This is a genomic window from Deinococcus sp. LM3 (genome assembly GCF_002017875.1).
GTDB lineage: Bacteria > Deinococcota > Deinococci > Deinococcales > Deinococcaceae > Deinococcus.
This window is the reverse complement of record NZ_MUFV01000001.1, coordinates 1,375,001-1,488,525: the sequence shown is the minus strand read 5'-3', so window position 1 is coordinate 1,488,525 and position 113,525 is coordinate 1,375,001. Positions and strand designations below refer to the sequence as shown.

General features: G+C 68.3%; 103 protein-coding genes, 1 tRNA gene and 1 riboswitch (1 of these 105 cut by a window edge). Of the genes, 53 read left to right on the top strand and 51 right to left on the bottom strand.

The annotated features are described in order from the left end of the window. The 21 genes from BXU09_RS06990 to BXU09_RS06890 form a co-directional block, all read right to left on the bottom strand. Positions 1-460: the 5' portion of an EAL domain-containing protein gene (locus BXU09_RS06990; protein ID WP_078301443.1), read on the bottom strand. The gene continues 1,721 nt to the left of window position 1, outside the view; the window shows 460 of its 2,181 coding nt (coding positions 1-460); the start codon lies at positions 458-460; the stop codon falls past the left edge of the window. Between the two features lie 74 nt (positions 461-534). Next, positions 535-972 (bottom strand): DoxX family membrane protein, encoded by a 438-nt coding sequence (locus BXU09_RS06985; RefSeq protein WP_055362450.1) that lies wholly within the window; start codon positions 970-972, stop codon positions 535-537. A gap of 228 nt (positions 973-1,200) precedes the next feature. After that, entirely contained in the window at positions 1,201-2,238 is a 1,038-nt protein-coding gene (locus BXU09_RS06980; RefSeq protein ID WP_078301440.1) for a DNA topoisomerase IB, read from the bottom strand. Further along, the gene (gene ung / locus BXU09_RS06975) at positions 2,235-4,520 is read right to left on the bottom strand and encodes a uracil-DNA glycosylase (protein WP_078301437.1); all 2,286 of its coding nucleotides are present in this window, start codon (positions 4,518-4,520) and stop codon (positions 2,235-2,237) included. The genes BXU09_RS06980 and ung overlap by 4 nt, the downstream gene beginning before the upstream one ends. A 174-nt stretch (positions 4,521-4,694) precedes the next feature. Next, complete coding sequence (locus BXU09_RS06970; protein WP_144012011.1) at positions 4,695-8,267, bottom strand: DUF11 domain-containing protein; 3,573 nt, start codon at positions 8,265-8,267, stop codon at positions 4,695-4,697. Between the two features lie 13 nt (positions 8,268-8,280). After that, complete coding sequence (locus BXU09_RS06965; protein WP_078301430.1) at positions 8,281-13,149, bottom strand: autotransporter outer membrane beta-barrel domain-containing protein; 4,869 nt, start codon at positions 13,147-13,149, stop codon at positions 8,281-8,283. Further along, positions 13,150-16,014 (bottom strand): DUF11 domain-containing protein, encoded by a 2,865-nt coding sequence (locus BXU09_RS06960; RefSeq protein ID WP_240501067.1) that lies wholly within the window; start codon positions 16,012-16,014, stop codon positions 13,150-13,152. A gap of 149 nt (positions 16,015-16,163) precedes the next feature. Then, positions 16,164-18,161, bottom strand: a complete 1,998-nt coding sequence (locus BXU09_RS06955) for a DUF11 domain-containing protein (RefSeq protein WP_078301427.1) — start codon at positions 18,159-18,161, stop codon at positions 16,164-16,166. 40 nt (positions 18,162-18,201) lie between these two features. Next, complete coding sequence (locus BXU09_RS06950) at positions 18,202-18,639, bottom strand: hypothetical protein (RefSeq protein ID WP_078301423.1); 438 nt, start codon at positions 18,637-18,639, stop codon at positions 18,202-18,204. A 105-nt stretch (positions 18,640-18,744) separates the two neighbouring features. Continuing rightward, positions 18,745-18,829: riboswitch (cyclic di-GMP riboswitch) on the bottom strand. Between the two features lie 153 nt (positions 18,830-18,982). After that, entirely contained in the window at positions 18,983-20,167 is a 1,185-nt protein-coding gene (carA, locus tag BXU09_RS06945; protein ID WP_055363930.1) for a glutamine-hydrolyzing carbamoyl-phosphate synthase small subunit, read from the bottom strand. Between the two features lie 90 nt (positions 20,168-20,257). After that, entirely contained in the window at positions 20,258-21,928 is a 1,671-nt protein-coding gene (locus BXU09_RS06940) for a hypothetical protein (RefSeq protein WP_240501066.1), read from the bottom strand. An 86-nt stretch (positions 21,929-22,014) separates the two neighbouring features. Then, entirely contained in the window at positions 22,015-22,542 is a 528-nt protein-coding gene (locus BXU09_RS06935) for an N-acetyltransferase (protein ID WP_078301418.1), read from the bottom strand. A gap of 85 nt (positions 22,543-22,627) precedes the next feature. After that, entirely contained in the window at positions 22,628-23,080 is a 453-nt protein-coding gene (locus BXU09_RS06930) for a GNAT family N-acetyltransferase (protein WP_078301417.1), read from the bottom strand. A gap of 114 nt (positions 23,081-23,194) precedes the next feature. Continuing rightward, complete coding sequence (locus BXU09_RS06925) at positions 23,195-23,704, bottom strand: GNAT family N-acetyltransferase (protein WP_078301414.1); 510 nt, start codon at positions 23,702-23,704, stop codon at positions 23,195-23,197. Between the two features lie 44 nt (positions 23,705-23,748). Further along, the gene (argH, locus tag BXU09_RS06920; protein WP_078301410.1) at positions 23,749-25,149 is read right to left on the bottom strand and encodes an argininosuccinate lyase; all 1,401 of its coding nucleotides are present in this window, start codon (positions 25,147-25,149) and stop codon (positions 23,749-23,751) included. A 24-nt stretch (positions 25,150-25,173) separates the two neighbouring features. Further along, positions 25,174-25,578, bottom strand: coding sequence for a hypothetical protein (locus BXU09_RS06915; RefSeq protein WP_078301407.1), 405 nt, complete (start codon positions 25,576-25,578; stop codon positions 25,174-25,176). After that, positions 25,575-26,120, bottom strand: a complete 546-nt coding sequence (locus BXU09_RS06910) for a GNAT family N-acetyltransferase (RefSeq protein ID WP_240501064.1) — start codon at positions 26,118-26,120, stop codon at positions 25,575-25,577. Before BXU09_RS06910 ends, BXU09_RS06915 begins: the two co-directional genes overlap by 4 nt. Positions 26,121-26,125: 5 nt before the next feature. Continuing rightward, positions 26,126-27,352 (bottom strand): argininosuccinate synthase, encoded by a 1,227-nt coding sequence (locus BXU09_RS06905; protein WP_078301403.1) that lies wholly within the window; start codon positions 27,350-27,352, stop codon positions 26,126-26,128. Positions 27,353-27,648: 296 nt separating this feature from the next. Then, positions 27,649-28,137, bottom strand: a complete 489-nt coding sequence (locus BXU09_RS06900) for a hypothetical protein (protein WP_240501324.1) — start codon at positions 28,135-28,137, stop codon at positions 27,649-27,651. Between the two features lie 162 nt (positions 28,138-28,299). Further along, positions 28,300-28,779, bottom strand: a complete 480-nt coding sequence (locus BXU09_RS06895; RefSeq protein WP_078301402.1) for a hypothetical protein — start codon at positions 28,777-28,779, stop codon at positions 28,300-28,302. Between the two features lie 104 nt (positions 28,780-28,883). Next, positions 28,884-30,011 carry an aminotransferase class I/II-fold pyridoxal phosphate-dependent enzyme gene (locus BXU09_RS06890; protein ID WP_078304820.1) on the bottom strand — a complete coding sequence of 376 codons (1,128 nt, stop codon included), beginning with the start codon at positions 30,009-30,011 and terminating at the stop codon, positions 28,884-28,886. A gap of 100 nt (positions 30,012-30,111) precedes the next feature. Between BXU09_RS06890 and BXU09_RS06885 the strand changes: the two genes are divergently transcribed. The 6 genes from BXU09_RS06885 to BXU09_RS06860 all read left to right on the top strand — a co-directional run bounded on the left by BXU09_RS06885 (position 30,112) and on the right by BXU09_RS06860 (position 37,903). Next, positions 30,112-30,741 carry a LysE family transporter gene (locus BXU09_RS06885; RefSeq protein WP_078301400.1) on the top strand — a complete coding sequence of 210 codons (630 nt, stop codon included), beginning with the start codon at positions 30,112-30,114 and terminating at the stop codon, positions 30,739-30,741. Positions 30,742-30,821: 80 nt separating this feature from the next. Beyond that, positions 30,822-33,896 (top strand): carbamoyl-phosphate synthase large subunit, encoded by a 3,075-nt coding sequence (gene carB / locus BXU09_RS06880; RefSeq protein ID WP_078301399.1) that lies wholly within the window; start codon positions 30,822-30,824, stop codon positions 33,894-33,896. Between the two features lie 299 nt (positions 33,897-34,195). Beyond that, positions 34,196-35,605, top strand: coding sequence for an IS66 family transposase (locus tag BXU09_RS06875; RefSeq protein ID WP_240501062.1), 1,410 nt, complete (start codon positions 34,196-34,198; stop codon positions 35,603-35,605). Positions 35,606-35,721: 116 nt separating this feature from the next. Further along, entirely contained in the window at positions 35,722-37,017 is a 1,296-nt protein-coding gene (locus BXU09_RS06870; RefSeq protein ID WP_078301397.1) for an ATP-binding protein, read from the top strand. Beyond that, complete coding sequence (locus tag BXU09_RS06865) at positions 37,010-37,630, top strand: RloB family protein (protein ID WP_078301395.1); 621 nt, start codon at positions 37,010-37,012, stop codon at positions 37,628-37,630. Before BXU09_RS06870 ends, BXU09_RS06865 begins: the two co-directional genes overlap by 8 nt. Positions 37,631-37,827: 197 nt before the next feature. Continuing rightward, positions 37,828-37,903: transfer RNA gene (locus BXU09_RS06860), tRNA-Ala, on the top strand. 63 nt (positions 37,904-37,966) lie between these two features. Here the strand turns inward: BXU09_RS06860 and BXU09_RS06855 are convergent. Both BXU09_RS06855 and BXU09_RS06850 read right to left on the bottom strand, forming a co-directional pair. After that, entirely contained in the window at positions 37,967-38,290 is a 324-nt protein-coding gene (locus BXU09_RS06855) for a hypothetical protein (protein ID WP_144012010.1), read from the bottom strand. A gap of 265 nt (positions 38,291-38,555) precedes the next feature. Beyond that, complete coding sequence (locus tag BXU09_RS06850; RefSeq protein ID WP_078301392.1) at positions 38,556-40,391, bottom strand: acyl-CoA dehydrogenase C-terminal domain-containing protein; 1,836 nt, start codon at positions 40,389-40,391, stop codon at positions 38,556-38,558. Between the two features lie 253 nt (positions 40,392-40,644). On the opposite strand from BXU09_RS06850, the gene BXU09_RS06845 reads away from it, so the two are divergent. The 3 genes from BXU09_RS06845 (at position 40,645) to BXU09_RS06835 (ending at position 42,805) form a co-directional block, all read left to right on the top strand. Further along, complete coding sequence (locus BXU09_RS06845; protein ID WP_055363632.1) at positions 40,645-41,340, top strand: Crp/Fnr family transcriptional regulator; 696 nt, start codon at positions 40,645-40,647, stop codon at positions 41,338-41,340. 553 nt (positions 41,341-41,893) lie between these two features. Beyond that, the gene (locus tag BXU09_RS06840; RefSeq protein WP_078301390.1) at positions 41,894-42,421 is read left to right on the top strand and encodes a GNAT family N-acetyltransferase; all 528 of its coding nucleotides are present in this window, start codon (positions 41,894-41,896) and stop codon (positions 42,419-42,421) included. 24 nt (positions 42,422-42,445) lie between these two features. Further along, entirely contained in the window at positions 42,446-42,805 is a 360-nt protein-coding gene (locus BXU09_RS06835; protein ID WP_078301389.1) for a tRNA-binding protein, read from the top strand. Between the two features lie 57 nt (positions 42,806-42,862). Here the strand turns inward: BXU09_RS06835 and BXU09_RS06830 are convergent, their stop codons facing one another. The 4 genes from BXU09_RS06830 to BXU09_RS06815 are packed head-to-tail and all read right to left on the bottom strand — an operon-like array spanning position 42,863 to position 45,075. Further along, on the bottom strand, positions 42,863-43,216 hold the full coding sequence (locus BXU09_RS06830) for a DUF2089 family protein (RefSeq protein WP_078301387.1): 354 nt from the start codon (positions 43,214-43,216) through the stop codon (positions 42,863-42,865). Positions 43,217-43,259: 43 nt separating this feature from the next. After that, complete coding sequence (locus BXU09_RS06825; protein ID WP_078301386.1) at positions 43,260-43,955, bottom strand: hypothetical protein; 696 nt, start codon at positions 43,953-43,955, stop codon at positions 43,260-43,262. After that, a complete protein-coding gene (locus BXU09_RS06820; RefSeq protein ID WP_078301384.1) occupies positions 43,952-44,170 on the bottom strand; it encodes a hypothetical protein in 219 nt (72 codons plus the stop codon). The genes BXU09_RS06825 and BXU09_RS06820 overlap by 4 nt, the downstream gene beginning before the upstream one ends. After that, positions 44,167-45,075, bottom strand: a complete 909-nt coding sequence (locus BXU09_RS06815) for a hypothetical protein (RefSeq protein ID WP_078301383.1) — start codon at positions 45,073-45,075, stop codon at positions 44,167-44,169. Before BXU09_RS06815 ends, BXU09_RS06820 begins: the two co-directional genes overlap by 4 nt. A gap of 247 nt (positions 45,076-45,322) precedes the next feature. Here BXU09_RS06815 and BXU09_RS06810 point away from each other — a divergent pair, with 247 nt between their 5' ends. The 3 genes from BXU09_RS06810 to BXU09_RS06800 all read left to right on the top strand — a co-directional run bounded on the left by BXU09_RS06810 (position 45,323) and on the right by BXU09_RS06800 (position 47,812). Continuing rightward, a complete protein-coding gene (locus BXU09_RS06810; RefSeq protein ID WP_078301381.1) occupies positions 45,323-46,714 on the top strand; it encodes an RNB domain-containing ribonuclease in 1,392 nt (463 codons plus the stop codon). Positions 46,715-46,881: 167 nt separating this feature from the next. Continuing rightward, positions 46,882-47,175, top strand: coding sequence for a hypothetical protein (locus tag BXU09_RS06805; protein ID WP_078301380.1), 294 nt, complete (start codon positions 46,882-46,884; stop codon positions 47,173-47,175). A 274-nt stretch (positions 47,176-47,449) separates the two neighbouring features. Beyond that, complete coding sequence (locus BXU09_RS06800; RefSeq protein ID WP_144012009.1) at positions 47,450-47,812, top strand: hypothetical protein; 363 nt, start codon at positions 47,450-47,452, stop codon at positions 47,810-47,812. Here BXU09_RS06800 and BXU09_RS06795 read toward each other — a convergent pair. Further along, positions 47,796-48,719 (bottom strand): DMT family transporter, encoded by a 924-nt coding sequence (locus BXU09_RS06795; RefSeq protein WP_078301377.1) that lies wholly within the window; start codon positions 48,717-48,719, stop codon positions 47,796-47,798. The two genes, BXU09_RS06800 and BXU09_RS06795, sit on opposite strands and share 17 nt — an antisense overlap. A 118-nt stretch (positions 48,720-48,837) precedes the next feature. Between BXU09_RS06795 and priA the strand changes: the two genes are divergently transcribed. Next, on the top strand, positions 48,838-51,363 hold the full coding sequence (priA, locus tag BXU09_RS06790) for a primosomal protein N' (RefSeq protein ID WP_078301375.1): 2,526 nt from the start codon (positions 48,838-48,840) through the stop codon (positions 51,361-51,363). Between the two features lie 7 nt (positions 51,364-51,370). On the opposite strand, the gene BXU09_RS06785 is transcribed toward priA, so the two are convergent. After that, complete coding sequence (locus BXU09_RS06785) at positions 51,371-53,137, bottom strand: ABC transporter ATP-binding protein (protein ID WP_078301374.1); 1,767 nt, start codon at positions 53,135-53,137, stop codon at positions 51,371-51,373. Positions 53,138-53,204: 67 nt separating this feature from the next. Here BXU09_RS06785 and BXU09_RS06780 point away from each other — a divergent pair, with 67 nt between their 5' ends. The 9 genes from BXU09_RS06780 to BXU09_RS06745 all read left to right on the top strand — a co-directional run bounded on the left by BXU09_RS06780 (position 53,205) and on the right by BXU09_RS06745 (position 61,979). Then, positions 53,205-56,309, top strand: coding sequence for a type ISP restriction/modification enzyme (locus BXU09_RS06780; RefSeq protein WP_078301372.1), 3,105 nt, complete (start codon positions 53,205-53,207; stop codon positions 56,307-56,309). Between the two features lie 59 nt (positions 56,310-56,368). Beyond that, positions 56,369-57,340: a GTP-binding protein gene (locus BXU09_RS06775; protein ID WP_078301369.1), complete on the top strand. Its 972-nt coding sequence runs from the start codon at positions 56,369-56,371 to the stop codon at positions 57,338-57,340. A 95-nt stretch (positions 57,341-57,435) separates the two neighbouring features. Next, positions 57,436-58,029, top strand: coding sequence for a DUF2231 domain-containing protein (locus BXU09_RS06770; protein ID WP_078301367.1), 594 nt, complete (start codon positions 57,436-57,438; stop codon positions 58,027-58,029). Between the two features lie 35 nt (positions 58,030-58,064). Then, positions 58,065-58,529: a PaaI family thioesterase gene (locus BXU09_RS06765; RefSeq protein ID WP_078301365.1), complete on the top strand. Its 465-nt coding sequence runs from the start codon at positions 58,065-58,067 to the stop codon at positions 58,527-58,529. A 219-nt stretch (positions 58,530-58,748) separates the two neighbouring features. Then, the gene (locus tag BXU09_RS06760; RefSeq protein WP_240501060.1) at positions 58,749-59,597 is read left to right on the top strand and encodes a M23 family metallopeptidase; all 849 of its coding nucleotides are present in this window, start codon (positions 58,749-58,751) and stop codon (positions 59,595-59,597) included. Further along, positions 59,597-59,851: a hypothetical protein gene (locus BXU09_RS06755; RefSeq protein ID WP_078301362.1), complete on the top strand. Its 255-nt coding sequence runs from the start codon at positions 59,597-59,599 to the stop codon at positions 59,849-59,851. Before BXU09_RS06760 ends, BXU09_RS06755 begins: the two co-directional genes overlap by 1 nt. A 107-nt stretch (positions 59,852-59,958) precedes the next feature. After that, positions 59,959-60,231 (top strand): hypothetical protein, encoded by a 273-nt coding sequence (locus tag BXU09_RS20170; protein WP_144012008.1) that lies wholly within the window; start codon positions 59,959-59,961, stop codon positions 60,229-60,231. 243 nt (positions 60,232-60,474) lie between these two features. After that, positions 60,475-60,804 carry a PadR family transcriptional regulator gene (locus tag BXU09_RS06750; RefSeq protein WP_078301361.1) on the top strand — a complete coding sequence of 110 codons (330 nt, stop codon included), beginning with the start codon at positions 60,475-60,477 and terminating at the stop codon, positions 60,802-60,804. Then, positions 60,801-61,979: a permease prefix domain 1-containing protein gene (locus tag BXU09_RS06745; protein ID WP_078301359.1), complete on the top strand. Its 1,179-nt coding sequence runs from the start codon at positions 60,801-60,803 to the stop codon at positions 61,977-61,979. The genes BXU09_RS06750 and BXU09_RS06745 overlap by 4 nt, the downstream gene beginning before the upstream one ends. Before the next feature lie 68 nt (positions 61,980-62,047). Here the strand turns inward: BXU09_RS06745 and surE are convergent, their stop codons facing one another. Next, positions 62,048-62,827, bottom strand: a complete 780-nt coding sequence (gene surE, locus BXU09_RS06740) for a 5'/3'-nucleotidase SurE (protein ID WP_078301358.1) — start codon at positions 62,825-62,827, stop codon at positions 62,048-62,050. 59 nt (positions 62,828-62,886) lie between these two features. On the opposite strand from surE, the gene BXU09_RS06735 reads away from it, so the two are divergent. Continuing rightward, on the top strand, positions 62,887-63,360 hold the full coding sequence (locus BXU09_RS06735) for a hypothetical protein (RefSeq protein WP_078301357.1): 474 nt from the start codon (positions 62,887-62,889) through the stop codon (positions 63,358-63,360). A gap of 123 nt (positions 63,361-63,483) precedes the next feature. Here BXU09_RS06735 and BXU09_RS06730 read toward each other — a convergent pair whose 3' ends face one another. Continuing rightward, entirely contained in the window at positions 63,484-64,656 is a 1,173-nt protein-coding gene (locus BXU09_RS06730) for a tetratricopeptide repeat protein (RefSeq protein ID WP_078301355.1), read from the bottom strand. 262 nt (positions 64,657-64,918) lie between these two features. Here BXU09_RS06730 and def point away from each other — a divergent pair, with 262 nt between their 5' ends. Genes def through BXU09_RS06715 form a run of 3 tightly spaced genes read left to right on the top strand, consistent with a single transcriptional unit; the run spans position 64,919 to position 67,120 of the window. Next, on the top strand, positions 64,919-65,542 hold the full coding sequence (gene def, locus BXU09_RS06725; protein WP_240501322.1) for a peptide deformylase: 624 nt from the start codon (positions 64,919-64,921) through the stop codon (positions 65,540-65,542). Next, on the top strand, positions 65,539-66,489 hold the full coding sequence (fmt, locus tag BXU09_RS06720) for a methionyl-tRNA formyltransferase (protein ID WP_078301352.1): 951 nt from the start codon (positions 65,539-65,541) through the stop codon (positions 66,487-66,489). The genes def and fmt overlap by 4 nt, the downstream gene beginning before the upstream one ends. A 16-nt stretch (positions 66,490-66,505) precedes the next feature. After that, positions 66,506-67,120 (top strand): hypothetical protein, encoded by a 615-nt coding sequence (locus BXU09_RS06715; protein ID WP_078301351.1) that lies wholly within the window; start codon positions 66,506-66,508, stop codon positions 67,118-67,120. 13 nt (positions 67,121-67,133) lie between these two features. Here the strand turns inward: BXU09_RS06715 and BXU09_RS06710 are convergent, their stop codons facing one another. The 4 genes from BXU09_RS06710 to fumC form a co-directional block, all read right to left on the bottom strand. Beyond that, positions 67,134-67,925 carry an SMI1/KNR4 family protein gene (locus BXU09_RS06710; RefSeq protein WP_078301350.1) on the bottom strand — a complete coding sequence of 264 codons (792 nt, stop codon included), beginning with the start codon at positions 67,923-67,925 and terminating at the stop codon, positions 67,134-67,136. Between the two features lie 42 nt (positions 67,926-67,967). Beyond that, positions 67,968-68,627, bottom strand: a complete 660-nt coding sequence (gene nth / locus BXU09_RS06705) for an endonuclease III (protein ID WP_078304818.1) — start codon at positions 68,625-68,627, stop codon at positions 67,968-67,970. Between the two features lie 70 nt (positions 68,628-68,697). Next, the gene (locus tag BXU09_RS06700; protein WP_078301348.1) at positions 68,698-68,880 is read right to left on the bottom strand and encodes a hypothetical protein; all 183 of its coding nucleotides are present in this window, start codon (positions 68,878-68,880) and stop codon (positions 68,698-68,700) included. 298 nt (positions 68,881-69,178) lie between these two features. Beyond that, positions 69,179-70,573, bottom strand: coding sequence for a class II fumarate hydratase (gene fumC / locus BXU09_RS06695; protein ID WP_078301347.1), 1,395 nt, complete (start codon positions 70,571-70,573; stop codon positions 69,179-69,181). Positions 70,574-70,734: 161 nt separating this feature from the next. On the opposite strand from fumC, the gene BXU09_RS06690 reads away from it, so the two are divergent. Genes BXU09_RS06690 through BXU09_RS06670 form a run of 5 tightly spaced genes read left to right on the top strand, consistent with a single transcriptional unit; the run spans position 70,735 to position 73,390 of the window. Next, the gene (locus tag BXU09_RS06690) at positions 70,735-71,190 is read left to right on the top strand and encodes a hypothetical protein (protein ID WP_078301345.1); all 456 of its coding nucleotides are present in this window, start codon (positions 70,735-70,737) and stop codon (positions 71,188-71,190) included. Positions 71,191-71,249: 59 nt separating this feature from the next. Then, a complete protein-coding gene (locus tag BXU09_RS06685; protein ID WP_078301344.1) occupies positions 71,250-72,044 on the top strand; it encodes a thymidylate synthase in 795 nt (264 codons plus the stop codon). Then, on the top strand, positions 72,041-72,463 hold the full coding sequence (locus tag BXU09_RS06680) for an HIT domain-containing protein (protein ID WP_078301342.1): 423 nt from the start codon (positions 72,041-72,043) through the stop codon (positions 72,461-72,463). Before BXU09_RS06685 ends, BXU09_RS06680 begins: the two co-directional genes overlap by 4 nt. Continuing rightward, complete coding sequence (locus BXU09_RS06675) at positions 72,460-72,894, top strand: deaminase (RefSeq protein WP_078301341.1); 435 nt, start codon at positions 72,460-72,462, stop codon at positions 72,892-72,894. Before BXU09_RS06680 ends, BXU09_RS06675 begins: the two co-directional genes overlap by 4 nt. After that, positions 72,878-73,390, top strand: coding sequence for a dihydrofolate reductase (locus tag BXU09_RS06670; protein ID WP_078301339.1), 513 nt, complete (start codon positions 72,878-72,880; stop codon positions 73,388-73,390). The genes BXU09_RS06675 and BXU09_RS06670 overlap by 17 nt, the downstream gene beginning before the upstream one ends. A gap of 10 nt (positions 73,391-73,400) precedes the next feature. On the opposite strand, the gene BXU09_RS06665 is transcribed toward BXU09_RS06670, so the two are convergent. Beyond that, positions 73,401-74,516, bottom strand: coding sequence for a GGDEF domain-containing protein (locus BXU09_RS06665; protein ID WP_078301338.1), 1,116 nt, complete (start codon positions 74,514-74,516; stop codon positions 73,401-73,403). Positions 74,517-74,655: 139 nt separating this feature from the next. On the opposite strand from BXU09_RS06665, the gene BXU09_RS06660 reads away from it, so the two are divergent. The 3 genes from BXU09_RS06660 (at position 74,656) to BXU09_RS06650 (ending at position 77,970) form a co-directional block, all read left to right on the top strand. Then, positions 74,656-75,429: an AIM24 family protein gene (locus BXU09_RS06660; RefSeq protein WP_230270432.1), complete on the top strand. Its 774-nt coding sequence runs from the start codon at positions 74,656-74,658 to the stop codon at positions 75,427-75,429. Between the two features lie 65 nt (positions 75,430-75,494). Further along, complete coding sequence (locus BXU09_RS06655; protein WP_078301336.1) at positions 75,495-76,496, top strand: YpdA family putative bacillithiol disulfide reductase; 1,002 nt, start codon at positions 75,495-75,497, stop codon at positions 76,494-76,496. 49 nt (positions 76,497-76,545) lie between these two features. Then, positions 76,546-77,970 (top strand): VanW family protein, encoded by a 1,425-nt coding sequence (locus BXU09_RS06650; protein ID WP_078301335.1) that lies wholly within the window; start codon positions 76,546-76,548, stop codon positions 77,968-77,970. A 60-nt stretch (positions 77,971-78,030) separates the two neighbouring features. On the opposite strand, the gene BXU09_RS06645 is transcribed toward BXU09_RS06650, so the two are convergent. From BXU09_RS06645 to mnmG, 5 genes are all read right to left on the bottom strand, one after another. After that, positions 78,031-78,879 (bottom strand): ParB/RepB/Spo0J family partition protein, encoded by an 849-nt coding sequence (locus tag BXU09_RS06645; protein WP_078301333.1) that lies wholly within the window; start codon positions 78,877-78,879, stop codon positions 78,031-78,033. Then, the gene (locus tag BXU09_RS06640; protein ID WP_055364015.1) at positions 78,863-79,612 is read right to left on the bottom strand and encodes a ParA family protein; all 750 of its coding nucleotides are present in this window, start codon (positions 79,610-79,612) and stop codon (positions 78,863-78,865) included. The genes BXU09_RS06645 and BXU09_RS06640 overlap by 17 nt, the downstream gene beginning before the upstream one ends. Positions 79,613-79,676: 64 nt before the next feature. Further along, the gene (rsmG, locus tag BXU09_RS06635) at positions 79,677-80,411 is read right to left on the bottom strand and encodes a 16S rRNA (guanine(527)-N(7))-methyltransferase RsmG (protein WP_078301332.1); all 735 of its coding nucleotides are present in this window, start codon (positions 80,409-80,411) and stop codon (positions 79,677-79,679) included. Between the two features lie 133 nt (positions 80,412-80,544). Continuing rightward, a complete protein-coding gene (locus BXU09_RS06630) occupies positions 80,545-80,910 on the bottom strand; it encodes a hypothetical protein (RefSeq protein WP_078301330.1) in 366 nt (121 codons plus the stop codon). 154 nt (positions 80,911-81,064) lie between these two features. Beyond that, on the bottom strand, positions 81,065-82,870 hold the full coding sequence (gene mnmG, locus BXU09_RS06625; RefSeq protein ID WP_078301328.1) for a tRNA uridine-5-carboxymethylaminomethyl(34) synthesis enzyme MnmG: 1,806 nt from the start codon (positions 82,868-82,870) through the stop codon (positions 81,065-81,067). Between the two features lie 122 nt (positions 82,871-82,992). Between mnmG and BXU09_RS06620 the strand changes: the two genes are divergently transcribed. The 9 genes from BXU09_RS06620 (at position 82,993) to dprA (ending at position 92,915) form a co-directional block, all read left to right on the top strand. After that, entirely contained in the window at positions 82,993-84,594 is a 1,602-nt protein-coding gene (locus BXU09_RS06620) for an aminotransferase class V-fold PLP-dependent enzyme (RefSeq protein WP_078301327.1), read from the top strand. A gap of 281 nt (positions 84,595-84,875) precedes the next feature. Further along, positions 84,876-86,000 carry a thiamine pyrophosphate-dependent dehydrogenase E1 component subunit alpha gene (locus tag BXU09_RS06615; protein ID WP_078301325.1) on the top strand — a complete coding sequence of 375 codons (1,125 nt, stop codon included), beginning with the start codon at positions 84,876-84,878 and terminating at the stop codon, positions 85,998-86,000. After that, a complete protein-coding gene (locus BXU09_RS06610) occupies positions 85,997-87,025 on the top strand; it encodes an alpha-ketoacid dehydrogenase subunit beta (protein WP_055364017.1) in 1,029 nt (342 codons plus the stop codon). Before BXU09_RS06615 ends, BXU09_RS06610 begins: the two co-directional genes overlap by 4 nt. 30 nt (positions 87,026-87,055) lie before the next feature. Continuing rightward, complete coding sequence (locus tag BXU09_RS06605; RefSeq protein ID WP_078301324.1) at positions 87,056-87,289, top strand: hypothetical protein; 234 nt, start codon at positions 87,056-87,058, stop codon at positions 87,287-87,289. Positions 87,290-87,305: 16 nt separating this feature from the next. Further along, positions 87,306-88,826 carry a dihydrolipoamide acetyltransferase family protein gene (locus BXU09_RS06600; protein ID WP_078301322.1) on the top strand — a complete coding sequence of 507 codons (1,521 nt, stop codon included), beginning with the start codon at positions 87,306-87,308 and terminating at the stop codon, positions 88,824-88,826. Positions 88,827-89,077: 251 nt separating this feature from the next. After that, positions 89,078-89,476, top strand: a complete 399-nt coding sequence (locus BXU09_RS06595; protein WP_078301321.1) for a hypothetical protein — start codon at positions 89,078-89,080, stop codon at positions 89,474-89,476. A gap of 150 nt (positions 89,477-89,626) precedes the next feature. Next, the gene (locus BXU09_RS06590; RefSeq protein ID WP_078301320.1) at positions 89,627-90,286 is read left to right on the top strand and encodes a response regulator transcription factor; all 660 of its coding nucleotides are present in this window, start codon (positions 89,627-89,629) and stop codon (positions 90,284-90,286) included. Further along, complete coding sequence (locus tag BXU09_RS06585; RefSeq protein WP_078301319.1) at positions 90,286-91,725, top strand: HAMP domain-containing sensor histidine kinase; 1,440 nt, start codon at positions 90,286-90,288, stop codon at positions 91,723-91,725. The genes BXU09_RS06590 and BXU09_RS06585 overlap by 1 nt, the downstream gene beginning before the upstream one ends. Positions 91,726-91,811: 86 nt before the next feature. Next, the gene (gene dprA / locus BXU09_RS06580) at positions 91,812-92,915 is read left to right on the top strand and encodes a DNA-processing protein DprA (RefSeq protein ID WP_240501057.1); all 1,104 of its coding nucleotides are present in this window, start codon (positions 91,812-91,814) and stop codon (positions 92,913-92,915) included. A gap of 162 nt (positions 92,916-93,077) precedes the next feature. Here dprA and BXU09_RS06575 read toward each other — a convergent pair whose 3' ends face one another. After that, positions 93,078-93,365 (bottom strand): hypothetical protein, encoded by a 288-nt coding sequence (locus tag BXU09_RS06575; RefSeq protein WP_078301318.1) that lies wholly within the window; start codon positions 93,363-93,365, stop codon positions 93,078-93,080. Between the two features lie 18 nt (positions 93,366-93,383). Between BXU09_RS06575 and BXU09_RS06570 the strand changes: the two genes are divergently transcribed. From BXU09_RS06570 to pyk, 5 genes are all read left to right on the top strand, one after another. Further along, positions 93,384-94,358: an NAD-dependent epimerase/dehydratase family protein gene (locus BXU09_RS06570; protein WP_078301317.1), complete on the top strand. Its 975-nt coding sequence runs from the start codon at positions 93,384-93,386 to the stop codon at positions 94,356-94,358. A gap of 113 nt (positions 94,359-94,471) precedes the next feature. Beyond that, positions 94,472-95,848, top strand: coding sequence for a chromosomal replication initiator protein DnaA (dnaA, locus tag BXU09_RS06565; RefSeq protein ID WP_078304815.1), 1,377 nt, complete (start codon positions 94,472-94,474; stop codon positions 95,846-95,848). A 360-nt stretch (positions 95,849-96,208) separates the two neighbouring features. Beyond that, positions 96,209-97,291 carry a DNA polymerase III subunit beta gene (dnaN, locus tag BXU09_RS06560; protein WP_055362085.1) on the top strand — a complete coding sequence of 361 codons (1,083 nt, stop codon included), beginning with the start codon at positions 96,209-96,211 and terminating at the stop codon, positions 97,289-97,291. Positions 97,292-97,514: 223 nt separating this feature from the next. Then, positions 97,515-98,783, top strand: coding sequence for a phosphopyruvate hydratase (gene eno / locus BXU09_RS06555; protein WP_078301312.1), 1,269 nt, complete (start codon positions 97,515-97,517; stop codon positions 98,781-98,783). Positions 98,784-98,850: 67 nt separating this feature from the next. Continuing rightward, positions 98,851-100,278, top strand: a complete 1,428-nt coding sequence (gene pyk / locus BXU09_RS06550) for a pyruvate kinase (protein WP_055362087.1) — start codon at positions 98,851-98,853, stop codon at positions 100,276-100,278. A gap of 480 nt (positions 100,279-100,758) precedes the next feature. Here pyk and tyrS read toward each other — a convergent pair whose 3' ends face one another. Next, positions 100,759-102,003: a tyrosine--tRNA ligase gene (gene tyrS / locus BXU09_RS06545; RefSeq protein ID WP_078301310.1), complete on the bottom strand. Its 1,245-nt coding sequence runs from the start codon at positions 102,001-102,003 to the stop codon at positions 100,759-100,761. A 179-nt stretch (positions 102,004-102,182) separates the two neighbouring features. On the opposite strand from tyrS, the gene BXU09_RS06540 reads away from it, so the two are divergent. Genes BXU09_RS06540 through BXU09_RS06530 form a run of 3 tightly spaced genes read left to right on the top strand, consistent with a single transcriptional unit; the run spans position 102,183 to position 104,058 of the window. Further along, positions 102,183-102,743, top strand: a complete 561-nt coding sequence (locus BXU09_RS06540; RefSeq protein ID WP_240501053.1) for an MOSC domain-containing protein — start codon at positions 102,183-102,185, stop codon at positions 102,741-102,743. A gap of 53 nt (positions 102,744-102,796) precedes the next feature. After that, entirely contained in the window at positions 102,797-103,351 is a 555-nt protein-coding gene (locus BXU09_RS06535; protein ID WP_078304814.1) for a YqhA family protein, read from the top strand. Further along, the gene (locus BXU09_RS06530; protein WP_205684165.1) at positions 103,348-104,058 is read left to right on the top strand and encodes a tRNA (adenine(22)-N(1))-methyltransferase TrmK; all 711 of its coding nucleotides are present in this window, start codon (positions 103,348-103,350) and stop codon (positions 104,056-104,058) included. The genes BXU09_RS06535 and BXU09_RS06530 overlap by 4 nt, the downstream gene beginning before the upstream one ends. Before the next feature lie 382 nt (positions 104,059-104,440). On the opposite strand, the gene rny is transcribed toward BXU09_RS06530, so the two are convergent. From rny to rpsF, 6 genes are all read right to left on the bottom strand, one after another. Then, positions 104,441-106,159, bottom strand: coding sequence for a ribonuclease Y (gene rny / locus BXU09_RS06525; protein WP_055362089.1), 1,719 nt, complete (start codon positions 106,157-106,159; stop codon positions 104,441-104,443). Between the two features lie 272 nt (positions 106,160-106,431). Continuing rightward, a complete protein-coding gene (locus tag BXU09_RS06520) occupies positions 106,432-107,169 on the bottom strand; it encodes a dienelactone hydrolase family protein (protein WP_078301305.1) in 738 nt (245 codons plus the stop codon). 130 nt (positions 107,170-107,299) lie between these two features. After that, positions 107,300-107,740 carry a 50S ribosomal protein L9 gene (gene rplI / locus BXU09_RS06515; RefSeq protein WP_055362091.1) on the bottom strand — a complete coding sequence of 147 codons (441 nt, stop codon included), beginning with the start codon at positions 107,738-107,740 and terminating at the stop codon, positions 107,300-107,302. Between the two features lie 11 nt (positions 107,741-107,751). After that, complete coding sequence (gene rpsR, locus BXU09_RS06510; RefSeq protein ID WP_055362092.1) at positions 107,752-108,027, bottom strand: 30S ribosomal protein S18; 276 nt, start codon at positions 108,025-108,027, stop codon at positions 107,752-107,754. 59 nt (positions 108,028-108,086) lie between these two features. Next, the gene (locus tag BXU09_RS06505) at positions 108,087-108,977 is read right to left on the bottom strand and encodes a single-stranded DNA-binding protein (protein ID WP_055362093.1); all 891 of its coding nucleotides are present in this window, start codon (positions 108,975-108,977) and stop codon (positions 108,087-108,089) included. A gap of 149 nt (positions 108,978-109,126) precedes the next feature. Further along, positions 109,127-109,435, bottom strand: a complete 309-nt coding sequence (gene rpsF, locus BXU09_RS06500; RefSeq protein WP_055362094.1) for a 30S ribosomal protein S6 — start codon at positions 109,433-109,435, stop codon at positions 109,127-109,129. A gap of 157 nt (positions 109,436-109,592) precedes the next feature. On the opposite strand from rpsF, the gene BXU09_RS06495 reads away from it, so the two are divergent. Continuing rightward, positions 109,593-110,084 carry a hypothetical protein gene (locus tag BXU09_RS06495; RefSeq protein WP_078301303.1) on the top strand — a complete coding sequence of 164 codons (492 nt, stop codon included), beginning with the start codon at positions 109,593-109,595 and terminating at the stop codon, positions 110,082-110,084. Then, entirely contained in the window at positions 110,081-111,052 is a 972-nt protein-coding gene (locus tag BXU09_RS06490) for a GNAT family N-acetyltransferase (protein WP_078301302.1), read from the top strand. Before BXU09_RS06495 ends, BXU09_RS06490 begins: the two co-directional genes overlap by 4 nt. 69 nt (positions 111,053-111,121) lie before the next feature. On the opposite strand, the gene BXU09_RS06485 is transcribed toward BXU09_RS06490, so the two are convergent. After that, complete coding sequence (locus tag BXU09_RS06485; protein WP_078301301.1) at positions 111,122-112,090, bottom strand: serine/threonine-protein kinase; 969 nt, start codon at positions 112,088-112,090, stop codon at positions 111,122-111,124. A 218-nt stretch (positions 112,091-112,308) separates the two neighbouring features. Then, positions 112,309-113,404 (bottom strand): peptide chain release factor 2 gene (prfB, locus tag BXU09_RS06480; protein WP_099748834.1). Its coding sequence is split into 2 segments (ribosomal slippage): positions 112,309-113,358 and positions 113,360-113,404, totalling 1,095 coding nucleotides; the frame shifts between segments, so codons are not numbered across the junction. Positions 113,405-113,525: the final 121 nt, after the last annotated feature.

Here is a 113,525-nt window from a genome sequence, read left to right as displayed (position 1 = left end):
CGAACAGTGTCCGGAACCGCGCCTCGCTCTCCTGCCGGGCCGCCTGCGCCTCACGTTCAGCCGTCACGTCCACGCCCGTCGCGATGACCAGCCGCACCCCACCCCGCCGGTCCAGCACGGCCGTGTTCGACCACAGAATCACACGCCGCCGCCCATCCACCGTCCGCCAGGTATGCTCCCGCCGGTTCGGGAACGGCCCACCCAGGAACGCTCCCGCCACCACGTCCCGCTCGTGCTCGTCAAGCACCAACGGCCACACCTCACGGCCCAGCACCTGCGCGGCCTCCAACCCACTGAGCTGCTCGCACGCCCGGTTGAACTGCAGCACGCACCCCCGCCCGTCCAGCACCATCACCAACGTGTCGGTCACGTCCAGGATCGTCTCGGCCAGCCCCGGCCCGCCAAAAGCCGGCGCCCAGGGAGCGCGCGGCATTTTCAGGAAACGGGAGTTGATGGCCATGCCCTACCGTACCCTTCCCAACCTCACAGAAGCCGCACGGCCCACCAGTTAAATCCCCCCGGACGCCCTCCGGTTCAGCGCCGCGACCTGGGCCGCGACTTCGGCCACGCCCCGGTACTCCACAGGGCCAGCGCGATCAGCACCGGCTGGAAGAACAGCCGCGTCAGGCGCTTCCCGTCCGTGTCCAGCCCGAAGGCACTCTGCTGCGTCAGGTACTGCGACACGTTCCCCGGAAAGATCGCCAGGAAGAACGCCGCCAGCACCCACCCCACCGTCCGCCGCTGCCGGGGCAGGGCCAGCAACGCCGCCCCGAACCCCACCTCCACCACCCCGGACGCCAGCACCACGAAATCCTTATCCAGCGGCAACCACGTCGGCACCTGCGCCTGAAAATCCCGACGCAGGAACGTCAGGTGCCCCACACCCGCGAACACCATGAACGACCCCAGCAGCACGCGCCCCAGCGTGCGCGGCCACGAAGTCCCGGAATCAGCCACCACAGAAGCAGTCATGCCCCCCACCCTAAACGTCGCGCCCCACGCCCGCATGTGCCGCCCATGCGCGGGCCTTGACCAAACGGCGCCCGGCAGCGTCCTGTTCGCCATCTTCAGCTTCCGTCCGGCAGAAGGCGCGACCTCAGCGGACCGTTCGGTGGGCGCATCCGTCTCCAGGCTGTCGCTTCAAAGCACTCCGGTTCTCTCCCTTTCTCCTGGGGAGAGGGCCGGGGTGAGGGGTCTCCCCTACGCCGCTTTCCTCTTCCGTGTCTTCAGCGTCTTCTCGCTTTCCAGTAGGCGTTTCAGGGCGGCTTCGCTGCGGGTCAGGCCGTCCAGGTCGGCTTCTGTCCTGCCGGCGCGGGGTTCGTAGTCGTCGAGGATCTTGCCTTCCAGATAGCGGTCGAAGATGACGGGACAGATGTAGCTGCTGCGGGTGACGGCGGGGGTGTTGCCCAGGTCGGCGGCGACGTATTTGACGCAGTCGACGAGGGTCTGCCGGGCCTGTTTCTCGGTGTCGGCGACGCCGGCTTCGGCGAGGTATTCGGCGGCGAGGAGGGTGCCCCCCCAGGTGCGGAAGTCCTTGGCGGTGAACGGCCCGATGACTTCCTTGAGGTAGGCGTTGAGTTCGCTGCTGCGCACGCGTCGGCGGTTGCCGTCGGCGTCCACGGTCTGGAACAGCCAGGGGCCGGGCAGGTCGAGCAGGCGTCCGATATTCGTGGCGAGGGTACGGTCGGTGGTGGCCTTGTGCTGGGTGATGCCGTGCTTGCCCTTGAAGTGGAAGGTGACGGTGTTCCCCTCGACTTTCACATGTCGCTGGCGGAGGGTGCTGAGGCCGTAGGTTTTGTGTTGCTGGGCGTAGATGTCGTTGCCGACGCGGAAGCGGGCAACGTGCAGCAGGCGGGTCATGAGGGCGGCGACCTTGCGGGGCGGGAGACCCTGGGCGCGCAGGTCGGCTCCGGTGGTGGTTTTGAGGGTGCCGAGTGCCCCGGCGAAGCGGGTGAGGCGCTGCCATTTTTTCAGTGCGCCGGCCTGCACGAAGTCGGGGTGGTAGCGGTACTGGAGTCGTCCGGCGGCGTCGCGTCCGAAGGCCTGGAGTTCCGCGTCCGGGTCGGGGCTCACGTAGACGTCCACGTAGGCGGGCGGCACGGCCAGTCTGGCGATGCGTTCGATGCCGGTCCTGTCCCTGTACGGGGTGCCGTCAGGCCAGAAGTATTTGAATTTCTTGGGGTCGCTGCCCTCGCGGCGCAGGTACTCCCCGGCGAGCAGTTCGGTGCGGGAGGTCATCCTTCGGCCCTGGCGGGCAGTTGCCAGTCGATGGGGGTGCGTCCGGCCTCCTGTAGCGCGGCGTTCGTGCGGCTGAAGGGCCGGGTGCCCAGGAAGTTGGCGACGCTCAGGGGGCTGGGGTGCGCGGATTCCAGGATGACGTGCTGCGGCGCGGTGATCAGTTTCTTCTTCTTGCGGGCGTACGCGCCCCACAGGATGAACACCACCCGCTCCGGCTGGTCGTTCACGGCGCGGATCACGGCGTCCGTGAAGTGCTCCCAGCCCTGCCCGGCGTGCGTGTTGGGTTGCCCCTCGCGGACGGTCAGAACGGCGTTCAGCAGCAGCACGCCCTGCGCGGCCCAGCTGGTCAGCGAGCCGTGGCGGGGCGGCGTGAAGCCGGGCAGGTCCGTCTGGAGTTCCTTGTAGATGTTGCGCAGGCTGGGCGGGACCGGCACGCCGGGGCGGACGCTGAAGCTCAGGCCGTGCGCCTGTCCGGGGCGGTGGTAGGGGTCCTGGCCCAGGATCAGGACCTTCACGTCTTCCAGCGGCGTGAGGCGCAGGGCGTTGAACACGTCGGCGGCCGGCGGGTAGATGGTCTGCTCGCGGCGTTCCCGCACGAGGTAATCCTTGAGTTCGTGGAAGTACGGCGCGGCGAATTCGCCTTCCAGGGCGCGCTGCCAGGAGTCGGGGAGGCCGGCGGGCAAGATGGCTTTCGGCGCGTCGGAGGGGGTCGGGGCGTGGCCGAAGAGGTCGGGCTGGTCGCTCATGATGTTCCTTTTTACGGCACGGGCGCGGGGCGTGGGTGGGGAGTTCTCCGGGAGTCCCTTGGCTTTTCGTTCGGCCCGCAGCTCGGCCTTCTTGCGGCTGCCGTGGGTCACGTAGATGCGGCGGGCCTCGGCTTCGAACTCGGGGGTGGCGCGGGCGGCGGCGATGCGGGCGCGGGCGGCGCGTCCGGCCTCGTGCTCGTTCACGATGGGCGGCGGGTAGCTCAGGCGTCCGGCGCCGCTCCACTCCCAGGGCGCGTGGATGAAGTCGGTGGGCACGTCCGCGAGTTCCGGCAGCCAGCGGCGCAGGAACACCCCGTCCGGGTCCTGCTCGCGGGCCTGCCGGGTCGGGGAGTAGATGCGCACGCGGTTGATGCCGACCGTGCTGCTCTGCATCTGCATCTGCGACCAGTGGATGCCGGGTTCGTTGTCCAGCCACTCGCGCGCCAGGAACAGCCCGGGCCGGCGCCAGTGCAGCCACAGGTGCTGCGTGGCGAAACTGACCAGCAGGGCCCGCATGCGGAAGTTCAGCCAGCCGGTGTCGCGCAGCATCCGCATACAGGCGTCGATCAGGGGGTAGCCGGTCTGTCCGTACTGCCAGCGGTCGTAGAAGTCCTGGTTCCACTCGTGTGCACGCAGGCCTTCCAGGGCGCGGTTCAGGGTGCGGAATTCCATGTCCGGCTGGCTTTCCAGTCGCTGCATGAAATGGCAGTGCCAGTGCAGCCGCGACTCGTACGAGCGCAGCGACCGCACCCAGCGCGGGTCGGCATCCGGGTCGCCCCGCACCTGCGCGAGGCGCACGCGGGTGGCCTGCACCACCTCGCGCAGTGACACGGTCCCGAAGGCCAGCGGGGCGCTCAGGCGCGAGCAGCTGCTCTCAGCACTCAGGGGGCTGCTCATCTCGCGCATGTAGTTCACGCCGCGCGCCGTCAGGAACGAGTGCAGGGTGGCGTGCGCCCCCGCCTCACCGCCGCGCGGGATGACCTTCGTGCTGGCAGGCACGCCCAGTTCCGCGTGGGTGCGCAGGCCGCCGGGGTCGGCGTTCACGCCCGTCAGGCTGTCGGGGGTGGGAACCGGCGGCGCACTCAGGCGTTCCTCCCAGGTGGCGGCCCAGCCGTCGCGGTTCACCATGCGGCGGATCACGCCGTTCTGCGGCACCTCGGTCAGGGGCAGACCACGTGCCCGCGCCCAGGCCCGCACGCGACGGTCCCGCTGGTAGCTCACGCCGTTCCCGGTTTCCTCGTGCGCCCACACGGCCCGCACGTCATGGGCGGCGCGCAGCTCTTCGAGCACCGCCGCGGCCTCCCCGATCCGCACGACCAGCGGGGTGCCCAGGGCGCGCAGGCTGGCGTCCAGTTCGCGCAGGCTGTCGTTCAGGTACGTCAGGTGGTGCCCGGCGAACTCCTCATGGGTCAGCTGTTCGGGTTCGTAGATGAACACTGGCAGGACCGGGCCGCGCCGGGCCGCCTCACGCAGCGGCGCGTGATCCCGCACGCGCAGGTCCTTCTTGAACCACACCAGTTGTGTTCCGCCGGGCATTCCCTGACTGTCTCCCAGTGCGGCGGGCGGGACGGTAGGCGCGCGCCCCAACTTCAGGGGATATGAACGCCCTGCGGCGCTCAGGGGACGGGAACGCTTCGCGGCGCTCAGAGGAACGGGAACGCGGGCCACCCGTGAGGAGGTGGCCCGCGCGTCAGGGAAGGTCGGTGGGGGTCAGCGGATGGTGGCCCGGAAGCAGATGGTGACGCTCTGTGTGGGGGCCAGGACGAAGCTGCCGCCCTGCACGAGCACCTTGCCGTCTTTCAGCTGGCCGGCGTCGGCGTCGGCATCGGCGGTGTAGAACACCTCGCCGCTCGCGGGCGTCAGGCGGATGTCCTTGCCCGCGCCGAAGCCGGCGACGGTGAAGGTGGTGTTGTTGGGCACCACGTCGCTGAAGCTGATGTTCGTGGCGTTCAGGCCGCCCACGTTGGTGGTGGTGATGCAGTACTCCAGCACGTCGCCGGGGTTGCCTTCACCGGTCGTCCCGACGGCGCCGTTCCGCGTGAAGTTACGCACGGTCTTGGCGACCGTCAGTTTCGCGGGCTGGTAGACGGGCGTGACGACCTCGTTGCTGGGCACGCCGGTGCTGGGGCCGCCGGCGAAGTCCACGCGGGCCACGTTCCGCACCTGCGCGGGATCGAGGGTGAAGGGGCTGACCACGGTCACGCGGAAGGTCACGACGGCCTCGTTGTCCAGCGTGGTGGTGGAGTCGATCTTCAGGACCTGCGTGGTGCAGGCGGCGCCGTCGGCGCTGCAGATCCCGACCGGCTGCGCGAAGGGGTAGGCCGCACCGCCCAGGCTGGTGGTGTTCTGGCCGGTGACGGTGGTGGTAAAGCCGTTCACGCGGGCGCTGTCCGGCACGTACGCGGTGCCGGCGGGCAGGGCGTCCTGGAAGGTCACGCCGCCGGCGGGCAGGGTGCCGCTGTTCCGGACGATCACCTGGTATTCCAGGGTGTCGCCGGGCTGCACCTTGTCACCGGTGGTGCCTGCGACCTTCTTCACGCTCTTGACGGCGCTCAGGGACGGCGCGATGACCGGGAAGGTGCAGCTGGCCAGGTCGGTGGAGCCCAGGGTGTTGCTGCCCACCGGGGTGTAACTGACGTCCGCGAGGTTGATCTTCACGAGGCGGCCCTGGTTGTCGCGGGCGTAGATCCCGCTGGGGCTGGCGGCGATGCCGTTGAACTGCGAGCCGGTCGACGGGTTGCTCAGGCGCCCCAGGTACTCGGCGCGCAGGGTGTCGGGCACGACCAGCCACAGGTCGATGGCGGCCGATCCGGTCGCGCTGCTGATCATGTACAGTTTGCCGCTGCTGTCGGCGAAGAAGTCGCCGTTGATGTTGAAGCTGGGGGCGCCGGCGGTCGTGGCGCTCAGCTGGCCGAGGGCCGTGACGGTGTACGGGCTGGCCGTCTCGAAGCGCCACAGGTTCCGCCCGGAGTCCATGGCGTACCCGACGCCGGTGCTGGTGACGGTCATGCGGACGAGTCGGTCGGTGACGCCACTGAAGATTCCGCCGGAACTCCAGGTACCCAGGACCGTGTCGAAGATCCGCAGGCGGTTGTTCTGGTCGGCCACGAAGAAGCGGCGGGCGTTGGTGGACACGGCCAGCGTGGCCGAGTTGGTGCTGTCGGGCAGCGTGGCGATGAGGGCGCCCACGGTGTTCGTCTGCTCGTCCAGTTCGCGGATGGTGACGCCGTTCACGTCGCTGGCGCCACTGCCGCTGGCGATGGTCAGCGCGTAGATGCGCGAGCAGGTGGGGGGCGTGACCGGCACCGTGACGCTGGTGCTGTACACGGCGCACTGACCGCCGGTGGTCGCGCAGTTCGCCGGGTCGGGGATGGGGTCGGGGTCGCCGCCGCCGCCGACGCTGGCGCGGTTGGTGATGGTGGGGGTGGCGCTGGCGGCGCTGCCCACGGTGACGCTGAAGGTCAGGTCGGAGCTGCTGCCGGCGCCCAGGTTGGGCGTACCGGTGCAGGTGACGGTCTGGCCACTGGTCGTGCAGCTCCAGTTGCCGGACGTGAAGCTGGCGGGCGCGGTGATGCCGCTGGGCAGCAGATCGCGGACGGTGACCGCGCCGCTGGTCGCGCCGGGACCTTCGTTCCGGACGCTGAGGGTGTAGGTAGCGCCGCTCTGCCCGACCGTCCAGGGGCCGTTGCCGGTCTTGGTGATGGTCAGGCTGGGTTTGGCAGGCACCGGGCAGCTGAGTTTCAGGTCGTCGAGTTTCAGGACGTTCGCGGCGGCGCTCGTGCCGTCTTTGAGGGTCAGGATCTGCAGCGTGACCTGCGGGCCGGGGCTGGTGAAGGTCGGGACGGTCTGCTGGGTGTAGCTGGTCGTGGCGACCGCGCCGTCGAACTGGCGCAGGACGGCGCCGCCCGCGTCACGGAACACGTACCTCAGCTGGGTGGCGGTGCTCGAGTGGCTGCGGACCCAGTTCGAGTAGCTGACCTCGGCGCCGGCCGGCACGTTGATCCGCTGTTCGTACAGCAGGCCCGGTGTGGTCAGGGCGCCGCCGTTCTTGCCTTCGAAGTTCCGGATGTTCATGAACAGCGCGAAGCCGCCGTTGCCGGTACGGTCGATGTCCTTCCAGAGGGTGTAGGTGCCGTCCGTGGCTTGCACGACGCCCGCGTCGCTGCGGTAGTCGTGGTTGCGGACCTCGCCGCTGGCGCCGCCGACGTTGAAGCTCTGAACGAAGGGAGTCGCGGCGCTGCACACGCCGGTGACGGGCGCGGGGGGCGGGGTGGTGACGGTCGTGGTGTACACGGCGCACTGGCCGCCGGTGGTCGTGCAGCCGGCCGGGTCGGGGATGGGGTCGGGGTCGCCGCCGCCACCGACACTGGCGCGGTTGGTGACGCTGGCGGGCGCGCCGCTCTGCACCTGCACGGGCAGCGTGAACGAGCTGCTGCCGACCCCCAGGTTGGGCGTGCCGGTGCAGGTGACGGTCTGACCGCTGGTCGTGCAGCTCCAGCTGCCGGACGTGAAGCTGGCGGGCGCGGTGATGCCGCTGGGCAGCAGGTCCCTGACCGTGACCGCGCCGCTGGTCGCGCTGGTGCCGACGTTCTTGACGCTCAGGGTGTAGGTGGCGCCGCTCTGCCCGGCCGTCCAGGGGCCGTTGCCGGTCTTGGTGATGGTCAGGCTGGGTTTGGCGGGCACCGGGCAGCTGAGTTTCAGGTCGTCGAGTTTCAGGACGTTCGCGTCGCCGCTGACCCCCCTGTTCAGGCTGTAGATACGCAGGGTGACCTGGGTGACGTTCGAGCGGACGGTCGGCAGGGTCTCCTGGGTGTAGCCGGTGGTCAGGGTGTTGCCGTCACGGGTGGCCAGCGTCGCGCCGCTGGCGGTCTCGGTGAGGGTGTAGCGCAGGCGCGAGGGCGACGTCTGGTGCGTGCGGGCGTAATGCCGGTAGGACAGGTCCGAGCCGGCTGGCACGTTGACGGTCTGCTCGTACAGCAGGATCGGGGCGGCGCTGGCGGTGGTGACGTTCAGGTACAGCGCGTGCCCGCCGTTGCCGGTGTGGTCGATGCTGTTCCAGAAGGTGTACTTGCCGGCGGTGGCCGTGACCGTGTTCACCGAGGTGGTGTACGCGTGGTTCCTGATGACGGTGCGGGTGGTGTTCGTGTCGAAGGTCTCGGTCCACGGGGTCGTGGCCGTGCAGGTGCCGGCGGTGGTTCCGGTCGCGCCGGCCACGCTCCCGGCGACGATCAGGGCGGCGGCGGCGGCGGTGGCGCGTTTCAGCAGTGTCAGCAGGGCAGGCATGCGGTATCCCATATCAGTCCCCTCCCCCGGTCGCGGGCTCTTCGGGTAAGGGAGGCGAGGTCGGTGCGCTCAGGTTCGGGCCGTTCGGCTGGCCGTCGTCGAGCATCAGGTCCAGACGTAGGTACAGGCCCTGGCGCGTGTAGATGTTCGTGCCGATGCCCTGGAAGCCGACCGGGTTGTAGCCCAGCGTGACCCAGGTGCCGGGCAGCGCGCGGTAGCTGCCTTCCAGGCCCAGGCTCAGCAGGCTGGAGCCGGTGGCCGGCTGGATCAGCCCGCGCGCGGCGAGGCCCAGACCGAACTGCTCGGTCAGGTAGTACGTGCCGCTGACCGACCCCTGGTACGTGGCGCTGCCCGGCTGGTCGAGCAGGCTGCGGCCGGCGATTCCGGCGCGCACGGCGTAACGCGGGACGTGGTATTCCACGTTCGCCTCTCCGATCAGTTCCGGGGTGTTGCCGGCCAGCGCGCCGTCGCGGTAGCGCAGGTACGCCAGACCCTGCCACTGCCCGGCGCGCAGCGCGGCCGACGCGGCGTAGTTGCTGCCGCTGCTGGCGCCGAACACCTGGGTGCCGTCGGCGCTGAGGGTCAGCTGTTCGTTCAGGCGGTAGCTGGCGCCGCCCTTGAGGGCCACGCTGAAGTTCCCGCCGGCAGTGGTCCCGCCGGTGGAGGTGGCGTCGGCGGCGAGCGTGCCGCTGAGGCGGTCGGTCTTGTAGCGCAGGGCCACGCCGGCGTTCCAGCCGCTGGTGTTCTCGGCGTTGCCGTCGAGGTCCAGCACGTAACTGCCGTTGACGCCGAGGCTGGTGGTGTCGTTCAGGGGCAGGGCGGTGTCCGCGCCGAAGCGGGCGCGGTTGCCCCAGCCGTCCGCGCCGGGCAGGTCGTAGTGGACGTTCAGGTTGGTCATGCCCAGGCGGGACTGCAGGCCCAGGCTGGCGCGGTGGCCCTCGGCCCAGTTGATGTCGTCGCGGGCGGTCAGGGTGACGTTCTCGGCGACGGGAACGCTGGCCTTGAGGGTGGTGGTGCTGTCCTGCGTGCCGCTCAGGGCCTGGGCGTGCTCGGCGCTGACGCTCAGGCCGCCCTGGGTGTAGGCGGCGCTGAGCAGACCGGCCACGCCCTGCTCGTCTCCGAACCCGGCGCGGATGCCCGCCCCGAGCGTGAACGGCGAGAAGCTGTACAGACCCTTCAGGTCGGCGCGCCCACCGCTGGTGCCGGCCGCGCCGTCCGTGCCGGGCGTGCTGCTGTAGGCAGCGGCCGCCGCGACGGACAGGCGGTCCGTGAGTTTGTAGCTGGCGTCGGCCGTGACGCCCAGACCGGCCGCCGAGGCGTTCAGGCCGCGGTAGTCCTCGCCCTGGTAGTGCAGGCTGGCGTTCACGCCCAGGCGCTCGCCGGTCAGGCTGGCGCCGGCATCCACGAGGACGCCCCCACCGGCGTACGCGGTGAGCAGGTCCGCGCGGCTCTGGTCGGCGCGGTAGCGGGCGCGGACGCCCACGCTGGTCACGCCGTCGAGCTGCACGGCGGCCGCCGAGGCGCTCAGGGCGTCGCTGACACGGTAGGTGCCCTGCACGCCCCAGGCCAGGGTGCGGGCGCCCAGCGGATCGTTCAGGCGGTAGCTGAGGCGCACCTGCTGGTCGCGGCCCTCGCTGTCCACCAGATCCACCGGCCGCTGGAAGTACAGCACGCCGGCGCTGGCGTCCAGGGTGTAATCGGTCAGGCGGGCCAGCGTGCGGACACTCTGCTCGCCGGTGCGCGGGTCGGTGGTCACGAGTTCCACCGTCTCGCTGTCGGGTTGCAGGCCGCTGTCGGGCAGGGTCAGGACGCGGGTGCCGGGGGCGTCCAGGGTGCGGCGCACCAGGTCGCCGGGCAGCGCCGCCACGAAGCCCGACACCTGCGGGTTGCTGCGCGTGAAGCCGCTCAGGGCGGTGGGCGTGATGCCCAGGTTGAACACGTCGACGGGCAGTGGCGCCTGACGGTACTGCACGTTGAAGGCCGGGTGCTCGTAACGCACAGCGACCGGGTCGATGCCCTGCAGCGGGAAGCTCTCGCTGCTGCTGTCGCCCATGTTCGGGTAACGGTCGAGCGGGCTGCTGGTCGGGAGGCCCTGCGTGCGGTCCTGCGTGACGCTGGTCACGCCGGCGGCGCTGCGGTCGGCGTTCACGGCGCCGCTGGCCGCGACGTACAGCTTGCCGTCCCCGACCGGCGTTTCCAGGTAGGCCTGGCCACGCGCCTCGCCGGCGGCGGTGCCGCCGCTCTGGAGGATCGCGCCGAGGCTGACCATGCCGATGCCGACGCGGGTCTTGCTGGGGAGCGCCTCGAAGGAGCGGGTCACGACCTTATCGCCGAGCAGCAGGCGCACGTCGAAGCGGGTGGGGGCCGACAGCGGCTCGAGTTCCAGCACGCCCTCGCCGTCCACCAGTTTCACCTGGTAGCTGCCCACGCGCGGGCGGGCGTCGCCCTGGGTGGGTTCCAGACTGGTCTGCACCGTCACGTTGCTGCTGGCGGTGGTCAGGCCGGCCGCGTCGGTCAGGCGCACGGCGATGCGGATGGGCGTCACGCCGTCGGCGATCAGCTGCTGGGCCTTCAGGTCCGCGCGGACCGGGGTGCCGGCCAGGAACACGCGCACCGTCTGGTCGCCGAAGGTGACGGTGTTCTCGCCGGTACGCAGCGGCAGGCCGTAGAACTCCTGGCGCTGGGTGCCGGTGGCGGCGTCCACGCTCTTGCGGCCCAGGGTGGCGGGGTCCACGGGCACGCCGTTCACGCTGGGCAGCGCGGCGCTGTCGGCCGGGCTTTCCACCGCGACGGTGATGCGGTCGCGTTCGCGGTACACCGTGCCGTCCAGCGGGAGCTTCAGCGCGCCGGCGTTCTCGGGGGCGGCGGCGGGGGCCGTGACGCCGCTCAGGTTGTTCAGGTCGTCGAGGTTGCCGTCGCCGACGAGGACGTTCAGGACGCCGCCGGCGTACCGGCCGACCAGGGTGGGGCTGCTGAGGGCCGGGAGGTTGCCCTCGTGCGTGACCCGGTAGGTCAGGACGCCGCGCGCCGCGCCGGGCGTGGTCCAGTAGTAGCGGCCGCTGGGTCCGGCCTGCGGGTCGGCGATGGGCCGGCCGCTCAGCTGGCTGCTGCCGGGCACGTAGGTGGCCCCGGCGGGCGGCTGGTGCGCCACGATGACCTGGTTGGCGTTCTTGGTGCTGGGCACGTCGAAGGGAATGCGGACGTTGCTTTCGCGCGTGACCGACACGACCGGGGTCGGGGCGGGCGGCGGCGGGGTCTGCACCGTCTGCACGCCAGTCACGACCTGCTGGCTGGCGCAGTTGCTGCTCAGGGTGGCGTTCAGCTGGCCCTGCGCGCCGCCGTCACCCCTGACGCGGGCGCGGTAGCTGAGGGTCTTTTCCTCGCCGGGTTGCAGTTCGCCGCTGAAGCTGGTGGGGTCCAGCGCTTCCAGGGTCTCGCCGGGCGCGTCGGTCAGGGTGTACGGGGCGGGCACGCCGCTGGTGTTCTTCAGGGTCAGGGTGACCGTGACGGTCTCGCCGGCCAGCGTGTCGGGCAGCGGCGCGCGGCGCAGTTCGATCTGCGTGGCGGTCGGCAGGACCTGCACCTTCAGGTCCTGCGTCTGGTTCCAGGGGGCCAGGGTGGCGGTGAAGGTGCCGCTCCCGGCCGCCTCGGCCTTCGCCTCGAAGGTCAGCACGCCGGGGTTGGCGGCGTCCACGCGGGCCGTGACGGTCGTCTCACCGGCGGCCGTGAAGCCCTCGGGCAGCTTCACGCGCAGGTTGGCGGGCAGGGTCTGCCGTTCGAACTCGGTGGTGGCGCGCGCGGTGAAGGTGACCACGTCGCCCACGCACACTTCGGGCCTGTCGGCCACGAAGTTCAGGTTCACGCTGGGTTTGACCTGCACGTCCACGCGGGCGGTCTGCTGCTTGACGACCGTGACGGCCGGGGCGTTCAGCGTGACCTCGGCGCCCTTGATCGGCTCGGCCGTCACCGGGTACTCCTTGACGGGCACCGTGAAGGGTCCGGCCGCGCCGCGCACGTCGTAGGTCTGCTCGCCGACCGTGACGTTCGCCTGGGTGGGCAGCGTCTCGTCGGGCAGGACCAGTTCGGCGCGGATTTCCAGGCGGCCGGTGGTGTCGGCCGTGACGATCTTGATGGGGCCGGTCGTGAGTTCGAACCCGACCGAGTTGGAGTACTGGTACGTGTCTTTCGGCTGACGCAGGTACAGGGTGTAGTTTCCGGCGGCTTCCGGCACCTTGATGTCGTCCCACTGCAGCTGACCGCTGACCTTGACCGGGTAGGCGTTGCCCTGCGCGTCGCGCAGTTCGGCTTCCAGTTCGCCCGGCCCGTCGCCGTCGTACATGCGGATGCCCATGGGGCCGCCGGGGTTGGCGACGTTCAGGGCGGGCACCCAGTCGTTGCTGCGGATGGTGACGTTCAGGTGGTCGGCCTCGACGGCCGCGCTGATGGAGTTCAGGCGGAACGCGAAGGTGTTCTTGCCGTTGCCGTCGGTGCGGACTTTCAGGGTGTAGGTGCCGGCGGGCAGGTCGTCGTTCAGGAAGGTCTGCCAGTCCTGGGCGCCCACGCCGAAGTTCTGTTCACGCACGACCTGACCGTCGGCGTTCACCAGGGTGAACGTCGAGCTGACCGGGGCCTTGGGGCGTTCGGTGGAGTAGTTCTCGTCTCCGTAGTAATCGTCGCTGCGGTAGTCCTGCGGGTCGAACTGAGCGCCGTACACGTCGAGCTGCACGCGGGAGCTGAGCCCCACGATCAGTCTCAGGTCCTGGTCTCCGACCGTCCACATCAGCTTGTTGCCGACGGAGGTCAGGGGGAGGGACGTGGCGATTTCCTGCGCTGCTGCCGAGCCGAGGAGTGCCGCCGTCAGGGTGGTGATGGCGCGTTTCACTCAGTACCTCCAGCTGGCCGTCGGGTCGGTGACGGCGCCTTTAGGGTCGCCTGCCCAGCGGAAGCGGTAGGTCACCGCGCGTTCTCCGCTGGCAAGCGTGTCGTAAGTCAGGACGTTCTGGCCGTCAATCAGGGTGGCGCCCTGCGGCAGCGGATCGGTCAGGGTCACGCCACTGAGGTCCGCGCCCGCGCTGAGAATCAGCTGCACGCGGTACTCGCCGGGTTCGTCGGTCATGAACAGCGACTTGCGGATCAGCAGGCTGCGTTCGGGCTGGCCGGGCAGGGTGCTGGTCACGCGCAGGCTGGTGTCGCGGATCACGGCGATGTCACCGGCCTGGGGGGCCAGCGGGAAGTCCACGCTGGTCAGGTTGCGCACGAACACGAGGCGGCTGCCGGGGCGGCCGGCGTCCTGCGGGACGCTGATGTTCTGCGCGGCGACCGAGTTGGGGTCCAGGCGCAGCGCGGCCGTGCCTTCGGTCAGGTTGCGGAAGTGGTAGCGGCCCTCGGCGTCGGTCAGGGCGGTGCGGCCGCCGGCCAGGATCACGCGGGCGTTCTGGCAGGGAATGTCGGTGCCGCGGTCGTACACGCCGTTGCGGTTCACGTCCAGGAACACGTACCCGACCAGATCGGCGGTGTTGCGGCCGAAGATCAGCGGGTCGATGGCGTTCAGGGCGCTGCTGGGCGGCGTCTGGGTCTGGCCGTCGTTGCTGATGGCGGTGGCGACGGCGCTGTTGCGGATCTGCGTGCCGGCGTCGGGCGTGACGATGGCGTCGAAGGTGATCACGGCGACCGCGCCCGGAGCCAGGCCGGGAATCCGCCACACGTACTCGCGGCCCGTGACGGTCGGGAGGATCTCGGCGCCGTTCAGGCGGCTGCTGCCGCTGACGTAGTTCAGGCCGGTCGGCAGGTTGTCCGTGACCCTGATTTCCTGCAGGGCGGCGGTGGCGCTGCGGTTGGTGACGGTGAAGGTGTAGGTGATGGTCTGGCCGTAGGCGACGGTGGCGGGACTGCTGCTCTTGACGAGCGTCAGGTTGGCGGCGTCGAACACGCCGTTCACGACCTCGTTCGAGGGGGTGGGTTCCGGCACCTCGCTGCTGCTGACGGTGAAGGTGTTCACCATGCGCGCGCCGTCGGGGGTGGTGGCCGGGATGCGGCCCCGGAGGGTCAGGCTGATGCTGTCGCCGGGGTTCAGGCGCGCGAAGCGCCACACGACCTCGTCGCCTTCGAGCAGGCCGCCCTGGTCGGCCGAGACGAATTCCAGGCTGTCGGTGCGCGTGACCTGTCCGGCGGCGTTCAGGATCTGCAGGCGGCGCAGGTTGTCGCGCACGACCACGTTCGTCAGCGGGAAGTTCTGCAGGTTCTGGAAGCGCAGGGTGTAGGTGATGACCTGTCCCGGCGCGACGAGGCCCTCGCCGGCGTCGCCGGTCTTGACCGGGGCCAGCAGGTTGGGCGAGACGCTCAGGATGCAGTCGACCGTCAGGTTGTCGGCCGCGCCCCGGCTGCTGCGGGCGGTCAGTTCGGCGCGCAGGTCCTCGGCGGCGCTGCTGTTGCCGCTGCGGGTGGTGACGTAGCAGGCGTTGAAGTCACGGGTGCCCTGCGGCGCGAGGTCCGGCACGAGGAACGGTTCGGTGATGGGCGTGCCGTCACGCTCGGTGAAGCGGATGGTGCCCTCGCCGATGGCGATCCGACCCGTGATGGTGATGGTGTCCGGGCGGTCCCCGAGGTTCTTGACGGTGTGGGGGAAGCAGACTTCCTGGCCGATCAGGGCGTTCTGACGCACCTGTTTGTCGTCGGCGCTGAGTTCACCGCCGGGCAGCGCTTCGGGGTTGCTGATCGGCCCGAGGGCGATGCTGGGCGTGTAGCGCACGGTCACGTCGGCCGGGGCGTCCACGCTCACGTCGCTGCTGCGCAGCTGCGCGACGTTGCGGCGGGTGCCGAGGTCGGTGTCGGGCGCGGTCAGGCGGAAGGTCAGGGTCAGGGTCTCGCCGGGCGCGAGGCTGTCGGCGCGGGCACGGACGGCGCGGACCGGGGCGGTCTCGCTGGCGGACCAGCTGCTGCCGTCGGCGCTGTACTCGATCACGCCGCCCCCCGTCAGGGCGGCGCTGGCGCTGCGGAACACGAAGTCGCGCATGTCGGGGGTGTTCAGGAAGTCCGTGACGGTCACGGGCCGCGAGGCGCCCTGGCCGGTGTTGCGGGCCGTGAGGGTCACCAGGGTGTCCTGGCCGGGGCGGATCACGGCGGGCGTGAAGGTCTTGCCGAGCGTCAGGGCCGGCGGTTCGCCCACGCGCACGCGAGCGACGTTGTCGTCGTCGGTCTCGCCGGGGCGGCCACTGGTGTTCGTGGCGCAGTCGGCGATCAGGTTCAGGTACGCACTGCCGCGGTTGGCGGCGGCGGTCGTGACACGCACCAGGACCGGGCGCGTCTCGTCGGCGGCCAGCCTGAGGGCCGTGATGGCCGGCTCGTTCGCGTCGATCTGACCGTTGCCGTTCAGGTCCTCGTGAATGGTGAGGGTGCCGGGCGTGAACTGCGAGTCGGCGTCGCTGACGCGCAGGTTCAGGGTGTTGCCGGCGTTGCCGCTGTTGCCCACCACGTAGCGCAGGACCGCACTCTCGCCGGGCAGCAGGTCGAAGCTCTGTCCCGGCGCGGCGACCGTGCCGTTGGGCAGGACGCTGGCGGCGCATACGGCCGTGACGGTCGTCTCGACAGGCGGGGTGGGAATGGATGTGGGCGGGCCGCCTTCCGGCGTGAATTCCAGAACGGCGGAGTTCTGGATCACGGTGCCGGCTGGCGTGCCCGCCGCGTACGCCGGTCCGACCAGGGTCAGAATCAGCGCTGTCAGCGTGTGGAGCACAGAGGGTTTTCGCACGTTGCCTCCCGAAGGGTGTCCTGATAAATGAAAACAGCTTCTCTTGTTGTGAGGGAAGGGGGTGAGGGAGTCGGGGAAAAAGTGGAACTCCCCCGTGGGGGGAGGCGCGCCCCGCCGCCGCACTGCGGGGCCGGGCGCGCCTGCGGGCCTTACTTCACCGTGACGGTGAAGGTGCCGGTGATGGTCTGGCCGGGAGCCAGGATGTCGCCGGTGTCGATGGTGCCGTTGCCGTTGGTGTCCACGCCGGCGTACACGGTCACGCCGTCCGCCTGGGGAGCGGCGATGGGCGCGGCGCTCCAGGTGGTGCCGTTGGTCGAGTACAGGATGGGGCCGGTGGCGCTGCTGACGGCCGTGAAGCTCACGTAGGTGGTGTTGGCGGGCAGGGTGTCCTTGATGAAGGCCTTGGTCACGTTGGCGTTGCTGGTGTTCTTACCGATGATGGTGTAGGTCAGCTTCTCGCCGGGTTTGGCTTCGGCCTTGTCAACGGTCTTCACGGGCGCAGCGACTGGGATCGAGGTGACAATGATGGTGTCGTTCTTGTCGGTGACCGTTACACCAGTCGTGGGGGACTTGGCGGTCTGGTTCAGGGTGATGGTCTGCGCGGCGGCGGAGCAGGGCACGTCGACCACGGCGATCAGTTTCAGTTCGGCGCCGGGGGCCAGCGCGCCGGTGTCGGCCGTGCCGTTGCCGTTGGTGTCGGCCAGGGCGACTTCACCGGCGTCCAGGGCCTTGTTGCCGTTGGCGTCCACGAAGTACTGCACGGGAACGTTCTGGGTGGTGCCGCCGACCAGCTTGATGGGGGCCACGCCGCTCACATCGAAGGTGTCGGGCGCGCTGCCCAGGTTGGCGATCTCCATGGCGATGGTCGAGCGCAGCGTACCGGCGGTGGTGGTGCAAGTCGCGGGGTCCAGCGGCTTGGTGGGGCTGCCGGGGGTGCCTGCTTCGGGGGTACCGGGGAGGGTGGGGTCACCGCCGGGGGTGGGGGTGGGGTTCCCGAAGGACAGGCCGGGCAGGTTCACGATGTCCTTGGTGGTGTCCTTCTTGGTGGTGTCGTTGCTGCTGGTGGTGGTGACCGTCACGGTCGGCTGGGTGCCGGGGGTCGTGGGGGCGCTGCCGGCCGGGAAGGTGACGCGCACGAGCACGTCGGCGGTCTGGCCGGGGATCAGGCTGCCCACGTCGGGCACGCCGTCGCCGTCGGTGTCGGTCAGGGGGGAGCCGTCGGGCTTGAGCAGTTCGACGGTGGTGCCGGCCGGGAAGCCGGCCTGGCCGGCGGTGATCTCGAACACGTCGGGGCGGTTGCCAGGGTTCAGGACGGTGTTCGTGAAGGTGACGACGGTGGTGGTGGTCGTGGCCTGCGCGGTCTGGGTGTCAGCGGCGCTGGGGGTGATGGTCACCGGGGTGGTGTCGTTGCTCTGGTAGGGGGCGGTGAGGGGGTTGCCGTTGCCGTCCGGGTCGTTCTTCGGGCCGATGACGGTGGCGTCCTTGCGGTCCACGGTGGTGACGTTGGAGTTGTTGGCGTCGCGGGGCACGGCCGGGTCGTTGTTGAAGGCCGGGTTGTCCTGGCGGTCGCCCGTGGGGTCAGCACCGAACTTGTCGGCGCTGGTGGCGGCGGCCGGGATGGTGTACACCTGGAAGAACTTGACTTCCTTGTCCTGGTTCACGCCGGAGATGCTGGTGATGGGCGTGGCGGCGGCGATCTCGGCGGGGCTCAGGGTGCCGTCGTTGTTGGTGTCGGCGCTGACCGGGTAGAAGCGGATGTTCTCGGGGGTCTTGACGGTGCCCGTGGGGTCCGGGGTGTTCGTCAGGGCGTAGGTCTCGTTGGGGACGTTGCCGGTGTTGGTCAGCGTGTACGGGAAGACCACGGTGTCGCCGGGTTTGGCGGTGGCGGTCTGGCCGGGCTTGGTGTAGTCCGGGGTCAGGCGGTCGGGGCTGCCGTCGTTGATGACGATGGTGAAGCTGGGGACCGGCAGGACGGTCGTGGTGACCGGGTTCGAGGGGATGGGCGGGTTGGGGGTGGTGCTGCCTTCGGGGGTGAAGACGATCTCGGCGGTGTTGGTGATGACGGTACCGGCGGCGGTACCGGCGGCGGAGGCGGAGCCGGCGGCGAGCGCGGCGAGCAGTGCGGCAAACTTCCAGGAATTCTTCATGTGTTCTCCTTATGAGCGCATGGATCGGTGTGGGGGGGGATTATTTGACTTTGACGCGGAAACTGAGCTTCAGCGATTCGTCCGGGTTCATGCTGGTGACGGTCCAGCGCACGTTGGTGTAGGCGCTCAGGGGCGCGGCGACCTGCCGGGTCACCGTCCGGCCGTTTTCGGTGACGGTCACGGTGCGGGTGGGGGACACGCTGTAGGCCTTGCCGCCGTCGATGCTGTACTGCACCTTCCAGCGGTCGGTGTTCGGGGTGGTCAACTCGAGGAACTCGGTGCCCTTGGGAACCGGCACGTTCACGAGCAGCTGTCCGGTGCGGCGGCCCGAGGTGTTCACGAGCGTCACCTGTTCGCGCAGCAGGTCACCGGGCAGGACGGTCTTGGGGTTCTCGACGATGGTTTCGGCGGTCTTCCCGTTCGTGACCGTCCGTTTGACGAGGTCCTGGTTCAGCGTGAACTTGACGTTCTGCTGCACCGTGCTGGTCTGGGCGGCGGCCGTGGCCAGCAGGAGGAGGGGGAGAAGGATGCGTTTCAGGGTGACCTCCGGGACAAAAAAAGACCGACAGCAGGGGGACTATGTCCTCCGTTCTGTCGGTCGCGCCACTCGCTCCACACCTGGCAAGGCGCCCGTTTGCGCCAGGTGGTTCATAGCTCCGGAACAGCTGATTGATCAGGGGGGCCACCCTACGGCGGGGGGCCGAACTGACGAGCGGTGGGGGTGAGGGTGGAACTCTGACAGTCTTCCGACTGACCCAAGCGTCACTATGAAATTTCTCACCTTCCGCTCCTGCCCATCATCAAGTCATTAATCTCTGTTGTCAAACCCCCAGACGGCCAGAATTCGCTTTGGCAATGGGGGTACCGCTGCCCCCATCGAAGGCGTCGATCTCCTCGATGAAGCGGTCGAACAGGTAGCGGCTGTCGTGCGGGCCGGGGCTGGCCTCCGGGTGGTACTGCACCGAAAACACCGGGTAGCGCGAGTGCGCCATGCCTTCCAGCGTACCGTCGTTCAGGTTCACGTGGGTGGCCACGAAGGCCCCGTTCGGGATCGAATCGATGTCCACCGCGTACCCGTGGTTCTGGGACGTGATCTCCACATTTCCCGTTAACAGATTCTTCACGGGCTGGTTACCGCCGCGGTGACCGAACTTCATCTTGAAGGTCCGGCCGCCCGCTGCCAGCCCCAGGATCTGGTGGCCCAGGCAGATGCCGAAGGTGGGCAGCAGCCCCATCAGTTCCCAGGCGGTCTTGTGCGCGTACTCCAGCGGCGCGGGATCGCCGGGGCCGTTACTCAGGAACAGGCCGTGCGGTTGCAGCGCCATGATCTGCGCCGGGGTGGTGTGGGCGGGCACCACGATGGGCTCGATGCCCACCTCGGCCAGCCGCTCGATGATGGTGTGCTTGATCCCGAAGTCCATCAGGACCACGCGCTTGCCGTGCCGCAGCGTCGGGAAGGCGTAGGGCAGCGCGGTCGTGACCTCGCGGGTCATGTCGTGCCCGTCGATGTCCTGATGCCCCAGGGCGCGGCTGACGTACACCTGCTCCTCGGCAGGCGTGAACTCGCCGTACGGATCTTCCGGGTGCGTGAAAGACCGGTGCGCGATCACGCCCTTGACCACGCCGCCCGTGCGCAGGCGGCGCACCAGCGCGCGCGTGTCGATGCCCTGGATGCTCACGACGCCGTACTGCTGCATGAACGATTCCAGCGACTGCTGCGCGCGGTAGTTCGAGTACTCGGCACTGAATTCACGCGAGATGAAGCCCCGCACGTACGGCTTGTTGCTTTCCATGTCGTAGATCGCCACGCCGTAATTCCCGACGTGCGGGTACGTGATGGTCACGATCTGCCCGTTGTACGAGGGATCGGTCATGATCTCCTGGTACCCGGTCATGGAGGTGTTGAACACGACCTCGCCGACGGTCTCGCCGCGGTGCCCGAAGGCGTACCCGCGGTACACCGTGCCGTCTTCCAGGGCCAGAATGGCCCGCTCTTTCCTGATCATGTTCGTTCCTCCCCATTCGCGCCTCTCCGGACGCGTTTCATGGCCCGGCGCACGCAGAGTTCCCGCTCCTCTCCCCCGACAGGCGGGGAATTACCAGCGGTACTTCACGTTCGCCTTGCCGATGATGACATTCCCCTCGACGCTGCGCTGTGAGGTCATGCCGTCATAGCGGTTGATCAGCCCGGCCATGGCGTCCATCACCGGGCCGAGCGTCTCTTCCATGTCCATCTCTTCGAATTCGGCCGGCAGACTGCCCATCAGGTCGTCGCCGCCCAGGTCAGCCAGGTCAGGCTGGTAGCCCCAGCCGCCACTGCCGGTCAGGGTCAGGCCCGCCGCCTGGAACGCCGGGTCCTGCGCGAGCGGCGCGTCCTTGCCTGCCAGCGCGGCCTGGAGGGCCTCCTCGCTGAAGGCGGTGATCAGGTAGTCGCCCTCGAAGGCGTACACCATCTTCAGGCCGGCCAGCAGCTCGTCGATCTGTTCGAAGGACCCGGCGGCCATCATGGCGGCCACGCCGTCCTCGTCCATGCCGGCCATGTCGCCCTTCATCAGGTCGCCCAGCGTGCCTTTCAGGGTGCCGCGCAGGCCGGCCAGGGCCTCGTTCACGCTCTGGGCGTACTCGGGCAGGTGCGCCTCGGCGGCCGCGCGGTCCCGCACGCTCTGGTACGTGACGGCGGTCGCCAGGGCCGCCAGCGGGTCCGACTGGTCCAGGCTGGCGAGCAGACCGCCGGACAGCGTGACCTGCGCGCACTCGCTGCCCAGGTACTGCCCGGAGCGTTCCAGGTGACTGGCCAGTTGACTGTCGGTCAGGAACCCGAACGGCTCGAACAGGTCCAGGCGGGTCAGCCAGCGGGCCGCGTAGGCGTTCGATTCGGGCGCGCAGGCGGTCGCCTGCACGCCTTCCACGTCGGCCGGAATGATGTCCTGCACGCCAAAGTCGGTGGTGTGGGTCAGCAGGCGCGCCAGCGGGCGGTCCTTCCCGGCCGTGTTCACGACCTGCGCGGATACCGTGCTCAGGCCGGCGTCGGTGGTGGTCAGGCCGCCCGCCACCTGCCCCAGGGTATCCAGGGCGTCCACGACCGGCGACAGCAGGCGCGGCAGCATGAACTGCGAGAACTGCCCGCGGATCACCTTGGCGGTGGCCGAGAAGTTCAGGTACGCGCCCAGCTGCACCGGCCCGGCCGCGCGGGTCGCCTGCGCGTACGGCGCGGAGGTCGCCAGGGTCGGCGCGGCCTTCCCGCTCAGGCGGCCCAGGTACGACATCAGCAGCGCCTTGTCGCTCGACAGGTACACCAGTCCGTTCGCCTGCCCGGCGAACAGATCCCCGCTGCGCACGAAGGGGTACGCACCGACCCGCGCGCCCTTCTTCTTCGGGATGAACGACGAGAACATTTCGGCGGACAGGTCCCCCGTGCGCGCCACGGCCAGCAGCGCCGGCGTGAAGGTGCCGCCCTTGCCCTGCACCGTGAACACGCCCGCCACGCCCTCGCGTCCCACCGAGTCGGCGAGGACGCCGCTGAACCCGCGCAGCATCGCCCCCGAGGCTTCCATTTCCTCACCGCCCGCTTCGGCCGCGCCGTCCAGCACACTGCCGATCACGCCGGTCAGGCGGTCGAAGGCCGGGGCGGCGCCCTTCGTCTCGAGGGTCAGGAGCGCCCCGGCCGGCAGGTGCGCCGTCAGCGGTCCCTGGGCAGAGGCTCCCTGCGCGGAGGCCGTGGCAGCGAGGGCGAAGGTGAGGGCAGCGGCAGCGTGCATGGGTTTCATGAACTTCATCGTAGAGGCCACAGGCCCGGAGCGCGTCAGCACTTCAGCGGATGACCCGCCGCACAGTCCGGACGCCCGGCGCCCGCTCACCGCAACTCCCGGTACATGGCGATCTCGTTGCAGTTCTCGAAGAACGCGCAGCGCTGGCACTCGCTCCAGACTTTCGGGTGCAGGTTCGTCTTGTCGATGCGCCTGAAGCCGCACTTCTCGAAGAACCCCTGCTGGTACGTCCAGGCGAACAGGGCCGGCAGGTCGATCTCGCGGGCCTCGCGTTCGCACGCGGCCACGAGGTCACGGCCCAGCCCGCGCCCCTGCATGTTCGGGTGAATCGCCAGTCCGCGCACCTCCGCGAGGTCCGGGGCGAGCATGTGCAGGCCGCACACGCCCGCCAGACCGGCGGGCCGCCCCTCGTGCGCGTCGGCCAGCACCAGATGGAAATCCCGGATGGTCTCGGCCAGCAGGGCGCGCGAGCGGACCAGCATCAGTCCGCGCGCCGCCCAGTACCCGATCAGCTCGTGAATGGCGTCGATGTCCGACAGTCGCGCCTTGCGGGTCACCAGGGGCGCGTCCGGGTGAATGTCCGGCACGGCGATGGACTCCAGGGCCAGTGTCACGCGCGGCCCCCCAGGGGCGGTCGTGGGGAGTGGGAAGTGGAAAGTGGGAACAGACCTGCACCCCACACCCCACAGCTGACAGCCCTTATCCCAGGGTGCGCATCCAGGTGGTGCCGCCGGGACGGTCCCCACGCGCGCGGTACGCCTGCACCTGCGGGGCGTCCGGCACGTCGCCCATCACGACGGCCAGCGGCACCTGCTGGAAGCCGAAGGTGCCCCAGTCGCCGCCCTTGCTGAACATGTAGATGGCGCGGTCCCCGCGTCCCTGCGCGTACTCCACGGCACTCATGACCAGCCGGCGGCCCAGGCCACCGCCGCGCGCTTCGGGCAGCACGGCCGCGCCGCGCAGCAGCGAGGCTCCCTCGCCGTGCTCCAGGCCGATCGCTCCGACCGGCTGCCCACCCCGTTCCATCACCCAGTAGGTCGTGCCGTCCGCCAGCGTGGCGTCGGTATCCAGGCCCGACTCGTGAAAGACGCGGGTGACGGTGTCCCGGTCGGCGGGGCTGGCCATGCGGATCTGAACGCTGGAATCGGTCATGCGGTGCTCCTTCGGTGAAAGTAAGCTCGGCGGTCACGGTGACCGCAGGTCGACACAGGTTTTGCGTGGCGACAGCATAGCGCATGCCCGCGTGGAAGCACTGCCAGTTCCCGTTCACCCCCGCGCCGCCTCGCCCGCCGCGCCCGGCTGCCCGGCCAGCGGCTGCACGTCCAGACGCCACGCCTGCTCGCCGCCGATCCAGCCGTTGCACAGGCCACTGACCACCTGCGGCGCGTCCGGCAAAGCCGCGGAGATCTCGTCGGCCGTGACCGGCACGAACCCGAAACGCCGCCAGTAATCCCCGGCCTCCTCGCTGAACAGGTACACGCTCCGGTCGCCGCGCAGCGTCGCGTGCGTCAGGGCCGAGCGGACCAACGCCCGGCCCAGGCCCTGCGCGCGCGCCTCCGGCAGCACCGCCGTCGAACGGATCAGACTGACGCCCTCGCCGTGCTCCAGGCCGATGCAGCCGCCGGGAACGCCGTCCAGGTCCGCGATCCAGTACGTGCCGGCCTGCGGCGTGACGCTGGTCGTGTGCAGCCCGCAGCGGGTCAGCAGGTCGAGAATGACCGGCAGGTCCGCCGGGGCGGCCTGACGGAGTTTGACGTGCATGTCGGACAGGGTCATGGGGAACTCCTTGAGGGGAAGGGCAGACGGAAGGGACGCGTGCGTCATGGGCGGTCCAGCCCCTGACGGGCATTCTGAATGGCTTCCCGCACGCGGTCCGGCGCGGTCCCGCCGAAACTGGCGCGGCCACGGACGCTCTCCTCGACCGTCAGGGACTGAGCGACCTCCGCGTTCAGCAGGGGATGCGCGGCGCGCAGTTCCTCATCGGTGAGGTCCCACAGCTGCCGCCCGCTGCGGCTGGCCACGCCGACCAGTCCGCCCACGACCTCGTGCGCCTCGCGGAACGGAACGCCCTGGCGGGCCAGGAAGTCCGCCACGTCGGTCGCGGTGGAGTAGCCGCGCGCGGCGGCCGCCCCCGTCACGTCGGCGTGCCAGACGGTCTTGGGCATCATCTCGGCGTACAGGCGCAGCACGATGCTGAGGGTGTCGTAGGAGTCGAACACGCCCTCCTTGTCCTCCTGAAGGTCCTTGTTGTATGCCAGCGGCGTGCCCTTCACGACCGTCAGCAGGCCCATCAGGTTCCCGAACACGCGGCCCGCCTTGCCGCGCGCCAGTTCGGACACGTCCGGGTTCTTCTTCTGCGGCATGATCGACGATCCCGTGGTGTGACTGTCCGGCAGGGTGATGAAGCCGAACTCGAACGTCGAGTACAGGATCAGTTCCTCACTGAGGCGCGACAGGTGCGCCGACAGGATCGCGCAGGCACTCAGGAACTCCAGCGCGAAGTCCCGGCTGCCCACCCCATCCAGACTGTTCGCGGTCGGGCGTGCGAAGCCCAGCGCCGCCGCCGTCGCGTGCCGGTCGATCGGCCAGGGCGTGCCCGCCAGCGCCGACGAACCCAGCGGCGACTCGTCCATCCGCTCGGCCGCGTCCCGGAAGCGGCCCTCGTCGCGTTCCAGCATCGCCACGTACGCCATGAACCAGTGACTCAGCAGGATCGGCTGCGCCACCTGCAGGTGCGTGTACCCCGGCAGGATCACCCCGGCCTCCAGGTGCTTCTCGGCTTCCGCGAGCATCACCACGCGCAGGGCGCGGGTCTTATCGGCCAGATCCAGCGCGGCTTCCTTCGTGAACAGACGGAAATCCACCGCCACCTGATCGTTCCGCGAGCGGGCCGTGTGCAACTTCCCGGCCACCGGCCCGATCCGGTCACGCAGGGCCGCCTCGACATTCATGTGAACGTCCTCGCGGTCCAGGCGCCACTCGAAATTCCCCGCGCGGATGTCCGCCAGCACGGCGTTCAGTCCATCGGTGATCTGAGTGACCTCGTCGGCGGTCAGAATCCCGACCTGCCCGAGCATCGCCACGTGCGCCAGAGAGCCACGAATGTCCTGCTCGGCAAGGCGCTGATCGAAGCCCACCGACGCGTTGAACAGCTCGACCAGCCCGTCCGTCGCCTCCGCGAACCGCCCACCCCAGAGTTTCTTGTCCTGCATATTCGTCATTTCATGTCCTTATTGAATGGCATGTCAGTTCCCCGTCGACTGGAGAATCTTCACCAGCGGGGCCAGGCCGAACCCGAGCAGCACACTGATCACGACCGCGCCCCCGGCGATCAGTCCCACCACGCTGCCGTCCGTCTTCCTGCAGGCGTCCAGGGCCGCCTCTGGGCCTAGCTGACGCACGTCCGGCACCGCCACGACGGTGTTCAGGCACTGCGGAAAGCTCACGTACGCGTCTGCGGGCGTCGTGTCGGTCAGCTCGGAAACGGGCACCACCTTCACGAACAGCTGGTACCCGCCGGTCTGCGTCTTCGGGCGGTACGCGCCGTTCGGGCCCTGCACGGTCGGCGCACAGGAGGCCAGACCGGCGGTCAGGGCCAGGGCGCACATCAGCGTGACGCGGGAGGTCGGGCGGCTGTGGGATCGGGTCATGGGGCGTCCTTGTCAGAGAGAGGCGGAGTCGGGCGGTCAGGGGTGGATTCCTCTGCCCTGACCGCTTTCACCAGCACCACCGGGGCGGGGCTGTCCGGGTGGGCGTGCGCGTAGGGTTCGTCGGAGACGGTGTATCCGAGCCGGTCGTAGAAGGGCAGCACGTCCAGGTTGAACTGGGACACGGCCAGCAGGACGCGCCCGTAGCCGCCCATGCGGGCGACGTGCTCGACTTCGCGCACCAGGGCGCGGCCCAGGCCAGTGCGGCGGGCGGTGGGCCGCGTGGCGAGTTTGTTCAGGGTCAGGGTCTGCTCGCCGCCCGTGGTGGAAAAATCAGGGCGGTAGCCGACGCAGCCCAGCACCTCTCCGCTCGCGACCGCCAGGAACCCGCCCGCGCCGGGGGCCAGCAGGGACCGTTCCAGGTCGGCAGGCGTGATGCGGTTCCAGCTGCTGCGGGGGTCCATCCCGGCGGCCATCATGACCGCGTGAAAGTCCGCGAGGTCGTCGGGGTTCACGGGGCGCAGCGTGGTGGGGGGCTGGGTCACAGCGTTCAGACCTGGGCGGGTTCCTGGGCTTCGGCTTTGGCTTTCACGCGGGCCTGGACGCGCATGCGCAGGGCGTTGAGTTTGATGAACGCGCCGGCGTCGTGCTGGTTGTAATCGCCGCCCGCCTCGAAGCTCACGAGGTCCTTGTCGTACAGGCTCTGGGGGGCCTTGCGACCCACGGTGACGCAGTTGCCCTTGAAGAGTTTCAGGCGGGCGGTGCCGGTGACGCTGCTGGCGACGTGGTCGAAGTACACCTGAAGCGCCTCGCGTTCCGGGGCGAACCAGAAGCCGTTGTAGACCAGTTCGGCGTACTTGGGGGCGAGCTGGTCGCGCTGGTGCAGCACCTCGCGGTCCAGGGTGAGGCTCTCGACGGCGCGGCGGGCGTGGTACAGGACGGTGCCGCCGGGCGTCTCGTACACGCCGCGTGATTTCATGCCGACGAAGCGGTTTTCCACTAGGTCGAGGCGGCCCACGCCGTGCTTCCCGCCCAGCTCATTGGCCTTGGCCAGCAGGGCGGCGGGCGACAGTTTCTCGCCGTTGATGGCGACCGGGTCACCGTTCAGGAACTCGATTTCCACGTACTCGGGTTCGTTGGGGGCGTCGGCGGGGTCCACGGTCAGTTTGAACATGTGGGCGGGCGGTTCGGCCCAGGGGTCTTCGAGGATGCCGCCCTCGTAGCTGATGTGCAGGAGGTTGGCGTCGGTGCTCCAGGGGTCTTTCTTGGTGGTGGGCACCGGGATGCCGTGCTCGTGGGCGAAGGCTTCGAGGTCGGCGCGGCCCTGGAAGGTCCAGTCGCGCCAGGGGGCGACCGTGACGATGTCGGGTTTCAGGGCGTAGGCGGTCATCTCGAAACGCACCTGGTCGTTGCCCTTGCCGGTCGCGCCGTGTGACACGGCCACCGCACCTTCCTTCCCGGCGATCTCGACCATCTTCTTGGCGATCAGGGGCCGGGCGATGCTGGTGCCCAGCAGGTAGTACCCCTCGTACAGCGCCGAGGAGCGGAACATGGGGAACACGTAGTCGCGCACGAATTCCTCGCGCAGGTCCAGCGCGTAGGCGGCCACGGCCCCGGTGTTCAGGGCCTTGACGCGGGCTTCCTCGACCTCGTCGCCCTGGCCGAGGTCGGCGGTGAAGCAGACCACGTCGTAGTTCTTCTCGGTCTGGAGCCACTTGAGGATGATGCTGGTGTCCAGGCCGCCGCTGTACGCGAGTACGATCTTGTCTTTTGCCATGGTCTGATTCTCCCCTGTTCGTGTGAAGCGTTGGTCTGGAACGTTCGGTCTGGAGCGGGCAGCGCAGACCCTCCGGGCATGAACGCGCCGCCTGTATTCCCGGAAGGGAAGCAGGCGGTCGGTCAGCGTCGGAGGGTCAGGGTCTGCATATGCATGTATGGTTATGCGATAAAACCGCATAGCTATGCAGAGAGGGTAGCAGGCGGCCGCCCGGAGGGTCAAGCCGGGTGTCCAGCCAACCCACACTGGGATGCAAAAAAGGGCCGCACGCAGCGGCCCCCGGATGCACGCGCCGATCAGCGCAGGCGATAGTTGACGCCCAGTCGCGCGCCCACCCCGAAAGTCCAGTCGCTGCCGCCGCCGGTCACGAAGATCACGCGCGGCCCGACACCGAGTTCCCCGAACAGGCTGACCTGATCGGTCACGTTGACGTTCGCGCCGCCCAGCACGCTGGGGAACACGCCCACAGCACCGGCAGAGTCCCCGCCACTGGTCGCGAACAGACCCAGCAGGCCCAGGCTGCCGCCGTAGTAGGGCTGCACCGATTCGGTCTCGGGGGCCGTGTGGCGCAGGTAGGACACGTCGCCACTGACGGTCACGAAGCCGCCCCCGTTGAAAGCGGCGGCCAGGGGCAGGCCCAGGCCGTAGCGCACAGCGTCGGTATCGTTGGTATCCCGCTGGTATTGCACGCCCAGCAGGTACGCGCCGACCTTCTCGGCGGCGCTGGCGGTGGACAGGGTGGCGAGGGTCAGGACGGACAGCAGGATCTTCTTCACGCCCCCCATCCTGACCTTCTCATGAGAGATCGGCTGCCTCATCTGCCTGCTTTCACAGCACCACTCTAGACAGCTTCGAGAAACGAATGGAGGCGAACGCCCGCTGCGGGGGTCGTTCGCCTCTCTGTTCGTTGGGGGCTCAGGGCGCGCGTGGCTGCCGGCGCACTCTGATCAGGGCAGGCGGTAGTTCAGGCCGATGCGGGCGCCGCTGCCGATGTAGACGCTGCTGTTGTTGGAACCGCCGATGGAGACGACGGGCCCGATGTTGCCTTCAACGAAGACGCTGAGGGGATCCGTGACGTTGTAGCGCAGGCCCAGCGTGCCGTGCGGGTACAGGCTGACGCCGCCGCCGTTGTTGCCCAGGGCCACGCCAGCACCCAGACCCAGGCCGTAGTAGGGGGTCAGGCCGCCCAGGGCCGAGCCAGTGCCAGTGAAGTCACCCAGGTAGTCCACGCTGCCGCCGATAGCGACATTGTTGAAGTTGAAGTTCGTGGCGTCCAAGTTCAGGCCGTAACGCATGGCGCTGCTGCCGGTCAGGTCGGTCTGGTAGTGCAGGGTCGCGCCGGAGCCGACCGAGCCACCCACGTAGCTGGCCGCGGAGGCGGAGGAAACGGCGGTGATCGCCAGGAGGCCGAGGATGGTCTTCTTCATGCCCCGAGCATAGTCAGCGGGGACGGCGTGAAGTAAGGAGGTCTTCTTTACAAAAACGCGCGGAGGCCTTCATGAGGGGTTTACGTTCCGGCGCGTGCCGGGAGTCAGGACTGGGATCTCACATGGCGTTCCAGGCGCTCCAGTGCGAGGTGAATGTCGTCGGTGGACTTGCAGAACGCCACGCGCAGCAGTCCCTGTGGCGCGGCGTGCCGGGAGTAGAAGGCCTCGCCGGGAATGACGGCCACGCCCGCCTGCTCGACTAGGGACCCGGCCGTCCAGTGGGGGTGCAGCGCGGTCAGGAAGTACGTGCCGCGCGGTTCGAACACGGTGGCCCCCAGGTCGCGCAAGCCCCCGGCCAGCAGGGCTAGGCGGGCGGCGTACCCGGCGCGCAGGGTGTCGTAGAAGCCGTCCTGGCGGGCGACGGGCAGCGCGGCCGCCACCGCCGCCTGAAGGGGCGCGGGCGAGCAGAAGGACGTGAGTTGCCGCACTCCACTCAGGCCTGTGCTGAGGCCGGGGGGCGCGGCGATCCAGCCGACTCGCCAGCCGGTCGCTTCCAGGCGTTTGCCGGCGCTGCCGACCGTGAAGGTCCGTTCCGGCGCGAGGGTCCGCAGGCTGACGGGCCGCTCTCCGAAGTACAGTTCGTCGTACACCTCGTCACTGATGATCCACAGGTCGTGCTGGCGGGCCAGGGCCACGATGGCGGCCAGTTCTTCGGGCGTGAACACCGTCCCGGTGGGGTTGAAGGGGCTATTCAGCAGCAGTGCCCGCGTGCGCGGCGTGACGGCGGCCGCCAGCGCGTTCAGGTCGAAGGACCAGCCGGACTGTGGGTCCAGCCGCATGGGGACGGTCACGGGCGCCGCGCCGGCCAGCCGCGCCTGCGGCAGGTACACGTCGAACACGGGTTCGAGCATCAGGACCTCGTCGCCCGGCCCGTACAGCGACAGGGCCAGGACGTTCAGGGCCTCGGTCGCGCCGCAGGTGACGGTGATGTCCACGCCGTCCACGCCCAGGTCGGCGCCCAGCGCGTCCCGCAGCGCGCCCAGGCCTGCCGGGGGCGTGTACTGGTCGCTGCGGCCCAGGGCGTCCCGCGCGGCGCTCAGCAGGAAGGATGGCGGCGCGCCCGGCGGGAAGCCCTGACCCAGGTTCACCGCGCCGTGCTGGGCGGCCAGTCGGCTCATGCGTGAGAAGACGCTCTCCTGCGAGGCGCGGGCCCGGTCGTGCAGCTGTGGCATGAACGCAGTCTGCACGGGCGCGGGCCGGCGCGCCGGGAGTCGTCTGATCTGCGGGCAATCTGCGTGAACGGTGGTCCGGCGGGCCGCTACAGTGGGCGGGATGCCTCCTTTCCTGCGCGGGCTGGGCCTGGGTCTGTCCCTGATCGTCGCCATCGGCCCGCAGAACGCGTTCGTGCTGCGTCAGGGGCTCGCGCGGCGCTGGGCGCTGCTGGCCGCCCTGGCCTGCGCGCTGTGCGACACGGCCCTGATCACGCTGGGCGTGCTGGGCGTGGGCGGCCTGCTGGCCCGCCACCCGGCGCTGGTGACGGCGGGCACGCTGTTGGGCGCGGCGTTCCTGACGTGGTACGGCCTGCGGTCCCTGCGCGCCGCCCTGAATCCCGGTCACGCGGGCCTGCACGCCGCGCCGGACGGGGCGGTGACCGCGCCCGCCCGCGTGATCGGCATGGCGGCGGCCTTCAGTCTGCTGAACCCCCACGCGCTGCTGGACACGGTCGTGCTGATCGGCGGGGCCAGCGCGGGCCTGAGCGGCAGCGGGCGCACGGCGTTCCTGCTGGGCACGGTCCTGGCGTCCTGGGCGTGGTTCTTCACGCTGGCCGTGGCAGGTCGCGCGCTGGCTCCGGTCATGGCCCGCCCGCAGGCATGGCGGGTGCTGGACCTGCTGATCGGCGCCACCCTCCTGTTGACGGCGGCGGGGCTGCTGACGACTGCGGGGCTGGGGCACGGACTGTAGGTCCGCCGGGCCTGCCTGCATAAGTTTGCAGACCGCCTCACGCCGCCGGGGCTCCGGGCGTGTTAGGCTCATTCTCTGGAATGCCTAAGCGTACTGATCTCCAGACCATCCTGATTCTCGGCAGCGGCCCCATTCAGATCGGGCAGGCCGCCGAGTTCGACTACTCGGGCACGCAGGCGCTCAAAGCGCTGAAGAACGAAGGGTACCGGGTGGTGCTGGTCAACAGCAACCCGGCGACCATCATGACCGACCCGGACCTCGCGGACGCCACCTACCTGGAACCGCTGACGCCGGAATTCGTGCGCCGCGTGATCGAGAAGGAACGCCCGGACGCGCTGCTGCCCACCCTGGGCGGCCAGACGGCCCTGAACCTCGCCATGGACCTGAACGCCGACGGGACGCTTGCCGAGTTCGGCGTGGAACTCATCGGCGCGAACGCTGCCGCCATCCGCAAGGGCGAGGACCGCGAGGAATTCCAGGCGGCCATGAAGAAGATCGGCGTGGAGACCGCCAAGGGCCAGATGGTCCACTCGATGGAGGAAGCCATCGAGTACCAGAAACAGATCGGGCTGCCCATCGTGATCCGCCCCAGTTTCACGCTGGGCGGCACGGGCGGCGGCATCGCGCACACCTACGAAGAGTTCCTGGCGATCACGGAAGGTGGCCTGCGCGACTCCCCCGTGACCAGCGTGCTGCTTGAAGAAAGCATCCTGGGCTGGAAGGAGTACGAGCTGGAGGTCATGCGCGACACGGCCGACACGGTCGTGATCATCACCTCCATCGAGAACTTCGACCCGATGGGCGTGCACACCGGCGACAGCATCACGGTGGCGCCCGCGCAGACCCTCAGTGACGTGGAGTACCAGCGCCTGCGCGACCAGTCCCTGGCGATCATCCGCGAGATCGGCGTGGACACGGGCGGCAGCAACATCCAGTTCGCGGTGAACCCCGTGGACGGCCGCGTGATCGTGATCGAGATGAACCCCCGCGTGAGCCGCAGCTCCGCGCTGGCGAGCAAGGCGACGGGCTTCCCCATCGCCAAGATCGCCGCGCTGCTGGCCGTCGGGTACCACCTGGACGAACTGAAGAACGACATCACCCGCATCACGCCCGCCTCCTTCGAGCCGAGCATCGATTACGTCGTCACGAAGATCCCGCGTTTCGCGTTCGAGAAGTTCCCCGGCAGCAGTGACGCGCTGGGCACGCAGATGCGCTCAGTGGGCGAGGTCATGGCGATCGGCCGCACCTTCAAGGAAAGCCTCCAGAAAGCCATGCGGAGCATCGAGTCCGACGTGCGCGGTGCATTCGCCGCCATGAGCGTGGACGAACTGCGCGGCCTGCTGTACGGCAACCCCCGCCGCCTGGAAGCCGTCATGGAACTGCTGCGCCGGGGCGAGAGCACGGGCGACCTGTTCGACGCCACCAGGATCGACCCGTGGTTCCTGAGCCAGCTCAAGGAGATCATCGACGCCGAGAGCGAACTGCTGGAACTCGGCCCGATCCGCGAGTGGAAGTACGAGATCTGGCGCGAGGTCAAACGCCTGGGCTTCAGCGACGCGCGCATCGGCGAGATCGTCGGCCTGAGCGAACTGGAGGTGCGCGCCATCCGCAAGGAAGCCCGCGCCGTGCCCGTCTACAAGACCGTGGACACCTGCGCCGCCGAGTTCGAGGCGCACACCCCCTACCACTACAGCACCTACGAGTGGGAGGACGAGGTCACGCAGACCGAGAAACCCAAGGTCGTGATCCTGGGCAGCGGCCCCAACCGCATCGGGCAGGGCGTGGAATTCGACTACGCCACCGTGCACGCCGTGTGGGCGCTTCAGGACGCCGGGTACGAGACCATCATGGTCAACTCGAACCCCGAGACGGTCAGCACCGACTACGACACCGCCGACCGCCTGTACTTCGAGCCGCTGACGTTCGAGGACGTCATGAACATCGTCGAACACGAGAAACCTGTGGGCGTGATCGTGCAACTCGGCGGGCAGACCCCGCTGAAACTCGCCCGCCGACTGGCCGAAGCCGGAGCCCCGATCATTGGGACCAGCGTGGACGCCATCGACGAGGCCGAGGACCGAGCCTCCTTCAACGCGCTGTGCGAACGCCTGGGCCTGCCGCAGCCGCTCGGTAAGGTCGCGCAGACGCCCGACCAGGCCGCCGCGCTGGCCGAAGAACTCGGCTTCCCGCTCATGGCCCGCCCCTCCTACGTCCTGGGCGGCCGCGCCATGCGTACCGTCCGCTCCATGGACGAACTCACCACGTACCTGAACGAGGTGTACGCCGCCGTCGAAGGGCAACCCAGCATCCTCCTCGACCAGTTCCTGGAAGGCGCGCTGGAACTCGACGTGGACACCCTCTGCGACGGTAACCGCGCGGTCGTCATGGGCATCATGGAACACATCGAGGCCGCCGGCATCCACTCCGGCGACAGCGCCTGCATCCTCCCCCCCGTCAACCTCAGCCCCGACCTGCTGGCCCGCGTGAAGGCCGACACCGAACGCCTCGCCCTCGCCCTGGGCGTGCGCGGCCTGATGAACGTCCAGTGGGCCGTCAAGGACAACGTGGCGTACATTCTCGAAGCGAACCCGCGCGCCAGCCGCACCGTCCCGTTCGTGAGCAAGGCCGTGAACCACCCCCTCGCCAAGAGCGCCGCCCGCATCGCCGTCGGCCACACCCTCGACCAGATCGGCCTGTTTGAGACCCCCGTCCCCGCCATGTACTCCGTGAAGGAAGTGCACCTGCCGTTCCTGAAGTTCGCGGGCGTGATCCCCACCCTCGGCCCCGAAATGAAAAGCACCGGCGAGAGCATGGGCATCGACAGCGACCCCTACCGCGCGTTCTACCGCGCCCAGATCGGCGCGAAAAGCAACGTCCCCACCACCGGCACCGCCCTGCTGCTCGGCGACGGCCTGGACGACGTCGCCGCCAGCCTGCAAGACAGCGGCCTGACCGTCATCCGCGAACAGGACGGCGACAAGCTGCCCAACCTGTTGATCGACGTGACCGGCAGCCGCCTACTACGCACCGCCCTGGAACGCGGCGTGCCCATCGTCAGCACCCGCGAAGCCGCCGAATGGACCGCCAAAGCCATCGCCGCCGCCAAGAACGACCCCCTGAACGTCAATAGCCTTCAGGAATGGGTGAACGCCTGACGTAACGCCACAAAAAAGCACACGCAGAACCTTCTACACCACAACTGACTGAGGGTTCTGTGGGTGGTTTTACGGTCAGTGAGTGCCACCCGGTCAACGATCACATAAGGTGAGCAACTACCAACCATAGGATTGTCGCCCCTATCCGTCAAACGGTACGTCAAGCCTCCGATCGTGGTTCTCCTCGTGCGCCACCTGAAGGGTCTGAGGTGAGCACCCAGTGATTATGGCGTCTGTGATTAGCGCTCGTCCGGGTGCCCGGCTTCCAGCCGGGCACCCGGGCCGTTACCATGCTGTCCATGGGCACTGGGGCGACTGAGAAGGATCTCTTCGAGATCATCCGTCATCAGTCCGAGCAGATCGACCAACTGATCGCCGAGAACAAGGCCCTCAAAGCGGAAATCGCCCGCCTGAAGAAGCGCATCGAGGAACTCGAACGGCGGGAACGCAAGTACGCCGCCCCCTTCAGTCGGGAGAAACGCACCGCCGATCCCAAGTCACCAGGACGGCGTCCTGGTGAAGGCACCTTCACGCACAAGTCTCCACCCACGCCAGAGCAGATCACGGCCACCGTGGAAGTCGACACGCCCAATACCTGTCCTCGCTGTGGATTCACGGGGCCGCTGATCTTCACCCGTCAGGACAAGGCCTGGGTCACGGAACTCGTCCCCCAGAACGCCATGCAGGTCACCGAGTACCACGTGCCCGTCATGGAGTGCCCGCAGTGTCACCACGCGGTGCGTGGTGACCATCCTGACCTGAAAGCCAATCAGGTCGGTGCCACTGCCCATCGACTCGGCCCCGTCCTGCACGCGACCCTGCAGACCCTGCATCACGAGCTGGGCCTCCCGGTCCGCCGCATCGGTCGGGTCATGGACCTCCTCGGCGGCCTCCAGATCACGCAGGGTGCGATCACGCAAGCCGCACAGCGGCTTGCGGCCGACGGCAGCGCCCTGGCTGCCCACGTCGACGCGCTGCAGACACAGATCCAACAGGCTTCGTTCGTGCATCACGACGACACCGGCTGGCGGATCGGCGCCCAGAACGCCTGGGTGGGTACGTTCCGTAGCGCGGATACCGTGCTGTTCCGCGCGAACCTGCGGCATACCAACGTGGAAGTTCGGGAAGGCCTGGGGCACAACTTCGCCGGCGTGCTGATCAGCGACCGCTTCTCCTCGTACGACAGCCGCTACCTGCAGGACGTCCGGCAGCAGAAGTGCCTGGCGCACCTGATCCGCAACGCGGATGAAGTCGCCGCTGTTCTCCAGCGGCAACCTGGGCGGGGAGAGCTGTACGGGCAACGGGTCGCGCAGGTGTTCCGGGACGGCATCCGACTGCACCGGGAAGTGACGACCGGGGTATGCACGCGAGAGGAGTATGCGCAGCAGGGTGAGGCACTCACCCTGCGCCTGAACATCCTGCTGAATCGGGCACCACTGAAGTCGAAAGCGAACGAGCGACTCCGACTGGGCATCCTGAAGCAGAGCGTGCTGGACCGGTTGTGGCGGTTCCTGAAGGACCCGGACATTCCACCGACGAACAACGCAGCGGAACGGAGTCTGCGGACAGTGGTGATGGCGAGGAAGGTCTCGCAGTGCAGCAAAAATGCGGTGGGTGCGCAGACGTACATGCGGATCAAGTCCACCGTGGAGACCGCGCGGTTGCGCGGTCAGGACCCCGTCGCGGTCCTGACTGGACTCATGCGCTGACTGGGCGCTTGCGCTTTCGACCGACCGCTAATCACAGACATTATGGCCTAGTCAGCCATACACCTGATAGAATTTTTTTGAGATTTTTCCTCAAAAATTTCGCAATAGGAGAAAATATGCTCATCCAGTTTAGCGTTGAGAATTACCGATCAATACGCGATACGGTGACGATAGATTTTGTCGCTCAAAAGTTAAAATCACACGATCCGCGGATAGATGACAGAAACGTAGCCGAATTTAATAGGATAAAGCTCCTTAAATCCATTGGCATTTATGGCGCCAACGCAAGCGGAAAGTCAAATATTATCAAAGCTTTACAATTCTTTGATAAAATGGTAACGCAATCGGCTTCAAAAATGCAGAAGGGTGATAAAATCGAGGTCGAGCCCTTCCTTTTAAACGAAGAATATTCAAAAAAGCCGAGTCTATTTGAGTTAATTTTCCTCTTAGAGGGAATTAAATACAGATATGGTTTTTTAGCAAATCAAGAGCGAATAGAAGAAGAGTGGCTATATTGGACGCCGAAATCACATGAAAGAAGAATATTCACGAGAGAGCTAGATAAGATAAAGGGCGGTGAGGATTTTTCCGAAGCCCAATCATTGCAAAAGTTTTTGAGAAGCAACGCTTTATTTCTTTCTGTCGCTGCACAATTTAATTCCAAAATTCCCACCAAGATAATCGATGCTTTCAGCTCCATGTTTTTTTTGGACGGCACTGAAATTCAATATCGTGGCCTTAGCGTGCGCATGCTCGAAAAGAGCTTCATCAGAGACGACATCCATTCGTTTCTTAAAGCGGCAGACCTTTGCATTGATAGCGTGACCCTTGGCGAGAAAGGAAAACTTTCAGATTCAGAACGCCAAGCGCTTTCCGAAAAGTCGCTTCAAGAAATGATCATTGACTCGCGACAAATTGTAAATACATGGCATCATAAATTTAATAATCAAGGCGAAATAACGGGCACAGAAAAATTTGACCTTGACACACACGAGTCCAACGGAACCAAAAAACTATTTGCCCTCTCCGCTCTTCTCATAACAACACTTAAGGTCGGTGGAGTTCTAATTATTGACGAGATTGATTCTCAACTTCATCCAATGATCACTCTCTCTATTATAAGAATGTTTAATAGCAAGGCGAGCAATCCCAAAAATGCCCAACTCCTATTCGTTACTCATGACACCAACTTGCTAGACAGCAACGTCTTAAGGCGTGATCAAATATGGTTCGCAGAGAAAGATAAAACCCAGGCAACAGAATATTACTCCCTAAGTGATTATAAGATAGACGGTAAATCCATCAGAAATGATGCATCTTTTGAGAAAAATTATATATCGGGAAAGTATGGGGCGATTCCATATCTTGGCTCTTTTGACTTCTTCGATAAGGATATAATCGATAATGAGTAGAGGCAATAAGGCCCAGAAAGCCATTGGATCTGCTCGCAAGCAGCGGAGCGAAAGAAGGACCTACTTAATAGTCTGCGAGGGAGAAAAAACAGAGCCAAATTATTTCAAGGAGATGCGCCAACACCATAGACTGTCCATAGCGATAGAGCCCGTAGGTACAGGCTATAACACAATTTCGCTTATAGATGAAGCAGAGAGACTACATACAGCGAACAATCGAATATATGAACAGGTGTGGTGCGTTTTTGATAAGGATGATTTTCCAGATCAAAATTTTACCAATGCAATACAAAAGGCCTTATCTAAAGGATTTAGAGTTGCGTGGTCAAATGAAAGTTTTGAACTTTGGTATCTACTCCATTATCGGTTCACTACGGCCCATCTACCCAGAAGCGTTGTTTACACCGAGCTATCTACTCATTTTGGGAAAAAATACGATAAAAACATAGTAGGTTTATATAAAATATTACTCCAGAACCAGAAAACAGCGATTCAGAATGCCGATAATCTTGAATCAACTCAGACCAGGGATGGAAAAACACCAGCACAGGGTAATCCATGGACTTTAGTGCACCATTTAGTCAAAGAACTTCTTGCACAAGAAATAAATTAGAGTTATTATTAAATTCTACCAATCCCTAAAAAAATTACAGATAAATATGATTGCACCTTTGGCAAGTTTGCCTTGTGCTTCTGCTGGGGCGCGGGGTGGTGGCGGGGGGCGGACTGGAGGACTCCACACCCGCCCCCTCTCCCCTCTTTACTTCTGTGCGTGGTGGTGCTACATTTTCTGGGCTCAGGCGTTGGCTTGGGGCTGTGGCGCAGCTGGGAGCGCGTCTGAATGGCATTCAGAAGGTCAGCGGTTCGATCCCGCTCAGCTCCACCAGAAACAAAGGAACCCCCTCCACACCGGAGGGGGTTTTCCTGTTGCGCCTGCCCTGGGTGGGGTTCAGTTGGCGGGGCAGCTCTTGGCGCTCTGCGCTTTGTTCAGTTCCTCGGTGCGGGCGTCGACCTTGGCGATCACGTCGCGGTTGTCCATCTCGTTGACGACCGCGCCGGGCCAGAAGAACAGGACGAACAGGACGTTCTCCTTGCTGACGCCGCTCTTGTTCTGCGCTTCGGTGCGGACGGTGGCGAGTTTGCCCAGTTCGTCCTTGATCTCGGCGCAGTTCATGTCGCTGACGGGTTTGGCGGTGGCGGCCGTGTACTTGGGCGCGCAGGAGGCCAGGGTGAGGGAGGCGATGAGGAGCAGACCGGCAGTCAGTTTCTTCATGGCTTTCACATATACCAGTCATGAGAGCGGGGCGTTGCCGCACATGCCGCTGCGGGGGGCGCGGGATTCTGGTAGCGGCGCAGGTGGTGGGCTGGGCAGGCTTTCAGCGGTAGCCGTTGCCCGCTGAAACGCGCGGGCGGCACACGGGGAGCGGTGTGGTGCGGGTGGGCCTCCCAGACGGTCTGTGTACGGCCCTGGGGCTGCCATGCAAGGCAGGAGGCCCGCGCGGTTGCGACGGGCCTCCTGTGTGGTGCGGGGGTGGGGTTCAGGCGTGGACGAGCGCGCCTTCCCAGCCGAAGACGGCGCGGTCGTCGACGGCGAGGGTTTCGTTCCCGGCCTTGATGGTGGTGGCGAGGCTCTTGATTTCGGGGAACAGTTTGGCGAAGTAGAACTTGGCGGTCTGGACTTTGGCGGTGTAGAAGCCGTCTTTGTCGTTGCCGGCTTCGATCTGCTCGTGGGCGATCTTGGCCATGCGGGCCCAGAGGTAGCCGTACACGACGTGCCCGAAGAAGCGCAGGTAGTCGACGGCGGCGGCGTTCACTTCGTCGGCTCCGCCTTCGCCCATGGCTTTCTGGCCGATGACCATGGTCAGGCTGCCGAGCTGCTGGGCGGCCTTGCCGAGCTGCGTGGCGTAGTCGCCGATGTGCTCGTCGCTTTCGTTTTCCTCGACGAATTCCTGGAGGGTGCCGGCGAGTTTCTGGAGTTTCTTGCCGCCGTCCATCAGGACCTTGCGGCCCAGCAGGTCGAGGGCCTGGATGCCGTTGGTGCCTTCGTAGATCTGGCCGATGCGGGCGTCGCGGACGAACTGCTCCATGCCCCATTCCTGGATGTAGCCGTGGCCGCCGAAGACCTGCTGGCTCTGCACGGCGATGTTGAAGCCGTTGTCGGTCATGAAGGCCTTGGCAATGGGGGTCAGCAGGGCGACGAGGTCGGCGGCTTCCTTGCGTTTGGCTTCGTCGGGGTGGTGGTGTTCCTGGTCGATGCTCAGGGCGAGCCACATGGCCATGGCGCGGCCCGCTTCGGTGTAGGCCTTGCCGGTCAGGAGCATGCGGCGCACGTCGGGGTGCACGATGATGGGGTCGGCCTGCTCGCCGGGGTTCACGCGGGGTTCGTGGCGCATCTGGGTGCGGTCCTTGGCATACACCAGGGCGTTCTGGTACGCGACTTCACCGAGACCCAGGCCCTGGAGGCCGGTGCCGAGGCGGGCGGCGTTCATCATGATGAACATGTGGCTCATGCCCTTGTTGACCTCGCCGACCAGCCAGCCCTGCGCCTGATCGAAGTTCAGGACGGCGGTGGCGTTGCCGTGGATGCCCATCTTGTGTTCCAGGCTGCCGCAGACCACGCCGTTGCGTTCGCCGACCTTGCCGTCAGCGGTGGGGATGAACTTGGGAACCAGGAACAGGCTGATGCCCTTGGTGCCTTCGGGGCTGCCTTCCAGGCGGGCCAGGACGAGGTGGACGATGTTGTCGGCCATGTCGTGCTCGCCGGCGCTGATGAAGATCTTGGTGCCGCTGATGGCGTAGCTGCCGTCGCCGTTGTCGGTGGCCTTGGTGCGGATCATGCCGAGGTCGGTGCCGGCGTGCGGTTCGGTGAGGCACATGGTGCCGGTCCATTCGCCGCTGACGATCTTGGGCAGGTACAGGTCTTTCAGGGTGTCGCTGCCGACGGCGTGCAGGGCGCTGTACGCGCCGTGGCTCAGGCCGGGGTACATGCTCCAGGCGACGTTGGCGCTGTTGAGCATCTCGACGAGCACGTTGCTGATCAGGTGGGGCATGCCCTGGCCGCCGTAGGTGGGGTCGGCGTCGAGGGCGGTCCAGCCGGCGGCGCGGTACTTGTCGTACGCGGCCTTGAAGCCGGTGGGGGTGGTCACGTCGCCGTTGTCGTGGCGGACGCAGCCTTCCTTGTCGCCGACGGCGTTCAGGGGGACCAGTTCGGTTTCCACGAAGCGGGCGGCCTCGTCGAGCACCTGGCTCATCAGGTCGGCGTCGGCGGTTTCGTTGGCGGTGTAGTAGGGGATCTTGGCGAGTTCTGCGGGGGCGTCCAGCAGTTCGTTCATCAGGAACTTGATGTCGCGCAGGGGGGCTTTGTAGGTAGGCATGTGTAGGTCCTCCTTGTGGGGTTTCGCCCGGAAGGACGCCACCCGTCACTGTTAGTTGAACCGAGTATAAATCTTCGCGGGGCGAATGTCATCCCCGTCCGCCGCCCCGCCCGGCAGGCGGTGTCCCTGCTGACTGGCCGGACAGGCACGGGCCGCCGCCTCAACTGACCCGTAACACACCCGGTGGCGGCCGGGGGGGTGCCGTCACGGCTGCGAGTAACCGCACGTTCTTTCGGGTATTGTGTGAAGAATCATGAACTATCCAAGCCTGGTCTGGCACCTCAAGCGAACGGAGCTCTTCGCCGACCTTGAACTTGCCGAACTGGAGCGAGTGGCCGCCACCACCCCCTACCGGTCCTACCAGCCCGGCGAGGTCATCTACCGCATGGACGACCCTGCCGACGCGCTGTACTTCGTTCGCAGCGGCCTCGTCAAGATCAGCAAACTCTTCCCGAACGGCAAGGAAGCCATCCTGGGCGTCATCGGTCAGCACGACACCTTCGGGGAACTGCTGCTGCAACCCGAGGAACGCCGCCCCACCCAGGCCGAGGCGCTGGAACGCACCACCCTGATCGTGCTGCCCCGCACCGAACTGCAGAAACTGCTGAACAGCAAACCCGACCTGGCCATGAAACTGATCCGCCTGATGGCCGCCCGCCTGTTCGAGGCGCAGGCCTGGACCGCCACCGTCAGCGCGTACAGCGCCCCGGAGCGCGTGGCGAGCCTGCTGTACCGACTGGCCCGCGAGTTCGGCCGCCCGCACGCGCAGGGCGTGGAACTGAACCTGAAACTGAACCAGGAAGACATTGCCCGCATGGTCGGCGCGACCCGCGAGACGGTCAGCCACAGCCTGGGCAAACTGAAACAGGACGGCGCAATCGTCCGCGCCCGCACGCCGATCATCGTGCGCCTGGACGCCCTGAAACGCTACATCGAACAGGGCAACTGAGACGGACTCCGATTGAATGGCTTGCAAAAGCCGTTGGGTCCGGGCGGACTCGCAGAGCTTCGCAGAAGAGCGAGTAGGAGAGAAACGGGTTCCGGGCGTGGAGTTGGCAAGCCGGTGCTGTGCCGGGTTGTCAACGAAACAGACGGAATCCGATGAGACGGACTCCGGTTCGCCAGTCCGCTCATCTGCGCCGCCTTCCGGGGCGGCGTTCTTTTATGCCAAGAGTTTCCACGCCTGCTGGAGTCGCGTGCCACACGACGTCATGACTGCACAGGGAAGGGGAAACATCGGTCAGCACGTCATTTTCCCCGTTGCGCTCTGGAGGAGGTTTTTGGCCGTGATGAGCCCTTCTCAGCCTGAACAGCCCGGATACGAGCATCTGCCGGTCGAAGTACGAAAAGGCGACAGGCGTCGGATGTCGTGTGGTACGGGATGCAGGGGGTCGAGACACGAAGAATGCTGTTCTGACCGATAAAAATCCACATAGGGCTATGCTCGGTGGCGTCCTGGAGGGCATCTCGTGCCGCCTGGAAACTCTTGTTTATGCTGAACCATGTCCACACCGGTCAGCCCGCCCCTCATCCGGGCCGCCACGCCCGCCGACGCCCCCGGTATCGCCGCCGTTCACGTGCAGAGCTGGCGTGAAACGTACGCGGGCCTGATGCCCGCCGACTTTCTGGACCGCATGACGGGCGCCGAGGCTCAGGCGCAGCGCGAGGCGTTCTGGGCGCAGAACATCACGGCCGGGCAGGACGTGGTGCGCGTGGCCGAGGCGGACGGAACCGTGCTGGCCTTCGCTTCGGCGGGTGAAGCGCGCGCCCATCCGGGCTTCGACTCGGAACTGTTCACGCTGTACGCCCTGCGGGCCGCGCAGGGGCACGGCACCGGCCGGGCACTCCTGCACGCCGTCGCGGCGGCCCTGCGGGAACGCGGCGCCCGCAGCATGGCCCTGTGGGTGCTGGACGTGAACCCCACCCGCGACTGGTACGCCCGGCAGGGCGGCGTGGAAGGCGGCCAGAAGCGTGAAGGCGACCTGCGCGAACTCCGCCTGGGCTGGTCAGACCTGAGCACCCTGCGCTGACCCGGCGCGTGCCACGCTGACCGTATGGCCACCCCCCTCAAGGACACCGTCACGCCCGCCGACACCCTCGACCGCCTGGACATCCGCCTGGGCCGCGTCCTGCGCGCCGAACCCGCCCCCGGCACGCCCAAACCCGCCTACCGCCTGAGCGTGGATTTCGGCCGGTACGGCGTGCGCACCAGCGTGGGCCGCTTCACCGGGCACACCCCCGAGGAACTGATCGGCATGCAGGTCCTCGGCGTCCTGAATTTCGAGGCCCGGCCCGTCGGGGACACCGTCTCGGACGTCCTGATTCTCGGCGTGCAGTTCACGGGCGCCCCCAGCGGCGACGCCACCCCCCTCACCCCTGCCCGCGAGGCGAAACTGGGCAGCAAGGTGTTCTGAAGGGGGGTGCGGGAGGCGGGCAGTGATCATCCACTCCCTACTTCCCACTGCCCCCGTTCAGCGGCGGAGTTTGCGGGCGGCTTCCTCGGGCGTGATCTCGCCGCGTTCGAGGCTGCTCAGGACCTCGGCGTGCGGGTCGGCCAGTTCCGGTTCGTAGCCGATGGCGCGCAGCAGCGTGTCGAAACGGGCGCGGACGGTGGGGTAACTGACGCCCAGCACCCGCTCGACCTCCTTGAGGTTGCCGCGCACACGGATGTACAGGCGCAGGAATTCCAGGTTGTCGGGCGTCAGGACCGCGAACTCGTTCAGTTCGAAGGTGCCGCGCACGGTCACGCCACTTGTCGGGAACCGCAGTTCCGTGACCAGGGGCGCTTCGGTTTCATCGGGGAACGGCAGGGGCAGGGGGCGCATAGATCCTCACTGTAAGGGGCGGGTGACTCCCGCCGGGTGCGGGTCATTTCAGGCTGATGCGGATCTCGTTCCCGCTGCTGTCCTCGGAGTCGATCAGCGGGCCGGGGGGCGGGTCGGCCTCGATGATCAGTTGCAGCGCCTCGATGCTCAGGCCGGCGGCTTCCAGCGCACGCACGCCGTGCGGCGGGATCAGCCTGGGCAGGTGCGCGGCCAGACTGACGGGCAGGTTCGCGCTGTACTCGTCGCCGCCCCCGCTCTCGATCTCGATGCGCAGGATGCGGGCCGAGGCGCGGGGCATGTGGGGCTCGGGGGGGACGGGCTCGTGCGGGACGGCCTGCTGCGTGATGCGGTCGACCATCTCGTCGATTCCTCCGGTGAAGCGGTCCGCGAAGCGTTCCACGAGGTCCTCCAGGCCGCGCACGCGCTGACCACCGATCACGACCTGCGGGCGGCGCGGGGGCTGGGGCGGCTGCGGGGGGTAGGGCGGACGGGGTGGCTGGGGCGGCCGGGGCGACTGCGCGGCGTTCGGGGCGTCCGGCACGCCGCGCAGCAGCATCAGCTGTTCGGCGATCTGGTCGGTGGTCAGCTCCTCGCGGTTCAGGAGGGCGGCCAGCAGTTCGCGGTCGGTGATCTGGAGGGCCAGCCGGGTGTGCAGCGCGGCCAGCAGGGGTGCGGCGTCGTCCAGGGTCAGGCGCCCGGCGCGGATCAGGTCGAGGATGCGGCGGATCTTGTCTTTCACGGGCGGCCTCCGGTCAGGGTGGTTCCGCCCAGCTGGGCGCGCAGCAGTGCGGCGCGGTGCGCCTCGGCGTGCAGGGCGGCGCGGGCCTGCTGCCGGTCGTGGGTGGCCTGCGCGTCGGGGTGCAGGGCGGCGCTCAGCAGGGCGCGCAGGCGGGCCAGGAGGTTCGGGCGGCGGCGGGCGATACCCAGCGCGGCGTGGGCGGGCAGGGCGGTCATGCGGTCACGACCTTCAGGCCGCCGGCCGTCACGCGGCAGTGCAGGTGGGCGTCACCGCCGCCGATCTGGCCGGTGTGGTAGGTGGTCAGGAACGATCCGCTGCGCTGCGTGGGAAAGTCCGCGCGGAAGGACCCCATGGTCAGTTCGGCGTTCAGGGTGACGCTGCTGCCCGCGCCGAGGTGCAGGGTGGCGTTCCCGGCGTTCACTTCCACGCGGTGGTCGCCGCTGCCCAGCACCCCGGCCCAGCGGAGGTTGCCGCCGTTCACGCCGGCGGTCAGGGCGACCGACCCGGTCAGGGTGAGGTTGCCGCCGTTGACGGTGGCGTAAGCGGGGCCGCTCATGTTGCCGCCGTTCAGGTTGCCGCCGTTGACGGTGGCGTGCAGGGCGTGGGCATCCTGCAGTTTCAGGTTGCCGCCGCTGACCTCGGCGCTCAGGTCGCCACTCAGGTCGGGCAGGGTCAGGTTGCCGCCCTCGACGCTGGCATGCACGAAATTCGGCGTGAACGGCACGGTCAGGATGGCGCGCAGCGAACCGAAATTCAGGTTCTTCTCGGGCGACTGTCGCCGGGCGACGTGCCAGCCGTCGGGGGCGTGGCTCAGCGTCAGTTGCCCTTCCTCGCTGGCGCTGAGGGTGGGGGCGGCCAGGGCCGGGTCGAGCAGGACGGTCAGGCTGTACCCGCTGACCCTGAGGGTCAGGTCACGGGCGGGGTCCGGGCCGGGGCTGGGGCCGAAGTGCCCGGGGAGTGCGGCTCCCGGGAGCGTGGCGGGGGTGGACTTGCCGAGGTCGGGAGGGGTGGGGGCGTGGTCCTCGAGCAGACCGGCGGCCTCCTCGGGGGTGAGTTTGCCTTCGGCCACCAGACGCTGCACCTGCGAACGGAAATCTTCGGACCCATGCTGTTCATCCATGTTCGTCTCCTGTACTCATATAGAAACATGGATTTACCAATCTGTCAATCTTAATTTTGCATTCAGCCCAAATGGCTGGGGAAATCGACTCAGGACGCTCCCCCAGCAGGCTGATCAGGCCACCACGACAGAAGGATGTAAAACCAGACTTATCAATCTGACTCAGGATGCGGCTGGCCTCCCCTGCCCCGCCACCCGGCCCGTTGCTCGCCTGCGCCCCGCCTGCCGCTGCTTTATGCTCTGAGCCATGAGCCTTCCCACCGCCCCCGACCTCAGCCCCGCGCAGCGCACGGAAATCGAACTGCTGGCACGCGGCAAGCAGGCCAAGAGCCGCGCCCTGCGCGACCTGGGCCTCACGGAAACGCCGGAAGCCGCGCACGCCCTGCTGCTGCGCGCCGGCCTGTGGGACGAGAGCCGCACCCCCTACGCCGACCGCCTGGGCGCTACCACGCAACCCGTCACGCTGAGCGTCCCGGACTTCACGGACGAACCCCGCCTGGACCTGACCCACCTGGACGCCTACGCCATCGACGACGAGGGCAACCGCGACCCGGACGACGCCGTGGGCATCGAGGTCCTCGGCGGCGGCCTGACCCGCCTGTGGGTGCACGTGGCTGACGTGGCCGCCCTGGTGCCCGCCGACAGCGACCTGGACCTGGAGGCCCGCGCGCGCGGCGCGACCCTGTACCTGCCGGACCAGACCATCGGCATGCTGCCCGACGAACTGGTCGAGAAGACCGGCCTGGGCCTACACCCCACCACGCCCGCCCTGAGCATCAGCCTGGACCTCGACGCGGACGGCAACGCCGAGGCCGTGGACGTGCAGCTCACGACCGTGCGCGTCACCCGCCTGACCTACACCCAGGCGCAGGCCGCGCTGGACGCCAACCAGGAACCCTTCGTGACCCTGGCCCGACTGGCCCGCGCCAGCCGCGACCTGCGCGTGCAGGAGGGCGCCCTGAGCATCGACCTGCCCGAGGTTCGCGTGAAGGCTGGCCCCGACGGCGCCCTCGTGACGCCCCTGCCCAAGCCCGAGATGCGCGCCGTGGTGCAGGAATGCATGACCCTGGCCGGCTGGGGCGCGGCCATCTACGCCGACGACCACGCCATTCCCCTGCCGTTCGCCACGCAGGACCCACCCCAGCGCGAGGTGCGTGGCACCGGCCTGAGCGCCGAGTGGGCGCGGCGGCGCACACTGTCCCGCACCCGCTTTCAGCCGGCGCCCGGCCCGCACGCCGGGATGGGCCTGGACCTGTACACCCAGGCGACCAGCCCCATGCGCCGCTACCTGGACCTCGTGGTGCACCAGCAGTTGCGCGCCCACCTCGCCGGGCGTGAACCGCTGGGCGGGAAGGAGGTCGCCGCCCGCGTGGCGCAGGCGGGCCTGAACGCCGACGGCACCCGGCAGGCCGAACGCCTGAGCCGCCGCCACCACACCCTGCGTTTTATCGCCGCGCAACCCGAGCGCGTGTGGGACGCCGTGGTCGTGGACCGGCGCGGCCCGCAGGCGACCCTGCTGATCCCGGACCTGGCGTTCGACCTGCCCAGCAGCACGCCCGCCCCCCTCAACACCACGCTACAGGTGCGCCTGCTGGACGTGAACCTCAGCACCCTGGGCGTACGGGCCAGCATCGTCTGAACGGCCCCCGCCTGATCCAGGCAGAGCGGGCGGTTCGCGCGGTGCATAAAATCACGGGCTCTCATTTCGCCGTCAGCGAAAAACAACGTTATAGACGCACGTTTCGTACTGTCAAACCTGATTCATCTTTCATTCATTCACGGTGGGTCATGGCTACACTGCCAGCTATGACCGCCGTGATCAGCGCCCAGAGCGACATCGTGTCCCTCCGCATGAGCCACTGCCGTGCCGAGCACGCCGCCCGGAGCGCCCAGTACCACCTCGCCGTGCTGCACTACCGCACCTGCCTGGAAGTCGCCGAGCGCCGCGAGGACTGCCGCGCCGTGGAATTCTTCGCGCTGAAACTCGCCGGGTGCTACGACCAGATGGGCCTGAGCAGCAAGGCCGCCAGCTTCCGCGCCCTGGCCGACTGCGGCGCAGACCACGGGGGCGGCAGCGGCGACGCGTCCTGCGCCGGATAACGCGCCCACCACAGAGCGCCCCCATGACCACGCCTTCGGCGGCCACCCCCGACTGATTCCGGGAGTGGCCGCCGCCTGCTGATACGCGTCATACGGACTCCGTCTGTTTCGTCGATAACCCGCCCACGCGCCGGATTGCCAGCTCCACGTCCGGAACCCGTCTTGCTCCCACTCGCTTCGCTCGGACCCAGCGGGCTTTACAGCCCATTCAATCGGAGTCCGCATGAGACCCGTCATCAGTCTGCGCTCAGCTTCGCGGGGCACAGTGGGCGGCATGACCCGCATCCTGTCCCGCCTGCTGTTCGTTCTCGCCGCCAGTGGTGCGTCTGTCCTGGGCGCCGCGCAGGCCGCAACCGTGACCCTCATCCCCGGCCAGACGGCCGCGTTCGGCAGCGGCACCGTGACGCTGCTGCGCGTGCAGGACAGCCGCTGCCCCATGAACGCCCGCTGCGTGCGCGCCGGGGAACTGAAAGTCAGCGTCCTGAGCGTGCAGGGGGGCCGCACGCGCCTGCTGCACCTGCAACTTCCGGCCGCCAGCGGCGACACGCCGGACCTGAGCATTGTGGGGGCCAGCGGCCCGCTGGCCGGGCAGCCCACCCGCGACCCGCTGACCGTGACCTTCAGCGACGGCCGCTGACCGCCCGCCTCTCCCCGGCCGGAACCGGGCGCGCCGGCCACTGCGCCAGCAGCGCGCCCGCCAGGATCAGCGCGCCGCCCAGCACCACGCCCGGTCCCGGCTGCTCGCCCAGCACCGCGCCGGCCAGGATCAGCGTGAACAGCGGTTCCAGGGTGCCCAGCAGACTGGTGCGGGCCGCGCCCAGGTGCCGCACCGCGCCGTACAGGGCGGGCACGGCGATCAGGGTGGGGAGCAGCGCCATGGCCGCGATCACGCCCCACTGCGCCGCCGTGTCCGGCACGCCCAGGGTGCCGCCGCCCGCCGCCAGTCCCGTGAACACCAGCGCCGCCACGAGCGCCATGTGCGCCGTGGACGCCAGGGCTGGTACGCCCGCCAGCAGCCGCTCGCTGGCCAGCAGGTACGTGGCGTACAGCACGCCCGCCCCCGCGCCCAGCAGCAGTCCAGCCGGGTCCCGGTCGGCGGGGCCGGGCAGACCGACCACCAGGGCCAGTCCGGCCGAGGCCAGCGTGACCGCGCCCAGTTGCGTGCGGCGCGGCGCGCGCCCCGAGAGCCACGCCAGCAGGATCACGAAGGCCGGCGCGAGGTACAGCAGCAGGCCCGTCGCGCCGGCCGTGATGCGCCCCAGCGCCCCGAAGTAACAGATGGTCGCCGCCGCGTACAGCACGCCCACGCCCAGCATCCGCCACCGGTCCGCGCCGCTCAGCCCGCGCGAGGTGAGTGGCAGCAGTAGCAGCGCCACCAGCCCGAAACGCCACGCCAGCGCGTTGAAGGACTCCAGGCCCACCTGCCCGGCCAGTTTGCCCCAGACGCCCAGCGTGCTGAACGTGAGGGCCGAGGTCACGCCCAGCAGCAGGCCGGTGCGGACGTTCACCGGGGCGGGAGCGGGGCGGGCAGGCGGCAGCGTCACCCCCGGAGGGTAGCGTGCCCGGCCGGGACGTCCCGCCGGGCTGCCCAGCCGTCCGGCGCCGGTGGCCGATGGCGCAGGTCACGGAAGCGGCCGGGCGCGGCGCGCTAGCCTGCGGCACGTGACGCCGCCCGCCCCTCCCTCCCCGAACCCGTGGCAGGTGGCCGTGAACCTGCCGGTGCCGCCGTACGATTTCGGCGCGCCGCACGGCTTTTCCGGGCCGGTTCCGCTGGGGTGCCGGGTGCTGGTGCCGTGGCGCGGTGAGCTGGTCGTGGGCCTTGTGGTGGGCGAGGGGGACCCGCGCGCCGCCCACCGCCTGCGCGAGGCCCTGCACCTGCTCGACGACCCCGCCGCGCCGTGGGTGCCGCCCGCGACTGTGACCGGCGTGCAGGGCTGGGCGCACGACGCCCGCATTCCCGCCGGGCTGATCTGGGGCGACCTGCTGGGCGTGGGCTGGGCGGCCGCGTACGCCCACATGGTCCGCGCCGTGCCGGGCAGCGACCTGAGCGCCTTCGCCCGCCGCGCACCCACCGACCGCTGGACGGACGCCGGGGCCTTTGCGCCCGCCCTGCTGGACGCCATCCGCGAGCAGGGCCTGCTGGAGGAACGCTTCACGCCGCAGCCCCGCCTGATCAGCGTGGTGGAGGCCCGCGCGCCCGAACACGTCCCGCCCGCCAGCCGCACGGTGACCGTCCTGCGCGCCGTCACACCCGCCCCCACCCAGCCACCGACACTGACGCCCAGACAGGCGCAGGCTGTCGCGTGGCTCGCGGAGCACGGTCCCTGCGACACCCTGAGCGCCTGGGCACGGGGCGCCGGGGTCAGCGCCGGGGTCGTGACCGCCGCCCTGAACGCCGGGGCCGCCGAGTACACCAGCACCGAACGGCCCCCGCCGCCCGCGTGGGAGTGGCTGCGCGCCCACGGCCCGGCCGACAGTTACGCCGCCTGGGCGGCCGGGGCCAGCGCCGCCGGCATCCCCCTGAGCGGCACGCAGGCCGGAACGCTCGCCCTGCGCGGCTGGGCCGACACCATCCAGGTGCCCGCCCCGCCCCCTGCCCTGCCGGAACCCGCCGCCGCCGCCCCCGACCCCGACCGGCCCGACCAGCTGCCCGAAGCGCCCGTCTGGAGGCTGCACGGGGGCCGCCCCGCCAGCCGCGCCGCCGCCCTGGCCCCCCGCATCGGGCGGCTGCTGCGGCAGGGACGCGGCGTGCTGGTCCTCGCACCCGACGCCGCCACGCTGCGCCGCAGCTGGGAGCACCTGAGCGGCCTGGCCCGCACCTGCGGCACGCACGCCGCGCAGATCAGCGGGCAGCTCAGCGAGGCGCAGCGCGAGCACACCTGGCAGCTCGTGCGCAGCGGGCACGCGCGGCTGGTCATCGGCAGCGGGCACGCCCTGACCGCCCCTCTGCACGACCCCGCGCTGATCGTCGTGCTGGAGGAAGCCAGCGACGCCCACAAACTCCTGAGCGGCAGCCGCGCCTTCCTGCCCGACGTGGCCGCCCGCCTCGCCACCGCACACGACGCCGCCCTCGCATACGTCGGGGCCGCGCCCGCCGCCGAGAGCGTCCCGCACCCCGGCGCGGTCCTCCCACCCCCCCGCGCCCGCGTGCACGTCGTGGACTACGCCCACCCACCCGAACAGGCCCAGATCGGACCGCTGTCCGGCGCGCACCTCGCACCCGCCGACATGGGCTACCCCATCAGCCACGACCTCGCGCGCGTGCTGCGGCAGGTGCAGGAACGCGGACGGCAGGCGGCGCTGCTCGCCCCCCGGCGCGGGTACAGCGCCCTGCTGCGCTGCCCTACCTGCGAACACACCCCCCAGTGCCGCCACTGCGACGTGCCGCTGCGCTTTCATCAGGACACCCGGCAACTCACCTGCCACCAGTGCGGCTACCACCAGCCCGTCCCGGACCGCTGCGACGAATGCGGCGACCGCATGTGGAAGGCACGCGGCCCCGGCACCGAATGGATCACCCAGGAAGTCCGCAAACTCCTGCCCGGCTTCCCCGTCTACCGGCTCGACCGCGACCACCAGGACGACCTGAGCCCCCTGATGCGCGGCGAGAGCGGCGTGATCGTCGGCACGCAACTGCTGCTGTCACACGAGGCGCCGCCCGACCTCGCCCTGATCGGCGTGACCCTGGCCGACACGTGGCTGAACGTCAGCGACTTCCGCGCCTCAGAACGCTACCACCGCCTGCTGCGGCAACTCGCCGAATGGCACCCCACCCGCGCCCCCATGACCGTCGTGCAGACCTTCCAGGCCGACCACCCCGCCCTGAAAGTCATGGTCGAAGGCCGCGACACCCTCGCCTACCCCGCCGCCGAGGAACGCGCCCGCGCCGCCCTGAACTACCCCCCCCACGCCCGCCTCGCCCAGATCGAAATCAGCGCCCGCGACCAGCACAAAGCCCAGGCCGCCGCCCAGGACCTCGCCGACGCCCTGCACGGCGCCGGCGCCACCACCCACGAAGTCCTCGGCCCCGCCCCCAGCCCCGTCGCCCGCCTGCGCGGCGTGTACCCCTACCACCTGTTCCTGCGCGCCCGCAACGACACCCGCCTCGGCGAACTGCTCCGCGTGCTGGACACCCGCACCTGGAAAGCCAGAGTGCGGGTGGACGTGAATCCACGGGGGGGGCTGTAAACGAGCGTCAGCTCACGACTTCCGCTACGCCCGTTTCCACCAGTCCCGAGGCGCGTTCCAGCGCGGCGTACGCGCCATCCCGCTGTCGCAGGAGTTCCGGGGGGCCGTCCTCGACGATCTGGCCGCCGGACAGGACGATGACGCGGTCGGCGGTGCGGGCGAGGCTGAGGCGGTGCGTGACGATCAGGGCGGTGCGGCCGCGCATGAGTTCCGTCAGGGCGGCCACGACCTGCGTTTCGCTCTCGGCGTCGACGGCGCTGGTGGGTTCGTCCAGCAGCAGCAGGGTGGGCCGGGCCAGCAGGGTGCGGGCGATGGAGAGGCGCTGGCGTTGCCCGCCGGAGAGTTTCACGCCGCGTTCCCCGACGACGGTGTTCAGACCGTCCGGCAGGGCACTGACGAAGGTGTGGGCGTGCGCGGCGCGCAGGGCGGCCTGGACCTCGGGTTCGGTGGCGTCGGGGCGGGCGTAGGTGACGTTGTTCAGCACCGTGTCGTGGAACAGGAAGGTGTCCTGCGACATGCTGACCGCGCCGCGCCGCAGGCTGGTCAGGGTCAGGTCGCGCACGTCGTGCCCGTCGATGCGCACGGTTCCCTCCTGCGGGTCGAAGGTGCGGGTCACGAGGCCCAGCAGGGTGCTCTTGCCCGCGCCGCTCTCGCCGAGCAGGGCGACGCGCTGCCCGGCCGGGACGTGCAGCGTCACGCCGCGCAGGATCGGGCGGGCCGGGTCGTACCCGAAGGTGACGTTCTCGAAGTCGATCTGCCCGCGCACCGGCAGTGGCAGGGGCCGCGCGCCGGGGCGGTCCTGCACGGGCACCGGGGCGTCCAGCACCTCGAACACGCGCCGCCCGCTTGCCTCGGCCCGCTGGAGCAGGTCCCCGATGTTCACGAGGTCGTCGATGGGGCCGTAGAAGTACCGCCCGTACCCCCGGTACGCGAGCAGGCCGCCCAGCGTGAACTGCCCGGCCATGATCAGCCACGCGCCGCCGCCCAGCATGATCACGTTCCCGAAGTTCCCCACGAAGCGCGCCAGCGGGAACGCGCGGTTGCGGATGGTGACGGCCTGCACGCCCACCCGGTACAGTTCTTCACCCAGCGCACCGATGCGGGCGGCCTCGGCGTCCTCGCGCGCGAAGCCCTGCACCACGCGGATGCCGCTCAGGCGGTCGGCGATCAGGGCGCTCAGGTCGCCCAGGCGGGAGCGCGCCGCGCGGTACGCGGGCCGCACGGTGCGGGCGTAGCGGCGCAGCATGAACGCCACCGCGATCATCGGAATGGTCGTCGCAATGCCCAGCAGCGGCTGCAACGCAATGAAGATCCCGATCACGCCCACCAGCCGCAGGGCGTTCGCCAGCACGGCGTCCGTGCCGCGCACCAGCACGTCCTGCAACGCGTCCACGTCGCCCGTCACGCGGGCCAGCAGATCCCCGGTCCGCTGCCCCTCGAAGTAGGCCGCCGACTGCCCCTGCAACTTCCCGTACAGCGTCAGGCGCAGGTCCCGCGTGAACGCCTGCCCCGCCCGCTCCAGCAGCAGCCCCCGCCACGCCGACAGCACCTGCTGCGCCGCGAACACCCCCACCAGCACCGCCAGCTGCCCCCCGATGAACACCCAGTCCCGTTCCGGAATGCCCTGATCCACCACCCGGATCCACACCAGCGGCGGGTACAGTTCCGCCGCCACGCTCAGGGTCAGCAGCAGCAGGCCCAGACCCACCGTGCGGCGGTACGGACTCAGCAGACCGTACAGGCGGCGCAAAACAGACGGGGAGGGGGCAGGCATACGGGCGAGGATAACTGGAACGTCAAATGCCGCCTGTAAGCCTTCCCGCCCGACCTACACTGGCGGCATGTCAAAAGAGCTGGTCAAGAAATTCCAGAAACGCCTGGAAGACGCCATCCAGTACGGCGGCACCCGGAACGAAACCAGCATCCGTTCCGCCTTCCAATCCCTGCTGAGCGAATGGGCCGAAAGCCACGGCGACAGCCTGCGACTTGTTCCTGAAGTCGGGTACAAGCCCAAAGGCCAGAAAAACACCGTCTACCCCGACGGCACCCTGAAAGACTCCCTGCAACAGAACCGGGGTTACTGGGAAAGCAAAGACGAGAACGACACCCTGGACGACGAAATCACCAAGAAATTCGCCAAGGGCTACCCCAAAGACAACATCATCTTCGAGGACAGCCGGACCGCCATCCTGATCCAACACGGCCAGGAAGTCACGCGCGTCAACATGGAAGAAGCCGACGCCCTCACCACACTGCTCCAGACCTTCTTCGCGTTCGTACCGGAACAGGTCACGGAATTCCGCCGCGCCATCGAACACTTCAAAGACGAAATGCCGCACCTGCTGAAAATCCTGCGCGACGCCATCACCGCCGCAGAGCAGAACAAAACCTTCGTTCACGACCGCAAAGAATTCATCGAGATCGGCCAGGAAGCCATCAACCCGGAATTCAGCGCCACCGACGCCGGAGAGATGCTGATTCAGCACATTCTGACCGGCGACCTGTTCCGCAGCGTGTTCGACAACGCCCAGTACCACGAAGACAACAACGTCGCCCAGCAACTCCAGAAACTGGCCGACACCTTCTACACCGGCCCAGTCAAACGCGACATCGCCGGACGCACCAAACGCTACTACGGAGCCATTCAGGCCGCCGCCAGCCACATCGCCGACCACCACGAGAAACAACGCTTCCTGAAAGTCCTGTACGAGAACTTCTACCGCGCGTACAACCCCGCCGGAGCCGACCGCCTGGGCATCTTCTACACCCCCGGCGAAATCGTGCGCTTCATGATCGAAGCCACCGACACCCTGCTCGAACGCCACTTCAAAAAAGGACTGGCCGACAAGGGCGTCGAAATTCTCGACCCAGCCACCGGCACCGGCACCTTCATCACCGAACTGATCGACTACCTGCCCAGGAAAACCCTGGAGTACAAGTACGCCAACGAACTGCACTGCAACGAACTGGCCCTCCTGCCCTACTACATCGCCAACCTGAACATCGAAGCCACCTACGCGCAGAAAATGGGCAAGTACGCCGAATTCAGGAACATCGTCCTGGTCGACACACTGGACAACACCGGCTTCGGCATCCGCAGCGCCCAGAACTCCCTGTTCGGCAGCGTCAGCGCCGAAAACCTGGACCGCGTGAAACGCCAGAACGACCGACCCGTCCGCGTGATCATCGGCAACCCCCCGTACCGGGCCAACCAGGCCAACGAGAACGACAACAACAAGAACCGCGAATACCCACAGATCGACCGGCGCATCAAGGAAACCTACGTCGCCGCCAGCCGCGCCCAGAAAACCAAGCTGTACGACATGTATTCCCGCTTTCTCCGCTGGGCCACCGACCGCCTGAAAGAAGACGGCATCGTCGCGTTCGTCATGAACCGCAGCTTCATCGACAGCCGCACCTTCGACGGATTCCGCAAACTGGCCGCGCAGGAGTACACGCACATCTACGTGGTCGACTTGGGCGGCGACGTGCGCGCCAACCCCAAACTCAGCGGCCCTAAACACAACGTCTTCGCCATTCAGACCGGCATTGCCATTGCTTTCCTGATTAAAAAAACACCCAGCAAGAAACAGCCAGCAGGCGAGAAAGCCGAAACGGCAACGATTCAATATGCCCGCCGCCCCGAGATGGAACTAGCCCGCGAGAAACTGGCGTGGCTGGCCGAGACAAAGTTCAAAGAAATTGAATTCGAAAATATAGTGCCGGACGATAAATTTAACTGGGTAGGACAAAGCGAGCACAGCTGGGATAATTTTATTAAATTGGCAGATAAGAATGAAAAAACAAGTGGTGACTTGATGACGTCGGAAACTATATTCTGGAGATACTCTTTAGGGGTTGCCAGCAATAGAGATGAGTGGGCATTCGATATTTCAAGCGACTCACTGAAGAATAAAATTAAATACTTTATTGAAATATACGAAAAGGATAGATCCAGATGGAAGATTAATAATAGGAAAATTTCACTAAAAGATTTTGTCGACAGAAGAATAAAATGGACAAGCGAATTGGAGGATAAATTAGACAGAGATACGGAAATATACTACTCTCCAAAGTCAATTATACATTCATCATACAGGCCCTTCTACGATGAGTGGGTATATTTTGCCAAGCCCATTATTCACAGAGTTTATCAGATGGACAATATATTTGGCGAAAACAAAGAAAATAAGGTTATTGCAATATCAGGACAAGGATCTTCCAAGAATTTCCAAAGTTTAGCAACAGAAAAGATACCTTCTCTGGACTATCTTGAGAAAACACAGGTATTTCCCATACACTGGTACGATAGTGGAAGGAGAGTGAGCAACATACCTCCGAGAACATTGAAAACTTTCGCAAAGATATATAAACATGAAACAGTTTCAAGGGAGGATATTTTCCATTATGTTTACGCGGTTCTCCATCATCCGGCGTACCGGGAGAAGTACGCCCTGAACCTCAAGCAGGAGTTCCCCCGCATTCCGTTCTACGACAACTTCCCGCAGTGGGTGGCGTGGGGTCGTGAACTGATGGACCTGCACATCGGGTTTGAGACAGTCAAACCGTTCCCGCTGAAACGGAAGGACATTCAGCTGAAGAATGACACGCCCGAAGCGCTGAAGCTGGCCCAGAAGGCCAAACTGAAGGTCGTGAAGGACACGGCGAAGAACCCGACCGGGGCGATTGAACTGGATGGCCTGACGACCCTGAGTGGCGTTCCGGCGCAGGCCTGGGCGTACCGGCTGGGGAACCGTTCTGCGCTGGAGTGGGTGCTGGAACGGCACAAGGAAACCACCCCGAAAGACCCGACGATCCGCGAGCAGTTCAACACGTACCGTTTCGCGGATCACAAGGAGCGCGTGATTGACCTGCTGGCGCGCGTAACGACAGTCAGCATGGAAACCATGCGGATTCTGGGGGACATGCCGGACGAGACGCTGTAAGGGTGTGGTGGGGGCGCGGCTTACTCTTGGGGTGGGCTGCGACCCGTATCCTGCGCGGCATGACTGTGCCCGCTGACCGCCCTGATGAACGCATTCCGGTGATTGTGGTGGGTGGGTTTCTGGGTGCGGGGAAGACGACGCTGGTGAATCACCTGATCCGGTCGTTGCCGCACCGGCTGGGTGTGATCGTGAACGAGTTCGGCGCGCAGGGCGTGGATGGTTCACTCATCGAGCGGCTTCAGGACGACGTGACGGAACTGACGGCCGGGTGCCTGTGCTGCACGGGGCGGGATGACCTGCTGCGGGCGCTGGTGACGATTGCCATGCGGGAGCAGAAGCCGGACGCGGTAGTGGTGGAGCTGTCGGGCGTGGCGGACCCGACGCCGGTGCTGACGACGCTGCTGGAACGGTCGGTGCGCGCGGCGTTCCGCGTGACGACGCTGGTGGCGGTCGTGGACGCCCGGCACGCGCTTCAGACGTTGCGGGAGCATCCGGAGGCGGCGCGGCAGCTGGCGTATGCGAACGTGGTCGTGCTGAACAAGACCGATCAGGCGGACCCGGCGCTGCTGGATCACGCGCAGGGCGTGTTGCGCGGCGTGAATCCCCTGGCGGAGATCAAACGGGTGGAGCGGGGTCAGGTGGACGCGGACGCCCTGCTGGCCCGCGACGACTTCGATCCGCGCGTGCTGGACGGCGTGGATGCCCGCGCGGCGCACACGCCGGGCCTGACCTCGTTCACGCTGCGCGCCGACCGGCCGCTGGACCCGTACCGCTGGCAGCGCTTCATGACCGATTACCTGCTGTCCCGCCCGGCGGAGGTGCTGCGCGCCAAGGGGTTCCTGGATCTGTTCGGGTACCCGCAGCGGATTCTGTTTCAGGCGGTGCGGGACCTGTTCACGGCGGACGCCTGGGACGCCGGGGACGGCACCTCCGAACTGGTGGTGATCGGGCGGGGCCTGGACCGCGCGGAGTTCGGGGCGGCGTGGGAGGCGTGCCTGACGCCGGACCCGGCCGACCTGATCCCGGACTGAAGCCTGGGCCGGGCGGGCATGAACGAACCTGAAGTCGCCTCGCACGCGCCGGGGGGTGGGGCGCCCTACGGTAGGGGCCTCACAGGAGGTCTTTCATGCTGAACCTGAACCGTTCCCGGCCGCCCGCCCACGTTCCGCCTGCCCACGTCCTGGAGGACGCCGTCAGTGACCACGACACGCTGGAGGGCGTGGCCGACACGCTCCAGACGCTACTGCGCGGCGCGGAGGCGACCCTGCCCGGCGGCGTGACGGACGCTCTGCACGGCGAGTGGCTGGGGCACCCGCTGCACCCGATTCTGGTGCACCTGCCGCTGGGCGGGTGGATGATCGCGGCGGCGCTCGATCACCTGCCGGCGCGGTCGCCGGGCGCGAACGACGCGGCGGCGGACCGGGCGCTGCTGCTGGGCACGCTGGGCGCGGTGGGGACCATCGCGACCGGCTGGGCCGACTGGTCGAACACGCGCGGGCAGGCGCGGCGTACCGGCCTGATTCACGGGGCGCTGAACGAGGCGGCGTTCGTGCTGAACGTGGGGTCGCTGCTGGCCCGGCGGCGGGGGCGGCGCGGGCTGGGAAAGGCCCTGTCGGGCGCGGCGCTGGGCGTGGCGGTCGCGGGCGGGTTCCTGGGCGGCGAGCTGGTGTACCGGCACGGGCTGGGGGTAGGGCGCACGCTGGCCCACCGGCAGGGCTGATTCCCTGGAGCCGGTGTGGGCGGTAGCATCGGGGCATGACGCTGCACCCGGACCTGCTGTTCCCCACCGCGCATGAACTCGACACGCTGTCGCCCGAGGCGCTGGCGGGCCGCATGAACGCCCTTCAGGGCACGCTGGGCGCACGGCTGGGCATCGAGTTCGTGCAGGTGGGCCGCGAGCGGCTGGTGGCGAGGATGCCGGTCGAGGGGAACCGCCAGCCGGCCGGGCGACTGCACGGCGGCGCGAACCTCGCCCTGGCCGAGGAACTGGCCAGCGTGGGGTCGTGGCTGAACCTGGACCCGACGCGGCAGGTGGCGGTCGGCGTGGACCTGAGCGGCACGCACGTGCGCGGCGTGACGGACGGCTGGGTGACGGGCGAGGCGACCCTGGCGTACCGGGGGCGCAGTATGATGGTCTGGACGGTCGAGATCCGCGACGAGCGGGACCGCGTGACCAGTCTGGCGCGCTGCACCTGCAACGTGATCGCCACCGGCGCGTGATGGCACGGCCCCGTCGGGTGGGCCGCTCATACGGACTCCGTCTGTTTCGTTGACAGATCGGAACACCACCGATCCGTCAACTCCACGCCCGGAACCCGTTTTTCTCCTACTCTGCGGGGCAGCTCTACGAGTCGCTCCGCTCGGGTTGAAAGGTTTGCAAACCTTTCAACCGGAGTCCGTATCAGGTTCCGTCAGGCGGGAGCGGGTATGCTGCGCGGCGTGAACGAACGGCAGTCTGTCCAGCGGTTCCTGCGGGGCGCGGCCCTGCTGCTGTGCCTGGGCGCGTCGGCGCAGGCCGTCACGTCGTACCGGGTGCAGCCGGGGGATACCCTCAGCGGTATCGCGGCGCGCGCCGGGGTCAGCGCAGCGCAGATCCGCGCCGTGAACGCCCGGCTGCGCGGGACGGATCAGGTGCAGGCTGGGTGGGTGCTGACCCTGCCGGACCGGACACTGCCCGCCCGGACGCACACCGTGAAAAACGGTGAGAACCTGTCCGTGATCGCCGCCCGCTACGGCCTGAGCCTGAGCGCCCTGCTCAGCGCCAACCCCAGCTACCGGGGCGGGAAGGCCGTGTGGGCCGGGGCGCGCCTGACCATTCCCGGCCGCAGCGCCGCCGCCTCCCCGGCCCCGGTGGCTCGCAGCGCCGCGACCGTCCGCACGGCCAGTTCGTCCGGCCGTTCCGGCGGGTGGCTGTGGCCGGTGGCGGGTTATCACGGTGTCAGCAGCGGCTACGGGCCGCGCGTGCTGGGCGGCGTGCGCGAGGATCACCTGGGCGTGGATATCGTCGCGCCGGTCGGTACCCCGGTCCGCGCCGCCCGTTCGGGCCGCGTGCTGGAATCCCGCCCGGACTTCGACCGGGGCTGGGGCTGGACGGTCGTGCTGGAACACCCGGACGGCTGGATCACCCGCTACGCGCACCTGAGCGCCAACCTCGTGCAGAAGGGCGAACTGGTCGTGCGCGGCCAGCCGGTCGGGCGGGTCGGGAATACCGGGCGCAGCACCGGGCCGCACCTGCATTTCGGCACGTACCTGCGCTGGGATCCCCGCGATCCCCTGAGCCTGTACTGATGCCCGCCCAGGACCGCGTTCCGGCCGCCTGCGTCCACTACGCCGAGGGCAAGGGCGAGGCGGCCCGCGCCGCCCTGCACGCCTTTCTGGACGCGCTGCCCGGTCAGGCCGGGTTCCTGGGGGCCGAGCTGCTGCTCTCGGTCGCGCAGCCGGAGCTGACGCTGGTCGCGAGCCGCTGGGCGGGCGAGGTGCCGCCCCTGCCGGTGCCGGAGGGCGTGCGCGCCTGGGTGTTTCAGGTGCAGGCCAGCCGCTGAGCCCACGGCCGCTCGCATTCCGATGCCCCTCGCTTTACGATGCCCATAAGGAGCCACTGCGCCATTTGACCGATCCCCGGCAGGTTCCGGTCCTCTACGCTGAACCCATGCCCGATCACCCTCCACACCGCTGGAAAGACACCTGGAGGCGGTTCGCGCAGGGCCTCGGGCAGGTGGGCGTGGCCCTCAACGGCCTGTTCGGGCAGGGCGTTCCACCCCCGCCGCCGCCCCCACCCGTGCACACCTGGAGTGCCCCGCCCCCACCAGACGACGCGCTGAGCGAGGCATTCCAGCGCGCACAACAGGAATTTGGAGGTCAATCACCTGACCAGACCGCGCCTGTGCAGGCAGGGGGTGACGACCCGACCAACCGCAGTTGATGGACCGGGCGGTCTGGTTCCCAACGGCGGGGGAGACGGAGCCGTCATCGGTAGGGACGTCTGTATGCCGGGTCTACAGGCGGCGCGACCACCGGCATCGTTGCATCTGCAACAGGGGCGGCACAGTCCTCGTCGAGCAGCGTGGCGTAATCCCTCTTGCATTCCGATGCCCCTCGCTTTACGATGCCCTTACCACCAGCATCGCCAAGCGAGGTCACCGCGCGTGACCCCGGAAGGAGCCCCATGGACGCCCAGCAGCTCAAAGGCCACCTCGACCTCCTCCTCCTCGCCACCCTCGAAACAGGCCCGCGCTACGGCGGCCAGATCATCGCCGACGTCCAGGCCGCCACCGACGGCCACTTCGCCCTGCGCGAAGGCACCCTCTACCCCGCCCTGCACCGCCTCGAAAAACAGAACTTCATCCACGGCGAATTCCAGGTCCTCCCGCGCGGCGGCAGCCCCGTCAAGGTCTACACCCTCACCCCCACCGGAACAGCCGAACTGAAAGCCCAGCGCGAAAAATACGAACGCTTCACCCGCGCCGTCCGCGGCGTCATCGGCGGCCCGGCATGAACCGCGACCAGTTCATCCGCCACGCCACCCGCGGCCTCTGGGGCACCAGGAAACGCGACGCAGCCCTGGAACTGCGCGGCGCCATCGAGGACAAGATCTACCGCCACCAGTTGTGCGGCCTGAGTGCTGCCGACGCTGAACGGGCCGCGCTGCGCGACCTGGGCAGCCCCCACGCCATCGCCCGCGACCTCAGCCGCGTCCACACCGCACCCGCCGCCATCCGGGCCACCCTCCTGCTGGGCGTGGCAGGCCTGCTGAGCTTGCAGGCCGTGGCGCAGGTCAGCGCCGTGCAGTCGACTTTTTTGCCGCAGGATACGGACCCGCAGATCTGTGCCGTCAGGACGGGACAGACCGTTGCCGGGCAGAATCCTGTCGCGCAGCGGCTGCTGGAGCAGGCAGGCGGCGTGGAGGGCCTGCGTGAGCAGTGCCGGACCGGCGCCTTCGCGGTGTACGGCCCACTACTGAGCGTGACGGACCTGCTGGCGGCCCTGAAGTCGGCGCGTGTTCCAGTGAACGCCTATGCAGGTCCTCGCGTCCTCACACTGAACGGTGGTGTCACCGGAACCGTCCCACAGGTGTCGTTCCAGATCGAAACGATGAACGGCCAGCAGTACCTGCCGAGCATGTTCCTGACGACTTTCCTGACCTCCGTGACCTCACAACCGTTCAGCTTCACGGGCCTGACCAATCCGGTCCTGACCATCGGCGCCGCCCGCATTCCCATCGGGACCGCGCAGGCACCGGTCCGGACGGTGGATCTCATTGCCAACGGATTGACAGGGGCGCGCCGGACGGACACCTCGCTGCCCATTCCCGTGAATGTCCTCCCGCAGAGCACGCGCCAGCCCGCCGATCCTGCCGCCCCTCAGCTGGCCGTGCCGGGCAAGGACGGGGAGGTGTTCGCGGTGGTGCAGAACATCCTGCGGATCAACGAGGACCGCCGGGGCGTGGACGCGCCGGAAATGCTGTGGGTACGCGCCCGGCAGGACGGCCGGATTGCCTTCACGGACGAACTGACCCCCAATATCCGGCTGGTGAACTCGCAGGCGGAACTCGATCAGGCGACCGCACAGGGCGTGAAGGCGGCCGTGGTGTACCGCGTGAACACCGCGAACCTCCAGCGCCCGGTGCTGACGCCCGTCCCGGCGACGCAGGTGCGGGTGGTGCAGCCCTGATCGGCCTCCTGATTCGTTGAGCAGGGGGACGTGAGCTTCGGCCCACTCCCTCCTCCCGTCATCTGCCCTTACAGCTGCGGGACGTACCCGGCCAGTTCACCCAGCAGGTCGCGGGCGGTCAGGTCGATGCGGACGGGTGTGACGCTGATCAGGCCGGCTTCGACGGCGCCGTAGTCGGTGTCGGGGTCGTGGGCGTCGGGGGCGGTGCTGGTGCCGGCGACCCAGTGGTATTCGCGGCCTTCGGGGTCGTGGCGGGTGACGAGGCGGTCTTCCCAGCGGTGCTCGCCGACGCGGGTGACGCGCACGCCGCGTGGGGGCAGGGCGGGGAAGTTGACGTTCAGCAGGGTGCGGGGGGGCAGGCCGCGCGTCAGGACTTCCTGGGCGAGGCGGGCGGCGTACGCGGCGCCGGGCGCGAAGTCGTACTCGCCGGCGGGGGTGGCCTGCTGGCTGAAGGCGATGGCGGGCACGCCGAGGCTCAGGCCCTCGATGGCGGCGGCGACGGTGCCGCTGTGGGTCAGGTCGTCGCCGAGGTTCGGGCCGAGGTTGATGCCGCTGACCACCAGGTCCGGCTGGCCGGTCAGGTGGACGCCCAGCACGACGCAGTCGGCGGGCGTGCCGTCCACGCGGTAGGCGGGAATGTCGCCGAAACCGGCGCTGGCGGTGTGCTTGAAACGCAGGGGCCGGCGGATGGTGATGCCGTGCCCGACGGCGCTCTGTTCGACGTCGGGGGCGCTGACGATCACGTCCGCGAAGGTGCTCATGGCCAGGGCCAGGGCCTTGATGCCGGGGCTGAAGATGCCGTCGTCGTTCGCCACGAGGATCCGGGGGCGGGGGGCGGGGTTGCTCATGGGGGCAGCGTAGCGCGCGGCCGGTCATGGGTTCACCCGGCCCCGGCGTATGGTGGGGCATGACGGGGAAGGCGGACCGGAACGTGGCGTTGATGGTGACTGGACGGCTGGCGACTGGACGGCTGGTCGCGGCGTTCCTCGTGCTGGCGCTGCCGGATGCCGGTGTGGCCCGGAGCGGGCCGCGCCTGCCGCACGCGGAGGTCGCCCGCTCACGCTCCGGAGAGCCGCTGAGGGTTCAGTGGCTGGCCTGTCAGGCGGCGGGGCGGCCGGAGTTGCGGGCGTCCCTGACCCTGCAGGCCAGCGGGGCGCTGCACTACCGCGTGGTGAACCTCGACACGAACGACGCCGCGCACAGGGTGTTGCAGGCCGGTCAGAACGTCCCGCGGGTGCGCGGCCTGTTCGACCGTTACGTCACCCAGGGGCAGCCGCTGGGGCGGGTCACGCTGGCGGGCCTGCTGGGCACCTGGAACCTGTTCGGTCTGAAGTTCGACTGGCAGGGGGCCACGTACCGCTGCCAGATGGGTGATGGGTGATGGGTGATGGGTGATGGGTGATGGGTGATGGGTGATGGGTGATGGGTGATGGGTGATGGGTGATGGGTGATGGGTGATGGGCGGCCCTGTCGGTTACAGGGCCGCCCATTCAGGTCGCGGGGGTTACTTGCCCTGCTGCGCGAGTTTCAGGTAGTAGGCGCTGCTCTTGTCGGTGGGGTCGAGTTTCACGGCCTGCGCGTATGCCTCGGCGGCGCCCGCGTAGTTCTTCGCTTCGTAGCGGGTGCGGCCCAGCCACGCCCAGGCTTTGGCGTAGGTGGGGCTCTGCTGCGTGGCGGTCAGGAATCCGGCCTCGGCGGCGGTTTTGTCACCGGCCGTGTACTTCTGGTACGCGGCGCGGTAGGTCTGCACGGCGTTCAGGCCGTACTGCTGCGCCTCGGTGGCGAGGGTCAGGTTGAAGCGGTCGGCGGCGGTGGGGTTCGGCAGGGCGTTCAGGGCCGTGTAGGCGTCCAGCGCGGCCTGGGTGTTCCCGAGTTCCAGGGCCAGCCGTCCGGCTTCGCGTTGCGCCTCGGCGAAGTTGGGTGCGCTGCGGGCGGCTTCCTGGAATCCGGCGAGGGCCTGCGTTTTGCGGCCGGCCTCGCGGTCCCCGTAGGCGCGGCTGAAGGCGCGGGTGGCGGCGGGGCCGTAGCGTCCGGCGCTCTGCGCGAGCCCCTGGAAGTACGTCAGGGTCTTATCGGCGGGGTTCAGGGTGAGGGCGCGGGCGTACAGCGTCTGCGCCTGGGTGTAGTTCCCGGCTTCCAGCGCGGTGCGGGCGGCCCAGGTGGCGCAGGGGACGCTGTTCGGGTCGAGTTGCAGGCAGGCCGCGAAGAACGTGGCTGCCTGGTCGGGCATGTTGCGGGTGTACGCGGCGTACCCGAGGTTGTACTGCACGGCGCCCGCCTGCTGCGATTCGGCCGTTCCGGCGGCCGGTGCGGCGCGGAAGTAGGCGTTCCAGGCGAGTTCCGCCTGCCGCCAGAAGCCGACTTCGGTGTAGATCTGGGCGCGCAGTTTCAGGTAGTCGGGGTTGCCGGGCGCGGCGCTCACGGCGGTTTCGGCGGCGGCGGCCGCCTGTTTCCAGAGGGTCTGGTCGATGTTGGCGCTGCCGGCCGGGTAGGCGCTGCGGGCCTTGAGGGTCAGGTCGCGGGCCTCGGCGGCGGCCTGCGCGGCGCTCTGGGTCTGCGTGAGCAGGCTGGTGGGCGCGGGCGTGGGTGCGCTCTGGGCGGGTTCGGTCTGGGCGCTGGCGTGGCCCAGCAGGGCGGCGGTCAGGGTCAGGATCAGGGTGGGTCGGGTGGGGGTCATGGGTCTCCTTGGGGCGGGTGCGCCGGGTGAACGGGAGGGGGGGGCTCTCAACTGACTGACGGTCATTGTAATCACGCTTACCTGACGCTCAGGGGCGAACTTGCGTGAGGGGCCGTTCATGCTCCCGCCATCCGACCGGCACGCGGGGGGCAGCCGGGTGCGGGGCCGGCGGCTGGACTGGGATCAGCGGCAGGGTCGCGGGGCCGCCCGTCTGGTAAAACAGAGCATTGTGACGGACCTCGATTCTCCCCGCGTGTACCCGCTGCGCCTGTACGGCGACCCGGTGCTGCGCCGCAAAGCCAAACCCCTGCAGGCCACCGACACGCTGACCGTGCCGGGCTTCGATCCGCAGACGGTGCGGCAGGTGGCGAACAGCATGCTCGAAACGATGTTCGAGGCGCGCGGCGTCGGACTGGCCGCCCCGCAGATCGGCCTGCCCGTGCGGATGTTCGTGGCCGTCGAGTACGAGGACGACGAGGAAGAGAACGAGGGCGGCGACGACAACCTGCGCTCGCGGGTGCTGCGTGACTTCGTGATGCTCAACCCGGTCCTGAAGGTCATCAACAAGAAAAAGGACCGCTCGTACCAGGAGGGCTGCCTCAGCATTCCCGGCATCTACGAGGAGGGCGTGCCGCGCGCCCGCGCCGTGCAGGTGTCCTACACCGACCTGGACGGCATGAGCCGCGTGATCGAGGCGGACGATTACCTCGCGCGGGTGTTCCAGCATGAGGCCGACCACCTGGACGGCGTGATGTTCCTGGACCGCCTGCCGGCCGAGGTGACCGAGGATTACCGCAAGGAACTGCTGGCCATCCAGCAGAAATCCCGCGCGTTGCTGAACGACCTGGCCGCGCACGAGCAGCGCCGCCGCGCCGAGCGCGCATGAGCCGCCCGCCGCGCGTGGCGTTCTTCGGGTCGCCCGCCTTCGCCCTGCCGGTGCTGGAAGCGATCCGCGGGGCATTCGAGGTGGTGCTGGTGGTCGCGCAACCGGATAAACCGGTGGGGCGCGGCCTGAAGCTCACGCCGCCGCCCGTCGCGGCCCGCGCCGCCGAACTGGGCCTGCCGCTCGCGCAACCCACCCGCCTGCGCCGCAACCCGGATTTCGAGGCGACCCTGCGCGACTCCGGCGCGGACGTGGCCGTCACCTGCGCGTACGGCAAGATCCTGCCCGCCAGCGTGCTGGAGGTGCCCCGGTACGGGTTCCTGAACACGCACACCAGCCTGCTGCCCGCCTACCGGGGGGCCGCGCCGATCCAGTGGGCGCTGATCCGGGGCGAGGCCGTGACCGGCACGACGATCATGCAGACCGACGAGGGCATGGACACCGGCCCGGTGCTGCTTCAGGAGGCGCTGCCCATCGCGCCCGAGTGGACGGCCCATGAACTGGCGGACGCCCTGAGCGCGCAGGCGGCCCGGCTGATCGTGCAGGCGCTGTCCGACCTGGGCGGCCTGCAACCCACCCCGCAGGACGAGAACCTCGCCACGCACGCCCCAATGCTGACCAAGGAGGACGGCTTCGTCCGCTGGACCGACACGGCCGCGCAGATCGTGAACCGCTCCCGTGGCGTGGCCGCGTGGCCGCAGACGACCGCCTTCCTGGGCGGCGCGCGCCTGAAACTCGCGGGCCTCAGCGTCACCACTGGGTCCGGCCAGCCCGGCGAGGTGCTGGGCGTCACCGAGGGAGGCCTGACGGTCGCCGCGCAGGAGAGAGCCGTCCTGATCCGCACCGTGCAGCCCGAGGCCCGCAAGGCCCAGCCCGCCCACACCTGGGCGCAGGGCGCGGGCATCACGCCCGGCACCCGCCTCGACCAGTGGGAACCCACCGACCCCTGACCCCGTAAGGGACAGCGTGAAGCTCACCTTTCCCCTGACGCTGGAATTCAAGTTCAGCCTGTTCACCGAACTGCGCGTCACGGACGCGAGCGGCGCCCTCATCGCGCTCGTCAAGGAGAAGACCTTCAGCGTCCGCGACGAGGTCCGCGTGTACAGCGACGAGACCCGGAAAGTGCAGACGCACGCCATGAAAGCCCAGGGCTTCATGGCCGGCGCCCTCGACTGGAAAGCCCGGCGCTTCATCAGCCGCGCCGACGGCAGCCCCGTCGGCGCGCTCCAGGCGCAGGGCCTGCGGACCCTGTGGGGCGCCAGTTACGATCTGCTCGGCCCGGAACAGGAGGCCCGCTTCACCATCCGCGACGACCAACCCTGGCTGAGCGTCGTCGAGGGCGCCATCGGGGCCGTGCCGTTCATCGGGGACCTGATCGCCATGGGCTTCGACTACCTCGTGAACCCCACCTACACCGTCACCGACGCGGGCGGGCAACCCGCGTACCGCGTGCACAAGAAACGCAGCTTCCTGTCACGCCGCTTCACCGTGCAGGAACTCCAGCCCCGCCCCGGACAGGACGACGAACTGGTGCTGCTGGGCCTGATCCAGCTCGTGCTGCGCGAACGCGAACGAGGCTGAGCGCGGCCGTTCATCACGGCCAGCGGGTGTCCATGCGCTCGGGAGCCGCGCCGAACGCGGGGAACAGGTCAGCCAGTACCCCGTACCCATCCGGAGCGCGTCCGCCGGGTTCCTGAAGGCGCACCTCCCAGACTTCGTCGCTGAAACCGCTCAGGCGGCGCACCGTCACCCGGCCCGTCTCCAGGCGGCGCAGATACTCCCGCAGGAAGGTTTCGAGGTCGGGGGCCAGCACGAACCGGTGCTCCTCGTCGCGGCCCGTGGTGACGACCTGTCCCACGCGCCCGGCCGGACCAGGGTTCAGGTCCAGCGCCACGTGGTTCCCGCCCCCGTCGTGCAGGAACGGCAGCCAGTCGCCCGTGGCATATAGGAGGCGGATCGTGCCGGGCGGGTGCGATGCGATGCCCTCGTCCAGGTCGGTCATGCGATCGGCGGCAATTTCCGCCCACGACACCCGGTTGAATTCCAGATGCTCCAGGCTCAGGAACTCCAGGCCGAACAGGTCACCGCCGTCATGCCAGCGGTACAGGGCGCGCAGGGCGGGGGGCAGCGTCACGCCCTGCCGCGCCTCGAAGGCGTCCAGCGCGGCGTCGGTCAAGCCGGGGCGTAGCGTGGCGTGGTGCAGCGGGACCTCGCGCGCCACCCAGGCGTCCAGGCGGGCCAGCAGTTCGGGAAGGTCACGGGGTTCGGGCAGGGTCACGGGGGTCACGCGGCGTACCTCCAATGGCGGCGGGCGGCCCGCCCACACGCCCGTCGTGGCGTACAGGATCGCCGGGACGATCAGCAGGGGCATCAGCCAGCGCCACATGCCCCCAGCGTGACACAGCGGGCCAGGGCACGCTGCCTCACCTCAGCCCTTCCAGGCGGGCACCCGATCACCGTACTGCGCGTGGGCGTCGCAGCGGGATTTCAGCACGCACGCGCCGCACTTCGGGTCATACCACGAACACACGCGCTGGCCGTGCCGCAGCAGGTTCACGTGCAGTTCGTACAGGAACGCCGGGTCGGGCGGCAGCAGCTTCAGGAGTGCGCGGTGCGCGGCCTGTTCACCCATCTTCGGGATGGCGCCCACGCGGGTCGTGACGCGGTGCACGTGCGTGTCCACCGGGAAGACCGGCCGGGCATAGTTGAACAGCAGCACCAGGCTGGCGGTCTTGATGCCCACGCCGGGCAGGTCGGTCAGGACTTTCAGGGCGTCCTTGACCGGCAGGTCGCGCAGGTGCTCCAGGTCGTACCCGCCGGGTGAGTCGCGCAGCGCGGCCAGGGTCGCCTGGATGCGCGGGGCCTTGCTCTCGGGGTAGTTGCTGCGGCGGATGGCATGCGCCACGGCGTCCACGGGCGCGGCGATGATGGCGTCCCAGTCGCCCAGCGTGCGCAGCTCCCGGTACGCGGCTTCCTCGTCGGCGTGCGTGGTGCGCTGCGAGAGGATGGTGCTGATCAGCTCGTGCAGCGGCTCCCGGCGGGGTTTCAGGGGTCGCTCGCCGTACTCGGGCCGCAGGGTGTCTTTCATCCACACGAGCAGCGCGGCCCGCTCGTCATCCGGGCGGGCCACGTTCAGGGTCGTTTCAGCCGTCACGGCCTCAGGACTGATTGGGGGTGCTGCTGCCTTCAACCTCGTCGCGGCCACCCTCGGCGGGTTCGGGTTTCGCGGCGGGGTCCACGTTGGGGGCCTTGCCCTGCGCGGCGTCCGGGATGGGCTGGCTCTGCCCCTCGGCGGGGGACTGGTTGGCGGGGTCGTAGCCGGTCTTCTGCTCGTCGCTCATGCCTTCAGCTTGCGCGCGTGGCGGCGCGGTTGGATGGCGCGCACATCAGGACGCCTTAACGCAGCCCGCGCCCACCTGCACCCGAAACAAAAAATCCGCCCTGCGGGGCGGCCGTGGTGGTGTACCTTGATTTCTTCAATGTAGCGCGGAATGCACGGGGTGTCAAGGCTATGCAGCCAGCCTGAAAAACGCCCTGCAGCACGCATCTTTTCGGGGGGCAGAAGCAGGTGATGCAGTCTGCAACGGCTGGGGGGAGAGGCCCGCACACGCAGCTCCTCTCCCCCACCGACAGCCGGGTTCAGCTGTGCGTCATGTCGAGCGGCACGACCCACTCGTCGAACTCGGCGTCCGTGACGTAGCCCAGACTCAGGGCCGCTTCCTTCAGGCTGCTGCCTTCCTTGTGGGCTTTCTTGGCGATGGCGGCGGCCCGGTCATACCCGATGTGTTTGTTCAGGGCCGTGACCTGCATCAGGTTGATGCTGAGGTTGTGCTCGATCTTCTCGATGTTCGGCTCGATGCCGACCGCGCAGTTGTCGTTGAACGCGAGGCAGGCGTCACTGATCAGACGGATGCTTTCCAGCACGGCGTGCACCATGACGGGCTTGAACACGTTCAGCTGGAAGTTCCCCTGGCTGCCCGCGAACGCCACGGTCGCGTCGTTGCCGAACACGCGCGTGGCGACCATGGTCATGGCCTCGGACTGGGTGGGGTTCACCTTGCCGGGCATGATGGAGCTGCCGGGCTCGTTCTCGGGAATGACGATCTCGCCGATGCCGTTGCGGGGCCCGCTGGCCAGCCAGCGCACGTCGTTCGCCATCTTCATCAGCGCGCCCGCCAGGGTCCGCAACGCCGCCGAGGTCTGCACCAGCGCGTCGTGCGCGCTCAGGGCCGCGAACTTGTTCTGGGCGCTACGGAACGCGAAGCCCGTCTCCTCGGCGTACTTCTTCGCGGCCAGATCCCCGAACTGCGGGTGCGCGTTCAGGCCCGTCCCGACCGCCGTACCGCCGATCGCCAGTTCCAGCAGGCCCTCGCCCGCGTGCCGCACCTGCTCGAGCGCGTAATCCAGTTGCGCGACCCACCCGCCGATCTCCTGCCCCAGCGTGATGGGCGTGGCGTCTTGAAGGTGCGTGCGGCCCACCTTCACCAGCCCCGCATGCTCCTGCGCCTTGGCGTGCAGCGTATCGCGCAGCTTGCCCACACTGCCGTACAGCCGCTCGTTCAGTTCCAGCACCACCGCGATGTGCATGGCCGTCGGGAAGGTATCGTTGCTGCTCTGACCCCGGTTCACGTGATCGTTCGGGTGCACGGGCTTCTTGCTGCCCATCTCGCCGCCCGCGATCTCGATGGCGCGGTTGCTGATCACCTCGTTCGAGTTCATGTTGCTCTGCGTGCCCGACCCCGTCTGGAACACCACCAGCGGGAAGTGGTCATCCAGTTTCCCGGCAATCACCTCGTCGGCCGCCTGCACGATCAGGTCCGCCACGTCACGCGGCAGTTCCCCCAGATCCGCGTTCGCCTGCGCCGCGCCCTTCTTCAGGATGCCCAGCGCCCGGATCACCGGACGGCCCCACACGAACGTATCCCGCCCGATCGGGAAGTTATGGATGCTGCGCTCCGTCTGCGCGCCCCAGTAACGGCTGGCGTCCACATCCAGGGTGCCCATGGTGTCCGACTCTTTACGAATGTTGGTCATAGCACCTGAGTCTAAAGGCCCAGCCCCGACAGGAGGCCTGTCACGAACCGGGGAACGGGACACCCGGCGCGCTGCGGCAACTCTGCACACACCTGACCGGCCGCCCAGGTACGCTTGTTCAGTCCGCCCGCACCTTCCCCTCACGCACCCAGGAGGTTCCCATGAACACCCGCATCATCCTCAGCACCCTGCTCCTCACCCTGCCGCTCACGCCCACCGCCCACGCGCAGACCGACACCGCCGCCAGGAAAGCCATCCAGACCCAGCTGAAGACAAGCACCACCTTCTACCTCGGCAAGGGCTACAAGACCGTCAATGCCGACATGCTCGACATCAACTTCCTCGACGAGGGCGACACCGACACCGAACTCGTGTACACCCTGACCAGCGGCCGCGAGTACCTGATCTACGGCGTCTGCGACGAGGACTGCACCGACCTCGACATCAACGTCTACGACGCCAAGGGCAACCTGATCGCCACCGACGAGGAAGAAGACGACGTTCCCGCCGTCAGCGTGAAGGTCACCAAGACCGCCGACTACACCGTCGAAGTCGTCATGGCCGCCTGCGACAACGACCCCTGCTACTACGCCGTCGACGTCCTCCAGAAGAAATAAACCGGACAGCTGGCAGTGGCACTCCTTTTGAACCGGAGTGCCGCTCTACACTGCTGTCGATGAAGCAGTATCTCGATCTGATGCGGCATGTGCTGGAGCACGGCACCGTGAAAACCGACCGGACCGGCACCGGCACGCGCTCGGTGTTCGGCGCGCAGATGCGTTTCGACCTGCGTGACGGCTTCCCGCTCGTCACCACCAAGCGGGTGCACCTGAAAAGCGTGATCTACGAACTGCTGTGGTTCCTGCGCGGCGACACGAACGTGAAGTGGCTTCAGGAGCGCGGCGTGAGCATCTGGGACGAGTGGGCCGACGAGAACGGCGACCTGGGCCCCGTGTACAGCGCCCAGTGGCGCAGCTGGCCCACCCCGGACGGTGGCAGCATCGACCAGATCGCGCAGGTCATCGAGCAGATCAAACGCACCCCGGACAGCCGCCGCCTGATCGTGAACGCCTGGAACGTCGCGCAGATTGGCGACATGGCCCTGCCGCCCTGCCACGCGATGTTCCAGTTCTACGTGGCGGACGGGCGCCTCAGCTGCCAGCTTTATCAGCGCAGCGCGGATCTGTTTTTGGGCGTGCCGTTCAACATCGCGTCCTACGCGCTGCTGACCCTGATGGTCGCGCAGGTCTGCGGCCTGGAACCCGGCGAGTTCATCTGGACCGGCGGGGACGTCCACCTGTACAGCAACCACATGGAGCAGGTGGAACGGCAACTGGCGCGGGAGCCGCGTTCACTGCCCGTCATGCACCTGAGGGGCGAGGTCAGGGACATCTTCGAGTTCGGGTACGAGGACTTCCGCCTGGAAGGCTACGACCCGTACCCCGGCATCAAGGCTCCGGTGGCTGTATGAGCGGCTGCATCTTCTGCCGGATCGTGGCTGGGGACGCGCCTGCCAGCATGGTTGCGGGCAACGAACTGGCCGTCGCGTTTCTGGATATCGGGGCGTTCACGCGTGGGCACACGCTGGTCGTGCCCCGGCGGCACGCGGTGACTTTCACTGACCTGACCCCCGAGGAGGCCGCCGCCATGACCGCACTGGCGCAGGAGGTCGCGCGGGCCATCCAGAGCAGCGAGGTGAGGGGTGAGGGCTTCAACCTCTGGATGGCGAACGGCGCGGCAGCTGGGCAGGACGTGTTTCACGCGCACCTGCACGTCTTCCCCCGGCATGCGAAGGACGGCGTGAGTGTCGCTGTGGACGCCCTGTCCCCCACCCGCGCTGAACTGGACGAGGTGGCCGCCGGACTGCGCCGCGTTCTGGAGTCGGCATGACCCGCCCGTCGTTCGACGAGCTGGGGCTGGCGACGGCGCGGCTGTGGGCGTCGCGGAGTGCGGACAGCAAGGTGCGGGTGGGGGCGTGCATTCTGGACCGGCATCACCGGGTGGTGGGCGTGGGGTACAACGGGCGCGCGGCGGGTGAGCCGAACGAGCGCGAGAGCCTGTCGCAGGGGCACAGTGGGTTCATTCACGCGGAGGTGAACGCGCTGCTGGCCGCGAACTGGAACGGGGAGGGGCACACGCTGTACGTGACGCATGAGCCGTGCGCGGCGTGTGCGCGGCTGATCGTGAATTCGCGTCGGGTGGGGCGCGTGATCTTCGAGTCGGCGTACCGGGAGACGAACCGTGTGGAGTCGGGCCTGCCGAGCGGAGAGCAGATCCTGCGGGATGCGGGGATCGAGGTGATGCATGTCCCCGGTGCCTGAGCAGGTGGGGCCGGAACTGGTCGGCATTGTGGCCGTGACCGAGAACGGCGTGATCGGGCGGGATGGGGGGATGCCGTGGCACCTGCCGGCGGATCTGGCGCACTTCCGCTCGCTCAGTCGCGGGAAGCCGAACGTGATGGGCCGGAAGGTGTGGGATTCGCTGGGCGGGCGGCCGCTGCCGGGGCGGGAGAACATCGTCCTGACCCGAAATGCGGCGTTCAGCGCGCCGGGCGCGCGGGTGGCGCACTCCCCGCAGGAGGCGCTGGCGCTGTCCGGGAACGTGCCGGAGGTGGCGATCATCGGTGGGGCGGAGGTGTATGCGCTGTTCCTGCCGCAGCTGACCCGCGTGGAACTCACGCTGATTCACGCGCGGCTGGACGGCGATACCTTCATGCCGGACCTGGGAGACGGGTGGGTGGTGACGCAGGAGCGAACGCGTGCGGCGGACGACGCGAACCCCTTCGACCTGACGTTCCGGACGTTGCGGCGCGCGTAGGAACCGGGGTTCAGTCTGGTTGGTGCGGGTCGGTGTCGGCTTTCCAGCTGTTCCGGCCGGCGGCCTTGGCGCGGTACAGGGCCTGGTCGGCGCGGGCGATCAGGGTGGGGAGCGTGTCGGGCGGACGGTTCGGGGCGTGGCAGGCGACGCTCACGCCGATGCTGACGGTCACGCGGCCCACGCCGGGCCAGTGGTGCGCAGCGAAGGCGCGGCACAGGCGGGCGGCCTGCACCTGCGCGGTCAGCAGGTCCGTGCCGGGCAGGACGGCCATGAATTCCTCGCCTCCCCAGCGGCCCACGACGGCGGGGGACGGCAGGAGGTCGCTGGTCAGGGTGGCGGCCCCGATCAGCACGGTGTCGCCAGCCTGGTGGCCGTACTGGTCGTTCACGCGTTTGAAGTGATCGAGGTCCAGCAGCAGGACCGCGCCGCCCTCGCCGGGGGTCAGCAGGGTTTCCACGGCCGGGTACAGGCCGCGCCGGTTGGGCAGCCCGGTCAGCTGGTCGGTGTGCGCGAGTTGCTGCGCGAGGTGCAGGCGGGCGCGCTGCGCCTCGAACTGCCCCCGGTACCAGGAGAGGGCGTGCACGAACACCAGGGTGATGCCGGCGGTCAGTTGCACGCGGACCAGCTCGGCCGATACCGGCTGCGCGGTCAGCAGCAGCCCGCCGAGCGGCAGGGCGCAGCTGAGCAGGTACGCGGCGGCGCTGTACAGCCCGGCGATGCGGGGGCGGGAGATCAGGTGCGCGACCATGCAGACCGTGACGAGCATCCAGTACGGCGCGTCGTTGCTGGCCAGGGTGTTCGGGTCCGGGCCGAGTGTCTGCTCGAGGATCTGCGCGAGGTGCGCGACGTTCATGCAGATGAACACGGCCCGCTCTATGAACGGGACGGATCGCCGGGCCAGCAGCCAGCCGGTGCTGAACAGCACCATGATGGTCAGCGCCGGCACGAGGACACCGGTATACACGTCGGTGCGGCCCTGAAAGTTCCCGACCGCGAACACGATGGTCAGGACGATCAGTCCGGCGGCGAGGGCCAGCAGGTACACGCGGCGGCGCAGTTCCTCGGGCGGCAGCAGGGTCCCGTCCGGGGTGGGCAGGGTGGGCCGCTGCTCGGGGGGGCCGCTCATGGTGCTTCTCAGCTTACGGGGTGCGGGGCGGCGCGTCTTGCCCCCACGCGGGGCAGTACGTGCCCGCCCAGTCACTGCCACCAGTTACTGCCACCAGTCGCCGCCCGGTCACCGGACGGCAGGCTCTACACTGCCCGGTATGGGTCACATGCAGCTGGTGCAGGAGCAGAAGGGCAACGGGTTGACGTTACGCATTCACGCGCTGACGCACGTCACGCGGTTCTCGCACGGCAGTGACGGTCTGAACGAGTCCCGCGAGATGGACGGCCGTTTCACGGTCGAGGCCGAGTTGCACGGCAGCGGCGTGCTGATCGAGCCGGGCGCGTTCCAGTACTCGGTGGGGCAGGTGCAGGCGGCGGTGGAACAGCAGCAGCAGGGCGGGTTCCTGCGCCGCGCCATGGCGACGGCCGGAACGGGCGAGAGTGCCTTCGCCACGCGCTTTACCGGGCAGGGCCGGGTCTGGACGGAACCCACGCGGCGGCACTTCATCATCGCGGAGTCCACCGGGGACGCCGGGGACGACATGATTCTGGATGACCGGGCCTTCTACCTCGCGCAGGACACCATGCAGCTGGGCGTGCACACGCACAACACGGTGTCGGGCGCGCTGTCCGGGAACGGCCTGCGGCAGCCCAAGCTGACCGGGCGGGGCATCTTCGTGGTCGAGTCCCCGGTGCCCGTCTCGGAGGTCGAGGTCATCGAACTGAACGGGAGCGACTCGGTGATCGTGGACGGCGACATGATCCTGATGTACTCGGCGTCCCTGCGGGTGGAACTGCGCCCCCTGGTGCGCGGCGTCCGCAACGCCATGCGCAGCGGCGAGGGGCTGGTGTTCGTGATCAGCGGGAAAGGCACGGTGTTCCTGACGCCCACGCACCGCAACGCGTCGATCGCCAGTACGGCCCTGACCTGATCGGCGGGCCCCCCACCGTGCCTGTCCCGCAGTCCGTGCCCGCCGGGGCTGGCACAATGCCGGGCATGAGTCTGGTTGATGTTGCCATTGTCGGGGCGGGTCCGGTGGGTCTGGCCGCCGCCATTGCCTGCAAACGTGCAGGCCTGAGTTACGTGGTGCTGGAGAAGGGCTGCGTCGTGAACGCCATCTTCGAGTACCCCACGTACATGACGTTCTTCACGACCGCGCCGGAACTGGAGATCGGGAATCACCCGATGGTGACCGGGCACGACAAACCCGACCGCCGCGACGCGCTGATGTACTACCGGCTGGTCACGCAGCGGGAAGAACTGAACGTCGAGCAGTACACCGAGGTCACGCGCGTGCACGCCGCCCCGGCGGGCTTCACGCTGGCCGTCGAGAAACGCGACGGTACGCCCGGCGTGGTCGAGGCGCGGCGCGTGGTGGTCGCCACCGGGTACTACGACAACCCGCTGCCGCTGGGCATTCCCGGTGAGGACGGCGAGAACGTCAGCCACTACTACACCGAGGCGCACCCGTTCATGGGCCTGAACGTCACGGTGATCGGCGCGGGCAACAGCGCCGCCGACGCCGCGCTGGACCTGTGGCGCGGCGGCGCGAACGTGACCATGGTCGTGCGCGCCCCGGAATTGAAAAGCACCATCAAGTACTGGGTGCGCCCGGACCTGGAAAACCGCATCCGCGAGGGCAGCATCGCCGCGCACTTCAACTCGCAGGTCGTGCAGATCGCCGGGGATCACGTGAAGGTGCGCGGCGAGGACGGCGGCGTGCGCGACCTGCCCACGCACTTCACGTTCGCGCTGACCGGCTACCGGCCGGACCTGTCGTTCCTGGCGGACCTGAATCTCGCGGCGCAGCCGGACGAGTGCCTGGTGCTCGACGAGCACTACCAGAGCAGCGTGCCGGGCCTGTTCGTGGTGGGCAGCGCGGGCTTTGCCGGGAAGACCAATCAGGTGTTCATCGAGAACGGCCGTCACCACGCCGTGGCCGCCATCGCCGAGGTCGAGCGGCAGCTGGCCGGTCAGCGGGACCTTCAGCCCGGCTGAAGAGGGGGCGCTCATGGCAGGGCGCGTGGCCCGTGAAATACTGCCGGGCATGACCCTGTCCCGCCGCACCTGGCTTCTGAGCGCACTCCTGCTGGGCGGCACCGGAAGTGTGGCCCAGACGGCGACCGACCCGGCCCCACCTGCGCAGAGCGTACCGGGCATTCCGGCCCTGCCTCCCGGTCCGGTGCCCGCGCCGCCCGCGCCCATCACTCCGGCGCCCATTACGCCGGCACCCATTACCCCGGCACCTGTTACCCCGGAGCCCACCCCGCCGGCTCCCGTGACCCCGCCCGCCGACCCGGCTCCGTCGCCGGTGCCAGCCCCCTCCCCCACCCCGGTGCCGGCCCCGCCGGTTCCCACACCGGTCGTCACGACCCCTGCCCCCGCGAAGATCACGGCCCCGCTGCTGATCAATGTGGAAGCGCAGTGGCCGGCGCTGGTGAACGGCAAGAAGACCACGGTGCCGTTCACGCGGACCCTGACCATTCCGGGCAAGCGCGTGGACCTGCTGCGGCAGCGCGGCGTGATCACCGAGAGCCTGGAAGCCGACCTGCAACGCTTCGTGCGGGAACTGCCCACCACCCCGCAGGACGCCCGCTTCGAGGAACTGTGGAACGGCTGGGCGGTCGTGCAGCGCAACGGTCTGTCCGTGAACATGGACCGCACCCGCGCGAATCTGCTGGCCGCGCTGAAAGACCCGCGCGGCGTGAAGGTGAGCGTGGTGCTGGGCACGCAGACCGCACCGAAGCGCACCCTGAGCTTCTTCTCGTCGCGCGGCGTCACCGCGCACCTGGGCACCGGCGAGACGAACTACTACGGCAGCAGCCCGGCGCGCGTGACGAACATTCACGTCGGGTCGCGGCCCTTCCAGGACCGGCTGGTGGAAGGCAAGACCGTCTCGTTCAACCAGATGGTCGGGCCGATCACCACCCGCGCGGGCTTCGTGACCGGGCTGGTCATCTCGGGGGAACGCACCGCCGACGGCGTGGGCGGGGGCATCTGTCAGGTGAGCACCACGGTCTTCCGCGCGCTGTACGGCGCGGGCCTGCCCATCCTGGAACGCCGTAACCACTCGTATCAGGTGCGGTACTACGATCCGCAGGGTCTGGACGCCAGCATCTACCAGCCCAGCCTGGATCTGCGCTTCGCGAACGACACGGGCGGCGCGCTGTGGTTCCAGACCGACTGGAACGACCAGGAGTCACGCCTGACTGTTCACGTATTCGGGAAGGCGCGTGACTTCACGGTGCAGATCGGCGTGCCGAAGACCCTGAGCACCACGCCCCCGCCGCCCGACCGCCTGATTCCGGATGCCGGCGTCCCGGCCGGGCAGCGCCGTCAGGTGGACTGGGCCGCGCCGGGCGCCGTGATCGAGGTCACGCGGTCCTTCGTGCGCGGCGGCAGGGTGTTCAGGCAGGACACCCTGAAAAGCACGTACCGTCCCTGGCCGAACATCTTCCTCGTGGGTCGCTGACCCGCAGCGAGAAGGGGCCGCGCAAGCATGACGCGGCCCCTTTCCCGTTCATCCCCCCGCCTATTCCTCGGCGGCGTATCCGAGCAGGTTCAGCAGGCGGTCGAGTTCCTCGCGGGAGGCGTAATTCAGTTCCACACGGCCCCGGTCCTCGCCCGTGATGCGCACGCGGGTCCCGGTGCGGCGGCTCAGGTCCAGTTCCAGCTGCCGGTAGGCGCGCGGCGGGTTCACCTTGACGGGCGCGTCGGCACGGCGTTCGCGTTTCAGGGCCTCGGCGTCCCGGACGCTCAGGTTGCGGGTCGTGATCTGCTCGAGCGCCCAGGCGCGGTCGGTATCGGGTTGCGAGAGGATCGCGCGGGCGTGCCCGGCGCTGATCTGCCCGGCGTCCAGGGCGCGCAGCGCAGCGTCGGGCAGGCTCAGCAGGCGCAGTGCGTTCGACACGGCGCTGCGGCTCTTGCCGACTGCCTGCGCCACGCCTTCCTGGTTCAGGCCCTGTTCCATCAGGGTCTGGTACGCGCGGGCCTCTTCCAGCGGGCCCAGGTCCTCGCGTTGCAGATTCTCGACGATGGCGATTTCCAGCGCCTCGCGGTCCCCGAGGTCGCGGATGATGACGGGAACCTCGGTCAGTCCGGCCAGCTGACTGGCGCGCCAGCGGCGTTCCCCGGCGACGATCTCGAAGTGCTCGGCGCGCGGGCGGACCAGCAGGGGTTGCAGCACGCCCTTGTCCCGGATGCTCTGCGCGAGTTCCGCCAGCGCCTCGGGCGCGAACACCTGCCGGGGCTGGTAGGCGGCCTGCACGATCTGGGTGATCTTCAGGGTCTGCACCTGCGGGCCGCCCGGGTCGGGTTGCGGTTCGGCGGGGCGGGCCAGCAGCGCGTCCAGGCCACGGCCCAGGCTAGATTTTCTCGACACGTTGCATCACCTCCTCGCTCAGGCGTTTGTACGCGGCGGCCCCGGCGGACAGCGGCGCGAAGGCGTTGATGGGTTTGGCGTAACTGGGCGCCTCAGACAGGCGCACGTTGCGCGGCACGACCGACCAGAACACCAGTTCCCCGAAATGCTGCCGGACCATGCTCTCGACTTCCTGCGAGAGGTTGGTGCGGCCGTCGAACATGGTCAGCACGACGCCCAGCACCTTCAGGCGCGGGTTCAGGCCGCCCTGCACGCGCTCGACGGTCTCCATCATGCCGGCCAGTCCCTCGAGCGCGTAGTACTCGGCCTGCAGGGGGATCAGCAGCGCGTCCGAGGCGGCCAGCACGTTCACGGTCAGCGGCCCCAGGCTGGGCGGCGCGTCGATCAGGACCACGTCGTAGCCGCTCACGCTGGCCAGCAGGCGGGCCAGGGCGTCCGGGTCCTCGGCGAGTTCCACGCCCGCGCCGGCCAGATCCGGCGTGGCGGGCAGCACCCGCAGGCCGGCCTGGGCGGTGTCCAGCGTGAATTCGTCCACGCGGGCCGGTTCGCCCAGCGCCTCGTACAGACCCTGGGTGGCGCCGCGCAGGCCCAGGCCGCTGGTGGCGTTGCCCTGCGGGTCCATGTCGAGCAGCAGCACCCTCTTGCCCCCGGCGGCGAGGTACGCGGCGAGGTTCACGGCGGTGGTGGTCTTGCCGACCCCGCCCTTCTGGTTGACCACGCCGAGAACCTTCATGCGCCCGCCTGGATGGGGGCGCGGGTGCCCGCGTGGGTAGAGTTACCTGGAAGTCGCATTCGTGTCACCGTGCCGACCAGAATAGCGGTTGCTGGTTGGGCACACCTTCACGCCTGGGGTACTTCTCGGGCGTGGGGCCGGTCTTCTCGATCACGATCAGGGTGCGGGCGTCGCCCAGCACGGGCAGCGTGAAGGCGTCCACGACAGTCACGCGGCCACCCACCTCGGCGGCGGCCTGCCGGCCAGCCTGTAACTCGGCCTCGCTGATCGGTCCTTTCTGCGCGACCAGTCGCCCGCCGGGCTTCAGCAGTGGCAGGCCCAGTTCGGCCAGGATGGGCAGGGCGGCCACGGCGCGGCACACCACGCGGTCGTAGCCTTCGCGGTGGTCGGGGTCACGGCCCAGCGTCTCGGCGCGGCCCACCTGTGGGGTGACGTTGGGCAGGTCCAGCGAGGCGGCGGCGGCGCGCACGAAGTCGATCTTCTTGCGGATCGAGTCCAGCGGCGTGAAGGTTGTGCCCGGCGCCATGATCGCCAGTGGCAACGCCGGGAAGCCCGCACCCGTCCCCAGGTCGATGACGCGCCCGGCCCCGTCCAGATGCCCGCCGCGCAGGCAGCTGAGGGAATCCACGAAGTGCTTCAGGACGATGTCCGGTTCGGTCTTCAGGGCGGTCAGGTTCACGCGGGTGTTCGCCTCGACCAGCAGTTCCAGCAGCGCGGCGAAGGCCGGAATCTGGGCGTCCACGTTCAGGCCCAGTTCGGCGGCACCCTGGCGCAGCAGCGCCTCGCCTTCGGGGGTCATCTGGCCTCCGGTGGGACAGGCGTGTTCGCCTGTTCCACCCGAGCGGATGCGAGCAGGGAAAGAGCGGGCGCCGGGCGTGGAGACCGTCCCGCAGCGCAGTTCTGCGGGATGGCCGTAACAGACGGGGCTCGCTTCACAGTTTGTACCTGAGTTTCATTTCCTGGTACCTCTCGTATACGTATTCATCGGTGTCCTCCAGCGGCAGGGCGTCCAGCATGGGCAGCAGCGTGTCGCGCAGCACCTGCCCGCGTGCCATCCACTGAAAATACCGTCTGCCGCCGTGGTCATACGGCCCGTACAGTTTCGAGCCCGGCACCAGTTCCAGCAGGCGCTCGAACAGACGCTGGTGGCGGGTGTGCATGCGCAGCGTGATCTGCGGCTGCTTGCCGTCGCCGCCGAACGAACCCTCGCCGATCAGGATGCCCAGCAGCAGGCCCTGATGAAAGTCATTCAGCGGTGCGGGCGGTGTGGGCGGTGTGGGCGGGTGGGTGGAATGCATGTCTGTGATGGCGACCTCCGGCCGGGCAGACCTGTTTTCAGCAGGGTGCCCCTGTTTCACCGTCAAGTTTCCCGTGAAACATCCGGGGCGTCAAGCCGGAGCATGGAGGGCGGGGCGCACCCTTCAATGCGCCCCGCCCTGCCTTGTTTCACTGTCAGGTTTCCCGTGAAACGCTCCGTCCCTTCAGGTGAACCAGCAGCGCGCTGATGTCAGCGTGGCGCACACCCGAGATGCGGCTGGCCTGCTCCACCGTCTGCGGTTGCAGGCGCACCAGCTTCTCGCGGGCCTCGTTGGACAGCGAGCCGATGGCCGCAAAATCCACGCCGCCCAGGCTCAGGTCACGCGAGCGGTCCTCGGCCCGCAGCTGAATCTCGGCGCGGCGGATGTATCCGGCGTACTTCACGCGGATCTCGACCGCCTCACGCTCGGCGGCCGAGAGTTCCGGCAGGGTCACGCCCAGCGCCTCCACGTCCGGCAGTGTGAACTCCGGGCGGCGCAGCCACGCGTCCCCGGTCTGCCCCTGTGCCCGCTGGGCGGCCAGCGCGTCGATTCCGGCCTGCACGCGGGCGTACTTCGCCTCGACCCGCGCGACCTCGGCGGCGTCCACCAGTCCCAGCGCGTGCCCGATGGGCGTCATGCGCTCGTCGGCGTTGTCCTGACGCACCAGCAGGCGGTGCTCGACGCGACTTGTCATCATGCGGTACGGCTCGTTGCTCCCCTTGAACACCAGTTCGTCCAGCAGCACCCCGATGTACCCGGTCTCACGCCCGATGAACTGTTCAGCCTCTCCCCCGGCGCGGCGGGCAGCGGCCGTGCCGGCGATCAATCCCTGCGCGGCCGCCTCCTCGTACCCGCTGGTGCCGTTGATCTGGCCGGCCGTGAACAGGCCCGGCATCAGCTTCGATTCCAGGTTCAGGGTCAGTTCCAGGGAATCCACCACGTCGTACTCGACGGCGTAGGCGTAGCGCTGGATCACGGCCTGCTCGAATCCGGGCAGCGTGCGCACCAGTGCGTCCTGAAGGTGCGGCGGCAGCGAGGAGCTGAAGCCCTGCAGGTACACCTCGCTGGTCTGCACGCCGTCCGGCTCCACGAACAGCAGGTGCCGGTCGTGATGGGCGAAGCGCACGACCTTGTCCTCGATACTGGGGCAGTAGCGCGGCCCCAGGCCCTCGATATCCCCGGCGTACATGGGCGACTCGTGGATGTTCTCGTGAATCAGGCGGTGCGTTTCCGGGGTGGTGTGCGTCTGCCAGGTGGGAGACTCGGCGGCGCGCGGGCCGGGCGTACCAGTGAAGCCGCGCGGATTGGGGTCGGCCGGGATCTCCAGCAGCTCGGCGAAGTTCACGGCGTCGGCACGCACGCGGGGCGGCGTGCCGGTCTTGAAGCGTTTCAGGACGTGCCCGGCGCGGGCCAGCGGCGCAGACAGGAAGCGCGAGGGCGGCTCGCCCTGACGGCCCTCGACGCGGGACTGCCGCCCGTACCAGGTGACGCCGCGCATGAAGGTCCCGGCCGCCACGACCACGCTGCGCGCCGCCAGTCGGCGCCCGTCGGTGGTGACGACCAGCCAGCCGCCCCGCCCGTCGCTTTCCAGGTCGGCGGCCTCGCCGCGCAGGATGTCGATGTTCGGATGTCCGAAGATCACGTCCTGCGCCCGCTCGGCGTAGGCATCCCGCTCGTTCTGCACGCGCAGGGACTGGACGGCCGGGCCCTTGCTGGCATTCAGCACGCGGGTGTGAATGGCGGTCTCGTCGGCCAGTCGGCCCATCAGGCCGCCCATGGCCTGTAACTCGAACACCAGCTGGCTCTTGCCGGGGCCGCCCACCGCCGGGTTGCAGGGCATGCGGCCCACCGTGGCGGGGTTGCCGATCAGCAGGGCCACGCGGGAGAACTTCGCGGCGGCCCACGCCGCTTCCAGGCCCGCGTGTCCACCACCGATTACGATCACATTCCAGCCACTCATCTCAACTGGTCAGTGTACCGGGCGCTGTGCAGGCGCAGGGTGACCCGCATTCCCGAACGCGGCCCGGCCCGTCGGGGGTGTGCGGCCACCATGAGCGCCGTGAAGGCCCCTTAAGATGAGGCATGGATTTTGCTGCGCTGCGCGCTGACCTGATCGGTACCGACGTCCTGATCGACACGCCCTTCGGCGAGCGGCGCGTGACGTACGCCGATTACGTCGCGTCGGGCCGGGCGCTGCACTCGGTCGAGCGGCGCCTGGAAACGCTGGCGCTGCCGCTGTACGCGAACACCCACACCGAGGACAGCGCCACGGGCGCGCACCTGACGCACCTGACGCATCAGGCGGCCGGGTACATCAAGGAGCAGCTGGGCGCGGACAGCACCTGCAAACTGGTGTTCTGCGGGTCCGGCAGCACGGCCGCCGTGCGCCGCATGCAGGACATCCTGGGGCTGGTCGTGGGCGGGCCGCACCGGCAGACCGTGCTGGACGCCCTGCCGGACTCGCAGCGGCCGGTGGTGTTCGTCGGGCCGTATGAGCATCACAGCAACGAGATCAGCTGGCGCGAGACGCTGGCCGAGGTCGTCGAGATTCCGCTGTGCGAGCGCGGCAACTTGGACCTCGGCGCGCTGCTCAGGGCGCTGAAAGACCCCCGCTACGCCGGGCGGCCCCGGATCGGGTCGTTCAGCGCGGCCAGCAACGTGACGGGCCTGCTGACCGATACCCGGTCGGTGGCGCGCCTGCTGCACGCGCACGGGGCGTTCGCGTTCTTCGATTTCGCGGCCAGTGGGCCGTACGTGAAGATCGACATGAAACCCGGCCGCCCCGACGGGTACGACGCGGTGTTCCTCAGTCCGCACAAGTTCGCGGGCGGGCCGGGCACGCCGGGCCTGCTGTGCTTCCGGCAGGAGCTGTACCACCTGAGCGTGCCCAGCACGCCGGGCGGCGGCACGGTCCGTTTCGTGAACCGCACGGCGCAGCTGTACGTGGAGGACATCGAGGCCCGCGAGGACGCCGGGACGCCCGCCATTCTGGGCAAGCTGCGCGCCGCGCTGGCCTTCCGGGTTAAGGAGCAGTTGGGTACCGACGCCCTGACCGCCCGTGAGCACGAACTGTACGGCCGCGCCCTGAGCCGCCTGCGCGGGAACCCCCGTCTGAAACTGCTGGGGAACCTGGATGCGCCCCGGCTGGCGTTCCTGTCGTTCCTGACCTTCACGTCTGCGGGCACGCAGCTGCATCCCCGGCTGGTCGTGCGGCTGCTGAACGACCTGTTCGGCATTCAGGCGCGCGGCGGTTGCGCCTGCGCCGGGCCGTACGGGCACGCGCTGCTGGAGATCGACGACCGGCGCAGCGAGCAGTTCATGCAGTGCGCCGTGAACCACCTGGACGGCGTGAAGCCCGGCTGGACCCGCCTGAACCTCGCGCCGTGGGCGCCCGACGAGGAGGTGGAGTTCCTGCTGGACGCCATGGAGTTCGTGGCCGAGTACGGCGAGCGTTTCGTGGCGCTGTACGACTTCGACTGGGCCAGTGGGGCCTGGACGCACCCGGCGGACCGCGCACCCATGAGCCTGTTCGGGGACGCCCGCCCGAAACGGCAGGCGGGCCCGGTGCCGTTCGCGGCCTACCTGCACGAGGCGCGGGCGCTGGCACAGGCACTGGCCCCGGCAGGGGAGGGGAGACCCGTTCCGGCAGGGGTGCCCGAGGGACTGGTGTTCTTCGCGCACTGATGGCCTGAACGCCGGACAGGGAAGCAGGTCAGCCGGGATACAACGGCTGACCTGCTCGCCTTTCCGTCCGGTCTGACCGGACAAAGGGCAGTCTTCCGGCGTTCCGGGGGGCGGCTGGAGGGTGCCGGGCAGGGCCTCGGGGCCGCCGGGGGCCGGGTAGGTTTCCCGCGCGGGGGTCAAACCGTCTAAAATGCCTAACGAGCGTTTGCTAGACAGATCGATCAGGGGAGGAGCCGGCCACCGCGCCGCGCCTTCGGCCCCCTGTCAGGAGGCCCCAGCCCATGATTCAACCCTTCACCCCTGAACCCATCCGCTTCGTGGCGGAGGACGGCACGCCGGTCCAGCCGCTGCCCGAACGGTTCACGCCCGACCTGCTGCGCGAGCTGCACGCCCTGATGCTGCGCGCCCGTGAATTCGACCGCAAACTCATCACGCTGCTCCGCCAGGGGCGCACCACCTTCTACGCGCAGTCCAGCGGCATGGAAGCCACCCAGGTGGGCCTGGCCCGCTCGATCCGCGTCGGGCACGACTGGGTCTGGCCCTACTACCGCGACCACACGCTGGGCCTCGCCATGGGCGTCCCGATGGCCGAGTTGCTCAGCCAGTGCCTCGGCACGAACAGCGACTCCTCGCGCGGGCGGCAGATGCCGCACCACTTCGCGGCGCAGGCGCAGAACTTCGTGAGCATCAGTTCCTCCATCGCCTCGCAGGTGCCGCCCGCCGCCGGGAACGCCATGGCGCAGAAGTACCTGGGCGTGGATGAACTCACGGTCTGCACCTTCGGGGACGGCGCGACCAGCGAGGGCGACTGGCACGCCGGACTGAACATGGCCGGCGCCGCCAAGGCCCCCGCGATGTTCGTCTGCGAGAACAACCAGTGGGCGATCAGCACCTCCATCCGCGAGCAGACGGCCAGCGAGACCATCCACATCAAGGCCAAAGCCTACGGGATGCCCGGCTACTACGTGGACGGCAACGACATCGTGGCCGTCATGGAGGTCTGCGGGTACGTGGCCGACCAGATCCGCGCCGGGCACGGTCCCGCGCTCGTCGAGTGCCTGACCTACCGCGTGGGCTCTCACAGCAACGCCGACGCGGACGCCGAGAAGCACTACCGCACCCGCGAGGAGGTCGAGGAGTGGCTGGGCCGCGACCCGATCACCCGCATCGAGAAGCTGCTGGAGCATCTGGGCCACCCGGTCAGCGCCGAGGAACGCGCCGACCTGATCGCCCAGACGCACCGCGAGGTCGACGAGCAGGTCCTGAAGGCCGAGGCGACCGGCCAACCCGACTGGCGGATCATGTTCGAGGACGTGTACGCCGACCTGCCGGGCCACCTGCGCGACCAGGAAGCCTTCCTGCGCGCCGAGCAGACCGGGCAGACCGGTCAGGGAGGACGGGCATGACCGCCACGCAGGAACGCACCCCCACCCAGGGGACCGACGCCGAAACCGGCACGCGCACCATCAACCTGATCCAGGCCGTGACCGAGACCATCGCCGAGGAGATGGAACGCGACAGCCGCGTCGTGCTGTTCGGTGAGGACGTCGGCGCGCGCGGCGGCGTGTTCATGGCGACCGCCGGCCTTCAGGAACGCTTCGGGCCGCGCCGCGTGTTCGATACGCCCCTGAGCGAGGCCAGCATCGTGGGCGCCGCCGTGGGCATGGCCGTGCGCGGCCTGCGGCCCATCGCGGAAATTCAGTTCGCGGACTACATGGGGCCCGGCTTCGACCAGATCATCTCGCAGGCCGCCAAGATCCGCTACCGGTCGGGCGGGCAGTTCACGGCCCCCATGGTCATCCGCACGCCGTCGGGCGGCGGTGTGAAGGGCGGGCACCACCACAGCCAGAGCCCCGAGAGTTACTACACGCACACGCCGGGCCTGAAGGTCGTGATGCCCAGCACCCCCTACGACGCCAAGGGCCTGCTGCGCAGCGCCGTGCGCGGCGAGGACCCCGTGATCTTCTTCGAACCCAAACGCCTGTACCGCGCCGCCAAGGGCGAGGTGCCCGCCCACGATTACGTCGTGCGGTTCGGCGAGGCCGCCGTGCGCCGCGAGGGCACGGACCTGTCCCTGATCGGGTACGGGGGCGTCATGCCGGACCTCGAGAGGGCCGCCGACGCCCTGGCCGCCGAGGGGGTCAGCGTGGAGGTCATCGACCTGCGCTCGCTGGTGCCGTGGGACAAGGACCGCGTGCTGAGCAGCGTCGAGAAGACCGGCCGCGCCGTGCTGGTCAGCGAGGCCCCGCGCATCAGCAACTTCATGGGCGAGGTCGCGTACGTCATCCAGGAGCAGGTTTTCGACTCCCTGACCGCCCCGGTCGGACAGGTGGCGGGCTTCGACACGCCGTACCCGTACGTGCAGGACAAGGTGTACCTGCCCGGCCCCAACCGCATCGTGGCCGCCTGCGTCCGCGCGCTGAACTACTGACCGTCCCCTGAACGCCTTACCCTGAACTCCATGAAACCCGACCTGCTTCGTCCCCTGCTGGGCTCCATCGGCCTGGTGATCGGTTTCGCGCTGTACGCCCTGGCGGGCCGACTGGCCGAACCGTGGCAGAGCGCCGCGATCGGCGGCATGTTCGCCCTGCTGGGCGTCAGCGCCTGGGTGTACGCGCGCGGGGAACGCTGGATTCAGGGACTGGCCCTCCTGCTCATCATCTACGGCCTGCTGCGCACGTTCGTGCTGCGCTGAGCCCCCGAGGTTCCCCATGAAAGAAGTCCTGCTGCCCGAACTCGCTGAAAGTGTCGTCGAGGGTGAAATCCTCAAGTGGCTGGTGTCCGAGGGCGACACCATCGTGCTGGAACAGCCGCTGTGCGAGGTCATGACCGACAAGGTCACGGTGGAACTCCCCAGCCCCGTCGCGGGCGTCCTGCACCGGCGACTGGCCGGCGAGGGCGACGTGGTCGCCGTTCACGCCGCCATCGCCCTGATCGACGAGACCGGCGGGGCCGCCCCCGAAGCCTCCGCCCCAGCGCCCCAGGCAACTGAGACTCAGGCGCCCTCCATTCAGGCGCAGGAGGAACGCGAGCAGATCGCGGGCGCGCCCGAGGACCGGGGCGGCAGCATCGTGGAGGCCGGCCACCTGGCCGGCAAGGCCGACGACGACGCCAGCAGCCTGTTCAAGGCCTTCGCCTCGGACGAGCAGGTGCAGGTGCAGGGCCTCGGCGTGCGCGGCGCCTCCGCTCCGCAGGCGGCCGCCCAGACCGCCGCCCAGCCCGCCCGCGCGGACGGCCGGGTGCTGGCCGTGCCCGCCGCCCGGCAACTGGCCCGCGAACTGAACGTGCCCCTGACCGACGTGCGTGGCAGTGGCCCCAACGGCCGCATCCGCGTCGGAGACGTCCTCTCGCACCACCAGGGCGCAGCGGCGGCGGCCAGCGCCCCCGCAATCCCCGCTCCGGCCGGCAGCGCACCCACCGCAGCGCCAGCAGCCTCCACCCCTGCACCGACAGCGCCCGCCGCGAAGGGGGCCGGTGGCATGCCGGTCGCGCCCGTGCAGTACCGCACGCCGAAGGGGTACGAGCATCTGGAAGACCGCGTGCCGCTGCGGGGCATGCGCCGCGCCATCAGTAACCAGATGCAGGCCAGTCACCTGTACACCGTACGCACCCTGACGGTGGACGAGGTAAACCTGACCAAGCTCGTGGAGTTCCGCGCCCGCGTGAAGGACGATGCGGCGGCCGCCGGCGTGAAACTGTCGTACCTGCCGTTCATCTTCCGGGCGGTCGCGGCGGCGCTGCGCAAGTACCCGAGCCTGAACACCTCCTTCGACGAGGCCACGCAGGAGATCGTGCAGAAGCGCTACTACAACATCGGCATGGCGGTCGCCACGGACGCGGGCCTGACCGTGCCGGTCATCCGGGACGTGAACCACAAGAGCCTGTTCGAACTGGCGCGCGAGGTCACGGACATCGCCGGGCGCGCGCAGGCCGGGAAACTCCAGGCGGACGAACTGGCGGGCAGCACCTTCAGCGTCACGAACATCGGGTCCATCGGGGCGCTGTTCTCGTTCCCGATCATCAACGTGCCGGACGCCGCGATCCTGGGCGTGCATTCCATCGTGAAGCGCCCCATCGTGGACGAGTACGACAACATCGTCGTGGCGCACATGATGTACCTGAGTCTGTCGTTCGATCACCGCCTCGTGGACGGCGCCGAGGCCGCGCGCTTCTGCCGGGAAGTGATCCGCCTGCTGGAAAACCCGGACCGCCTGATGCTCGAAGCCCTGTAAAGACGGCCGGAAACGACCGACAGAGGAGAGGCCGGGACTGCGATGTCCGGCCTCTCCTCTGCCTGTGGCGGTCAGGCGCGGACCTTCCCTTCAGGTCCGGTGGGCAATTGCGGCCGGGATTTCAGCGGGGCGTCAGGTCCAGGCGGTAGGCTGGGCAATCACAGGTCAGGTCAAGCGCCGACTGGCCTGATGTCCCGCTTCCTCACTGGCCCCGAGTGGCCTGCCCCGACACTGGAGACCCCCCGACCATCATGCCCAAGTTCCCTGCCCTGCTGCTGTCCGCCCTGCTGCTGTCCACGCCCGCCCACGCCCTGAAAATCAGCGTGTGGGACAGTGAACTGCAGACCAAACTGGGCGACGGCGAGAGCAGCGGCGGGCAACTGAAGGTGCGGCTGGTCGGGGATTACAACGGGCCGGTCGTGGTGCTGTTCGCGCCCAGCGACGAGGAACGCGCCAGGAACACCTTTCCGGGCCTGAAAAGCCGCTACAGCGGCGTGTTGCGTGGCGGCCAGCTGGACCTGCAGGCCGACAGCGGCCCGCAGACGATCACACGCTTCCTGACGGCCTTCAAGCTCACGGTGAGCCTGCAGGCGCCCGGTAGCCCCGTGACCCTGCCCGGCCTGAAAGCCACGCCCGCGAACAAGAAGTAACCCGCCCCGCTGCGGCCCGCAGCAAGGTGCATCGGAGCGGGATTCGTCAGACAGTCTCAAGTCCAGAGACGCAGGCGGCGCGCTAGGATCGGGCCACGCCCCTTTCCACGTTTCCCCGCGGTCCCCTGACCGCCCCACAAGGAGAAAGTCATGCTGGCCCAGATTCTTGTTGTCGAAGACGATCCGCACCTCGGGCCGCTGCTCAAGGAGTACCTGTCCGGTGAGTATCAGGTGCATCACGCTGGCACCCTCAAAGACGCGCAGGCGTGGCTGGGAACGCACACCGCCCAGCTGATCCTGCTGGACCTGAACCTGCCGGACGGTGACGGCCTGGACCTCGTGCAGGCGCTGCGGCAGTACTCCAGCACGCCGGTACTGGTGCTCTCGGCGCGCAGCGGCGTGCAGGAGCGCGTGGCGGGCCTGAACGCCGGCGCGGACGACTACCTGACCAAGCCGTTCGCCATGCCGGAGCTCGACGCGCGCATCACGGCGCTGCTGCGGCGCACGGCGGCCGGGTCGGGCGTGAACCTGGGCAACACCAGCCTGTCCACCAGCAGTCTGCTGCTGACCGTGGACGACAAGCACACCAACCTGACCGAGCACGAGGCGCGCATCCTGGAACTGATGATGCGCACGCCCGAGCGGGTGTTCTCACGCGCGGACATCGAGTCTCACCTGTACGGCTGGGAGACGCCGAACAGCAACTCGGTCGAGGTGCGCATCTCGCAGCTGCGCAAGAAACTGGAGCACGCGGGCAGTGACCTGAGAATCCGCACGATCCGCAACGTCGGGTACGTGCTGCAGGCCTGATGACCCCGGCCGCGCGGCCCGTGACACCCCCGGACGGGTCGCGGCGGGCCGCGCTGCTGGTTCCCGGCGGGGGGCTGGTGTCGGCGCGGGTGGCGTGGCGGCACTCGCTGCGCTTCCGGCTGGCCCTGACGTACAGCCTGCTGGCCCTGGTCCTGATCCTGCTGACCAGTCTGGGCGTGGTGACGCTGCTGCTGTCGCGCATGGATCAGCAGTTCACGGACCGCCTGAACGAACGCGCCGACACGCTGGCCGAGGCGTTCACCGGGGCGCAGCAGGGCCTGGGCCGCACGGCGGGCAGCGCCAGTGCGTACACCATGCTGATCGACACGCAGGGCGTGGTGTACGCGACCAGTCCGATCCTGCGGGAATTCAACGACGCGCCGTTCCCCTTCGGCACCCAGGGGCAGGTGACCGTGCAGGACACCAGTGTCCGCGCCGTGCAGCGCCCGGTGGGGGATTTCGGGACGATCTGGGTGGGCCTGCCCGAGGTGGACCTGATCGCCGCGCGGCAGAGTGCCCTGAGCGCGCTGCTGCTGGCGCTGATCGTGGTCCCGCTGCTGCTGCTGCTGACCGGCTGGTGGGTGGGCCGCCGCGCCCTGAGCGGTCTGGAACACGCCGCGAACCTCGCGGACCGCATCGACCCGACCCGCAGTCTCGCCACGCTGCCGCTGCCGGCGCAGGAGGACGAGGTTCACCGCCTGCTGACCGCCATCAACCGCCTGCTGGTCCGCATCGAGGACGGACAGGTGCGCGAGAAGCAACTGCTGGGGCAGATCGTGCATGAACTGGGCGCGCCGCTGACGGTCCTGAAGGCCAGCCTGCAACGCGCCGAGGAACGCACGAACGACCCGGAAGTGCAGCGGGCCTCGCTGGTCGCCGATGAGCTGACCTTCACCACGCAGGACCTGATGCAGCTGGCGCGCGGGGAACTGGAGATGAAACTCGCGTGGCATTACATCCCGGCCCGGACGCTGCGCGGCCGCGTGGACCGGCTGGTGCCCGGCACGACCTTCACGGGCGACTGGGAGGGCGGCATCCTGTGCGACCCGGACCGGCTGACACAGGCGCTGCGCAACCTGCTGGCGAACGCCCGCCGCGCCGCCGGAATGGACGGCACCGTCACCCTGAACCTGACCGAGACGCCCGAGTGGCTGACCTTCACGGTGCGGGACAGCGGGCCGGGCCTGCCGCCGGAACTGGGAGAGCAGATCTTCCAGCCGTTCGTGAGCGGGGCGGGCAGCAGCGGCCTGGGCCTGAGCGTGTCGCGACAGATCGCGCTGATGCACGGGGGCACCCTGACCGGCGAGAACCACCCGGAGGGGGGCGCGCTGTTCACGCTGGCGATTCCCGGCGCGGCCCTGGGCGACGACAGCGACGAACCCGACGAGGTGGAAGAGACCGACCTGCTGAACGAACCGCCCCTGCCCGCCCGCTCCTGAAGTCAGGGCAGGTGCGGCCCGGCACCCCCGCCGGGCGGAGCGCATTCCGACCCCGCGCAGCCTGGCCCGGACCGTATGCTGACCGGGTGACCAGCCGCCCCCTGTTCGCCGACCTGCACGCTCCCTCCGCGCCGGAGGAACTGCTGGCGCTGCTGACCCTGCGCTTCACGCCGGGGCTGGGGCCGCGCCGCACCGAGAGCCTGCGCGTGCACTTCGGGTCAGCGCACGCGGCGCTGCGCGCTCCCCGCAGCGAACTGCGCGGCGTGCCGGGCCTGGATACCCGCAGTCTGGCCGCCATCGGCACCCCAAAAGCCGCCGAGCAGGCGCAGGCGGAACTGACCGAGGCCGCGCGGCTGGGCGTGACCCTGCTGGGGCGCGGCCTGGACGGTTACCCGCCCGCACTGGACGCCCTGGAGGACGCCCCGGCGGTCCTGTGGGTGCTGGGCGACCTGCCGGACCTGCCGGTCGTGCCGCGCGCCATCGGGATCGTGGGTACGCGCGCCGCCAGTCCTCACGCGGTCTCGCTGACCCGCACGGTCGCGGCAGACCTCGCCCGCGCGGGCGTGGTCGTGGTCAGCGGACTGGCGCGTGGCGTGGACACGGCGGCGCACGGCGCGGCGGTCGAGGCGGGGGGTGTGAGTGTGGGCGTGCTGGGGAGCGCCGTGAACGTCATCTACCCCCGCGAGAACGAGCGGCTGGCCGAACGGCTCACGCTGATCAGCGAGTACCCGCTGGGCACCGGTCCCGCGCAGCATCACTTCCCGACCCGTAACCGACTGATCGCCGCCCTGAGTGCCGGGACGCTGGTCGTCGAGGGTGAACGCAAGAGCGGGTCGCTGATCACCGCCACGCACGCGCTGGAGTGCGGGCGCACCGTGTTCGCCGTGCCGGGCCGCGCCGGGGACCCGCGCGCCGCCGGGCCGCACGCCCTGATCCGCGACGGCGCGGTCCTGACCGAATCGGCCGCCGACATCCTGACCGAATTCGGGTGGGGCAGCGTGCCGCAGCAACCGGCCCTGAACCTCCCGCCCGAGCAGGCGCAGGTACTGGCCGCCATCAATGCGCCCGCCACCCTGGACGACCTTCAGGCCCGCGCGCGCCTGCCGCTGACAGACGTGCAGACCGCGCTGGTCATGCTGCAACTCGCCGGACTGGTCGAGGAAGTCGGGGGGCGCTGGAGCCGACGCTGACCTGATCAGGCGAGTTCCGTCTGTTTCGTTGGCAACCCGGAAGAACACCGAGTCGCCCACTTCACGCCCGGAACCCGCCTCCCTCCTGCTCGCTCTGCTGCGCAGCTCTACGAGTCCGCTCGGATTGAACGGTTTTTGCAAACCATTCAATCGGAGTTCATCTCAGCCGTGCTGCGGGCCGAAGTCCTTCTCCACCGTCACGCGCGGCGGGCCGTTCAGGGTCACGCCTTCCTGCGCGGGGTCCAGCAGGTCAGGGAGCCGGGCACGCAGGCCCACGCTCAGGTGGCCGGCTTCTCCGTTCAGGGTGTCGCCGTGCGGATCGAGGGTCAGGGTCCAGCCTCCGCCGGGCCATTCGACGCGGGTTTCGAGGGACTCGCCGCGCGTCAGGGCCGCGAGTTCCAGATCGTCGATGCGGGCGCGGACGCGGCCCGGTGTGAACCTCACCTTCATGGGTGACAGGATAGGCGCATGGACATCCTGATTCTGGGCGGCACGCAGTTCGTGGGCCGGCACATCGTTCTGGCGTTCCTGGCGGGCGGGCACCGCGTGAGCATCCTGACGCGCGGGCAGTCCCCGGACGAGTTGCCAGAGAACGTTGAGCGGCTGCGCGGCGACCGGGGCGAGGCCGGTGGCCTGGACGCCCTGGCAGAGCGCCGCTGGGACGCCTGCGTGGATGTCAGCGGGTACACGCCAGCGGCCGTGCGGGCGAGTGCGGTGGAGCTGCGGGACCGGGTGGGCCGTTACGTGTTCGTCAGCACGGTCAGCGTGTACGCCGAGCCGGGGCGGCACCCGGTGCGGGAGGACGATCCGCTGCTGCCTCCGGCGCCGGCAGAACAGACCGAGGTGACGGGCGCGAGTTACGGCCCGCTGAAGGTCGCGTGCGAGCAGATCGTGCAGGAGGTGTTCGGGGACCGCGCCACCATCCTGCGGCCGCAGATCGTGGCGGGGCCGTTCGATCACACGGCCCGCTACCCGTACTGGCCAGACCGGGCTGCCGGTGGGGGAGGGGAGACCCTGCTGCCCGGCGACGGCGAGGATCACGTGCAGGTGATCGACGCGCGTGACCTCGCCGCGTTCACGGTGCGCGTGGTTGCGCAGAGCGTGACTGGCGTGTTCAACGTGGCCGGGCCGCGCCTGAGCTGGGCGGCCTTCGCGGGCGTGCTGGGCATCCGGCACCCGGTGTGGGTCCCGGCGGACGCGCTGGAACGCCTGGGCCTGGGCTTCCGGGAGTTGCCGCTGTTCATTCCGGAGAGTGGCGAGCAGGCAGGCCTGATGGACGTGAGCGCCGACCGGGCCCTGACAGCGGGCCTGACCCTGCGTGACCCGGCCGTCACAGCCCGCGACACCCGTGCCTGGAGTGCCGGGGCGGACCTGACCTACGCCCTGACGCCCGAGCGCGAGGCACAGGCCCTGGCCGCGTGGAGAGAAGAGCAGGCCAGGTAGAGCCGGGTAGAATAGCCGGCGCCCCGGCTTCTCTCCACAGGACCCCTGAGAGAAGCCGGGGCGGATGGTATGCTGACCCCCGCTTCAAGAGTGCCTTAAGGGAGGTGCGCCTTATCTCGCAGGAAATCTGGGCGGACGTGCTTGGGTACGTCCGCAAGAACATTTCAGAGGTGGAATACCACACCTGGTTCGCCCCCGTGAAGAACCTCGGCGTGCAGGAAGGCTCGCTGGTGCTGGGCGTCCGCAACTCGTTCGCGCAGGAGTGGTTCCGCAAGCATTACCTGGAGTTGCTGGAGGACGCGCTGCGCAGTCTGGGCGCGCAGAATCCGCAGGTGAGTTTCCAGGTGCTGCCCGCCGCGCAGGACGCACTGCTGCTGCCCAGCGACCCGCCGCCGCCCCCACCGGCCCCGGCCGGGCGCGCTGCCCCGGCCCCCTCGCCCGTCGAGAACCGCAAGGTCCTGAACCCCAAGTACACCTTCGAGAACTTCGTGGTGGGGCCGAACAACAACCTCGCGCACGCGGCGGCGCTGGCCGTCGCGGAGTCGCCCGGCAAGGCGTACAACCCGCTGTTCATCTACGGGGACGTCGGGCTGGGCAAGACCCACCTGATGCACGCGGTCGGGCATTACATGACCGAGCGCTTTCCGGGTAAGCGCATCGAGTACGTCTCGACCGAGTCGTTCACGAACGACTTGATCAACGCGATCCGCGAGGACCGCATGACGCAGTTCCGCAACCGCTACCGCAGTGTGGACCTGCTGCTGGTCGACGATATTCAGTTCCTGGCTGGCAAGGAGCGCACGCAGGAGGAGTTTTTTCACACCTTCAACGCGCTGTACGAGAACCACAAGCAGATCATCCTGAGTTCCGACCGGCCGCCGAAGGACATCCAGACGCTGGAGGGGCGGCTGCGCAGCCGCTTCGAGTGGGGCCTGATCACGGACATCCAGTCGCCGGAATACGAAACGCGCGTGGCGATCCTGAAGATGAATGCCGAGCATAACCGCATCGACATTCCTCAGGAGGTCCTGGAACTGATCGCGCGGCAGGTCACGAGCAACATCCGTGAACTGGAAGGCGCGCTGATGCGGGTGGTGGCGTTTTCCAGCCTGAACAACGTGCCCTTCAGCCGGGCGGTGGCGGCCAAGGCGCTGAGCAACGTGTTCACGCCGCAGGAAGTCAAGGTCGAGATGATGGACGTTCTCAAGCAGGTGGCGGCGCATTACAACATGCCGCCGGACGTGATCCGTGGGTCGGGGCGGGTGCGTGAGGTGGTGCTGCCGCGTCAGGTGGCGCAGTACCTGATCCGCGAGCTCACAGATCATTCGCTGCCGGAGATCGGGCAGTTCTTCGGGCGGGATCACTCGACCGTCATGCACGCCATCAGCAAGGTGACGGAGCAGGTGGGCCGCGATCCCGAGATCACGGCGGCGGTCGAGACGCTGCGGCGCCGGATGCAGGGTCTGGCCGATGACGAGAATGAGGCATAATGCTGGGGTCGTTTTTTCCTGACGGCAGAATAAGTTCCAAATTCCGTTCCAAAACCGTGTGCGCAGTTTCACAAGCTGTGGATAACCCTGTGGATAACCTGTGGATAACCCCGTTTTTTCTGTGGATAAAATTGTGGATAACCCGGTCCCCCTGGACCCCTGTGGATAACTGCCCTTTTTGTCCACAGGTTATCCACAGGAAAGTGCCACTTATCCACAATTTTGTCCACAGGACAGACCCGCTCTGGGCGCAGCCCTAGACCACTTTTCCACAGTTTCCACAGGCCCTATTACTACTACTACTATCTTTTTTTAATATAAGAACAGATAAAAGATAGGACCCAGACAGAGAGGCATGCCATGAACGTACACGTCACCAAAAAAATTCTCAGTGAGGGGCTCGGTCTTCTCGAACGCGTGGTTCCCAGTCGCAGCAGCAACCCCCTGCTCACGGCCCTGAAAGTCGAGGCGACCGAGGCGGGACTGACCCTCAGCGGCACCAACCTCGAAATCGACCTGTCGTGCTTCGTGCCGGCCGAGGTCCGGAACCCGCAGAACTTCGTGGTTCCCGCCCACCTGTTCGCGCAGATCGTCCGCAACCTGGGCGGCGAACTGGTCGAACTGGAACTCAGTGGCGCGGAACTGGCCGTGCGGGCCGGCGGCTCGGACTTCAAGCTGCAGACCGGCGACCTGGACGCCTACCCGCCCCTGAGCTTCCCCTCGCAGGCCGACGTGAGCCTGGACGCCACGGAACTGGCCCGCGCCTTTTCCAGCGTGCGCTACGCCGCCAGCAACGAGGCTTTCCAGGCCGTGTTCCGGGGTATCAAGCTCGAGCACCGGCCTGAGGGCGCGCGCGTGGTCGCCTCCGACGGCTACCGCGTCGCCATCCGGGATTTCCCGGCCAGTGGAGACGGCCGCAACCTGATCATCCCGGCCCGAAGCGTCGACGAACTGATCCGCGTGCTCAAGGACGGCGAGGCCCGCTTCACGTACGGCGACGGCCTGCTGAGCGTCACGACCGACCGCGTGCACATGAACCTGAAACTGCTCGACGGCGACTTCCCGGATTACGAGCGCGTGATTCCCAAGGACATCAAGTTGCAGGTCACGCTGCCCGCCACCGCCCTGAAGGAGGCCGTGAACCGCGTGGCCGTGCTGGCCGACAAGAATGCCAACAACCGCGTGGAATTCCTGGTGTCCGAGGGCAAGCTGCGTCTGGCGGCCGAGGGCGATTACGGCCGCGCGCAGGACACCCTGGACGTGGTGCAGGGCGGCACCGAGCCCGCCATGAGCCTCGCGTTCAACGCCCGGCATGTCCTCGACGCGCTGGGTCCCATCGAGGGGGAAGCCGAGCTGCTGTTCAGCGGCTCCACGAGCCCCGCCATCTTCCGCGCGGCGGGCGGGGGCGGGTACATGGCGGTCATGGTCACGCTGCGCGTCTGAGGGGCCTGTGGTGGCCCGCACGGACCTGTCATGTGGGCCGCTTCGATCCCAGATGACAGGTTCGCCGGGCGAGGAGCCTCGGGTGGCCGCTTCGACTTAGACCGGGTGTACCGTTCCATGACCTGAGCCGCTTATAGTGTCTGAAGTACACCTACTCGACCGGTGGTCCCGCCACACGGCAGCCCGGCGGCGGGAGGCAACCCCAACCTCGGAGGAATGAGCGATGAAGATTGAGAAAGTGATGGCCCGTGAAGTGCTGGACTCGCGCGGGAACCCCACCGTGGAAGCCGAAGTTCACCTCGACAGCGGTTTTTCCGGCCGCGCGATCGTCCCCTCGGGCGCCAGCACCGGCACCCACGAGGCCCTCGAACTGCGTGACGGCGGCAGCCGTTACCTCGGCAAGGGCGTGCTGAAGGCCGTTCAGAACGTCAACGAGGCCCTCGGGCCGGCCGTGGTCGGCATGGACGCCACCGAGCAGGCCGCCATCGACGCGGCCATGATGGCCGTCGACGGCACCCCCAACAAGGGCAGCATGGGCGGCAACGCCATCCTGGCCGTCAGCCTCGCGACCGCCCGTGCCGCCGCCGCCGAACTGGACATCCCGCTCTACCGCTACCTGGGCGGCAGCAACGCCAAGACCCTGCCAGTCCCGATGATGAACGTCATCAATGGCGGCGCGCACGCCGACAACTCGGTGGACTTCCAGGAGTTCATGGTCATGCCGGTCGGCGCACCCACCTTCCGCGAGGCGCTGCGCTACGGCGCCGAGACCTTCCACAGCCTCAAGAAAGTCCTGTCGGCCAAGGGCTACAACACCAACGTCGGTGACGAGGGCGGCTTCGCCCCCGACCTGAAAAGCAACGAGGAGGCGCTGGACGTGCTGCTCGAGGCGATCGAGAAGGCCGGCTACGAGCCCGGCAAGGACATCGCCATCGCGCTGGACCCGGCCGTGACCGAGCTGTTCAAGGACGGGAAGTACCACCTCGAGTCCGAGGGCCGCGTGCTGAGCACCGCCGAGATGGTGGACTTCTGGGCCGACTGGGCGCAGCGTTACCCGATCGTGAGCATCGAGGACGGCCTCGCCGAGGACGACTGGGACGGCTGGGCCGCCCTGACCGCCAAGATCGGCGACCGCGTGCAGCTGGTCGGTGACGACCTGTTCGTGACCAACCCCGAACGTCTGCAGCGCGGCATCGACACCAAGGTCGGCAACGCCATCCTGGTGAAGGTCAACCAGATCGGCAGCCTGACCGAGTCGATGGACGCCATCGAACTGGCCAAGCGTCACCACTACGGCACGATCATCAGCCACCGCAGCGGCGAGTCCGAGGACGCCTTCATCGCGGATCTGGCGGTCGCCACGAACGCCGGGCAGATCAAGACCGGCTCGGCCAGCCGTTCGGACCGCATCGCCAAGTACAACCAGCTGCTGCGTATCGAGCACGCGCTGGGTGACCGCGCGGTGTATCCGGGCCGTAAAGCCCTGCGTTAAGGGCGTTGCCGGGCGGTGGGGATCATCCTCACCGCCCGGCCTTTCAGGTGATTGGAAAGGATTCCACATGAAACAGATTGACCGCGCCACCAAGATCGTGGCGACCGTCGGCCCCGCCAGCCGCAGCCCGGAAGTCCTGAGCCGCATGATCGACGCGGGCCTGAACGTCGTCCGCATGAACTTCAGCCACGGCGACCGCGAGGACCACCGCCAGACCCTGCAGATGGTCCGTGAACTGGCCGCCAAGAAGGGCGTCACCATCGGCATCCTGCAGGACCTTCAGGGCCCCAAGATCCGCGTGGGTCGCTTCGCGGAGGGCAGCGTCACCCTGGCGCCCGGTGACAAGTTCACCATCACCATGGACGACGTCGAGGGCGACGCCACCCGCGTCGGCACGACCTACAAGGCCCTGATTCACGACGTGACGCCCGGCATGGCCCTGCTGCTCGACGACGGCAACATGGCCCTGCGCGTCGAGGGCGTGCGCGGCAACGACGTGCTGACCACCGTCGTGATCGGCGGCGTCCTGAAGAACAACAAGGGCATCAACGTGCCCGAGGCCGACCTGAGCGTGCCGGCCCTGTCCGAGAAGGACGTGCAGGACATGGAGTTCGGCGCGGAACTGGGCGTGGACTGGGTGGCGCTGAGCTTCGTGCGTTCCCGTGACGACCTGCTGCTGGCCCGGCACTACATGTCCCGTTTCGGTAGCCGCGCCAAGCTGATGGCGAAGATCGAGAAGCCGCAGGCCGTGGACCGCTTCGAGGACATCCTGAAGGAAGTGGACGGCATCATGGTCGCGCGCGGTGACCTGGGCGTCGAGATGCGCCCCGAGCAGGTGCCGACCATCCAGAAACGCATCATCCGCATGTGCCGCGAGGCGGGCAAGCCCGTCATCACGGCCACGCAGATGCTCGAGAGCATGATCAGCCTGCCGCGCCCCACCCGCGCCGAGGCCTCCGACGTGGCGAACGCCATCTACGACGGCACGGACGCCGTGATGCTGTCGGCCGAGTCTGCCGCCGGCCTGTACCCGGTCGAGTCGGTCGCCATGATGGACGCCATCGCCCGTGAAGCCGAGGCCAGCGAGCACTACAAGATGCTCCAGCGTCAGCTGGTGATCGACACGGAACTCGCGCAGGATTCCATCGCGTACGCCGCCTGTAACATCGGCGAGAAGCTGGACTCCCCGGCCATCGTGACCTTCACGAGCACCGGCGGCGCGGCAGCCCGGATTGCCAAGAACCGCCCTCCGCTGGCGATCCTCGCCCTGACGCCCAACGAGACGACCCGCAACCAGCTGGCGCTGTCGTGGGGGGTCGTGCCGGTCCTGAGCGAGGACCCCCGCAACACCGACGACATGGTCCGCATCGCGAACGACGAGCTGCGGCGCAGCGGACTCGCCGAGGTCGGCGACCGCTACGTGATCACGGCTGGCGTGCCGTTCGGCGTGCGCGGCACGACCAACATGCTGCGCGTGGAACGCCTGCGCGAGTAACCGGCGGGACAGCGGGGAGGGGACGCCGGTCATCGTGACTGGCGTCCCCTCCCCGCCTGCGCTGATACGGACTCCGATTGAATGGGCTGCAAAGCCCCTTCAATCCGAGCGGATGCGAGCAGGAGAGAAACGGGTTCCGGACGTGGAGCCGGCAATCCGGTGAAGTTCCGGATTGTTGGCGAAACAAACGGAATCCGTATGACTGGCCGTTCAATCCGCGTGTCCCTGGCATTGGCCGGTGTCAGGGCCGTGTGATGTGGAGGTCAGATTTTTATCCACAGGGACGGGGTTTTTCCACACCCTCCCTGTGGATAAGTCTGTGGGTGCCGCCAGGGTTTTCCCGCCGCCACACACATTCCACAGGCTGCCGGGGTTGTCCACAGCAGCCTGTGCATAACTTTTCGTCGGGCCGGCTTTCTGTCAGGCGGCCGCCGGTGGCGCTGAGAGCCACGTAAAGGCCCCATGAAGGGCCGGGGTGGATCAGGAGCCCAGGATCAGCCGCGCAAAGCGGTCCTTGCCCTTCTGGATGACCGCGCCGCCCTCTGCCGCGAGCTGCTCGCGGGTCAGGCTGCCCTGCGGGTCCGTGAACGGCTCTCCGTTCAGTTTCAGACCCCGGTTCTGCATGAGTTTGCGGGCCGCGCCGTTACTGGGTTCCAGACCGGCCAGCACCACCAGCCGCGCCATGCTGATGCGCTGCGGGTCCACGCTGTCGTTCAGATCGGCCACCGGGACGGTCACGGTCGGGATGTTCTCGGGAATGCCGCCCTTCGCGACGCTGCGGAAGCGCGCCTCGGCGGCCTCCAGGTCCGCGCCGGGATGCAGGGCCGCGACGACCTCGCGCGCCAGTTCGCGGTGCGCGGCGACCGGGTGGCCGGCCAGCAGTTCCTCGATGCGGGGGCGGGGCAGGTCGGTCAGCAGCGTGAAGTAGTTGTCCAGCAGCGGGTCGGGCACCTTCATCAGTCCGGCGAACATGGCGTGCGGTTCGTCGGTCAGGCCGATGTAGTTGTCCAGGCTCTTGGACATCTTCTCGGTGCCGTCCAGGCCGACCAGCAGCGGCAGGGTCATGACGACCTGCGATTCCTGCCCGTAGTCGCGTTGCAGGGCGCGGCCCACCAGGTTGTTGAACAGCTGGTCCGTGCCGCCCAGTTCCACGTCCGCCTCCAGTGCTACCGAGTCGTAGCCCTGCGTAAGCGGGTACAGCAGTTCGTGAACGGCGATGGGCACGCCGCCCTCGAAGCGCTTGCGGAAGTCGTCGCGTTCCATGATCCGCGCGACCGTGTAGCGGCTGGCGAGGCGGATCACGTCGGCGTACCCCATGGGCTCAAGCCACTCGCCGTTGTAGCGGATCTCCAGCACCTCGGGCTCCTGGCGCAGGATCAGGCGGCACTGCTCCAGGTAGCTTTTCGCGTTCTCTCGCGTCTGCTCCAGCGTCAGGGGGGGGCGGGTCTTGCTCTTGCCGCTGGGGTCGCCGATCATCGCGGTAAAGTCGCCGATCAGCATGATGACCTTGTGCCCCAGGTCCTGGAACTGCCGCATCTTGCGCAGGATCACGGCGTGTCCCAGGTGCAGGTCCGGGCGGGTCGGGTCGGCGCCCAGTTTCACGCGCAGCGGCGCACCCTTCTCCAGTTTGCGGCGCAGGTCGTCCTCGGACACCAGGTCCACCACGCCGCGCCTGAGCAGGGCGATCTGCTCGTCAATCGGTACGTTCCAGCGGATTTCACTCATAGGTCACTCCATGAAAGGAGCGGCGCACTCGCTTCTCGCAGGTGCGCCGCTCGGGGTTGGATTTCAGGCTGTCACTGACCCTCCTACCGCTGGCGGCAGGGGAGATACGCACGTCGGGTCAGGTGCCTCACGCCGCCCAGCATAGCAGGCGCGCGGGCCGGCGCTCTAGCATGGCCGGCGTGAAGACCATCCATGAACTGCGCGCCACCTTCCCCCGGCCGGGGCGGGTCGAGTGGATCGGGCTGCGGCCCGCCCGCCGCGCCCCGCTGCTGCAGGTGGCGCAGATCGAGGCGCACCCGCTCGTCGGCCTGATCGGGGATCACGGGAAACTGGCCCCGCCCCGCCTGACGGCCCTGACCGGCGAGGCGGGCGAAACCGGGGTCCGTGCGCCCGCGCCGCCGGTACCGGGCGGGCCGGGGCGGCGGCAGGTGACACTCATCCAGGCCGAGCACCTGCCGGTCATCGCGGCGCTGTGCGGGCGGGCGGAGGTCACGCCGGACCTGCTGCGGCGCAACATCGTGATCAGCCGCATTCCCCTGCTGGCCCTCAAGGACGCCCGCTTCCAGATCGGCGAGGTGATCCTGGAAGGCACGGGCGAATGTCACCCCTGCTCGCGCATGGAAGAAACCCTGGGCGAGGGGGGCTACAACGCCGTACGCGGGCACGGGGGCCTGACCGCCCGCGTCATCCGGGGCGGCCTGATCCGCGAGGGGGACACCCTCACGCCGCTCCTGCCCTGACTCCTGCCATGTGGACTCCCGGCGTGCAGGGCGCGCCCGCTATGCTGGGCGGCATGGCGAAACGTTCCCCCCCGGCCTCCCTCAGCGCCACGCGGCGCCGCACGCTGGCGGGCGCGTTCGGGTTCACGCGCCTGATCGTGGAACTGGGCGTCCTGAGTTCATTCGCGTTCAGTCTGGCGCTGTTCGTGGCCGCGATCGCGCAGGCGTACGTGACCATCCGCGCCGCGCTGGGCCGCCTGGGCGAGGCCGAGACCACCAAGACCCTGATCGTCGCGGCGGTCGAGCAGGCCGACACGCTGCTGGTGGGCGTGGCCCTGCTGATCATCTCGTTCGGATTGCAGGCGCTGTTCGTGGGACGCGTGCAGAACGTCCCGGCGTGGCTGCACATCCGGTCCTTCGACGACCTGAAACAGAAACTGATCGGGATCGTGGTCGTGGCGCTCGCCGTGAACTTCTTCAGCGTCGCGCTGGAATGGAAGGGCGGCACCGACATTCTCGCGTACGGCGCGGCGCTGGCCGCCGTGATCCTGGCAGTGGGCGTGTACTCCGTGATCCTGAGCCGTCAGGGATCCGGGCACCCGGCCCAGGACGCGCCGGATCAGCCGTGACCGGAACTGGCATCACCGCATCTGGCAGGGGCGGGCCTGTTCTGGACGACCGCCTGGAGACGGTCCTGTCGCTGATCCGCGCGGAGTCGCACGCGGACATCGGCAGTGATCACGCGGCCCTGCCGCTGGAACTCGTGCGGCGCGGCCACATCGAACGCGGCGTGATCGTGGAACTGAACCCCGGTCCGCTGGAGAACGCGCGGCAGGCTGTGGCCCGCGCGGACCTGGGCGACCGTCTGGATGTCCGGCACGGCGACGGTCTGACTCCCCTGGCGCCCGGCGAGGTGCCCAGCGTCAGCCTGACCGGCATGGGCGCGCTGACCATGCGCGGCATCCTGGAACGCGGCGCGGCCCGGCGGGTGCATCCGGACGCCGTGGTCGTGCAACCGAACGACAACCCGGCCCCGCTACGCGAGTGGGCGCTCGGGGCCGGGTATCACCTGCGGGCCGAGCGGCTGGCCAGCGGGTACTGGACCTACCCGGTCCTGCGGTTCGAGCGGGCCGACGGCCCCGACCGCGCCTACGAGGGCCTGTCACCCGACGCGGCGCGGCGCTACGGGCCGCTCCTGCTGCGTGAAGGGAGTGCGCTGCTGCGCCGGCAGGTATGGGCGGACGTGACCCGCCTGACCCCGCTGGCCGCGCCGGGCCGCCCGGCTGCGCTGGAACTCGCCACGGCGCACGCGGCGCTGGCGTGGCTGGACGGCTAGCCCTCCCTGGACGCTGGTGCAGAGCGGTAAAACAAAAAACCCGCCCTTCTCGGACGGTGATAAGAAAATGATAGCGCGGAATGCATGGGGTGTCAACTCCATGCATTCGCCCCTAGAAGCAGCGTTCAGGAGCGTGTTTTTTACGCCGCTTCTGTCTGGGGGTGCATAGCCGCAGCGTGGCGTCCGGGGACCAAAACAAAAAACCCGCCTCTCGGGCGGTTATGTCTTAAAGATAGCGCGGTATGCGGCGCTGGTCAAGCTCATGCGGGCCGGCCGGAAAATACTGTCTGGAACGGGTATTTCAGAACCGACGAACGGGCAACATTGCATAGAGGAGGGGGTGGCCCGCCCGCAGCCACCCCCTGTTCCGCGCCGCGCTGCGTTAGCGGGCGACTTCCACGGCGCGGCTTTCACGCACGACGGTCACCTGCACCTGACCGGGGTACTCCATGTCCTGCTCGACGCGACCGGCGATCTCGCGGGCCAGCAGGGTCGCCTGGGCGTCCGTGACCTTCTCCGGCTGCACGATCACGCGCACCTCGCGCCCGGCCTGGATGGCGTAGGCCTGCTGCACGCCGGGGAACGACACGGCGATCTGCTCCAGTTGCTCCAGGCGGCGCACGTACGATTCGAGTTCCTCGCGTCGCGCGCCGGGCCTCGCGGCGCTGATGGCGTCGGCGGCGGCGACCAGCACCGAGTACAGCGTCTCGCCGTTCTCCGGGTCGTGGTGGTGCGCGATGGCGTCGATGACCTCGTGCGGTTCGCCGAAGCGCTTGGCGAGGTTGATGCCGATGTCCACGTGCGTGCCGTCGATCTCGCGGTCGATGCTCTTGCCCACGTCGTGCATCAGCCCGGCGCGACGGGCCATGCCGGCGTCCAGGCCCAGCTCGCCGGCCATGATGCCGGTCAGGTGCGCCACCTGAATGGAGTGCTTCAGGACGTTCTGTCCGTAACTGGTGCGGAAGTACATGCGGCCCAGCAGCTGCACCAGCCCCGGCTTGATGCCCACCACGCCCGCCTCGATGGCGGCTTCCTCACCCTGGGCGTGCATGAAGGTCTTCATCTCCTCCTGCGCCTTGTGCACCATCTCCTCGATGCGGGTCGGGTGGATGCGGCCGTCGGCGACCAGGGCGTCCAGCACGTGCTTGGCGACCTCGCGGCGCACCGGGTTGAAGCTCGACAGGATCACCGCTTCCGGCGTGTCGTCGATGATCAGGTCCACGCCGGTCAGGGCCTCGAAGGCGCGGATGTTGCGGCCCTCGCGGCCGATCAGGCGGCCCTTCATGGCGTCGTTCGGGATGGGCACCACCGACACGCTCAGCGCCGCGCTGGTCTCGGAGGCGCTGCGCTGGATGGCCTGCGCGATCACGTGCCGCGCCGTGCGCCGTGCGTCGGCCGAGGCGCGTTCCTGCATGGCCTTCACGCGGATGGCCTTCTCCTCTTCCAGTTCGGCGTCCAGTCGGCCCAGGATCTCCTCGCGGGCCGCCTCGGGCGACAGGTTCGCCACCTCGAACAGTTTCAGGTCGGCCTGATGCAGCCGCGCCGTGATCTCGGCCTCGTGGTCGGTCAGGGTGCGGCTGCGTTCCTCCAGGCGGTCCTCGAGGGCGTCGAGTTTCTCGCCGCGCGCGTCGAGTTGCTCGGCGCGGCGGTTCAGCCGCTCGATCTCCCGTTTGAGTTCGTCGCGTTCCCGCCGCGTTTCCTGACGGTCGCTGCTCAGGGCCTCGCGTTCCCGCGCGGCGTCCTGCTTGGCCTGCGCCCGCTCGGCCTCGACCTGGGCGCGCAGGGCCGCGATCTGCTCACGCTGGCTGTTCAGCTGCTCACGCTGACCGTCGAGCTGGGCGAGTTGCACGCCTGCCTGCGCCTCGCGGTCGGCGGCTTCCTGTGTCCTTCTTCCGGCGTCCTGTCTGGCCTGGTCGGCCTGTTCCCTGATGCGCTGCGCGTCCGCCTCGGCCTGCGCGCGAATCCGCTGCGCCTCGGCGCTGGCTTCCCGCTGCAGCCGGTCGTCCACCTCGGCCCGCTGGCGCGCGCCGCGTGACTGCCCTCCCAGGAATCCTCCGACCAGACCGATCAGGAGCGCCACAATGATCCAGATCATCGTCACGTTCAGCTCCTTTTCGGGTTTACGAGAAGTGGTGGTCACCACTCCCTGACATTGGTGTTGAAAAACGAACGCCACCTTGCCGGGACGTTCGGCCCGCAGTGTAGCTCCAAAGCTGACGCGCGCGCAGAGCCCGCGCATCCGGCCCCCCGCGCCCCGGGTCCGGGCCGGGCGGCAGAAGGCGGATTCCAGGGTTACGCACCTGGAATCCGCCTTCTGTAAAGCGGGTGTTCGCCGCTGCTGGGTTCAGCCGCACCCTCCGGGCGGCACCCTGGTTACTTCAGCCACTCCCGGAAGTACGCGAGCATGTCGCGCCGCGCGTCCCGGCTGGCGGGCGTGTCGGTCAGGCGACCTCCGCTCAGCAGGAACCCGTGCGGTTCGCCCTGGTACACGCTGAGTTTGAAGGTCTTGCTGGCGGCGTCCAGTTTCTGCGCGTAGGCGTAGATGCCGGCCACGGGACTGGGCACGTCCCTGGTGCCGTGAATGATCAGCATGGGCGTGCTCAGGTCGCCGATCAGGGCGGTGGGGGCCTGCGGTTTGGCGGCCGTGCCGCCCTGATCCGGGAACCCGTACCACGCGACGCCCGCCTTGAACTGCCTGAGCTGCGGTTGCAGCAGCATGGTGTAGCGTCCGCCCGCGCAGAAGCCGGTCAGGCCGACGGCGTTCATGTTCACGTCGCCGCGCGCGCCCAGGAATTTCAGTCCGTCCTCGACCAGGGTTTTCACGGTGGCGTCGCTGGGTTCCCGCTCGAAGGTCTGCCAGCCCAGCGCCAGGGTCACGTACCCGGCGGCGGCCATCTCGTCCACCAGGTCCCTGTAGCCCTGTTCCAGCCCGTTGAAGGAGTGCAGGAGAATCACGGCGGGTCTGGGCGTGGCGCTGGCGGGCGCGGCGAGGTAGCTCTGGTAGGCGCGTCCGCCGCTGGTCACGGCGACGTCGGCCCCCTTGACCGCCTGGCCCAGCGCGAGAGACGACAGCAGCAGGGCCGAGGTGGACAGCAGGTGCTTGAGCATCATGGAACCTCCGCCCCCACCGTAAGCCCGTGGCGAGGTGGGGCGGGGTGTGCGGGGTCGCAGAGACGGCCCGTCTAGAGAGGCCACAGAAAACCCCCGCCGGAAAGGCGGGGGCTGATCACACGGGGTGTGATTACTTCGAGGCGTGAACCACGAGTTTCATGGGGATGGTGACTTCGGGGTGGGCGCGGTAGGCAATGTCGTACTCGCCGATTTCCTTGACGGTTTTCGGCATGTCGATCTTGCGCTTGTCCACGTCGAAGCCCAGCTTGTCCAGGCTGCCGGCCACGTCGGCGTGGGTCACGGCGCCGTAGATCTTGCCTTCGCCGGCGCGCACGCTGAGTTCAACGGCGACGCCGTTCAGGCGGCTGGCGAGGTCCTCGGCGGCGGCTTTTTCCTGCGCCAGGACTTTCTGGCGGGAGCGGACGCGCGCTTCGAGGCTTTTCATGTTGCTGCTGGTGGCGGGCGCGACGATTCCCTGGGGAATCAGCCAGTTACGGGCGTAGCCGTCCTTGACGATCACGATGTCGCCGGTTTTGCCCAGCTTGCCGGGTTCAAGAAGAATCACTTGCATGCGTATTCTCCTTATTTCCGGACGAGCTTCTCGGTGTAGGGCAGCAGGGCCAGCTGGCGGGCGATCTTGATCGTCTGCGCAATGCGGCGCTGGTGCTTGGCCGAGAGGCCCGTGCGGCGGCGAGGGAGGATTTTGCCCGTGTCACTGACGAAACGGCGCAGCATCTTCACGTCTTTGTAATCGGTGATTTCCAGTTCTCCGATGGAGAAAGGATCGACCTTCGGCTTGCGGGGACGCTTGGGTCCCTTGCCGCGCGGTTTGCGCTCGGCGTTGCTGGATTGGGTCATGTTGGTGTCCTTAAATCTGCGTTCCTACGCCCGGGAAAAGGTCCCTTGCGGGGTGGGGTTCAGAACGGCAGGTCTTCTTCTTCCGGTGGGAAATCGTCGAGACCTTGGTCAATATCTAAGCCGCCCGAACGGTTCCCCGTGTTCGCCGCCCGGCTGGGAGCGTAGCCGCTCTGCTGGGGGCGCGCCGCACTGCTCGCGGTCTGCGTGCGAGGTCCGGCGGGGGTGGCTGCAGGGTTACCGGCGCCTGCGCCTCGGGACAGGGCTTCGACTCGCGTCGCCTCTACTTTGGTGGAGTTGCGTTTGTTACCGTCGCGGTCGGTCCACGCTTCGTTGACCAGTCTTCCCTGCACGAGCACGGGGTCCCCCTTGCGGAGTTCTTTCATGCTCTCGGCCAGTTCACGCCACAGCGTGACATCAATCCAGTGGGTTTTCTCCTGCTTCTGTCCCTGACGGTCGTTCCAGGTCTCGTTCACGGCCAGGCCGAGTCCGAGCACGGCGTCGCCGGCGGGGGTGTAGCGCAGTTCGGGGTCGCGGACGACGTTCCCGATGAGAATCACTTCGTTCATGCCGCTGCCCATGCGTACGCCGCCTCCGGCGTCCTGCACGAGTTCCGGGGCGTAGCCGAGCTGCTCCATACGGAGCGACTTGACGCGCACCATGCTGCGTTTGCCGCCTTCGGGCGCTTCCCACTGGCTGTATTCCAGGCTGCCCTCGACCATCACGGCGTCGCCGCCTTTCAGGTTCCGTTCGGCCTGCCACTCGGCGGGTTTGCCGAGAATGGACACGCGGTGATACCAGGGGAGTTTGCGTTCACGTCCGTCGTTGCCGACGATGTGGTCTTCTCCGGCCACGGTGGCCTCGAACACGGCGGTCCCGTTGGGGGTGTAGCGCAGTTCGGGGTCGCGGGCGAGTGCGCCGATCAGGTAAACGTGGTTCATGCCTCGGGCCATGACTGGGTCTCCTTTGTTGCTGGCTGAATCCTGGGACGGTCGGTCCTGGGGGTTCGTACTGGGGGCTTGGGGGGTTGCTGGCGTGTTGACCCTTGCGGGTGACCGTACTGTAACAGTGCCGAGCCTTTTACGTCAATAGCGTAAAGGGATCAGGCCTTCTTGGTCTTCCATTCCGGGCGGTCCTTGACCACCAGGACGCGGCGCACGTGGTCACGCAGACGCAGCGTGGAAGCGATGTCCTTCTCCGGGTTGCCGCTGCCCTTGATGGTGTACATCAGGTAGTAGCCCTCGCGGTCCTTGTTCACGGCGTAGGCGAGGCGGCGGTTGCCGAGCTCGTCAAGGCCAGCGATCTCGCTCCCGGCGTTCTTCACGGTGGTCTCGATGTAGTCCTTCTCGATGCTCACCTGCTCGGCGCTGAGGTTGGGGTTCAGGATCAGGTTCAGGTCGTACTGGTTCATAGTTCACCTCCTTGTCGCCGCTCGCAGGCAGGGTCCACTGACAAGGGTCAGGCCTCGCCGGGCAGCGCAACTCACCACATTACCAGAGTCCGCGCAGGGTTTCCAGAGGTCAGGTGGCGCATCCCCCGGCAGGGGCCGGGCCGGTACGATCAGGGGCATGACCGACACCCCACAGCACGCCCTGGACGGCATCCTGGACATCCTGCGCGAGGCCGTGGAAGGCGGGCAGCCCGGCCAGGGCACCGCCTTTCTGGACGGCACGAACGCCGACGGCACGGGCAACCACGGCCTGCTGGCGACCCTGGATGCCCTGAGTGCCGAACAGGCCAGCCGCGACATTCACGGCGCGACCGTGGCCGGACAGGCGCGGCACACGGCCTTCCATCTGGAGGTCGTGGTGCGCTGGGAGGGGGGTGAACGCGGCCCCTTCGACTGGCAGGGCAGCTTCCAGCCCGCGCAGGTCACCCCTGAGGAGTGGGACGCCCTGCGGGCCCGCGTCCGGACTGCCTACGAGGGGCTGGTGGCCTTCGTGGGTACTCAGCGCGACCAGCCCGTGACCGGCGACGCCACGGGCGGCCTGAGCGGCGCGGCCGCGCACGTCGCCTATCACCTGGGCGCCATCCGGCAACTCGTGAAGGCGCTGGCATGACGGACCTGCGCTCCTTCACCCCGGCCGACGCGGACGCCTTCGCCGCCCTGCAACTCGCGGCACTCGGCCGCGCCGGAAGCGGCGAGGACCTGCTGGCCGCCGACGCCCGACGCCCACCCACCGACCTGCTGCGCCGACAGCTGCTGGTCTCGGCAGACGGTGAGGTCCTGGGTGCCACGCAGCTTCAGACCTGGGCCTTCTCGCCGCCCGGTTTCCTGCACGCGCAGCTGATGGTGCACCCGCATGCACGCGGGCAGGGGCACGGCAGCGCGCTGTGGCAGGACCTGCTGGCCGCCGCGCGCCAGGCCGGAGCGCGCGGACTGCACACCGACGTGCCCGACCCGGACCCCGCCGACCGCGACTGGGCGGCGCGGCGGGGCTTTACCGTGCAGGCCCACCGCTTCGCCTCGCAGCTGGACCTGACCCGTTTCGACCCCGCCGCCTTCGAGCCGCAGCGGCAGGCAGCGCAGGCGCAGGGCGTGACCTTCACTGACCTGAGCAGCACTGACCTGAGCGGCACCGACCTGAGCAGTGCAGATGGGACTACCCTGGACCGCTACCTGAACTTCGTGGCCGACCGTCTGATCGAAACCCCGGACCTTGCCGGACACCCCCGCTGGCCGCTGACGCAGGTGCGCGAGATCCTGCGCCTGGACCACGATCCCCGGCCCGACTGGCTGGTCCTGGCCATCGGTCCGGATGGCGAGTGGCTGGGCACCAGCGCCATGATCCGGTTCCGCAGCCTGCCGTTCGCGTACAACGAACTGACCGCCCTGCACCCGCAGGCGCGCGGACGGGGGCTGGCACTGCCCCTGAAACTGCAGGTGATCGAACGGGCGCGGCGTGAGGGGTTCACGACCATGCGCACCAACAACCACTCCCTGAACGCGCCCATGCTGGCCGTGAACCGCCGCCTGGGCTTCGTGCAGCAGGCCGGACGCTTCGAGATGCACCGGCCGCTGCCCTGAACGATTCATACGGACTCCGATTGAATGGGTTGCAAAACCCGTATCAGTCCGGAGCGTTCAACCGGGCGCCTACTTGCGGCGTTTGAAGGGATTCCAGCGGGAGCCGCCGTCCTCCCTGGCCGCTTCGGGCGTCACGGCCGCCGCCACGGCTGGCTTGACCGGCGGCCCGTGACGGCCCACCAGGCGGGCCGCCGGTTCCGGGGCCTTCTCGTCGGTCTCGTAGACCTCGTCGGCAGGCGTCTCTCCCAGCGCGGTCAGCAGGGCGCGGCGCAGCGCGTCGGCGGTGGGGCGCTCACCCGTGCGTTTGGCCAGGGCCAGTTCGGCCAGCCGCGCCACGTTGCGCGGCACCTGCGGGTTCAGGTGCGCCAGCGGCGGCGGGAAGCGCGTCAGGTGCGCCACCATCAGCTCCTCGTAGGTGTTGCCGTGGTAGGGCCGCTCGCCGCTCAGGAGTTCGTACGCCAGGATGCCCAGGCTGTACACGTCGCTGGCGGCGCTGCTGCTCTCGCCGTGGTAGATCTCGGGCGCCATGTAGTACGGACTGCCGCTGACCTTGCCGCCCTGCGCCAGGAAGTACGTGTTCCCCAGGTCGCCCAGCGCGGCGCGGCCTTCTGTGTTCACGTACACGTTCTGCGCCTTCACGTCCTGGTGCACGGCCCCCAGGTGGTGCAGGTAGGCCAGGGCCGACGCCACGTCCGCCAGGATCCGCAGGGCTCCCTCCAGGGTCAGGGGCGTACCGTCGCGCTGCAACTGCTCGCTCAGCGCGCCGTCCGGGTAGTACTGCACGGCCAGGAAGGCCTGCGGTCCGAACGGCGTTCCCCCGAAGCCCTGCACCAGGTGCGGATGCCGGAACTGGAGGGTCAGGCGCACCTCGTTCCCGAACAGTTCCGCCGAGTCCTGCACGGCCAGCGTCTCGGCGTGCGGGATCTTCACGGCGACCTGCTGACCACGGGGATCGGTGGCGAGACGGACCAGGGACGTGTTCCCACGACCGATCACGCGGTGCAGGGTGTAGGTGGACAGGGTGTTCTGATCAGGCATGGGCAGGGGGCAACTCGGGAAATCTGAAAAGAGGGACAGGGCCAGGAGCGGGGAACGTCAGGTACAGCGTAAAGCCCTGCGGCTGATCCGAGGCTGACACAGAACTTCCCTGAACGTTGCATGAACTACAGTGCGAACCCCCTGGCGTCCCGCTGCCCGGCTCTGCAGAAACGCGGCGTCGCCGGGGCGCGCCGCATTCCGACAGGACCGGTGTGTCGTTACTCGTCGTCTCCGCTTTCCTCGGCGACGCGTTTTCCGGCCAGCCACTCCAGACCGGCCCACATCAGGTCGTCCAGGTCGCCGTCCAGCACGTCGGCGGGGTTGTGTTTCATGACGCCCGTGCGGTGGTCCTTGATGTACTGCTTGTCCAGCACGTACGAGCGGATCTGCGATCCCCACTCGATCTTCTTCTGCTCGCCGCGCGCCTTGGCTTCCTCGTCCTCGCGTTTCTTGACCTCGATGTCGTACAGACGCTGCTTGAGGATCTGCAGGGCGATCTCGTGGTTCTTGATCTGAGACCGCGTCTGCTGCGACGCCACGGCCAGACCGGTCGGAAGGTGGGTCAGTCGCACGGCCGAGTCGGTGGTGTTCACGCCCTGACCCCCGGCACCCTGCGAACGGAACACGTCGCGGCGCAGGTCACTGTCCGGAATGTGGATGTTGATCTCCTCGACCGGAACTTCCGGGACCACGTCCACCGACGCGAACGACGTGTGGCGGCGGTTGTTGCTGTCGAACGGCGACACGCGCACCAGCCGGTGGACGCCGTGTTCGGGCAGCATCATGCCGAAGGCCTTGTCGCCACGGATGATGAATTCGCTGCTGATCACGCCGGCCTGCTCACCGTCCACCTGATCGATCAAGTCGACCTTGTAGCCGCGCCGCTCGGCCCAGCGCATGAACATGCGGGTCAACATGCCGGCCCAGTCCATGCTCTCGGTGCCGCCCGCGCCGCTCTTGACGCGCACGATGGCCGAGGTGTCGGCGTGCTTCATGGTGAACAGCGTCTCACGGTACAGGTCATCCACGCGTTTCTGGATGCTCTCCTGTTCCTCCATGAGCATCTCGCGTTCGTCGGCGTCGGCCATCTCCAGCATCTCGCTGAGGCCCTGCGCGTCGGATTCCAGGCTGGTGTAGCCCTCGACGATCCGGCGGACCGTGCCGGCTTCCTGCGTGACCTGCCGCGCGCGGGCGGCGTTGTTCCACAGCTCCGGATCCCCGAGTTCGCGGTCCAGTTCGTTCAGTTTGCGTGCTTTGCCGGGAATGTCAAAGGTACTCCCGGAGCGACGCCAGTTTTTCCAGTAGTTCCTGCATGGACGTGCCTCCCTTCCGCCGCGACCCGTTGAGCGGGGGGCGGGTTCATCTGCCAAGAGAACAGTATAGGGAGCTGGAAGGTGGGAAACAGGAAGCGGGGCCTGGGAGGCAGTAGGCAGTA

What these genes read in the sequence shown, in the direction of transcription:
- BXU09_RS06985 (WP_055362450.1), bottom strand. Translation starts at nt 972, where the DNA reads ATGACTGCTTCTGTGGTGGCTGATTCCGGGACTTCGTGGCCGCGCACG.
- BXU09_RS06980 (WP_078301440.1), bottom strand. Translation starts at nt 2,238, where the DNA reads ATGACCTCCCGCACCGAACTGCTCGCCGGGGAGTACCTGCGCCGCGAG.
- ung (WP_078301437.1), bottom strand. Translation starts at nt 4,520, where the DNA reads ATGCCCGGCGGAACACAACTGGTGTGGTTCAAGAAGGACCTGCGCGTG.
- BXU09_RS06970 (WP_144012011.1), bottom strand. Translation starts at nt 8,267, where the DNA reads ATGCCTGCCCTGCTGACACTGCTGAAACGCGCCACCGCCGCCGCCGCC.
- BXU09_RS06955 (WP_078301427.1), bottom strand. Translation starts at nt 18,161, where the DNA reads ATGAAGAATTCCTGGAAGTTTGCCGCACTGCTCGCCGCGCTCGCCGCC.
- carA (WP_055363930.1), bottom strand. Translation starts at nt 20,167, where the DNA reads ATGATCAGGAAAGAGCGGGCCATTCTGGCCCTGGAAGACGGCACGGTG.
- BXU09_RS06940 (WP_240501066.1), bottom strand. Translation starts at nt 21,928, where the DNA reads ATGAAACCCATGCACGCTGCCGCTGCCCTCACCTTCGCCCTCGCTGCC.
- BXU09_RS06930 (WP_078301417.1), bottom strand. Translation starts at nt 23,080, where the DNA reads ATGACCGATTCCAGCGTTCAGATCCGCATGGCCAGCCCCGCCGACCGG.
- BXU09_RS06925 (WP_078301414.1), bottom strand. Translation starts at nt 23,704, where the DNA reads ATGACCCTGTCCGACATGCACGTCAAACTCCGTCAGGCCGCCCCGGCG.
- argH (WP_078301410.1), bottom strand. Translation starts at nt 25,149, where the DNA reads ATGACGAATATGCAGGACAAGAAACTCTGGGGTGGGCGGTTCGCGGAG.
- BXU09_RS06915 (WP_078301407.1), bottom strand. Translation starts at nt 25,578, where the DNA reads ATGACCCGATCCCACAGCCGCCCGACCTCCCGCGTCACGCTGATGTGC.
- BXU09_RS06905 (WP_078301403.1), bottom strand. Translation starts at nt 27,352, where the DNA reads ATGGCAAAAGACAAGATCGTACTCGCGTACAGCGGCGGCCTGGACACC.
- BXU09_RS06900 (WP_240501324.1), bottom strand. Translation starts at nt 28,137, where the DNA reads ATGGGGGGCGTGAAGAAGATCCTGCTGTCCGTCCTGACCCTCGCCACC.
- BXU09_RS06895 (WP_078301402.1), bottom strand. Translation starts at nt 28,779, where the DNA reads ATGAAGAAGACCATCCTCGGCCTCCTGGCGATCACCGCCGTTTCCTCC.
- BXU09_RS06890 (WP_078304820.1), bottom strand. Translation starts at nt 30,011, where the DNA reads ATGCCACAGCTGCACGACCGGGCCCGCGCCTCGCAGGAGAGCGTCTTC.
- BXU09_RS06885 (WP_078301400.1), top strand. Translation starts at nt 30,112, where the DNA reads ATGCCTCCTTTCCTGCGCGGGCTGGGCCTGGGTCTGTCCCTGATCGTC.
- carB (WP_078301399.1), top strand. Translation starts at nt 30,822, where the DNA reads ATGCCTAAGCGTACTGATCTCCAGACCATCCTGATTCTCGGCAGCGGC.
- BXU09_RS06875 (WP_240501062.1), top strand. Translation starts at nt 34,196, where the DNA reads ATGGGCACTGGGGCGACTGAGAAGGATCTCTTCGAGATCATCCGTCAT.
- BXU09_RS06870 (WP_078301397.1), top strand. Translation starts at nt 35,722, where the DNA reads ATGCTCATCCAGTTTAGCGTTGAGAATTACCGATCAATACGCGATACG.
- BXU09_RS06865 (WP_078301395.1), top strand. Translation starts at nt 37,010, where the DNA reads ATGAGTAGAGGCAATAAGGCCCAGAAAGCCATTGGATCTGCTCGCAAG.
- BXU09_RS06855 (WP_144012010.1), bottom strand. Translation starts at nt 38,290, where the DNA reads ATGAAGAAACTGACTGCCGGTCTGCTCCTCATCGCCTCCCTCACCCTG.
- BXU09_RS06850 (WP_078301392.1), bottom strand. Translation starts at nt 40,391, where the DNA reads ATGCCTACCTACAAAGCCCCCCTGCGCGACATCAAGTTCCTGATGAAC.
- BXU09_RS06845 (WP_055363632.1), top strand. Translation starts at nt 40,645, where the DNA reads ATGAACTATCCAAGCCTGGTCTGGCACCTCAAGCGAACGGAGCTCTTC.
- BXU09_RS06840 (WP_078301390.1), top strand. Translation starts at nt 41,894, where the DNA reads ATGTCCACACCGGTCAGCCCGCCCCTCATCCGGGCCGCCACGCCCGCC.
- BXU09_RS06835 (WP_078301389.1), top strand. Translation starts at nt 42,446, where the DNA reads ATGGCCACCCCCCTCAAGGACACCGTCACGCCCGCCGACACCCTCGAC.
- BXU09_RS06830 (WP_078301387.1), bottom strand. Translation starts at nt 43,216, where the DNA reads ATGCGCCCCCTGCCCCTGCCGTTCCCCGATGAAACCGAAGCGCCCCTG.
- BXU09_RS06820 (WP_078301384.1), bottom strand. Translation starts at nt 44,170, where the DNA reads ATGACCGCCCTGCCCGCCCACGCCGCGCTGGGTATCGCCCGCCGCCGC.
- BXU09_RS06815 (WP_078301383.1), bottom strand. Translation starts at nt 45,075, where the DNA reads ATGGATGAACAGCATGGGTCCGAAGATTTCCGTTCGCAGGTGCAGCGT.
- BXU09_RS06810 (WP_078301381.1), top strand. Translation starts at nt 45,323, where the DNA reads ATGAGCCTTCCCACCGCCCCCGACCTCAGCCCCGCGCAGCGCACGGAA.
- BXU09_RS06805 (WP_078301380.1), top strand. Translation starts at nt 46,882, where the DNA reads ATGACCGCCGTGATCAGCGCCCAGAGCGACATCGTGTCCCTCCGCATG.
- BXU09_RS06800 (WP_144012009.1), top strand. Translation starts at nt 47,450, where the DNA reads ATGACCCGCATCCTGTCCCGCCTGCTGTTCGTTCTCGCCGCCAGTGGT.
- BXU09_RS06785 (WP_078301374.1), bottom strand. Translation starts at nt 53,137, where the DNA reads ATGCCTGCCCCCTCCCCGTCTGTTTTGCGCCGCCTGTACGGTCTGCTG.
- BXU09_RS06780 (WP_078301372.1), top strand. Translation starts at nt 53,205, where the DNA reads ATGTCAAAAGAGCTGGTCAAGAAATTCCAGAAACGCCTGGAAGACGCC.
- BXU09_RS06775 (WP_078301369.1), top strand. Translation starts at nt 56,369, where the DNA reads ATGACTGTGCCCGCTGACCGCCCTGATGAACGCATTCCGGTGATTGTG.
- BXU09_RS06770 (WP_078301367.1), top strand. Translation starts at nt 57,436, where the DNA reads ATGCTGAACCTGAACCGTTCCCGGCCGCCCGCCCACGTTCCGCCTGCC.
- BXU09_RS06765 (WP_078301365.1), top strand. Translation starts at nt 58,065, where the DNA reads ATGACGCTGCACCCGGACCTGCTGTTCCCCACCGCGCATGAACTCGAC.
- BXU09_RS06755 (WP_078301362.1), top strand. Translation starts at nt 59,597, where the DNA reads ATGCCCGCCCAGGACCGCGTTCCGGCCGCCTGCGTCCACTACGCCGAG.
- BXU09_RS20170 (WP_144012008.1), top strand. Translation starts at nt 59,959, where the DNA reads ATGCCCGATCACCCTCCACACCGCTGGAAAGACACCTGGAGGCGGTTC.
- BXU09_RS06750 (WP_078301361.1), top strand. Translation starts at nt 60,475, where the DNA reads ATGGACGCCCAGCAGCTCAAAGGCCACCTCGACCTCCTCCTCCTCGCC.
- BXU09_RS06745 (WP_078301359.1), top strand. Translation starts at nt 60,801, where the DNA reads ATGAACCGCGACCAGTTCATCCGCCACGCCACCCGCGGCCTCTGGGGC.
- surE (WP_078301358.1), bottom strand. Translation starts at nt 62,827, where the DNA reads ATGAGCAACCCCGCCCCCCGCCCCCGGATCCTCGTGGCGAACGACGAC.
- BXU09_RS06735 (WP_078301357.1), top strand. Translation starts at nt 62,887, where the DNA reads ATGACGGGGAAGGCGGACCGGAACGTGGCGTTGATGGTGACTGGACGG.
- BXU09_RS06730 (WP_078301355.1), bottom strand. Translation starts at nt 64,656, where the DNA reads ATGACCCCCACCCGACCCACCCTGATCCTGACCCTGACCGCCGCCCTG.
- fmt (WP_078301352.1), top strand. Translation starts at nt 65,539, where the DNA reads ATGAGCCGCCCGCCGCGCGTGGCGTTCTTCGGGTCGCCCGCCTTCGCC.
- BXU09_RS06710 (WP_078301350.1), bottom strand. Translation starts at nt 67,925, where the DNA reads ATGTGGCGCTGGCTGATGCCCCTGCTGATCGTCCCGGCGATCCTGTAC.
- nth (WP_078304818.1), bottom strand. Translation starts at nt 68,627, where the DNA reads ATGAAAGACACCCTGCGGCCCGAGTACGGCGAGCGACCCCTGAAACCC.
- BXU09_RS06700 (WP_078301348.1), bottom strand. Translation starts at nt 68,880, where the DNA reads ATGAGCGACGAGCAGAAGACCGGCTACGACCCCGCCAACCAGTCCCCC.
- fumC (WP_078301347.1), bottom strand. Translation starts at nt 70,573, where the DNA reads ATGACCAACATTCGTAAAGAGTCGGACACCATGGGCACCCTGGATGTG.
- BXU09_RS06690 (WP_078301345.1), top strand. Translation starts at nt 70,735, where the DNA reads ATGAACACCCGCATCATCCTCAGCACCCTGCTCCTCACCCTGCCGCTC.
- BXU09_RS06685 (WP_078301344.1), top strand. Translation starts at nt 71,250, where the DNA reads ATGAAGCAGTATCTCGATCTGATGCGGCATGTGCTGGAGCACGGCACC.
- BXU09_RS06680 (WP_078301342.1), top strand. Translation starts at nt 72,041, where the DNA reads ATGAGCGGCTGCATCTTCTGCCGGATCGTGGCTGGGGACGCGCCTGCC.
- BXU09_RS06675 (WP_078301341.1), top strand. Translation starts at nt 72,460, where the DNA reads ATGACCCGCCCGTCGTTCGACGAGCTGGGGCTGGCGACGGCGCGGCTG.
- BXU09_RS06670 (WP_078301339.1), top strand. Translation starts at nt 72,878, where the DNA reads ATGTCCCCGGTGCCTGAGCAGGTGGGGCCGGAACTGGTCGGCATTGTG.
- BXU09_RS06665 (WP_078301338.1), bottom strand. Translation starts at nt 74,516, where the DNA reads ATGAGCGGCCCCCCCGAGCAGCGGCCCACCCTGCCCACCCCGGACGGG.
- BXU09_RS06660 (WP_230270432.1), top strand. Translation starts at nt 74,656, where the DNA reads ATGGGTCACATGCAGCTGGTGCAGGAGCAGAAGGGCAACGGGTTGACG.
- BXU09_RS06655 (WP_078301336.1), top strand. Translation starts at nt 75,495, where the DNA reads ATGAGTCTGGTTGATGTTGCCATTGTCGGGGCGGGTCCGGTGGGTCTG.
- BXU09_RS06650 (WP_078301335.1), top strand. Translation starts at nt 76,546, where the DNA reads ATGACCCTGTCCCGCCGCACCTGGCTTCTGAGCGCACTCCTGCTGGGC.
- BXU09_RS06640 (WP_055364015.1), bottom strand. Translation starts at nt 79,612, where the DNA reads ATGAAGGTTCTCGGCGTGGTCAACCAGAAGGGCGGGGTCGGCAAGACC.
- rsmG (WP_078301332.1), bottom strand. Translation starts at nt 80,411, where the DNA reads ATGACCCCCGAAGGCGAGGCGCTGCTGCGCCAGGGTGCCGCCGAACTG.
- BXU09_RS06630 (WP_078301330.1), bottom strand. Translation starts at nt 80,910, where the DNA reads ATGCATTCCACCCACCCGCCCACACCGCCCACACCGCCCGCACCGCTG.
- mnmG (WP_078301328.1), bottom strand. Translation starts at nt 82,870, where the DNA reads ATGAGTGGCTGGAATGTGATCGTAATCGGTGGTGGACACGCGGGCCTG.
- BXU09_RS06620 (WP_078301327.1), top strand. Translation starts at nt 82,993, where the DNA reads ATGGATTTTGCTGCGCTGCGCGCTGACCTGATCGGTACCGACGTCCTG.
- BXU09_RS06615 (WP_078301325.1), top strand. Translation starts at nt 84,876, where the DNA reads ATGATTCAACCCTTCACCCCTGAACCCATCCGCTTCGTGGCGGAGGAC.
- BXU09_RS06610 (WP_055364017.1), top strand. Translation starts at nt 85,997, where the DNA reads ATGACCGCCACGCAGGAACGCACCCCCACCCAGGGGACCGACGCCGAA.
- BXU09_RS06605 (WP_078301324.1), top strand. Translation starts at nt 87,056, where the DNA reads ATGAAACCCGACCTGCTTCGTCCCCTGCTGGGCTCCATCGGCCTGGTG.
- BXU09_RS06600 (WP_078301322.1), top strand. Translation starts at nt 87,306, where the DNA reads ATGAAAGAAGTCCTGCTGCCCGAACTCGCTGAAAGTGTCGTCGAGGGT.
- BXU09_RS06595 (WP_078301321.1), top strand. Translation starts at nt 89,078, where the DNA reads ATGCCCAAGTTCCCTGCCCTGCTGCTGTCCGCCCTGCTGCTGTCCACG.
- BXU09_RS06590 (WP_078301320.1), top strand. Translation starts at nt 89,627, where the DNA reads ATGCTGGCCCAGATTCTTGTTGTCGAAGACGATCCGCACCTCGGGCCG.
- BXU09_RS06585 (WP_078301319.1), top strand. Translation starts at nt 90,286, where the DNA reads ATGACCCCGGCCGCGCGGCCCGTGACACCCCCGGACGGGTCGCGGCGG.
- BXU09_RS06575 (WP_078301318.1), bottom strand. Translation starts at nt 93,365, where the DNA reads ATGAAGGTGAGGTTCACACCGGGCCGCGTCCGCGCCCGCATCGACGAT.
- BXU09_RS06570 (WP_078301317.1), top strand. Translation starts at nt 93,384, where the DNA reads ATGGACATCCTGATTCTGGGCGGCACGCAGTTCGTGGGCCGGCACATC.
- dnaN (WP_055362085.1), top strand. Translation starts at nt 96,209, where the DNA reads ATGAACGTACACGTCACCAAAAAAATTCTCAGTGAGGGGCTCGGTCTT.
- eno (WP_078301312.1), top strand. Translation starts at nt 97,515, where the DNA reads ATGAAGATTGAGAAAGTGATGGCCCGTGAAGTGCTGGACTCGCGCGGG.
- pyk (WP_055362087.1), top strand. Translation starts at nt 98,851, where the DNA reads ATGAAACAGATTGACCGCGCCACCAAGATCGTGGCGACCGTCGGCCCC.
- tyrS (WP_078301310.1), bottom strand. Translation starts at nt 102,003, where the DNA reads ATGAGTGAAATCCGCTGGAACGTACCGATTGACGAGCAGATCGCCCTG.
- BXU09_RS06535 (WP_078304814.1), top strand. Translation starts at nt 102,797, where the DNA reads ATGGCGAAACGTTCCCCCCCGGCCTCCCTCAGCGCCACGCGGCGCCGC.
- BXU09_RS06520 (WP_078301305.1), bottom strand. Translation starts at nt 107,169, where the DNA reads ATGATGCTCAAGCACCTGCTGTCCACCTCGGCCCTGCTGCTGTCGTCT.
- rplI (WP_055362091.1), bottom strand. Translation starts at nt 107,740, where the DNA reads ATGCAAGTGATTCTTCTTGAACCCGGCAAGCTGGGCAAAACCGGCGAC.
- rpsR (WP_055362092.1), bottom strand. Translation starts at nt 108,027, where the DNA reads ATGACCCAATCCAGCAACGCCGAGCGCAAACCGCGCGGCAAGGGACCC.
- BXU09_RS06505 (WP_055362093.1), bottom strand. Translation starts at nt 108,977, where the DNA reads ATGGCCCGAGGCATGAACCACGTTTACCTGATCGGCGCACTCGCCCGC.
- rpsF (WP_055362094.1), bottom strand. Translation starts at nt 109,435, where the DNA reads ATGAACCAGTACGACCTGAACCTGATCCTGAACCCCAACCTCAGCGCC.
- BXU09_RS06495 (WP_078301303.1), top strand. Translation starts at nt 109,593, where the DNA reads ATGACCGACACCCCACAGCACGCCCTGGACGGCATCCTGGACATCCTG.
- BXU09_RS06490 (WP_078301302.1), top strand. Translation starts at nt 110,081, where the DNA reads ATGACGGACCTGCGCTCCTTCACCCCGGCCGACGCGGACGCCTTCGCC.
- BXU09_RS06485 (WP_078301301.1), bottom strand. Translation starts at nt 112,090, where the DNA reads ATGCCTGATCAGAACACCCTGTCCACCTACACCCTGCACCGCGTGATC.